Source organism: uncultured Sulfitobacter sp. (genome assembly GCF_964021855.1).
GTDB lineage: Bacteria > Pseudomonadota > Alphaproteobacteria > Rhodobacterales > Rhodobacteraceae > Sulfitobacter.
Genome location: NZ_CAXHZD010000001.1, coordinates 628780 through 740263 on the forward strand (window position 1 = coordinate 628780; position 111484 = coordinate 740263).

At 57.8% G+C, this 111484-nt stretch carries 114 protein-coding genes, 2 tRNA genes and 2 riboswitches (2 of these 118 running past the window's edge); of the genes, 65 read left to right on the top strand and 51 right to left on the bottom strand.

Annotated features, from left to right (window positions below):
• Together AADJ11_RS03025 and thiB are read right to left on the bottom strand one after the other, a co-directional pair.
• Positions 1-289, bottom strand: the beginning of a protein-coding gene (locus AADJ11_RS03025; protein ID WP_341233077.1) for a thiamine/thiamine pyrophosphate ABC transporter permease ThiP. Its footprint begins 1268 nt before the window's first position; only the first 289 of its 1557 coding nucleotides appear in the window; its start codon is at positions 287-289; its stop codon lies beyond the left edge, outside the window.
• Positions 265-1242: a thiamine ABC transporter substrate binding subunit gene (gene thiB, locus AADJ11_RS03030; RefSeq protein WP_341233078.1), complete on the bottom strand. Its 978-nt coding sequence runs from the start codon at positions 1240-1242 to the stop codon at positions 265-267. The genes AADJ11_RS03025 and thiB overlap by 25 nt, the downstream gene beginning before the upstream one ends.
• Positions 1243-1276: 34 nt before the next feature.
• Positions 1277-1376: riboswitch (TPP riboswitch) on the bottom strand.
• A gap of 92 nt (positions 1377-1468) precedes the next feature.
• Here thiB and aroC point away from each other — a divergent pair.
• The 3 genes from aroC to AADJ11_RS03045 all read left to right on the top strand — a co-directional run bounded on the left by aroC (position 1469) and on the right by AADJ11_RS03045 (position 4693).
• The gene (aroC, locus tag AADJ11_RS03035) at positions 1469-2569 is read left to right on the top strand and encodes a chorismate synthase (protein WP_341233079.1); all 1101 of its coding nucleotides are present in this window, start codon (positions 1469-1471) and stop codon (positions 2567-2569) included.
• 80 nt (positions 2570-2649) lie between these two features.
• Positions 2650-3627, top strand: a complete 978-nt coding sequence (locus AADJ11_RS03040; protein ID WP_341233080.1) for a DMT family transporter — start codon at positions 2650-2652, stop codon at positions 3625-3627.
• 118 nt (positions 3628-3745) lie between these two features.
• On the top strand, positions 3746-4693 hold the full coding sequence (locus AADJ11_RS03045) for a cyclase family protein (RefSeq protein ID WP_341233081.1): 948 nt from the start codon (positions 3746-3748) through the stop codon (positions 4691-4693).
• 75 nt (positions 4694-4768) lie between these two features.
• Here AADJ11_RS03045 and AADJ11_RS03050 read toward each other — a convergent pair whose 3' ends face one another.
• Positions 4769-5638 (bottom strand): branched-chain amino acid aminotransferase, encoded by an 870-nt coding sequence (locus tag AADJ11_RS03050; RefSeq protein ID WP_341233082.1) that lies wholly within the window; start codon positions 5636-5638, stop codon positions 4769-4771.
• 162 nt (positions 5639-5800) lie between these two features.
• Between AADJ11_RS03050 and AADJ11_RS03055 the strand changes: the two genes are divergently transcribed.
• From AADJ11_RS03055 to dxs, 5 genes are all read left to right on the top strand, one after another.
• A complete protein-coding gene (locus AADJ11_RS03055) occupies positions 5801-6313 on the top strand; it encodes a MarR family transcriptional regulator (protein WP_341233083.1) in 513 nt (170 codons plus the stop codon).
• Positions 6310-7011, top strand: coding sequence for a response regulator (locus AADJ11_RS03060; RefSeq protein ID WP_341233084.1), 702 nt, complete (start codon positions 6310-6312; stop codon positions 7009-7011). The genes AADJ11_RS03055 and AADJ11_RS03060 overlap by 4 nt, the downstream gene beginning before the upstream one ends.
• Before the next feature lie 142 nt (positions 7012-7153).
• On the top strand, positions 7154-7396 hold the full coding sequence (locus tag AADJ11_RS03065; RefSeq protein ID WP_341233085.1) for an exodeoxyribonuclease VII small subunit: 243 nt from the start codon (positions 7154-7156) through the stop codon (positions 7394-7396).
• Positions 7383-8288 carry a polyprenyl synthetase family protein gene (locus AADJ11_RS03070; RefSeq protein WP_341233086.1) on the top strand — a complete coding sequence of 302 codons (906 nt, stop codon included), beginning with the start codon at positions 7383-7385 and terminating at the stop codon, positions 8286-8288. Before AADJ11_RS03065 ends, AADJ11_RS03070 begins: the two co-directional genes overlap by 14 nt.
• Positions 8289-8306: 18 nt before the next feature.
• The gene (gene dxs, locus AADJ11_RS03075) at positions 8307-10235 is read left to right on the top strand and encodes a 1-deoxy-D-xylulose-5-phosphate synthase (protein ID WP_341233087.1); all 1929 of its coding nucleotides are present in this window, start codon (positions 8307-8309) and stop codon (positions 10233-10235) included.
• 19 nt (positions 10236-10254) lie between these two features.
• Here the strand turns inward: dxs and AADJ11_RS03080 are convergent, their stop codons facing one another.
• Positions 10255-10689 carry a 6,7-dimethyl-8-ribityllumazine synthase gene (locus AADJ11_RS03080; protein ID WP_341233088.1) on the bottom strand — a complete coding sequence of 145 codons (435 nt, stop codon included), beginning with the start codon at positions 10687-10689 and terminating at the stop codon, positions 10255-10257.
• Positions 10690-10771: 82 nt separating this feature from the next.
• A riboswitch (FMN riboswitch) is annotated at positions 10772-10925 on the bottom strand.
• Between the two features lie 66 nt (positions 10926-10991).
• Between AADJ11_RS03080 and AADJ11_RS03085 the strand changes: the two genes are divergently transcribed.
• From AADJ11_RS03085 to AADJ11_RS03105, 5 genes are all read left to right on the top strand, one after another.
• The gene (locus AADJ11_RS03085) at positions 10992-11615 is read left to right on the top strand and encodes an FMN-binding negative transcriptional regulator (protein ID WP_341233089.1); all 624 of its coding nucleotides are present in this window, start codon (positions 10992-10994) and stop codon (positions 11613-11615) included.
• A 74-nt stretch (positions 11616-11689) separates the two neighbouring features.
• Positions 11690-12301 carry a glutathione S-transferase gene (locus AADJ11_RS03090; RefSeq protein ID WP_341233090.1) on the top strand — a complete coding sequence of 204 codons (612 nt, stop codon included), beginning with the start codon at positions 11690-11692 and terminating at the stop codon, positions 12299-12301.
• A gap of 175 nt (positions 12302-12476) precedes the next feature.
• Positions 12477-13037 (top strand): ubiquinol-cytochrome c reductase iron-sulfur subunit, encoded by a 561-nt coding sequence (gene petA / locus AADJ11_RS03095; protein ID WP_341233091.1) that lies wholly within the window; start codon positions 12477-12479, stop codon positions 13035-13037.
• Between the two features lie 12 nt (positions 13038-13049).
• On the top strand, positions 13050-14393 hold the full coding sequence (gene petB / locus AADJ11_RS03100) for a cytochrome b (protein WP_341233092.1): 1344 nt from the start codon (positions 13050-13052) through the stop codon (positions 14391-14393).
• Positions 14394-14398: 5 nt separating this feature from the next.
• Positions 14399-15247: a cytochrome c1 gene (locus AADJ11_RS03105; RefSeq protein ID WP_341233093.1), complete on the top strand. Its 849-nt coding sequence runs from the start codon at positions 14399-14401 to the stop codon at positions 15245-15247.
• A gap of 329 nt (positions 15248-15576) precedes the next feature.
• Here AADJ11_RS03105 and AADJ11_RS03110 read toward each other — a convergent pair whose 3' ends face one another.
• The 3 genes from AADJ11_RS03110 to dapF form a co-directional block, all read right to left on the bottom strand.
• Positions 15577-16185 carry a Crp/Fnr family transcriptional regulator gene (locus tag AADJ11_RS03110; protein ID WP_341233655.1) on the bottom strand — a complete coding sequence of 203 codons (609 nt, stop codon included), beginning with the start codon at positions 16183-16185 and terminating at the stop codon, positions 15577-15579.
• 186 nt (positions 16186-16371) lie between these two features.
• The gene (mtaB, locus tag AADJ11_RS03115) at positions 16372-17628 is read right to left on the bottom strand and encodes a tRNA (N(6)-L-threonylcarbamoyladenosine(37)-C(2))-methylthiotransferase MtaB (RefSeq protein ID WP_341233094.1); all 1257 of its coding nucleotides are present in this window, start codon (positions 17626-17628) and stop codon (positions 16372-16374) included.
• Positions 17625-18455 carry a diaminopimelate epimerase gene (dapF, locus tag AADJ11_RS03120; RefSeq protein ID WP_341233095.1) on the bottom strand — a complete coding sequence of 277 codons (831 nt, stop codon included), beginning with the start codon at positions 18453-18455 and terminating at the stop codon, positions 17625-17627. Before dapF ends, mtaB begins: the two co-directional genes overlap by 4 nt.
• Positions 18456-18572: 117 nt before the next feature.
• On the opposite strand from dapF, the gene AADJ11_RS03125 reads away from it, so the two are divergent.
• A tRNA-Lys gene (locus AADJ11_RS03125) sits at positions 18573-18648 on the top strand.
• A gap of 144 nt (positions 18649-18792) precedes the next feature.
• On the opposite strand, the gene AADJ11_RS03130 is transcribed toward AADJ11_RS03125, so the two are convergent.
• Positions 18793-18869: transfer RNA gene (locus AADJ11_RS03130), tRNA-Arg, on the bottom strand.
• A gap of 143 nt (positions 18870-19012) precedes the next feature.
• Between AADJ11_RS03130 and AADJ11_RS03135 the strand changes: the two genes are divergently transcribed.
• The 9 genes from AADJ11_RS03135 to AADJ11_RS03175 all read left to right on the top strand — a co-directional run bounded on the left by AADJ11_RS03135 (position 19013) and on the right by AADJ11_RS03175 (position 28120).
• Entirely contained in the window at positions 19013-20050 is a 1038-nt protein-coding gene (locus tag AADJ11_RS03135) for a LacI family DNA-binding transcriptional regulator (protein WP_341233096.1), read from the top strand.
• Positions 20047-21267 (top strand): crosslink repair DNA glycosylase YcaQ family protein, encoded by a 1221-nt coding sequence (locus tag AADJ11_RS03140; RefSeq protein ID WP_341233097.1) that lies wholly within the window; start codon positions 20047-20049, stop codon positions 21265-21267. The genes AADJ11_RS03135 and AADJ11_RS03140 overlap by 4 nt, the downstream gene beginning before the upstream one ends.
• Positions 21268-21420: 153 nt before the next feature.
• On the top strand, positions 21421-22665 hold the full coding sequence (locus AADJ11_RS03145) for an FAD-dependent oxidoreductase (protein WP_341233098.1): 1245 nt from the start codon (positions 21421-21423) through the stop codon (positions 22663-22665).
• Positions 22666-22695: 30 nt separating this feature from the next.
• A complete protein-coding gene (locus AADJ11_RS03150) occupies positions 22696-23685 on the top strand; it encodes a TRAP transporter substrate-binding protein (protein WP_341233099.1) in 990 nt (329 codons plus the stop codon).
• A gap of 61 nt (positions 23686-23746) precedes the next feature.
• Positions 23747-24271: a TRAP transporter small permease gene (locus AADJ11_RS03155; protein ID WP_341233100.1), complete on the top strand. Its 525-nt coding sequence runs from the start codon at positions 23747-23749 to the stop codon at positions 24269-24271.
• A gap of 4 nt (positions 24272-24275) precedes the next feature.
• Positions 24276-25586: a TRAP transporter large permease subunit gene (locus AADJ11_RS03160; protein ID WP_341233101.1), complete on the top strand. Its 1311-nt coding sequence runs from the start codon at positions 24276-24278 to the stop codon at positions 25584-25586.
• Entirely contained in the window at positions 25583-26320 is a 738-nt protein-coding gene (locus tag AADJ11_RS03165) for an allophanate hydrolase subunit 1 (protein WP_341233102.1), read from the top strand. The genes AADJ11_RS03160 and AADJ11_RS03165 overlap by 4 nt, the downstream gene beginning before the upstream one ends.
• Positions 26317-27345: a biotin-dependent carboxyltransferase family protein gene (locus AADJ11_RS03170; RefSeq protein WP_341233103.1), complete on the top strand. Its 1029-nt coding sequence runs from the start codon at positions 26317-26319 to the stop codon at positions 27343-27345. The genes AADJ11_RS03165 and AADJ11_RS03170 overlap by 4 nt, the downstream gene beginning before the upstream one ends.
• A 1-nt stretch (position 27346) precedes the next feature.
• A complete protein-coding gene (locus AADJ11_RS03175) occupies positions 27347-28120 on the top strand; it encodes a 5-oxoprolinase subunit PxpA (RefSeq protein ID WP_341233104.1) in 774 nt (257 codons plus the stop codon).
• Between the two features lie 23 nt (positions 28121-28143).
• Here AADJ11_RS03175 and AADJ11_RS03180 read toward each other — a convergent pair whose 3' ends face one another.
• The 8 genes from AADJ11_RS03180 to leuC all read right to left on the bottom strand — a co-directional run bounded on the left by AADJ11_RS03180 (position 28144) and on the right by leuC (position 36118).
• A complete protein-coding gene (locus tag AADJ11_RS03180; RefSeq protein ID WP_341233105.1) occupies positions 28144-29235 on the bottom strand; it encodes a cupin domain-containing protein in 1092 nt (363 codons plus the stop codon).
• A 36-nt stretch (positions 29236-29271) separates the two neighbouring features.
• Complete coding sequence (locus AADJ11_RS03185) at positions 29272-30282, bottom strand: DMT family transporter (protein WP_341233106.1); 1011 nt, start codon at positions 30280-30282, stop codon at positions 29272-29274.
• A 66-nt stretch (positions 30283-30348) separates the two neighbouring features.
• Entirely contained in the window at positions 30349-31455 is a 1107-nt protein-coding gene (gene leuB / locus AADJ11_RS03190) for a 3-isopropylmalate dehydrogenase (protein ID WP_341233107.1), read from the bottom strand.
• Between the two features lie 65 nt (positions 31456-31520).
• Positions 31521-32468 (bottom strand): endonuclease/exonuclease/phosphatase family protein, encoded by a 948-nt coding sequence (locus AADJ11_RS03195; RefSeq protein WP_341233108.1) that lies wholly within the window; start codon positions 32466-32468, stop codon positions 31521-31523.
• A 29-nt stretch (positions 32469-32497) separates the two neighbouring features.
• On the bottom strand, positions 32498-33358 hold the full coding sequence (locus tag AADJ11_RS03200) for a hypothetical protein (protein ID WP_341233109.1): 861 nt from the start codon (positions 33356-33358) through the stop codon (positions 32498-32500).
• 294 nt (positions 33359-33652) lie between these two features.
• The gene (gene leuD / locus AADJ11_RS03205) at positions 33653-34258 is read right to left on the bottom strand and encodes a 3-isopropylmalate dehydratase small subunit (RefSeq protein WP_341233110.1); all 606 of its coding nucleotides are present in this window, start codon (positions 34256-34258) and stop codon (positions 33653-33655) included.
• The gene (locus tag AADJ11_RS03210) at positions 34255-34665 is read right to left on the bottom strand and encodes a hypothetical protein (RefSeq protein WP_341233111.1); all 411 of its coding nucleotides are present in this window, start codon (positions 34663-34665) and stop codon (positions 34255-34257) included. Before AADJ11_RS03210 ends, leuD begins: the two co-directional genes overlap by 4 nt.
• Positions 34666-34711: 46 nt before the next feature.
• Positions 34712-36118 carry a 3-isopropylmalate dehydratase large subunit gene (leuC, locus tag AADJ11_RS03215; protein WP_341233112.1) on the bottom strand — a complete coding sequence of 469 codons (1407 nt, stop codon included), beginning with the start codon at positions 36116-36118 and terminating at the stop codon, positions 34712-34714.
• Between the two features lie 375 nt (positions 36119-36493).
• On the opposite strand from leuC, the gene AADJ11_RS03220 reads away from it, so the two are divergent.
• The 4 genes from AADJ11_RS03220 (at position 36494) to rlmH (ending at position 39927) form a co-directional block, all read left to right on the top strand.
• On the top strand, positions 36494-37792 hold the full coding sequence (locus tag AADJ11_RS03220; RefSeq protein ID WP_341233656.1) for a mechanosensitive ion channel domain-containing protein: 1299 nt from the start codon (positions 36494-36496) through the stop codon (positions 37790-37792).
• 63 nt (positions 37793-37855) lie between these two features.
• Positions 37856-38587: a hypothetical protein gene (locus AADJ11_RS03225; RefSeq protein WP_341233113.1), complete on the top strand. Its 732-nt coding sequence runs from the start codon at positions 37856-37858 to the stop codon at positions 38585-38587.
• A 473-nt stretch (positions 38588-39060) separates the two neighbouring features.
• The gene (rsfS, locus tag AADJ11_RS03230) at positions 39061-39438 is read left to right on the top strand and encodes a ribosome silencing factor (RefSeq protein WP_219579114.1); all 378 of its coding nucleotides are present in this window, start codon (positions 39061-39063) and stop codon (positions 39436-39438) included.
• An 18-nt stretch (positions 39439-39456) separates the two neighbouring features.
• Entirely contained in the window at positions 39457-39927 is a 471-nt protein-coding gene (gene rlmH, locus AADJ11_RS03235) for a 23S rRNA (pseudouridine(1915)-N(3))-methyltransferase RlmH (protein WP_341233114.1), read from the top strand.
• 2 nt (positions 39928-39929) lie between these two features.
• On the opposite strand, the gene AADJ11_RS03240 is transcribed toward rlmH, so the two are convergent.
• On the bottom strand, positions 39930-40286 hold the full coding sequence (locus AADJ11_RS03240) for a hypothetical protein (protein WP_341233115.1): 357 nt from the start codon (positions 40284-40286) through the stop codon (positions 39930-39932).
• Positions 40287-40329: 43 nt separating this feature from the next.
• Positions 40330-41022 carry a DUF599 domain-containing protein gene (locus AADJ11_RS03245; protein ID WP_341233116.1) on the bottom strand — a complete coding sequence of 231 codons (693 nt, stop codon included), beginning with the start codon at positions 41020-41022 and terminating at the stop codon, positions 40330-40332.
• A gap of 82 nt (positions 41023-41104) precedes the next feature.
• Between AADJ11_RS03245 and AADJ11_RS03250 the strand changes: the two genes are divergently transcribed.
• From AADJ11_RS03250 to AADJ11_RS03280, 7 genes are all read left to right on the top strand, one after another.
• Entirely contained in the window at positions 41105-42553 is a 1449-nt protein-coding gene (locus tag AADJ11_RS03250) for an FAD-linked oxidase C-terminal domain-containing protein (protein ID WP_341233117.1), read from the top strand.
• A 66-nt stretch (positions 42554-42619) separates the two neighbouring features.
• Positions 42620-43738 (top strand): FAD-binding protein, encoded by a 1119-nt coding sequence (locus AADJ11_RS03255; protein WP_341233118.1) that lies wholly within the window; start codon positions 42620-42622, stop codon positions 43736-43738.
• Positions 43735-44100, top strand: a complete 366-nt coding sequence (locus AADJ11_RS03260; RefSeq protein WP_341233119.1) for a hypothetical protein — start codon at positions 43735-43737, stop codon at positions 44098-44100. The genes AADJ11_RS03255 and AADJ11_RS03260 overlap by 4 nt, the downstream gene beginning before the upstream one ends.
• 47 nt (positions 44101-44147) lie before the next feature.
• Positions 44148-45539 carry a glycolate oxidase subunit GlcF gene (gene glcF / locus AADJ11_RS03265; RefSeq protein ID WP_341233120.1) on the top strand — a complete coding sequence of 464 codons (1392 nt, stop codon included), beginning with the start codon at positions 44148-44150 and terminating at the stop codon, positions 45537-45539.
• A gap of 81 nt (positions 45540-45620) precedes the next feature.
• The gene (locus AADJ11_RS03270; protein WP_341233121.1) at positions 45621-46436 is read left to right on the top strand and encodes a trypsin-like serine protease; all 816 of its coding nucleotides are present in this window, start codon (positions 45621-45623) and stop codon (positions 46434-46436) included.
• Positions 46437-46604: 168 nt separating this feature from the next.
• The gene (locus AADJ11_RS03275; protein ID WP_341233122.1) at positions 46605-47078 is read left to right on the top strand and encodes an Hsp20 family protein; all 474 of its coding nucleotides are present in this window, start codon (positions 46605-46607) and stop codon (positions 47076-47078) included.
• A gap of 143 nt (positions 47079-47221) precedes the next feature.
• A complete protein-coding gene (locus AADJ11_RS03280; RefSeq protein WP_341233123.1) occupies positions 47222-48442 on the top strand; it encodes a PLP-dependent aminotransferase family protein in 1221 nt (406 codons plus the stop codon).
• Positions 48443-48487: 45 nt separating this feature from the next.
• Here the strand turns inward: AADJ11_RS03280 and AADJ11_RS03285 are convergent, their stop codons facing one another.
• Positions 48488-49960 (bottom strand): NAD-dependent succinate-semialdehyde dehydrogenase, encoded by a 1473-nt coding sequence (locus tag AADJ11_RS03285; protein ID WP_341233124.1) that lies wholly within the window; start codon positions 49958-49960, stop codon positions 48488-48490.
• 93 nt (positions 49961-50053) lie between these two features.
• On the opposite strand from AADJ11_RS03285, the gene AADJ11_RS03290 reads away from it, so the two are divergent.
• The 4 genes from AADJ11_RS03290 to AADJ11_RS03305 all read left to right on the top strand — a co-directional run bounded on the left by AADJ11_RS03290 (position 50054) and on the right by AADJ11_RS03305 (position 53196).
• The gene (locus AADJ11_RS03290; RefSeq protein WP_341233125.1) at positions 50054-50845 is read left to right on the top strand and encodes an alpha/beta hydrolase; all 792 of its coding nucleotides are present in this window, start codon (positions 50054-50056) and stop codon (positions 50843-50845) included.
• 119 nt (positions 50846-50964) lie between these two features.
• Entirely contained in the window at positions 50965-52188 is a 1224-nt protein-coding gene (locus AADJ11_RS03295) for an aminopeptidase P family protein (RefSeq protein WP_341233126.1), read from the top strand.
• A gap of 97 nt (positions 52189-52285) precedes the next feature.
• Complete coding sequence (locus AADJ11_RS03300; protein ID WP_341233127.1) at positions 52286-52552, top strand: hypothetical protein; 267 nt, start codon at positions 52286-52288, stop codon at positions 52550-52552.
• A gap of 14 nt (positions 52553-52566) precedes the next feature.
• Positions 52567-53196, top strand: coding sequence for a DUF1523 family protein (locus AADJ11_RS03305; protein WP_341233128.1), 630 nt, complete (start codon positions 52567-52569; stop codon positions 53194-53196).
• An 82-nt stretch (positions 53197-53278) separates the two neighbouring features.
• Here AADJ11_RS03305 and AADJ11_RS03310 read toward each other — a convergent pair whose 3' ends face one another.
• On the bottom strand, positions 53279-53659 hold the full coding sequence (locus AADJ11_RS03310; protein ID WP_341233129.1) for a histidine triad nucleotide-binding protein: 381 nt from the start codon (positions 53657-53659) through the stop codon (positions 53279-53281).
• Between the two features lie 9 nt (positions 53660-53668).
• Positions 53669-55246, bottom strand: coding sequence for a DUF5928 domain-containing protein (locus tag AADJ11_RS03315; protein ID WP_341233130.1), 1578 nt, complete (start codon positions 55244-55246; stop codon positions 53669-53671).
• 156 nt (positions 55247-55402) lie between these two features.
• On the opposite strand from AADJ11_RS03315, the gene AADJ11_RS03320 reads away from it, so the two are divergent.
• The 5 genes from AADJ11_RS03320 to AADJ11_RS03340 all read left to right on the top strand — a co-directional run bounded on the left by AADJ11_RS03320 (position 55403) and on the right by AADJ11_RS03340 (position 59575).
• Positions 55403-56221: a sulfotransferase family protein gene (locus AADJ11_RS03320; RefSeq protein WP_341233131.1), complete on the top strand. Its 819-nt coding sequence runs from the start codon at positions 55403-55405 to the stop codon at positions 56219-56221.
• Between the two features lie 115 nt (positions 56222-56336).
• Positions 56337-56825 carry an SsrA-binding protein SmpB gene (smpB, locus tag AADJ11_RS03325; protein ID WP_341233657.1) on the top strand — a complete coding sequence of 163 codons (489 nt, stop codon included), beginning with the start codon at positions 56337-56339 and terminating at the stop codon, positions 56823-56825.
• Positions 56818-57462, top strand: coding sequence for a glutathione S-transferase family protein (locus tag AADJ11_RS03330; RefSeq protein WP_341233132.1), 645 nt, complete (start codon positions 56818-56820; stop codon positions 57460-57462). Before smpB ends, AADJ11_RS03330 begins: the two co-directional genes overlap by 8 nt.
• 74 nt (positions 57463-57536) lie before the next feature.
• Positions 57537-58391 (top strand): 3-mercaptopyruvate sulfurtransferase, encoded by an 855-nt coding sequence (sseA, locus tag AADJ11_RS03335; RefSeq protein WP_341233133.1) that lies wholly within the window; start codon positions 57537-57539, stop codon positions 58389-58391.
• Positions 58391-59575: an amino acid aminotransferase gene (locus AADJ11_RS03340; protein ID WP_341233134.1), complete on the top strand. Its 1185-nt coding sequence runs from the start codon at positions 58391-58393 to the stop codon at positions 59573-59575. The genes sseA and AADJ11_RS03340 overlap by 1 nt, the downstream gene beginning before the upstream one ends.
• A gap of 149 nt (positions 59576-59724) precedes the next feature.
• Here AADJ11_RS03340 and AADJ11_RS03345 read toward each other — a convergent pair whose 3' ends face one another.
• On the bottom strand, positions 59725-61026 hold the full coding sequence (locus tag AADJ11_RS03345; RefSeq protein WP_341233135.1) for an ammonium transporter: 1302 nt from the start codon (positions 61024-61026) through the stop codon (positions 59725-59727).
• A 26-nt stretch (positions 61027-61052) separates the two neighbouring features.
• Positions 61053-61391 (bottom strand): P-II family nitrogen regulator, encoded by a 339-nt coding sequence (locus tag AADJ11_RS03350; protein WP_005851080.1) that lies wholly within the window; start codon positions 61389-61391, stop codon positions 61053-61055.
• Between the two features lie 254 nt (positions 61392-61645).
• Here AADJ11_RS03350 and AADJ11_RS03355 point away from each other — a divergent pair, with 254 nt between their 5' ends.
• A complete protein-coding gene (locus AADJ11_RS03355) occupies positions 61646-63832 on the top strand; it encodes a PBP1A family penicillin-binding protein (RefSeq protein WP_341233136.1) in 2187 nt (728 codons plus the stop codon).
• Between the two features lie 111 nt (positions 63833-63943).
• Here AADJ11_RS03355 and AADJ11_RS03360 read toward each other — a convergent pair whose 3' ends face one another.
• The 4 genes from AADJ11_RS03360 to AADJ11_RS03375 all read right to left on the bottom strand — a co-directional run bounded on the left by AADJ11_RS03360 (position 63944) and on the right by AADJ11_RS03375 (position 67223).
• Positions 63944-64798, bottom strand: coding sequence for a DUF481 domain-containing protein (locus tag AADJ11_RS03360; protein ID WP_341233137.1), 855 nt, complete (start codon positions 64796-64798; stop codon positions 63944-63946).
• A gap of 168 nt (positions 64799-64966) precedes the next feature.
• Positions 64967-65854 (bottom strand): LysR family transcriptional regulator, encoded by an 888-nt coding sequence (locus AADJ11_RS03365; RefSeq protein ID WP_341233138.1) that lies wholly within the window; start codon positions 65852-65854, stop codon positions 64967-64969.
• A 39-nt stretch (positions 65855-65893) separates the two neighbouring features.
• The gene (locus AADJ11_RS03370; RefSeq protein WP_341233139.1) at positions 65894-66487 is read right to left on the bottom strand and encodes an ABC transporter substrate-binding protein; all 594 of its coding nucleotides are present in this window, start codon (positions 66485-66487) and stop codon (positions 65894-65896) included.
• On the bottom strand, positions 66477-67223 hold the full coding sequence (locus AADJ11_RS03375) for a VacJ family lipoprotein (protein WP_341233140.1): 747 nt from the start codon (positions 67221-67223) through the stop codon (positions 66477-66479). The genes AADJ11_RS03370 and AADJ11_RS03375 overlap by 11 nt, the downstream gene beginning before the upstream one ends.
• 191 nt (positions 67224-67414) lie before the next feature.
• Here AADJ11_RS03375 and AADJ11_RS03380 point away from each other — a divergent pair, with 191 nt between their 5' ends.
• Genes AADJ11_RS03380 through AADJ11_RS03395 form a run of 4 tightly spaced genes read left to right on the top strand, consistent with a single transcriptional unit; the run spans position 67415 to position 70168 of the window.
• Positions 67415-67873, top strand: coding sequence for a RidA family protein (locus tag AADJ11_RS03380; protein WP_341233141.1), 459 nt, complete (start codon positions 67415-67417; stop codon positions 67871-67873).
• A complete protein-coding gene (locus AADJ11_RS03385) occupies positions 67870-68631 on the top strand; it encodes a glycerophosphodiester phosphodiesterase family protein (RefSeq protein ID WP_341233142.1) in 762 nt (253 codons plus the stop codon). Before AADJ11_RS03380 ends, AADJ11_RS03385 begins: the two co-directional genes overlap by 4 nt.
• Before the next feature lie 50 nt (positions 68632-68681).
• A complete protein-coding gene (locus AADJ11_RS03390) occupies positions 68682-69869 on the top strand; it encodes a GNAT family N-acetyltransferase (RefSeq protein ID WP_341233143.1) in 1188 nt (395 codons plus the stop codon).
• Positions 69866-70168 (top strand): 4a-hydroxytetrahydrobiopterin dehydratase, encoded by a 303-nt coding sequence (locus AADJ11_RS03395; protein ID WP_341233144.1) that lies wholly within the window; start codon positions 69866-69868, stop codon positions 70166-70168. Before AADJ11_RS03390 ends, AADJ11_RS03395 begins: the two co-directional genes overlap by 4 nt.
• A gap of 88 nt (positions 70169-70256) precedes the next feature.
• Here AADJ11_RS03395 and AADJ11_RS03400 read toward each other — a convergent pair whose 3' ends face one another.
• Positions 70257-70745, bottom strand: a complete 489-nt coding sequence (locus tag AADJ11_RS03400; protein ID WP_341233145.1) for a peroxiredoxin — start codon at positions 70743-70745, stop codon at positions 70257-70259.
• A 94-nt stretch (positions 70746-70839) separates the two neighbouring features.
• Here AADJ11_RS03400 and AADJ11_RS03405 point away from each other — a divergent pair, with 94 nt between their 5' ends.
• From AADJ11_RS03405 to pssA, 4 genes are all read left to right on the top strand, one after another.
• A complete protein-coding gene (locus tag AADJ11_RS03405; RefSeq protein WP_341233146.1) occupies positions 70840-72048 on the top strand; it encodes an FAD-dependent oxidoreductase in 1209 nt (402 codons plus the stop codon).
• Positions 72045-72596, top strand: a complete 552-nt coding sequence (gene rsmD, locus AADJ11_RS03410) for a 16S rRNA (guanine(966)-N(2))-methyltransferase RsmD (protein WP_341233147.1) — start codon at positions 72045-72047, stop codon at positions 72594-72596. Before AADJ11_RS03405 ends, rsmD begins: the two co-directional genes overlap by 4 nt.
• An 85-nt stretch (positions 72597-72681) precedes the next feature.
• Positions 72682-73341 (top strand): phosphatidylserine decarboxylase, encoded by a 660-nt coding sequence (locus AADJ11_RS03415; RefSeq protein ID WP_341233658.1) that lies wholly within the window; start codon positions 72682-72684, stop codon positions 73339-73341.
• Complete coding sequence (gene pssA, locus AADJ11_RS03420) at positions 73342-74103, top strand: CDP-diacylglycerol--serine O-phosphatidyltransferase (RefSeq protein ID WP_341233148.1); 762 nt, start codon at positions 73342-73344, stop codon at positions 74101-74103.
• On the opposite strand, the gene map is transcribed toward pssA, so the two are convergent.
• Positions 74100-74915, bottom strand: a complete 816-nt coding sequence (map, locus tag AADJ11_RS03425) for a type I methionyl aminopeptidase (protein WP_341233149.1) — start codon at positions 74913-74915, stop codon at positions 74100-74102. The genes pssA and map overlap by 4 nt on opposite strands.
• A 60-nt stretch (positions 74916-74975) precedes the next feature.
• Positions 74976-75680 carry a DNA/RNA nuclease SfsA gene (gene sfsA, locus AADJ11_RS03430; RefSeq protein ID WP_341233150.1) on the bottom strand — a complete coding sequence of 235 codons (705 nt, stop codon included), beginning with the start codon at positions 75678-75680 and terminating at the stop codon, positions 74976-74978.
• Between the two features lie 48 nt (positions 75681-75728).
• Here sfsA and AADJ11_RS03435 point away from each other — a divergent pair, with 48 nt between their 5' ends.
• Genes AADJ11_RS03435 through AADJ11_RS03450 form a run of 4 tightly spaced genes read left to right on the top strand, consistent with a single transcriptional unit; the run spans position 75729 to position 78666 of the window.
• Positions 75729-76445 (top strand): molybdopterin-binding protein, encoded by a 717-nt coding sequence (locus AADJ11_RS03435; protein ID WP_341233151.1) that lies wholly within the window; start codon positions 75729-75731, stop codon positions 76443-76445.
• Complete coding sequence (locus AADJ11_RS03440) at positions 76442-77158, top strand: GNAT family N-acetyltransferase (protein ID WP_341233152.1); 717 nt, start codon at positions 76442-76444, stop codon at positions 77156-77158. The genes AADJ11_RS03435 and AADJ11_RS03440 overlap by 4 nt, the downstream gene beginning before the upstream one ends.
• A gap of 12 nt (positions 77159-77170) precedes the next feature.
• Positions 77171-77740 carry a peroxidase-related enzyme gene (locus AADJ11_RS03445; RefSeq protein ID WP_341233153.1) on the top strand — a complete coding sequence of 190 codons (570 nt, stop codon included), beginning with the start codon at positions 77171-77173 and terminating at the stop codon, positions 77738-77740.
• Complete coding sequence (locus AADJ11_RS03450) at positions 77737-78666, top strand: OmpA family protein (RefSeq protein ID WP_341233154.1); 930 nt, start codon at positions 77737-77739, stop codon at positions 78664-78666. The genes AADJ11_RS03445 and AADJ11_RS03450 overlap by 4 nt, the downstream gene beginning before the upstream one ends.
• Positions 78667-78754: 88 nt before the next feature.
• Here AADJ11_RS03450 and AADJ11_RS03455 read toward each other — a convergent pair whose 3' ends face one another.
• The 3 genes from AADJ11_RS03455 to AADJ11_RS03465 all read right to left on the bottom strand — a co-directional run bounded on the left by AADJ11_RS03455 (position 78755) and on the right by AADJ11_RS03465 (position 82841).
• A complete protein-coding gene (locus tag AADJ11_RS03455; protein ID WP_341233155.1) occupies positions 78755-79660 on the bottom strand; it encodes a LysR family transcriptional regulator in 906 nt (301 codons plus the stop codon).
• 148 nt (positions 79661-79808) lie between these two features.
• Entirely contained in the window at positions 79809-80750 is a 942-nt protein-coding gene (locus tag AADJ11_RS03460; protein ID WP_341233156.1) for a zinc transporter ZntB, read from the bottom strand.
• Positions 80751-80813: 63 nt separating this feature from the next.
• Positions 80814-82841, bottom strand: a complete 2028-nt coding sequence (locus tag AADJ11_RS03465; RefSeq protein ID WP_341233157.1) for an NADPH-dependent 2,4-dienoyl-CoA reductase — start codon at positions 82839-82841, stop codon at positions 80814-80816.
• A gap of 150 nt (positions 82842-82991) precedes the next feature.
• Here AADJ11_RS03465 and AADJ11_RS03470 point away from each other — a divergent pair, with 150 nt between their 5' ends.
• A complete protein-coding gene (locus tag AADJ11_RS03470) occupies positions 82992-83489 on the top strand; it encodes an RNA pyrophosphohydrolase (protein ID WP_341233158.1) in 498 nt (165 codons plus the stop codon).
• A 196-nt stretch (positions 83490-83685) separates the two neighbouring features.
• Positions 83686-84570 (top strand): formyltetrahydrofolate deformylase, encoded by an 885-nt coding sequence (gene purU / locus AADJ11_RS03475; RefSeq protein WP_341233159.1) that lies wholly within the window; start codon positions 83686-83688, stop codon positions 84568-84570.
• A gap of 22 nt (positions 84571-84592) precedes the next feature.
• Here purU and AADJ11_RS03480 read toward each other — a convergent pair whose 3' ends face one another.
• Genes AADJ11_RS03480 through nth form a run of 3 tightly spaced genes read right to left on the bottom strand, consistent with a single transcriptional unit; the run spans position 84593 to position 86820 of the window.
• Complete coding sequence (locus AADJ11_RS03480; protein ID WP_341233160.1) at positions 84593-85186, bottom strand: GNAT family N-acetyltransferase; 594 nt, start codon at positions 85184-85186, stop codon at positions 84593-84595.
• Positions 85187-85189: 3 nt separating this feature from the next.
• Complete coding sequence (locus AADJ11_RS03485; protein ID WP_341233161.1) at positions 85190-86179, bottom strand: adenosine kinase; 990 nt, start codon at positions 86177-86179, stop codon at positions 85190-85192.
• On the bottom strand, positions 86176-86820 hold the full coding sequence (nth, locus tag AADJ11_RS03490) for an endonuclease III (RefSeq protein WP_341233162.1): 645 nt from the start codon (positions 86818-86820) through the stop codon (positions 86176-86178). Before nth ends, AADJ11_RS03485 begins: the two co-directional genes overlap by 4 nt.
• 160 nt (positions 86821-86980) lie before the next feature.
• Between nth and AADJ11_RS03495 the strand changes: the two genes are divergently transcribed.
• From AADJ11_RS03495 to AADJ11_RS03510, 4 genes are all read left to right on the top strand, one after another.
• A complete protein-coding gene (locus AADJ11_RS03495; RefSeq protein WP_341233163.1) occupies positions 86981-87610 on the top strand; it encodes a Hint domain-containing protein in 630 nt (209 codons plus the stop codon).
• A gap of 60 nt (positions 87611-87670) precedes the next feature.
• Positions 87671-88546: a bifunctional helix-turn-helix domain-containing protein/methylated-DNA--[protein]-cysteine S-methyltransferase gene (locus AADJ11_RS03500; protein ID WP_341233164.1), complete on the top strand. Its 876-nt coding sequence runs from the start codon at positions 87671-87673 to the stop codon at positions 88544-88546.
• A 118-nt stretch (positions 88547-88664) separates the two neighbouring features.
• On the top strand, positions 88665-89333 hold the full coding sequence (locus tag AADJ11_RS03505; RefSeq protein WP_341233165.1) for an OmpA family protein: 669 nt from the start codon (positions 88665-88667) through the stop codon (positions 89331-89333).
• Between the two features lie 110 nt (positions 89334-89443).
• Positions 89444-89989 carry an NADPH-dependent FMN reductase gene (locus AADJ11_RS03510; protein ID WP_341233166.1) on the top strand — a complete coding sequence of 182 codons (546 nt, stop codon included), beginning with the start codon at positions 89444-89446 and terminating at the stop codon, positions 89987-89989.
• A 14-nt stretch (positions 89990-90003) separates the two neighbouring features.
• Here AADJ11_RS03510 and AADJ11_RS03515 read toward each other — a convergent pair whose 3' ends face one another.
• Positions 90004-91035 (bottom strand): FAD-binding oxidoreductase, encoded by a 1032-nt coding sequence (locus tag AADJ11_RS03515; RefSeq protein ID WP_341233167.1) that lies wholly within the window; start codon positions 91033-91035, stop codon positions 90004-90006.
• 61 nt (positions 91036-91096) lie between these two features.
• Here AADJ11_RS03515 and mnmD point away from each other — a divergent pair, with 61 nt between their 5' ends.
• Together mnmD and AADJ11_RS03525 are read left to right on the top strand one after the other, a co-directional pair.
• On the top strand, positions 91097-91768 hold the full coding sequence (mnmD, locus tag AADJ11_RS03520) for a tRNA (5-methylaminomethyl-2-thiouridine)(34)-methyltransferase MnmD (RefSeq protein WP_341233168.1): 672 nt from the start codon (positions 91097-91099) through the stop codon (positions 91766-91768).
• Positions 91765-92664: a DMT family transporter gene (locus AADJ11_RS03525; protein WP_341233169.1), complete on the top strand. Its 900-nt coding sequence runs from the start codon at positions 91765-91767 to the stop codon at positions 92662-92664. Before mnmD ends, AADJ11_RS03525 begins: the two co-directional genes overlap by 4 nt.
• Here AADJ11_RS03525 and AADJ11_RS03530 read toward each other — a convergent pair.
• Complete coding sequence (locus AADJ11_RS03530; protein ID WP_341233170.1) at positions 92629-94602, bottom strand: transglycosylase SLT domain-containing protein; 1974 nt, start codon at positions 94600-94602, stop codon at positions 92629-92631. The two genes, AADJ11_RS03525 and AADJ11_RS03530, sit on opposite strands and share 36 nt — an antisense overlap.
• A 120-nt stretch (positions 94603-94722) precedes the next feature.
• Here AADJ11_RS03530 and dapA point away from each other — a divergent pair, with 120 nt between their 5' ends.
• Complete coding sequence (dapA, locus tag AADJ11_RS03535; RefSeq protein WP_341233171.1) at positions 94723-95598, top strand: 4-hydroxy-tetrahydrodipicolinate synthase; 876 nt, start codon at positions 94723-94725, stop codon at positions 95596-95598.
• Between the two features lie 58 nt (positions 95599-95656).
• On the opposite strand, the gene AADJ11_RS03540 is transcribed toward dapA, so the two are convergent.
• The 13 genes from AADJ11_RS03540 to AADJ11_RS03600 form a co-directional block, all read right to left on the bottom strand.
• Positions 95657-96529 carry a DmsC/YnfH family molybdoenzyme membrane anchor subunit gene (locus AADJ11_RS03540; protein WP_341233172.1) on the bottom strand — a complete coding sequence of 291 codons (873 nt, stop codon included), beginning with the start codon at positions 96527-96529 and terminating at the stop codon, positions 95657-95659.
• Positions 96529-97275 carry a 4Fe-4S dicluster domain-containing protein gene (locus tag AADJ11_RS03545; RefSeq protein WP_341233173.1) on the bottom strand — a complete coding sequence of 249 codons (747 nt, stop codon included), beginning with the start codon at positions 97273-97275 and terminating at the stop codon, positions 96529-96531. Before AADJ11_RS03545 ends, AADJ11_RS03540 begins: the two co-directional genes overlap by 1 nt.
• 75 nt (positions 97276-97350) lie before the next feature.
• A complete protein-coding gene (locus AADJ11_RS03550) occupies positions 97351-100179 on the bottom strand; it encodes a molybdopterin oxidoreductase family protein (RefSeq protein ID WP_341233174.1) in 2829 nt (942 codons plus the stop codon).
• The gene (locus tag AADJ11_RS03555) at positions 100176-101276 is read right to left on the bottom strand and encodes an acetate/propionate family kinase (RefSeq protein WP_341233175.1); all 1101 of its coding nucleotides are present in this window, start codon (positions 101274-101276) and stop codon (positions 100176-100178) included. The genes AADJ11_RS03550 and AADJ11_RS03555 overlap by 4 nt, the downstream gene beginning before the upstream one ends.
• 3 nt (positions 101277-101279) lie before the next feature.
• Positions 101280-103058 carry a sulfoacetaldehyde acetyltransferase gene (gene xsc / locus AADJ11_RS03560; RefSeq protein WP_341233176.1) on the bottom strand — a complete coding sequence of 593 codons (1779 nt, stop codon included), beginning with the start codon at positions 103056-103058 and terminating at the stop codon, positions 101280-101282.
• 99 nt (positions 103059-103157) lie between these two features.
• Complete coding sequence (locus tag AADJ11_RS03565; RefSeq protein ID WP_341233177.1) at positions 103158-104621, bottom strand: PLP-dependent aminotransferase family protein; 1464 nt, start codon at positions 104619-104621, stop codon at positions 103158-103160.
• 119 nt (positions 104622-104740) lie between these two features.
• Positions 104741-104998, bottom strand: a complete 258-nt coding sequence (locus AADJ11_RS03570; RefSeq protein ID WP_341233178.1) for a glycine zipper 2TM domain-containing protein — start codon at positions 104996-104998, stop codon at positions 104741-104743.
• A 135-nt stretch (positions 104999-105133) separates the two neighbouring features.
• Complete coding sequence (locus tag AADJ11_RS03575) at positions 105134-106525, bottom strand: aminotransferase class III-fold pyridoxal phosphate-dependent enzyme (RefSeq protein ID WP_341233179.1); 1392 nt, start codon at positions 106523-106525, stop codon at positions 105134-105136.
• Between the two features lie 276 nt (positions 106526-106801).
• Entirely contained in the window at positions 106802-108946 is a 2145-nt protein-coding gene (locus AADJ11_RS03580) for a DEAD/DEAH box helicase (RefSeq protein WP_341233180.1), read from the bottom strand.
• A gap of 232 nt (positions 108947-109178) precedes the next feature.
• The gene (locus tag AADJ11_RS03585) at positions 109179-109790 is read right to left on the bottom strand and encodes a CHAP domain-containing protein (RefSeq protein ID WP_341233181.1); all 612 of its coding nucleotides are present in this window, start codon (positions 109788-109790) and stop codon (positions 109179-109181) included.
• Positions 109791-109927: 137 nt separating this feature from the next.
• Entirely contained in the window at positions 109928-110557 is a 630-nt protein-coding gene (gene ureG, locus AADJ11_RS03590) for an urease accessory protein UreG (protein ID WP_341233182.1), read from the bottom strand.
• Positions 110554-111189, bottom strand: coding sequence for an urease accessory protein UreF (locus AADJ11_RS03595; protein WP_341233183.1), 636 nt, complete (start codon positions 111187-111189; stop codon positions 110554-110556). Before AADJ11_RS03595 ends, ureG begins: the two co-directional genes overlap by 4 nt.
• Positions 111189-111484, bottom strand: partial view of an urease accessory protein UreE gene (locus tag AADJ11_RS03600; protein WP_341233184.1) — the 3' portion only. It continues 157 nt past the right edge of the window; only the last 296 of its 453 coding nucleotides appear in the window; the start codon falls outside the window, past its right edge; the stop codon is at positions 111189-111191. The genes AADJ11_RS03595 and AADJ11_RS03600 overlap by 1 nt, the downstream gene beginning before the upstream one ends.

Below are 111484 nucleotides of genomic sequence, written 5' to 3' on the forward strand. Positions count from 1 at the left end.
CGGGCAGGATGAACGGCGCACCCAGCAAGGTCACCAACAGGCCGCGCCCGACGAACTGCCTGCGGGCCAAAGCGCGGGCAACAGGAACGGCCAGCACGGTTGAGATACCGGCGGACAGCGCGGCTTGGACGACGGTAAAATGGATTGCAGACCATTCAGCGGGGCCCAGGCCGCTGCCGTATTCTGCGCGCGTTAAAACGGCCCAAACTGCGGCAAGGATCAGCAGGGCCACCAAAGCGGCCGCGCTGATCCCGGTTTTCGTACTTACTGCGAAAGGGCGGAGAGCCATTCAGCCAGCGCTTCTTTTCGGAGTGCAGGGACGGCTTCGTTCGGAATCAAAAGCGCCTTTCCGGGTTCGATGGTTTGGTCAAATGCGGCAGGCAAGCCGCCTTCTGGCATAACCGCAGGATACATCCAGTTCGTTGTTGGCAGCACAGATTGTGCCGCATCCGACACCATGAATTCCATGAACGCGTCGGCCAGATCGCTTTGATCACTGTTCGCCAGTTTGCCGACAACTTCGACCTGCATGTAATGACCTTCGTCAAAGGGGGCCGCGACCTTGGTTCCATCTTCTTCGGCGATGATGTGGTAGGCGGGCGATGTGGTATAGCTTAGCACCATATCGGCCTCGCCCTCAAGGAACAGGCCGTATGCTTCGGACCAGCCTTTGGTCACGGTGACGATATTGTCGGCCAACCCGTCCCATATTGCTGGTGCCTCATTGCCATATGCCTCTTTGACCCACATCAGCAGGCCCAAGCCGGGGGTGGATGACCGTGGGTCTTGGATGATGATTTTGACATCACTTTCGCCCAGCTCACGAAAATTCTTGGGGGGTGTCATATCGGTGTTGTGAACAAAGGCGAAATAGCCCCAATCATACGGGATAAAGCTTTCGTCGTTCCACGCGATTGGCAGGTCATAGTCGGCGCTGATGTCAGTCGGTGCAAACAGGCCGGTTTTCTTGGCCGCCGCGATCAGGCTGGTATCCAGCCCCAGCACAATATCCGCGTCAGATCGCGTCCCCTCAAGCTTGAGACGGGCCAGCAATGCGGGGCCATCCCCCATGCCAACGAATTTCAGATCGCAGGCGCAGGTTTCTTCGAACGCCTTTTCGATCACCGGGCCGGGGCCCCATTCGGCAACGAAACTGTCGTAGGTATAGACCACCAATTCGGGCGTGTCGGCATAGGTCGATGTGGCAAGAAAAGTTGTGGCAGCAAGTGTAAGATACTTCATGGCATCCTCCAAAATGCGGCGTCAGAAAGCGTTGGAGTGATGTCCAGACCTTCCCTCCGCCGGTGTTAACCGGTTCAGGTTCTACGGGTCAGCTTTCGCAATCTCAGCACAACAGTGCCCCCCGAGGTATTCAAAGACGTAGGAGGCTTGTGCGCCCTTGGCAAGCCAAAACCCCTTGAGGCATGCCGCCACCCCCGTTAATGCGGAGGGCAAAGGAGCATCCAATATGTCGATCAACAGCTTTGGCCATCTTTTCCGCGTCACCACTTGGGGTGAAAGCCACGGCCCTGCCTTGGGTGCGACCGTTGATGGCTGCCCGCCTGGCGTGACGATTACCGAAGAGATGATCCAGCACTGGATGGACAAGCGTAAGCCCGGCCAGAACAAATACACCACCCAGCGGCGCGAGGCCGACGAGGTGCGCATCCTATCGGGCGTGTTCGAAGGGGTGACAACCGGCACGCCAATCCAGTTGATGATTGAAAACACCGATCAGCGGTCCAAAGACTATGGTGATATCAAGGACAAGTTCCGCCCCGGCCATGCCGACATCACCTATTTCCAGAAATACGGCATTCGCGATTACCGCGGGGGTGGCCGGTCGTCTGCGCGGGAAACGGCGTCGCGTGTGGCCGCAGGCGGATTGGCCCGTGAGGCGATCAAGGCGATTGCTCCAAATCTGCAAATCACCGGCTATATGGTGCAGATGGGTGCCCACAAGATTGACCGAGATGCGTTTGATTGGGACCAGATTGAAGAGAACCCGTTTTGGGTGCCGGATGCCAAAGCGGCGGCGGATTGGGCTGATTATCTGGATGGTTTGCGCAAGTCCGGATCGTCGGTCGGCGCGGTTATCGAAATTACAGCGCGCAATGTCCCTGCTGGCCTTGGCGCACCGGTTTACGGCAAGCTTGATACCGATCTGGCAGCCGCGATGATGAGCATTAACGCCGTCAAAGGTGTGGAAATCGGCGAAGGCATGTCTGCCGCGATGCTAACGGGCGAATTGAACGCTGACGAGATCAGCATGGGCCCTGACGGCCCTGTGTATTCGTCAAACCACGCGGGCGGTATCTTGGGCGGGATCAGCACAGGGCAGGATATTGTGCTGCGTTTCGCGGTCAAACCGACGTCAAGCATCCTGACCACACGCAAGACAATCACGAAATCCGGCGAGGATACCGAGATTATCACAAAGGGCCGCCATGATCCTTGCGTTGGTATCCGTGCGGTGCCGGTGGGCGAGGCGATGATGGCCTGCGTCTTGCTGGACCATATGCTGCTGCACCGGGGGCAGGTTGGCGAAAATCAGGGCATCATCGGCTAAGCTGGCCGAAAAGTTCAAATTTTTCGGTAGGCCGCGCGCGGGCTCTTGAACTTTGATCCGCAGGGGCGCAAGCATCCGGTATGGCAGCAACAATGACTGAACACCGCCCGGGACGGGCCATTGCCCTCAAACTGGGGGCGGTCTTTTTATTCACGGCCATGGCGGCCATCATCAAGACCGCGACCGATACGGTCCCGGCCGCGCAGGCTGTGTTCTTCCGGTCGTTCTTTGCTTTTCCGGTAATTATTTTGTGGCTCTGGCAGCGCGGCGATCTGCGCCACGGGTTAGAGCCGTCAAATCTGATGGGGCATGTCTGGCGCGGGGTGTTTGGCACCACGGCCATGGGGCTGACCTTTGGCGGGCTGAGCTTGTTGCCGTTGCCCGAAGTCACGGCAATCGGCTATGCGACGCCGTTGTTCACCGTTGTTTTTGCCGCGATTTTTCTGGGCGAACGGGTGCGCCTGTTCCGCCTGTCTGCGGTTGCCGTTGGTTTGGTGGGGGTTTTGATCGTGCTCTATCCGCGCTTTACGATTGGGGGCGATGCGGTGTCGCAGATGGCGACGATGGGCGCGATTATGGTTCTTGGCGCGTCGATCATGCGGGCCATGGTGCAAATTCACGTACGCCGGTTGGTGCAAACCGATAGCACCGCAGCGATCGTGTTTTTCTTTTCTCTGACGGCGACTGTGCTTTCCTTCCTTACGCTGCCTTTGGGATTGATCCTGAATTGGTCGCCTTTTGTATGGGTCATGCCAGGGTTTGGGGTAAGCGCCTTGTTGGTTGTCGCCGGGCTGATTGGCGGGATTTCGCAAATTATGATCACGTCCTCCTTCAGGTTCGGGCCTGTTTCGATGCTGGCCCCGTTCGATTACGCGTCGATGATTTTTGCGACCCTCATCGGGTGGCTGGTCTTTAGCGAAGTACCGACACCTGCCATTTTGATCGGTGCCGGATTGGTGATGACCGGCGGCGTGCTGATCATTTGGCGGGAACGGCAACTGGGGCTGGACCGGTCAAAAGCCAAGGCCAGCAGCCCCCCGCAAGGCACACCTAGTTAGGGTGTCCGACGTTGCGTCATGCGCGCTTGGGTGGAAATCATGTTAGCCTGATCCTCTGGACATGCGGAATCACCTCTCAAAGAAGGGGCCGCATTTATTTTCTGGGAGGAGAAGTACCATGACATTGAAATCAATTATTGTTGCGACAATCGCCTGTGGCTTTGCGGCCAGCAGCGCCTTGGCGCAGGATTGTGTGCCTTCGAAATGGGGCGCGGATGATCAGATCGGATCGGCCAACCTGATCAGCACCGAGCGGACGTTGGAGGCGTCAAAACTGATCAAACGCGGTAAATCCATGCCGCTTGGTATCGTGATCGGTCCTGATACGCCTGCCTTTCCACCGCGGTCGCTGAACCTGCAGATCGTACAGCCAAACCAGCAAGGCGGGCAGAAACTGTCTGCCTTTGGGTACGAGGGGAATTATAACGACGACATCATCCAGACATGGATCGGCATCGGATCGCAGCTGGATGGTTTGGGCCATTTGGGCGAAAACGGCCAATACTACAACTGTCTGGACGAGAAAGAGATTTCAGCGATTGGCGGGCTGACCAAACTAGGGACCCACGCCGTGCCGCCGCTTGTTGCTCGCGCGGTGATTGTCGATATGGCCAAACATTTCGGCAAAGACGTGTTGGCCGCTGGTGAGCATTTCGGAGAGGCCGAGATTAAGGCCGCGATGGATGCCCAAGAGATTACGGTGAATGAAGGCGATATTGTCATGTTCCACACCGGATGGACCGACGGCATGTTGGAAAGCAACCCTGCCGCATGGGGATCGTCAGAGCCGGGTTTGAACAACGAAGGTGCGGTTTACATGGCGTCGATGAACCCGATGGCTGTGGGTGCGGATACATGGGGGCTTGAGGCTATCCCAGCAAAAGAGGGTGACAAGATTTTCTATGGCCACGTCACGCTGTTGAAAGACAACGGTATCTATATTCTTGAGACGATGAACACCGGCCCATTGGTGCGCGACGGAGTGAAGGAATTCATGTTCGTTCTGGGTCAGCCGCTGATCAAAGGCACGGTGCAGGCGATGATTAACCCTGTCGCATTGTATTAAGCCGCTATCGGAACGGAAAACGGCGCGGGGATGAACCGCGCCGTTTTGTTCGGTTAAGGTGGGTTGGCACCCACCCTACATCCGGACGAGGCGTTCGTAGGCTTCCGAGATGTCGCGGGTCAGGGCACCGACCTCGAAGGTGTAATCCGCGATCTGGCCGACGGGTGTAACCTCGGCGGCGGTGCCGGTCAGCCAGCACTGTTCAAAACCTTCAAGCTCTTCCGGCATGATGCGGCGCTCGTGAACGATCAGACCCTTTTCCTTGAGCATCCCGATTACAGTCTGACGTGTCAGACCGTTCAGGAAACAGTCGGCCAGCGGTGTATGCACTTCGCCGTCTTTGACGAAAAAGATGTTCGCGCCTGTCGCTTCGGCCACATAGCCGCGGTAATCCATGAACAACGCGTCAGAGCATCCCTTGGCCTCGGCCGCGTGTTTGGATGTGGTGCAAATCATATAAAGACCGGCGGCCTTGGCATGCACGGGGATCGTCTCGGGCGAGGGGCGCTTCCATTTGGAGATGTCGAGCTTGGCGCCCTTCATCTTGGCGTCGCCATAGTAGTTGCCCCATTCCCAGCCGGCGATTGCCAGACGCACGGGGTTGCGCGCGGCAGAGACGCCCATGTCAGGGCCAGCACCACGCCACGCCACTGCGCGCACATAAGCATCTGTCCAGCCATTTGCCTGCAGCATTTCGTATTTGGCAGCTTCGATTTCATCGACGGTATAGGGGATTTCGAAATCCAGATACTCGGCGGATTTGCGCAGACGTTCCGAATGTTCGCGGCCTTTGAAAATCTTGCCGTTATAGCACCGCTCACCTTCGAATACAGACGAGGCATAGTGCATGGCATGGGTCAGAATATGGACATTGGCATCACGCCAATCGATCATCTTGCCATCCATCCAGATCTTGCCGTCGCGATCATCATATGCACCGTCCATGGTGAATCCTTCCTTGATCCGTCATCATAATTTACGAATGTTGCGTAAGATGCGCCTGAAATGGACATTTTGTTACGCAAAACCTGAGATTCGTTAGCCTTTGACACTTGGAAAGTCAACAAGGCTGACGTAAACTCTGATGTGAAGTTGCAGGAGACAAGAATGGCAGACGGACGCGGCACATCTTCTCACTCCGGTGAAAACCTGTTGTTTTTAACGGATGAACAGCTGCGGCAGGCGATCGAGGCCATGTTTTTTGCCTATCGCGGATTTACAGCAGATCCTGACCGAATTCTGGTGGATATGGCCTATGGCCGCGCCCATCACCGCGCGATCCACTTTATCAACCGGGCACCGGGCACAACGGTGAATAATTTGTTGGGGCTGCTGGGTGTTACAAAACAGTCCCTGAATCGTGTGTTGCGCACGTTGATTGCCGATGGTCTGGTGGAAAGCCAGGTGGGAAAATCAGACAAGCGGGAGCGGCATTTGTACTTGACCGAAGCAGGCCGCGTGCTTGAGCAGACATTATCGGACGCGCAGCGCGTGCGAATGCGCAGCGCCTTTCGCGACGCGGGGCCAGAGGCCGTCGCCGGTTTTAGAACTGTGCTGGAAACGATGATGGACCCGGAAATGCGCCACAGCTACCTGCGCCTGAAAGAGAATAGCGGATGAGCAGCATGGATGCGCATCTGCTGATCGTGGACGATGACGAACGTATTCGGACGTTGTTGCAGAAATTTCTGATGCGGCACGGGTTTTTGGTGACCGCTGCACGCGACGCAGCACATGCACGGCGGATTCTGGCCGGTCTTGATTTCGATTTGATCGTGCTGGACGTGATGATGCCCGGCGAAGACGGGCTTAGCCTGACCCGCAGTTTGCGTGAAACAATGGCGACGCCGATTTTACTGCTGACGGCCAAAGGCGAGACCGACAACCGGATCGAGGGGCTTGAGGCCGGTGCAGATGACTATCTGGCAAAGCCGTTCGAGCCAAAGGAATTGCTGCTGCGCATCAACGCGATTTTGCGCCGCATGCCCGATACCAGCGTGTCAGACAGCGCGCCAAAGGTACTGTCGATGGGGCCAATCCGCTATGACATAGAACGCGGAGAGCTGTGGCAGGGCGATGATCTGGTGCGGCTGACGGCAACCGAGATCCAACTGATGCGCATTTTTGCCGCGCAACCCGGCGCGGCACTGAGCCGGTCAAAGCTGGTTGAAGAATTGGGCCGTGATCGCGGGCAGGCGCAGGAACGCGCTGTTGATGTGCAGATCACCCGGCTGCGGCGCAAGATCGAGGATAATCCAAAGCAACCGCGCTATCTGCAGACCGTGCGCGGTGCGGGTTATATGCTGGCCCCGGATTAATTCAGCTGCTGCCCTATGGGGGTTTCACACCCCCAAACCCCCGTGAGATATTTTTGAGCCAGAGAAGTTGTGATCGGCGACTGGAAGGCGCGCGCCATGCGAGCTATGGTTGGGAAAGATTTAAGTATGAAGGTTGGCAGATATGACTGAAACTGCGGTAGACGAAATGAGCTTTGAAGCGGCAATGGCCGAGCTTGAAAAAGTATTGGGCCAGCTGGAACGGGGCGATGTCGCGTTGGATGAAAGCATTGCGCTGTACGAACGTGGTGCCGCGTTGAAGAAACGCTGTGAAACCAAGTTGAAAGAAGCAGAAGAAAAAGTTGCCCAGATTACCTTGGACGGGGATGGCAATCCGACAGGGGTGACGGCTGTTGGCGGGGTTTGACGTTCATTTGGACGCAGAGCTGACGCGCAGGCCGTTTGATCAGGCGCTGAGCCATGCGGCCGATTTGGCGACCGGGCAGATTTTGCATGGGCTGGGCGGTGTCGATGGTACGGTCGCCGAGGCGATGCGATATGCCGTGACCGGTGGCAAAGGATTGCGCGCCTTTTTCGTGATCGAGAGCGCGCGGCTGCACGGCATTCTGGACGCGCAGGCGGCCCCTTGTGCCGGTGCGATCGAGGCGCTGCATGCCTATTCGTTGATACATGATGATTTGCCGTCGATGGATGATGATAATCTGCGCCGCGGGCAGCCGACGGTCCATGTGCAATGGGATGAAGCGACGGCCATTTTGGCCGGGGATGCTTTGCAAACCTTGGCGTTTGAGCTGATTGCAAATGCCGGATGCCCTGATGCCGCGCGTGTGGCGTTGATTGCGGGGTTGGCCCGTGCAGCCGGCGTGCGCGGTATGGTCGGGGGGCAGGCGATGGACATCGCGGCCGAGACCGCCAGCCAACCCTTGACGTTGGAGCAGATCAGCGTTTTGCAAGCGGGCAAAACCGGCGCGTTGATTGAATGGGCCGCAACCACCGGCCCGGTGATGGCAGGTGCCGATGCTGGCCCGTTGCGGCGCTATGCCCGCGACCTTGGCCTTGCCTTTCAGATTGCCGACGACATCTTGGATATCGAGGGCGATGCCGAAACTGTTGGCAAAGCTGTCGGAAAAGATGCAGGTGCCGGTAAGGCGACATTCGTATCGCTGCTGGGGTTAGAGCCGGCGAAAGAGCGGGCCCGCGCGTTGGTGAATTCTGCTTGTGACGCTTTGGCCCCTTATGGCGACGACGCGGAAACCTTGCGAGACGCGGCACGCTTCGTTATTGCGCGCAAAAGCTGACCCTTCGGAGGGGCCGAGATGACTGAAAGACCCAAGACACCATTGCTGGACCGTGTGGCACGCCCTGCGGATCTGAAACAGTTTTCCGATCCCGAGCTGATCAAGCTGTCGGATGAGCTGCGTGCCGAGACGATTTCGACTGTGTCCGAAACCGGCGGGCATTTGGGTGCTGGCTTGGGCGTTGTTGAACTGACGGTCGCCTTGCATGCCGTTTTTGACACCCCCCGTGACAAGCTGATTTGGGATGTTGGCCACCAATGCTATCCGCATAAGATCCTGACGGAGCGGCGTGATCGTATCCGCACCTTGCGGATGAAAGACGGGCTGAGCGGTTTCACCAAGCGCAGCGAATCCCCCTATGATCCCTTTGGCGCGGCCCATAGTTCGACGTCGATTTCTGCTGCTTTGGGCTTTGCCGTTGCGCGTGATCTGGGTGGTGTTGTCCCCGAGGGGCTGGGCGATGCGATTGCGGTGATCGGTGACGGGTCGATGTCTGCCGGTATGGCTTATGAGGCGATGAACAACGCGGGCCATCTGAAAAAGCGGATGATCGTGATTTTGAACGATAACGAGATGTCGATTGCCCCGCCTGTCGGCGCGATGTCGTCTTATCTAAGTCGTTTGTACGCGGAAGAACCGTTTCAGGATTTCAAAGCGGCGGCCAAGGGGGCGGTTAGTCTGCTGCCCGGCCCGTTCCGCGAGGGGGCAAAGCGCGCCAAGGATATCCTGAAGGGCATGGCCGTTGGTGGGACATTGTTCGAACAGTTAGGGTTCTCGTACCTAGGGCCGATTGACGGGCATGATCTGAACCAGTTGTTGCCTGTGTTGCGCACGGTCAAGGCGCGGGCGACGGGGCCGACGCTGATCCACGTGATCACGAAAAAGGGCAAGGGCTATGGCCCGGCTGAGGCGGCCCGCGACAAGGGGCACGCCACGGCGAAGTTTAACGTGCTGACCGGCGAGCAGAAGAAAGCGCCGTCAAATGCGCCAAGCTATACACGTGTGTTTGCCGATAGCCTGATTGCCGAGGCGGCAAAGGACGACAAAATTTGCGCGGTCACGGCGGCGATGCCGGATGGCACCGGGCTGAACCTGTTTGCGGAACGTTATCCCAGCCGCTGCTTTGACGTGGGCATTGCCGAACAACACGGGGTGACGTTTTCCGCCGCTTTGGCGGCAGGCGGGATGAAGCCGTTCTGCACAATGTATTCGACGTTTTTGCAGCGCGGCTATGATCAGGTTGTGCATGATGTAGCTATCCAGCGTTTGCCGGTGCGCTTTGCGATTGATCGCGCAGGGTTGGTCGGGGCCGATGGGGCGACCCATGCGGGCGCGTTTGATGTGGCGTTTTTGGCCAATTTGCCGGGTATGGTCGTGATGGCCGCCGCGGACGAGGCCGAGCTGGTGCATATGGTCGCCACCGCCGCGGCGCATGATGACGGGCCGATTGCTTTCCGTTTCCCACGCGGCGAGGGCAACGGCGTTGATATGCCGGAACGCGGTGTGCCGCTGGACATCGGCAAGGGGCGGATCATCGCAGAGGGAAAGCGCGTGGCGCTGCTGTCATTCGGGACGCGATTGGCAGAGGTCGAAAAGGCCGCCGAAGCACTGCGGGCTAAGGGAATCACGCCGACGATTGCAGACGCACGATTTGCCAAGCCGCTGGACCGGGACATGATCCTGACACTTGCCGCCGATCACGAGGCACTGATTACGATTGAAGAGGGCGCTGTGGGTGGCTTTGGCAGTCACGTCGCGCAATTGCTGAGCGATGAGGGCGTGTTTGACGAAGGGCTTAAATATCGGTCGATGGTTTTGCCTGACATCTTTATCGATCAGGCCAGCCCGGCCGATATGTATGCGGTCGCTGGCATGAATGCCGAACAGATCGAAGCCAAGGTGCTGGATGTGTTGGGTATTGCCAGCATTGCGGCGCAGCGGGCCTGACGCGCAGGCCCGCGCGGGTTTAGGCGTCTAGCAACTGGCGCGCGGCAACAACCCCAAGGGCAGCCGATGCGGCCTCGCGGCCTTTTTCCACAAAATGCGCGCGGTAGATTGCGTTGTGGTGGTCGGTTTCCTGATAATGATGGGGCGTCAGGGACACGGATAGAATCGGCACCCCAGTATCCAGCCCCACGCGCATCAATCCATCGACAACGGCCGACGCCACAAAATCGTGGCGGTAAATGCCGCCGTCGACGACAAAAGCCGCGCAGATAATGGCGTCGTATTTGCCGGACTTGGCAAGCGTCTGCGCCATCAAGGGCATTTCAAACGCACCGGGCACATCGACCACGTCGATTTGGGACGCGGGGATGGTTTCGGAAAACCCGTCATAGGCACGATCCACGATATCGGCATGCCAGCGGGCTTTGATAAAGGCGTAGCGGGTGTGTGTCATAGTGATCTCCTTTTTAACGTCAGCGACACAAGTCACCCAAGGCGATCACGATTACGGACGGCCCAGAATTGGGTCGGCGCAAACGCATTCTCTTCCATCCGGACTATGACCGTCGGCTCTGGCATCTCACCAGATCTGCTGACCAACCGACCCTTGCGGGGCAGTCGCGCTCGCGGGCTCGTGGCGCAAGGCCACATACCGCCGGTGGGGAATTGCACCCCGCCCTGAGAATATGTGCAAGTTGCCAAGCTGCGCGCGGGTCTGCAATACCAAAAGTGAACTTGTAGGAAAGTCATAGCCCCATGCACCCGAACCCGATCTATCATGATGCTGATACAGCCAAGAACATTGCCTTTGCCCGGGAACGTGGGTTTGGCGTGCTTGCAGCGAACGGGGCGGAGGGGCCGTTGATGTCACATGTGCCGTTCTTGTTGAACGATGCGGGCGATATTGCCGACCTTCATTTGGTGCGGTCGAACCCTATCGCGCGGGCGCTGTCTGAGCCGGTTACCGTGAAATTGGCCGTGGTTGGTGGTGATAGCTATGTCTCGCCAGATTGGTACGGGGTCGAGGATCAGGTCCCGACCTGGAATTATGTCGCTGTGCATTTGACCGGCGTGTTGGAGCTGCGCCCAGCCGACGAACTGCTTGATCTGCTGAACCGTCAATCAGCGTTTTACGAAGACAGGCTGCTGCCCAAACCGCCTTGGACCACCGACAAGATGCAAGACGAGACGATGCACAAGCTGATGCGGATGATCGTGCCCTGCCGGATGACCATCACGGGCGTCGATGGGACATGGAAGCTGAGCCAGAACAAACCGGACGCGGTGCGCTTTGCGGCGGCTGATAGTTTGGGTGCGCATGGTTTCGGGGCCGAGGTGGATATCATCGCCCAGATGATGCGCGCGGCCACGGGCGGTTGAATAAGTTGAATAACAAGTGATTGCACCGCGCCGCGTTGGCAGCGATATTGGCGCAACTCTTGGAGGAGACGACGATGAAGCTCTATTATTCCCCGACCTCGCCCTATGTTCGCAAAGTCATGGTGTTGCTGCACGAAACCGGTCAGATCGATGATGTGACGCTTGAGACAATGCATACCACGCCTTTGTCACCTGACGCGGCGTTGCTGTCGAAAAATCCGCTGACCAAAGTTCCGGCACTTGAGCGTAATGAAGGGCCGACATTGTATGACAGCCGGGTGATTTGTGCCTATCTGGATGATCGCGCTGGCGGCAAGCTGTACCCGTCGGCCCCGCGCCGCTGGGATACACTGACGCTTGAGGCGACGGCGGACGGAATATTGGATGCCGCATTGCTGATGGTTTACGAGGGGCGGATGCGGCCCGACGACAAACAGATGCCGGAATGGGTCGAAGGACAATGGGGCAAGATCGAACGTGCCGTTGCCGTGCTGAACAGCCGCTGGGTGAGCCATTTGTCCGGTCCGCTGGATATGGGGCAAATCGCCGTGGGCTGTGCGCTTGCCTATCTTGATTTCCGCCACGACGCGCGGAATTGGCGCAAGGGGAATGACGCGCTGGCAGGCTGGGCGAAAAACTTTGATTCGCGCCCGTCAATGCAGGCAACAGTGCCGCCTGCTGCTTAAATTAGTAAAATTTCAGGGTTTTAGGCCCATTGAAACCCTAGCTGCGGCGGTTTGCGCATCAAAGGCATCTGGACGTGCGCAGTCCTTGAGGCTAGTAAACAACAGAACTACGGGAGGCGTGTTTTCGCCGCCCCTTGGATTAATGGCCTTTTGGCCCTCGATTTGGAGTTAACCCGTGTCCCAAGCAGAAGATCACGCAGGCACCCGGAGGGATTTCCTCTACTACGCTACGGCAGGTACAGGTGCAGTTGCAGTAGGTGCGGCAGTCTGGCCTTTGGTCAATCAAATGAACCCATCCGCCGATGTTAAGGCGTTGTCCTCTATCCGTGTTGATGTTTCCGCGGTTGAGCCGGGCACCCAATTGACGGTCAAATGGTTGGGTAAACCTGTGTTTATCCGCCGTCGTACCGACGACGAGATCGCCAAGGCGCGCGACGTTGAAATGTCTGAGCTGCCTGACCAAGGTGCCGAAAACGCGAATATCGCGGCTGATTCACCTGCAACCGATGAAAACCGCGCAATGGTTGGCAACGAAGAATGGCTGGTCATGATGGGCGTGTGTACGCACCTTGGCTGTGTGCCTTTGGGTGACGCGGGTGATTTCGGCGGCTGGTTCTGCCCATGCCACGGCTCGCACTATGATACTGCGGGTCGCATCCGCAAAGGTCCAGCACCGCGCAACCTGCCGGTGCCAATTGCAGAATTCGTGGACGAAACCACGATCAAACTGGGTTAAGGGAGAACTAGAATGGCTGGAATTCCTCACGACCATTACGAGCCAAAATCAAACGGTGAAAAGTGGCTGCACAGCCGCCTGCCGGTTGTTGGGCTGCTGTATGACACATTGATGATCCCGACCCCAAAGAACCTGAACTGGATGTGGATCTGGGGCATCGTTCTGACGTTCTGTCTGGCGTTGCAAATCATCACCGGTATCGTTCTGGCGATGCACTATACACCGCATGTTGATCAGGCGTTTGCCTCGGTTGAACATATCATGCGCAACGTGAATGGCGGCTATATGCTGCGCTACATGCACGCAAACGGCGCATCGCTGTTCTTTATTGCTGTATATGCTCACATTTTCCGCGGCCTGTACTATGGTTCCTACAAAGCACCACGCGAGGTGACGTGGATCATCGGTATGCTGATCTATCTGTTGATGATGGGCACCGCATTCATGGGTTACGTTCTGCCATGGGGTCAAATGTCCTTCTGGGGTGCGACCGTTATTACCGGTCTGTTTGGTGCTGTGCCGTTTGTTGGTGAAGCTATCCAAACCCTGCTTTTGGGTGGACCAGCCGTTGATAACGCAACGCTGAACCGTTTCTTCAGCCTTCACTATCTGTTCCCCTTTGTGATTGCGGGTTTGGTTATCGTTCACATCTGGGCGTTCCACACCACGGGCAACAACAACCCAACTGGGGTTGAGGTGCGTCGCGGATCAAAAGAAGAAGCAGAAAAAGACACACTGCCCTTCTGGCCGTATTTCGTGATAAAAGACCTGTTCGCGCTGGCCGTGATCCTGGTGATCTTCTTTGCCATCGTCGGGTTTATGCCAAACTACCTTGGCCACCCCGACAACTACATCGAAGCGAACCCGCTTTCGACACCTGCACACATCGTTCCTGAATGGTACTTCCTTCCGTTCTACGCGATCCTGCGCGCCTTTACTGCCGAAGTTTGGGTTGTTCAGATCGCGTCCTTTGTGACCGGTGGCATCATCGACGCCAAATTCTTTGGTGTGTTGGCGATGTTCGGTGCGATTGCTGTGATGGCGTTGGTGCCTTGGCTCGATACATCTTCGGTTCGGTCGGGTCGGTATCGTCCGATGTTCAAATGGTGGTTTGCGCTGTTGGTTGTCGATTTCTTTGCGCTGATGTGGCTGGGTGCCATGCCTGCCGAAGAACCATATGCCAGCCTTTCGCTGATCGCAGCCGCCTATTGGTTCGGTTACTTCCTGGTCATCATGCCGCTGCTTGGCGTGCTTGAGAAACCATTGCCACAGCCCGAAACCATCGAAGCCGATTTTGCATCGCATCACGACGCGAAAACCGGCGGCACCAAGACGCTGGTCAACCCAGCAGAGTAAGGACCATGACAATGATCAAGAAAACTTTCATATCGGCTGTTGTCGCCTTGGGCCTTACTGGGTCTGCCGCTTTGGCGGCGGGTGGTGCAGCGCATGTAGAAGACTTTGACTTCTCTTTCGAAGGCCCGTTTGGGGCCTACGACACCAACCAGCTTCAACGCGGTCTTCAGGTTTACACCGAGGTCTGTTCGGCGTGCCACGGTTTGAAATTCGTACCGCTGCGCACATTGGCAGATGAGGGCGGCCCACACATGCCCGAAGATCAAGTGCGCGCCTATTCGGAACGCTACGAAGTCTTTGACGCCGAACTGGACGATTTTCGCCCGGCAACACCGGTCGACCACTTTCCGGTCTCTGCCCTTGAGAACGCGCCTGACCTAAGCCTGATGGCTAAGAAACGCGCTGGTTTCCACGGGCCTTACGGTCTGGGGATCAACCAGTTCTTCAAAGGCATTGGCGGACCGGAATACATCGCGTCCCTGATGGTCGGCTATGAGGATGCGCCAGAATGTGCGCCCGAGGATTTCCCCGGCTCGTATAACAAAGCGTTCGCAAATGGCGGCATCCCTGATTCTTGTAAGGACGATCACGGCCACTCCATGGTCGAGGGCAGCTGGATCTCCATGGCACAGCCGCTTTATGGCGATGACGTTGAATATGCCGATGGTCACGAATCTGACCTGCACCACGAGGCGGCTGATGTTGCTGCATTCCTGATGTGGACAGCAGAGCCCAAGATGATGGCCCGCAAGCAGGCTGGTTTCGCCGGCGTGGTTTTCCTGACGCTTCTGTCGGTTTTGTTGTACCTGACAAACAAGCGCCTTTGGGCACCGGTAAAATACAAGAAAGACTGATTTATCAGTCTTTCGACACCGCTAAAAAGTAAAGCCTTCTGGACCGGGACTGATCCAGAAGGCTTTTGCGTTTGTGCGAAGTGGGGAGCCTTCTTGTGAAGCACAAACAAATTGGCCGATAAAAAGAGAGAGAAGAGCAAGCGCCCAGATCAATTGAACGCTATGGCAAAGGCGGATAACTACCTTGGCCGAACCCTGTCCCTCTGTCTCTAAATCGGGCCAACATCATCCAGAGTAGAAGGATGATTTTTATCGCTGTCCCGTGTTTTCAATAAGTTAATTATTAGTTAACTCGGGCTCTCGGGTCTGTGATCTTGATCACATAGCGGTTAGATATCCTCGGAAGCTGCTATTTTTTCTAGGTTTTCTTGCTCAAGTATCCGCAATGACCCGCGACTTAGGTCAATCACACCTTCGCGCTTCCATATGGCTAGGGTCTTGGAAACCGATTCGCGGCTTACCCCGACAAACTCGGCCAATTCCGCCTGAGATAGCTTAAGAGTATTGCCATCTGCGCCGTTATGCTTGGCGAGATACAGAATTTTTTGTGCCAATCGCATCGATAGCGGCAGGAAAACCTGATCGCGAAGCTGTTGGCCCATCCACCGCATACGCCGCCCTGCCAACTGGATCATGTCGACGCCCAGTTCTGGACGTTCGTTCATTGACGCCAGAACATCAGCGTTCTTGATCCCCCATACGGTTGCCCTCTCAAGAGCTATAACAGTCGCGGTTCTGGGGCCGGGGGAAAACAATGCGATTTCACCAAAGATCGCGCCCTTGCTCATTACATCAAGGATCAGCTTGCGGCCATCGGGGGACAGCACGCTGAATTCCAAGGTGCCGCTGCCAATTGCATATAGGGTTTCGCCGAGGTCGCCCTGTTCAAACAGAACCTCGCCCTTTTCCAATCTCTTTTCCGTCGCCAACTCAGCCATCAACTGCTTTAGTACGTCAGATGCACTCGCGAGAAATCCGTTCTCAATCAGCTTTTTTAGGTTCTTGGGGGGGGAATCTGGCAATGCTAGGTGTCCATCTTGTGCAAGGTGCAGCTGTTCCCGCTACCTTCTACATACCCTTGGGGAAACGCAATCTTAGGTGAGCATTAAAACAGGGAAATCCGACTAGCCGACCAATAGATGGGTTTCGTCGTGGTCCGTGATTTTTGCCGCAACAATGCTTCCCTCGATCTGGGGGTGGGCAAAATGAACTTCGGTAAATTGTTCCGTCCGGCCCATCACGGCGCTTTCCATCAGAACGCGGTGATCGACGCCTTGCTGTGCGTTCAGATGCTTGGCCACTTGCTGTGCGCCGGCTTCACGCAGGCGGGCCGCACGTGCTTTGATCAAGCCACCGTTCACTGCGGGCATCCGCGCGGCCGGCGTTCCTTCGCGGGCCGAGTAAGGAAAGACATGCAGCCAGGTCAGATCGCAGTCATCGACCAGCTTGAGCGAGTTTGCGAACATCGCTTCGGTTTCGGTCGGGAAGCCCGCGATAATATCGGCGCCAAAGGTCATATCCGGCCGTAGTTTCCGCGCATCCTCAGAAAACTTGATCGCATCGTCGCGTAAATGGCGCCGCTTCATCCGTTTGAGGATCATATCATCGCCATGTTGCAGGCTAAGGTGCAAATGCGGCATCAACCGGGGTTCGGTCGCAATGGCCTGCATCAGGTTGTCGTCCACCTCGATCGAATCGATCGAACTGATTCTCAGACGCGGCAGATCGGGGACCAGCCGCAAAATGCGCATGACCAGATCGCCCAGCTTGGGCTCTGATGGTAAATCAGCGCCCCAACTTGTTAGGTCCACTCCGGTCAGCACGACCTCGTTAAACCCTTTATCGACCAACCGCTTGATCTGATCGACGACAACGCCAGCGGCGACAGACCGCGAATTACCACGGCCATAGGGGATGATGCAGAAGGTGCAGCGATGGTCACAGCCGTTTTGCACCTGAACATAGGCGCGGCTGCGCGTACCAAAGCCGTCAATCAAGTGGCCAGCGGTTTCGGTGACCGACATAATGTCATCGACCTGCACGGCCTCACTCTCGCCAATGAAATCAGCAGCCAGCCCTTGCCACGTCGCGCCGACCATTTTTTCGGTGTTGCCGATGACAGCGTCGACTTCGTCCATCTTGGTAAAGGTGTCAGGTTCCGTCTGGGCGGCGCATCCGGTGACGATTAGTCGGGCATTCGGGTTCGCTTTGCGCAGCTTGCGGATATCCTGGCGGGCTTTGCGCACGGCCTCGGCTGTCACCGCGCAGGTGTTGACCACAATAGCATTTTCCAGACCCGCCTGCTGGGCAAGGTCTTTCATCGCCTCAGTCTCATAGGCGTTCAGACGGCAGCCGTGGTTTGAAAAAATAGGCGCAGTCATTTCACGCTGTCCAGAAAGGCGGGGGTCAGGGTGCCGCTGAATACATGCGCGGTTGGCCCCGTCATCCAGACACCATCCTCGCGCCAGTCAATTTGTAGCGTGCCGCCATCAAGGTCGATGCGTAGCATACGCCCTGTCAGGCCCCTACGGGCCGCAGCAACGGCTGTGGCGCAGCTAGACGACCCAGAGGCGAGCGTGACCCCCACGCCCCGCTCCCAGACGCGCATACGGATATGGTCGGGCCCGACAATCTGCGCGACCTGTACGTTGGTGCGTTCGGGGTAAAGCGGGTGATGTTCGATCTCGGGGCCAAAGCTGGCCAGATCGACAGCAGCCACATCATCCACAAAGAACGTACAATGCGGATTGCCCATGCCGGTCGCCGTCGGCGCGCCTTCAATTGGCAGCTCTAGCGTATCCATGGCGTGGGCCAGCGGAATGTCCTGCCATTCAAGCTGCGGTTGCCCCATGTTCACTGACGTTAGGCCATCCCCCAAATCCCGCGCCGCCAGATCACCGCGATCTGTTGTCAGATGCAGGGACGATTTTCCCGTCTCCTCCATCAAGAACCGCGCAATGCAGCGGGTGGCATTGCCGCAGGCCGCAGATATCGAGCCATCCGAATTATAGAAAGTCAGGTGCGCGTCGCCCTTGCCGTTCGAAATGACGGCAAGCTGATCAAAGCCAACACCAAAATGCCGATGCCCGATGGCCTTGGCCAGCGCGGGGGTGACGGAAAACGAATCCGGACCCGACTCGCGCGCATCCAGCACGACAAAGTCGTTTCCCAGCCCATGCATCTTCATGAAGGGCAAACCTTTGGTCATATCACTGCACATTTGGCGCATATAACGCGGCGAATGAAACTTATCCAGCATGTGCGGAAAATTTCGTACGTTAAGGGCTTGACCCCACCGCGCCACCTTTCTAGTAAGCCGCCTAGTGGGCCTGTAGCTCAGTTGGTAGAGCAACTGACTTTTAATCAGTAGGTCTCCGGTTCGAACCCGGACGGGCTCACCATTTTTACTTACGAATTTGAGCGTTCGTATACACCCCCCCTTAATCGTTTCCCCAGCCCCGTGATGCGCCCTTGGCAAGCCGATGCGCTAGAATTTTCGGGTTTTCCCAAGTTCTTACACGGCGATCTGTAAACGGGTTGATTTGTGGTGACCCCGGCAGGATTCGAACCTGCAACCTGCCCCTTAGGAGGGGGCTGCTCTATCCAGTTGAGCCACGGGGCCGCCAAATTAGCTTTAGCAAGCCAGGGTAGGGGCGTCACCCGCAAAAACGGGGTAGTGGTTTTGGCGGTGGCCTCGTGATGTCTTGCGCCATGCTCATAATCTACGTTAGCGTGAGACATTGGTTGAAGAGTAGGATATTGCCCTTGTCACAGACCCCCAAACGCCCGTTAACGCTTCGTGATGTATCTGACGCCTGTGGCGTTTCCGAGATGACAGTCAGCCGGGTTTTGCGCAAACGGGGCGATGTGTCAGAGGCAACGCGCCTGCGGGTTTTGGCCGCCGCGAAAGAGCTGGGGTATGTGCCCAACCAGATCGCAGGATCGCTGGCGTCGCAGCGGGTGAACCTTGTTGCGGTTATCATCCCGTCCCTGTCGAATATGGTATTTCCCGAGGTGCTGAATGGCATCAATCAGGTGCTCGAAGACACGCCGCTGCAGCCTGTTGTCGGGGTGACAGATTACATGCCCGAGAAGGAAGAACGCGTTTTATATGAAATGCTGTCCTGGCGGCCGTCCGGTGTAATCATCGCCGGGCTTGAGCATTCGGACGCTACCCGTGCCATGTTGAAAAACGCAGGTATTCCAGTGGTCGAGATTATGGATGTCGATGGCCGTCCGATTGATGCGGTCGTGGGGATTTCGCACCGTCGTGCGGGTCAGGAAATGGCCAAGGCAATCCTGAAAGAAGGGTACGAGCATATCGGGTTCATGGGCACCAAGATGCCGTTGGATCACCGCGCCCGTAAACGTTTTGAAGGGTTTACCGAAGGGCTGGCCAAGGCAGGGATCGAGATTGAGGATCGCGCGTTTTATTCCGGTGGGTCGGCGCTGGCCAAGGGACGCGAGATGACCCAAGACATGCTGGAACGGTCGCCCGATCTGGATTTTCTGTATTATTCCAATGATATGATCGGGGCAGGCGGCCTGCTGTATCTGATCGACCAAGGCATTGATATCCCCGGGCAGATCGGGTTAGCGGGCTTTAACAACGTCGAGCTGTTGCAGGGTTTGCCCCGTCAATTGGCCACAATGGATGCGTGCCGCGCTGAGATTGGCAATGCTGCGGCGCGGATCATTCTGAACGATACTTTGGATGAACCTGACCCCGATTTGCAGACTCATGTGACGATGACACCAACCCTGTCCTTGGGGGATACGCTACGCCGCAAACGTAGCGGATGAACACCCTCACGCTCAGCAACAAAGACGCGCGGCGTCTGTTCCTGCACCGTCATTTACTAAGTGACACGCCGAAGGGCGATGCAAAGGGCGACGCGCTGTTGCAGGTGATCGAGGGGTTGGGCTTTGTCCAGTTGGACAGCATCAACACCGTCGCGCGGGCGCATGATCTGATCCTGTTTTCCCGCAAACCCCGGTATCGCCCCAGCGGGCTAAAGCGGCTGTATGAAAAAGACAGCGCGCTGTTTGAGCATTGGACCCACGACGCCGCCGTGATCCCGATGGTGTATTACCCCTATTGGGAAATGCGCCGCCAGCGTGATGCTGAAACCCTGCGCAAGCGGTATCGCAACTGGCATAAGCACGATTTTGAATCGCAGTTTAGTAAGCTTTTGGATCAGATCCGCGAACAGGGCCCGGTCTGTTCTGCAGATGTTGGTAAGGACGAGAAAAGATCAAACAGCGGCTGGTGGGATTGGCACCCGTCAAAGACCGCGCTGGAATACCTGTGGCGCACTGGCGCGCTGCACGTGGTTGGCCGGGACGGGTTCCAGAAACGCTATGACCTGACCGAAAACGTCCTTGAGGCGCATCTGTGTGACGCGACCGCTGCGCCAGATGATACGGCGACGATTGATTGGTGCTGCAACGGTGCGTTGGATCGCCTTGGCTTTGCCACCCACACAGAACTGGCGGCGTTCTGGGATCACATCAGTCCGGCAGAGGCCAAGGATTGGGTGCGCGGAGAGCTGACCGCAGGCCGGTTGCAGCCGATCCTGGTCACCTGTGCGAATGGCGAAATGCGCGATGCCGTTGCTCGCCCTGACATAGCGGATGATCCGGCGTTGCACATCGAGCCGACCCAGCGGTTGCGCGTGCTCAGCCCCTTTGATCCGGCGTTGAGAGACCGCAAACGGGCCGAGCGTCTGTTCGGTTTCAACTACCGTATCGAGATGTTCGTACCCGAGGCCAAGCGTACCTATGGCTATTATGTGTTCCCGATCCTGCAAGGCGACAGCGTCATTGCCCGCGTCGATATGAAAGCGTTCCGCGACCGCGATACGCTAGTGGTGCGCGCGCTTTGGCCCGAACCGGGAACGCGATGGGGCAAAGGCAAGCAAAGCGCGTTCGAGGCGGAACTGGCGCGGCTGACCAAGCTGGCGGGTGTGTCCCAGATCAGCTTTGACGATGATTGGCTGCGCGCGCCGCAATCCACCTAAACAGCACGGTTTATAGGCACTATCGTTGCTCGTGTTGCACTACGATGGCATTTTATCAACATTTTGTTGACGTATTGCATTTCTGTGCGAGAGTGACTCCAAAGGAATCATGACCATGCGTAAACTTAAACCTTCTCCGCAGGGGACTTCGCGATGACCCGCCATGTTGCTGTTATTGGCGCTGGCATCGTCGGCGTTTCGGCGGCCATATGGTTGCAGCGTGCTGGCGCAAAGGTGACGATCATTGATCGCGCTGCCCCCGGCACGGGCACGTCGCATGGCAATGCTGGTGTGCTGGCAGCAAGCGGTGTTGCGCCGGTCACCGGGCCGGGATTGCTGCGCAAGGCACCGTTCATGCTGCTGGACCGCGACGTGCCGCTGTATCTGCGCCTGTCCTATCTGCCGCGCTTGCTGCCGTGGCTGCGGAAATACCTAAGCTATGCCAATGACGCCGACACACGGCGCATTTCAGCGGCCCTTGCCCCGATTGTCAGCGACAGCGTTGAGCAACACAAACGCCTGACCGCCGATCTGGGTCTGTCTGATTGGGTGACTGACAGCGACTATGTCTTTGCCTATCGCAGCCGCGCCGACTTTGACGCCGAGGCATATACATGGGCGCTGCGGGCGCAGGCGGGGTTCACCCCCGAATTGATCGAAGGTGGCGCGGTACACGAGTATGAGCCCGCGTTAGGGCCTGAAATCACCTGTTTGGCCACGTTAAAGGATCACGGGTTTATCCGCGATCCGGGTGGCTATGTCGCCGCGTTGGCGCGCGCGTTTGAACAGGCGGGCGGCACCATTATGCAGGCCGAGGTCAAGGATTTCGACCTTACCGATGGTACTGTAACCGCCGTGCAAACCCGCCAAGGGACCGTGGCTTGTGATGATATCGTGCTGGCAACAGGGGTTTGGTCAAAGCCGCTGATGGCCAAGCTAGGTCTGAACGTCCCGCTGGAATCCGAGCGTGGCTATCACGTGATATTCGAAGGGGCGACCGGCGGGCCATCGCGCCCGATCATGATCGCCAGCGGTAAATTCGTGGCTACCCCAATGGCCCAAGGCGTGCGCTGCGCGGGTATTCTTGAGTTTGGCGGGCTTGAGGCTGGCCCCTCCAAAGCGCCGCTGGCCTTGCTGCGCCGTCAGGCCAAGGCCGCATTCCCAAACCTGAAAGCCAGCAATGAAATCGAATGGCTGGGGCACAGGCCGGCCCCCAGCGACAGCCTGCCCCTGATCGGGCAGGTTGGCCGCAGCCGGGTCTATACCGCCTTTGGCCACCACCACATCGGGCTGACTGGCGGGCCTAAAACCGGGCGTCTGATTGCAGGCATGATCATGGATCAGCCAATGAATACCGACATGAAACCCTATCATCCACAACGGTTCAGCAACGACTGAACCATCGAAATCACCAACAAGGAGAGAAACATGAAACTGACCAATAAACTGATGACTGGCGTTGCCACTGCGGCAATCGCAATGACAAGCGCGCTGCCCGCACTGGCAGCCGAAAAATGGGATATGCCAATGGCCTATTCCGCGTCTAACTTCCATTCCGAGAACGGCATGGCATTCGCGAAATGCGTGACCGATGGCACGTCTGGCGATATCGAGATCACCGTTCACCCCGGTGGATCGCTGATCGCGGGCGCTGACATCAAACGCGCCATTCAGACCGGCCAAGTACAACTGGGTGAACGCCTGCTGTCCGGTCACCAGAATGAAAATGCGCTGTTCGGCTTTGATTCCATTCCATTCCTAGCGCCCTCGTTTGATGATTCCGCAGCACTTTGGAAAGCCGCGAAACCCAAGATCGAAGAGCTGCTGGCCGAGCAGAACCTGACGCTGCTGTATAACGTGCCATGGCCGCCCCAAGGTCTGTATTTCAAGAAAGACGTGAACAGCGTCGAGGACATGAAAGGCGTCAAATTCCGGTCATATAACAACGCCACCAGCCGTCTGGCTGAACTAACCGGCATGTTGCCCGTCACCATCGAAGCGGCGGAGCTAAGCCAGGCCTTTGCCACTGGCGTCGCTGAATCGATGATCTCAAGCGGTGCGACGGGCTATGACCAGAAGGTTTGGGAAAGCCTCACGAACTTCTACGAAGTCGATGCATGGTTGCCGCGCAACTATATCATGGTGAACAGCGATATTTGGTCGGACGTGTCTGATGCAAACAAGGGTGTCATCACCACCTGCGCAACCGAGGCTGAAGCCCGCGGTTTGCAGGCGTCCAAGGACTATACCCAGTTCACCTATGACGGTCTGCGCGACGGCGGCATGAAAGTCGAAGCCGCCAGCGAAGAGCTGATGACGGGCCTGCGCGCTGTGGGGGACACCATGACGTCTGAATGGCTGGAATCAGCTGGCGATGACGGCAAGGCCATCGTCGATAGCTATAAGTCGATGCAATAAGCATCTCTTTGGCGGCCCTATACCTCGGGCCGCCATTCTTCCGCTGACCGGAGAGAGACCTATGAAAGCCCTGCGCAAATCGCTTGATGCCCTTTACCTAATGTCAGGGGCTTTGGCCGCCATGTGTCTGGTCGCGATCCTGATGTTGATTGTCGTGCAAATGGTTGCCCGCTGGACCGGCGAGGTCTTTCCCGGTGCCGCAAGCTATGCCGGGTATGCGATGGCAGGGGCCAGCTTTCTGGCCTTTGCCAATGCGCTGAACCGCGGGTCGCATATTCGCGTGTCGATTTTGCTGAACGCGTTGCCGGATGGCCCCAAACGGCTGCTGGATATCTGGTGCTTTGGGTTGGCTGCGGCAATCGCGTGGTATTTCACCTATTACGCCTATTGGTTCGTCTATTGGTCGTGGAAGTTTAACGAGGTCAGTCAGGCCCAAGACGCCACGGCCCTTTGGATACCGCAATCGGTGATGGTGGTTGGCGGTGCGATCCTTGCCATCGCCCTGACAGACAATCTGCTTAACCTGATCGTAAAGGGCGAACACCGCCTGACCCGCGATCTGGTCGATCAAAGTTTTGGGGAATGATGCGATGACCGAACTTTACGCAATCGTCCTCTTCCTCGTCGTTCTATTCTTTTTGCTGGGCACCGGCGTCTGGGTGGGCCTTGCCCTTATGGGGGTTGCCTGGGTCGGGATGGAGCTGTTTACAACCCGCCCCGTAGGCGACGCGATGGTCACAACGATCTGGGCCAGCTCCAGCTCTTGGACATTGACAGCGCTGCCCCTGTTCATCTGGATGGGCGAGATATTATTTCGCACCCGCCTGTCCGAGGATATGTTCAAAGGTCTGTCGCCGTGGCTGGCCAAGCTGCCCGGCGGGCTGGTGCATACAAATATCGTCGGCTGCACAGTCTTTGCCGCCGTGTCGGGATCATCCGCCGCGACACTGACCACCGTCGGTAAGATGTCGATCCCCGAACTGCGGGCGCGCAACTATCCCGAAAAGATGATCATCGGTACGTTGGCCGGTGCCGCCACCCTTGGCCTGATGATCCCACCATCGCTGGCGCTGATCGTCTATGGCGTGACGGTCAACGAGAGCATCACCAAACTGTTCTTTGCCGGTGTGCTGCCGGGCTTGTTTCTGGCAGTGATGTTCATGGCTTATGTGGCGTTTATCTCGCTCACCTCCAAAGACTGGAACCCCACGGTTGAACGCGACATGAGCTTTGCCGACAAGCTGCGCAATTCGCGTTTCTTGCTGCCGGTGTTTGCGCTGATTTCGGTTGTGATCGGGTCGATGTATCTGGGGTTCGCCACCGCGACCGAAGCCGCCGCTATTGGTGTGATTGGCGCGTTGGTGCTGGCGCTTTTGCAAGGGTCGCTGAATTGGGACAGCTTTCAACAAAGCCTGATGGGCGCGATGCGCACCTCGGCAATGATTGCGCTGATCCTCGCGGGGGCGGCGTTCCTAAAGCTGTCGATGGGCTTTACCGGTTTGCCCCGCGCATTGGCCGATGGCATCGCAGGGATGGAGCTTTCGCGCTTTGAACTGCTGATGGCGCTGCTGGTGTTCTACATCGTGCTGGGCATGTTCCTTGATGGAATTTCATCTGTAGTGCTGACCATGGCCGTGGTCGAACCCATGGTGCGTGACGCAGGGATCGATCTGATCTGGTTCGGCATCTTTGTCGTCGTGGTGGTCGAGATGGCGCAAATCACCCCGCCGATCGGGTTTAACCTGTTTGTGCTGCAAGGCATGACGGATCACGAAATGGGATACATCACCAAGGCCGCGTTGCCGATGTTTGCGATCATGGTGGTCATGGTGTTTGTGTTGATCTTCTTTCCGGACATTGCCACATGGTTGCCAGACAACATCAGACAAGGGCCATCATGAGCGCGTTCCCTAAAATACAAACGGTCGGCCTTACCGGTATCCTAATCAGCTTTGCCGATACCATGTCAGAACCCGCCAATCGCGCGGCATTGTCCTTTCGTGCAGCCGTTGATGCTGCGGATTGGCCTGAGGTGTCCGAGACAAGTACATCGCTGGTGTCGACCTTTCTGCAGGTCGATCTGGTCACGCAACCGCTGGACGATATGTTGACGCGGCTGAATGATCTGCTGGCGACGCAAGACTGGTACACAGCGCCTTTGCCCTCTGGCCGCACGCTGTGGCACATCCCGACCGTCTATGGCACCGATCTGGCCCCCCAGCTTGAGGAAGCCGCCGAACTGGCTGGCCTTGATCCCGACGCCGCGATTGCGGAGCTGTCGCAGGCCCGTGTGCGCGTGCTGACCATCGGTTTCGCCCCCGGTCAGCCCTATATGGGCGAGCTGCCAAAGAACTGGGATATCCCGCGCCAACAGGCATTGACGAAATCGGTGCCCGCCGGTGCCTTGATCGTCGCAATCCGGCAGTTGATCATTTTCACCAACGCGTCGCCCACCGGATGGCGGCATATCGGGCAGACAGCGTTCAAGACATTCCGCCCGCGCAGCGACAGTCCCTTTTCGCTCTCTCCGGGGGATGAGCTTTGCTTTCCATCCATCTCGCGCAGTGAATACGACAATATTCTCGCGACTGATGACAGCGGCGCTGGCGGCGCAGAGACCGAGGTGCTGTCATGACCACGACGATGACAATTGCGCAGGCCGGTCCTGCCCTCACGATCCAAGACCGTGGTCGCGCCGGATGGTTGGCCCAAGGGCTGACCAAAGGCGGGGCTGCCGATCTGGTTGCCGTCTACGAAGGGGCTGCATTGTTGGGCCAATCGCCCGATCTGGCGGTGATCGAGATGACAGGCACCGGCGGCACGTTTACCGCTGACGTTGACATTCGCATTGCCCTAACCGGGGCCAGCATGACCGCGAATATCGACGGCGAGGCTATCGTTTGGAACGCCAGTCATCTGCTGCCTGCTGGGGCCAAGCTGACCATCGGCGGGGCGACATCCGGCACCTATGGCTATTTGCACGTCGGCGGCGGCATCGCGACAGAGCCCGCCTTGGGTGCGCGTGCCAGCCATCTGAGCGCCGGTCTGGGCGCTGCATTGAAAGCAGGTGATCGTTTTCCGATTGGCGCTGACAAAGGGCGCGGGACGGGCATGCTGCTGCCACGTGATATGCGTTTCGATGGCGGCGTTGTCCGTGTGGTCGCCAGCATGCAAACCGACCGCTTTACGGCAGCGGAACGCGACCGCTTTACCAGCACGCAGTTCGCCCGCGACCCCCGCGCCAACCGCATGGGCGTGCGTATGGATCACGACGGCGAAGGGTTCTATGCCGAGGGCGGGCTTACCATCCTGTCAGAAGTTATCGTACCGGGTGATATCCAGATCACCGGCGATGGCGCGCCTTTTGTGTTGATGGGGGAATCGCAAACCACTGGCGGTTACCCCCGCATCGGTACTGTGATCCCGCGTGACTTGCCGCGCGTGGCACAGGCCCCGGCTGGCACAAAAATCACCTTTGAATTTGTCACGCTTGATCAGGCCATCGCGCTTGAGACCCAGCACCGCCGCGACATCAAGGCGCTGCCGGGCCAGATAACCGCCCTCGTCCGTGATCCCGCTACAATCAAAAACCTGCTGTCTTACCAATTGGTGGGGGGCGTGACCTCGGCCACCGATAACCCGTTTGAAAAGGATACCTGACATGATCACCGTCGATCTGAACGCCGATATGGGCGAAAGCTTTGGCCCCTGGAAAATGGGCGATGACGCGGCTTTGCTGAAAATCATCAGCTCGGCCAATATCGCCTGTGGCGGCCATGCGGGCGACGCCGATGTGATGGCGGCGACGATGAAAATGGCGCATGAAAACGGCGTGGGCATTGGCGCGCATCCGGGGTTCATGGACATTGCAGGCTTTGGCCGCAACCGCATGTCAGTGCCGCGCAGCACATTGCAAAATCAGGTCCGCTATCAGGTGGCCGCAAGCGTCGGCATGGCGCGCAGCATCGGGGCGCAGGTGCGCCACCTGAAACTGCACGGTGCGCTGGCCAATATGGCGTCCGAGGACGAGATCCTTGCGCGTGATCTATACGAGGCTGCGCTAAGCGTGGCCCCCGATTTGATCGTCATGGTGCTGTCGGCAACGGCACAACAAGACGCGGCGCAATCGCTGGGCTGCAAATGGGCCGGAGAGATATTCGCCGACCGCGCCTATAACGACAATGCGACGCTGGTGGATCGGTCCCAGCCCGGTGCCGTGATCCATGATGCAGCCCTTGCCGGCCAGCGGATGGTCAAAATGGTTCAGGCGGGTGCGATCATCACCGAAAGCGGCAAGGAAATCCCCGCCGCCATCGACACGATTTGCTTGCATGGTGATACGCCAGAGGCGGTTGATATCGCGCGCTCTGTCAAAACCGCATTGCAAGAGGCTGGCATCGCATTGAAGTGTTTCGAGGGGCGCACGGGGGCGTAACGCAGGCCGCTCGCCAAACTAGTCTAATCCAGAAGGGTGGTGGCAAAGTCGCCGCGCAGGGCGGATTCCAACAGCTCAAGATCGGACGAGCAGTTGGTGTATTGCGCGACCATCCCCGGCGGGATGACAAAGGCGTCGCCGGGCTGCAGGTCGCGCGGGTCTTGGCCTTCGGCGGTCAGGGTCATCGACCCTTCCATCACAAAGGTGAAATGGATGTCGGCGTCATGTTTGCTGGGCGGCGGGGTTTGCCCGTCAGTGCGCACCACTTGGATACCGGCCACGCCTTTGGTGCCGTCGCTGATCCCTGTGTCACGCGCGGTAAAGCCGGGGATGCGGAAGGGCTGCCAGACGGCACCGTCTTTCAGGTGATGCACAAAACGCTGGCCGTCCCATTCGCGCATCGGGTCGCCTTTGCCGTTGGGCAGGGTCATCTCGTGATCGATGGTGGTCACGTGCTCAGCAGGCACGCCAATCTCGATCACCTCGATATTGGCTGATGCTTCGACGACGCGGTGGCGGATGCCGGGCGGCTGTGTGACACAATCGCCCGCGTGCAGGCGGATCAGATCGCCTTGGTCCTCGTACAAGACATCGACCCAACCGCGGTAGCAAAAGATCAGCTGAAACCCGACCGTGTGGTAATGCACCATATCCGGCACCGGGCCGCCATCGGGAATGCGGATGTGGCTGGCGATGATCGATCCGCCAAGCCGCGATGGGATCAAATCACGGTAGTGCATGCCCGCACGGCCAATCACCCAAGGGGCCTCGTCGCGCAGGCGGCGCACGGCGAATTCGTGCTGCGTTTGGGGCTGGTCAACTGTGGGCGAAAGCGGTGCGATTTCGATTTGCGTGCCGTTGGGGGCCACCAGCGCGCGGGTACCATCCGCGAAACCGTCAGGATCATCGGTCAGGATGCGGATTTTGCCGGGCGGTACATCCGCCCCTTTTTCGATACGGATGCGCAAACCGTGGCCTGAAAAGCTGGCCACCGACGGATCATCGGCGGGAAAGATGCTATCCAATCGCAGGCCAAGCGTTTTAGTATAAAACGGCAGATCATTCCGCAGCTCTTGAGTGGGCAGCAATACTTCGGCTTGGATGGGTGTGGTCATGTGGGTCTTCCGGCTGGGATCAGCGCGACACTGGCACTAATCGCTGGCATCCTCAACGGTTTGCTGAATTTCGGGATTGGCAAGGCTGATGCGGGGCAGACCGCCCATTTCGGGGCGGCGGCTTAGGGCGCGCAGTACGGGCTTGTTCAACGACACGGTGCCACTGGTTTCGCGCACCACGATGTAAATACCGCTGCTGATAATCACCCCTGCGCCGACAAAGGTCATCAGGTCTGTTGTTTCATTAAAGAACAGCCAGCCAAACAGCGCGGCCCAGATGATCTGGCTGTATTGCATCGGGGCGACCAGCGCCGCATCGGCAAGGGTATAGGCGCGGATCATCAGCGTCATCGCAAGGACCGCCAGCACGGATACAGCCAGAACCAAGCCGAGGTCAGCCAAAGGCATTGGCACATAGACAAGCGGCAGCAGGCACAGCATCACCACGAAATTCGCCAATAGCGGATAGAGCAGCAGCACCTCGCGACGTTCACCGCCGCCGATCTTGCGCATGACGACGGCTGTCAGGGCGGTGCAAAAGGCCGATACGAATCCGGCAAGGTGACCAAGCCCCAGCTCGGCAGTGCCGGGGCGCAACACAATCAACACGCCAAGCATGCCAACGACGACAGCGATCCAACGATGTGCGCGCACGACCTCGCCCAGAATAGGGACAGACAGGATTGTGATCAGGATCGGGGCGGCGAACAGAATGGCATAGGTTTCGGCCAAGGGCAGGACCGAGAACGCATAAAAGGCGCTGAACCCGCCGACAACGACAGCGACGGTGCGTACCAAGATCAAGAAAGGTTCCCGTGGCCGCAAGTTTGCGGCGGTCTTGTCGCTGATCAGCATCAGGGTGACGACAGGAAAGCTGAGCAAAACCACAAAGAAAACGATCTGCACGGGGGAGTATTTTTCGCCCAACTGTTTGATCGCGGCGTCATGGGTGGCGTAGACGGCGAACGCAGCCAGCCCCAGTACCATCCCGCGCAGGGTGGTGTTGCGGGTCACAGAGGGGCCGGGAGTGTTTTTTGTATCGTTCATGCCGTCTGCCCCTTTGTCGTGTGTGCAGCCCCCCGACTTGATCCCAAGCCGAGGGTTGCGCAAAGCTTAGAGGCTGGCGTCTAGCGCCTCAAGGATGGCGTCACCCATCTGCGTTGTCGAAATCGGCGTGCCCCCTTCGGGACCCATGAGATCGGCCGTGCGTGCGCCATCGGCCAGCACCTTTTCGATTGCGTTTTCCAGACGCGTGGCCTCGTCGCCTTGGTCAAAGGAATAGCGCAGCGCCATTGCAAAGCTTAGGATACAGGCGATCGGGTTCGCCTTGCCTTGGCCCGCGATATCGGGCGCAGAACCGTGTACGGGTTCGTACATTGCTTTGGGGCGGCCATTGGCGTTCGGTGCGCCCAAAGACGCGGAGGGCAGCATACCGAGCGATCCGGTCAGCATCGCGGCACAGTCAGACAGGATGTCGCCGAACAGGTTGTCGGTCACGATCACGTCAAACTGCTTGGGCGCGCGAACCAGCTGCATCGCGCCGTTATCAGCGTACATATGCGACAGCTCGACGTCGGGGTAATCTTCGTCGTGGACTTTTTGCACAACTTCGCGCCACAGGATGCCGGATTCCATCACGTTGGCTTTTTCCATCGAACAAACCTTGTTGCCACGGCGGCGGGCCAGCTCGAACGCTGACCGCGCAACGCGGTCAATCTCGGATTCCGTATAACGCTGAGTGTTGATGCCAACGCGTTCGTTGCCTTCTTCGAATATCCCGCGCGGTTCGCCGAAATAAACGCCGGACGTCAGTTCGCGCACGATCATGATATCCAGACCGGCAACCAGTTCCTTCTTGAGCGACGAGAAATCCGCCAAAGCGTCAAAACATTGCGCAGGGCGCAGGTTGGAGAACAGATCCATTTCCTTGCGCAAACGCAGCAACCCGCGTTCGGGCTTTACGCTGAAATCCAGATCATCGTATTTGGGGCCACCAACGGCCCCCAGCAGGACGGCGTCGGCCTCTAGCGCTTTGGCCATCGTGTCGTCATGCAGGGGTGTGCCGTGCTTGTCATAGGCGGCACCGCCGACCAGATCATGTTCAACGTCAAAGGCCAGATCACGTTTATCGCCGTACCAATCAATGATGCGGACAACCTGGTCCATGACCTCGGGGCCGATGCCGTCACCGGCGAGGATAAGCAATGTTGGGTTGGCCATGGGGAAACTCCTGCAAAATATGTTGCAAGCGGCGTAGCGCGAGCAGCTAGGGGCGTCAAGAACGGCTAGCGGTCAAGATCGACCCAGATCAGGCTGTGGCGGCTGGCAGCGGGGTTTCTGACAACACCCGAGGCAATGACGTGCCAGTCACTTGAGGGCAGCAGATAATCCACGCGCATCTCGCCCAGCCCTTCAAATTGAGCGGTTGGCTGACCTTCCAGCCGGTCTTGAAGCAGGGGGTGATCCAGCAATCGATGGATCGCCGGTTTCAACCCTTCGCCCTTGTCTGGGTCGTTGTTCATATCGCCAAGCAGTACGAATTTCTCGGACGGTGGCACGGTAAAAGCGCCGCCCATGTAATGATCCCAGAACAGGATCTCGTCTTGGTTGCGCAAACCGTTGCGATCCTCGGGGCCGTCAAAGACCGGCGGCGTCGCGTGCGAGGTCATCAGCGTGACCGTGCCATGTGTGGGTGTTTCGACGGGAACGACCCAATGTCCGTGCGATGACAAACGCTGTTCTTGCTGCGCGGCAACAGATGGAAACGGCCCCGCGTCTGTCGTGGGTAGGGTCGCGCCGGGCAGGTCGCGCCACAGCAGGGTGGAATAATCCTGCACCTGGTCTGTCACGATAGGATAGCGCGACAATATCGCCATCGCGCCATCGCCGAAGAATCTGCCGTAGCCCTGCGCATCACGCGGCCCGCCGGTTTTACCGTCGCCATCCATGTCTAACGTTGTCTGCAAGCCTGCGTTCGGCGGCAGCGCGAATTGGGTGGGGTAAGCGGCCCGGCCATCTGCCAACAGATCAGCAAAGGCAGACAGGGCCGCGCCACCCAAATCGTAATCGAACCCTTGGAGGACCAAAATATCGGGGGACACCTGCGCAATGGTCTGTACCACCGCATCAATCTGCGGATCAGAACCCCTTAGAATGTCGCGCAGCAAAAGGCCGGGACCATCGCGTGACAGTTCAGTGTTATAGGTGGCGATGCGGAGAGGGTCAGCCCACAAAGGGGCCGGTAGGACCAGCAGGCAGACGGCTATGCTGGCTGCATATTCTTTTTGTTGTCGTCTGTTTCCGCCTTCTTTTCGGCGGCATAGGCGCGGCGACGTTTTTCCCCGATCATGTCGGCAATCTTGCTCAGCGCAAGGCCGCGCATAATCATACTGGCGGGAAGAAATGCCCATGCGGCGACGGTCCAAATCTGGGTTTGCGGGTGCTCCAATGTGATCGGGTCTATCAGATCAGAGGCCGCCTTGACCACTGCGGGGATCACGAAGGGCAGCAAAAAGCCCAGCACGATGTTGATCCGAGCGTCACGGCGAAGGCGGTTGATCACGTCACCGCCTGCTGTCGGGTCGAACAAAGGCATGTTGACCCAGACGTTAAACGCCCCTTTGCGGGTGGGCCAATTCAACACGCGCACCAAGAAAACAAAGGCCGCCATCGAGATAAGCGAGATAAGGTAGGCCATACCAGCCGACACCCGGACGGATTCAACCAGCGCGAAATCCGAGTTTTCCGGCAGCATCAGAACAATCATCCGCACCGGAGAAAACGGGAAATCCATGGCGTTGCCAAGGATTGTGCCGATTGACGTCAACGCTTGCGAAATGCCGGAAGGGTCTGATTTATGTTTCAGGATCAATGTCAGCACGATCACGGTCGCAAACAGCGACGCAAACCGCAGCCGGTTGAAAGGCGGGGCGTCGCGGAATTCAACGATGCTGGGATATTTCGAGTTATATTCGACAAAAGTCAGAAAAGACGCCAGCAACGCGATCAGCATGGTGATTTGGTTGGCGTCAGTAACGGTACCTGGCAGCTTCAAGGCTGGTGTGGTGACTAACAATGCCACAAGGATGCCACGCGCTCCCGCGCCTGCTATGCGTGCAATCACAAAACTACCCTTCCAAGACTGGCCAGCCACGATTCAATGCCGCGTGCTTGTTCCAACTTGTTGCCCTCTGACGACGAAGGCCTGCCTCATTCTTGCCCAATTCATGCCTTCTTTTGCCAAAGTTCTCAAGTCCGATGTTAAATAAGACGTAATGTATCGGGCATTTTGAAGGAGCAGGTGGTGCGATAATGCACCAATGGTGGGTCAAAAATAAGGCAAGCACTATATGTAGTGGGCCGGATTTGGCGGCCCACTATAGAGGTGAAATTTAGTTCGCTTGTTTTTTGAAAAAATTTAGACCCAAGGACGTGCTTGGGACGCGTTAGCTTCAAAACTGTCGATCGAAGCCGCCTTTTCCATGGTCAGACCGATGTCATCCAGCCCGTTCATTAGGCAATGCTTCTTGAAGGGGTCGACATCGAAGGTGAAAACCTCGCCATCAGAGCTGGTAATCGTTTGTGCTTCAAGGTCGATTTCGATGCGGGCGTTCGCCCCTTTTTCGGCATCTTTCATCAAGACATCGACCTGCTCTTGCGGCAATGCGATGGGAAGAATGCCGTTCTTAAAGCAGTTGCTATAGAAAATATCGGCATAGCTGGGGGCAATCACGCATGTGATACCGAAGTCAGCAATCGCCCATGGCGCGTGTTCGCGCGACGATCCGCAGCCAAAGTTATCGCCCGCAACAAGGATCTGCGCATCGCGGTACTGCGGCTTGTTCAGAACGAATTCGGGAATTTCGTTGCGGTCGTCATCATAGCGCATTTCGTCAAACAGGTTCACGCCAAGGCCGGACCGTTTGATTGTTTTCAAAAACTGCTTTGGAATGATCATATCGGTGTCGATGTTGATCAAGGGCAGGGGGGCGGCGATGCCGCTGAGGGTGGTAAACTTGTTCATGATTGAACTCCAGTTTGGGAACCGCTGGGCTGTGTTTCTGCGGTTTGTTCAATGGGTGCGTCACAAGCGCCGTCAATGATCTGACGAAGCGCTTTGCGCACATAAGGTTTGGACGTGATACGATTTGAGGACACAGTAACCGCACCCGAAGCGCTTCGGGTTAGAATGCCAGAGGCTGACATTTCCCCCATCATCGCATGTGCTTGCGCCGGGTTGACCCGAAGCTTGGCAATCAGGTCAGCGGCGTTCAATCCAATGCGCGTACGGGCGTGGAATACCGCCAGCCCGTACTGATAGCGGTTATAGCCGTTCGCCATTGCCGCTGCCGGTGCGGATGCACCGAGGGCTGGCAACAGTGGCGTCAGGCTGACCGCGCCGATCATGGATAGAAAGCTGCGTCTTTGCATGCTGTGTCCTTACTGTCTGGCAAGGGCTGAAACCCTTGCCAAAACCTTACATCATCTCGCGTACATCGGTCAGATGGCCGGTAATCGCCGCAGCCGCCGCCATTGCGGGTGACACCAGGTGGGTGCGTCCGCCCCGGCCCTGACGACCCTCAAAGTTGCGGTTCGACGTGGCAGCACAGCGTTCGCCCGGTGCCAACTGGTCAGGGTTCATCGCCAGACACATGGAACACCCTGCCAGACGCCATTCAAAACCTGCGTCCTTAAAGATATCGGCTAGGCCTTCTTCCTCGGCCTGCGCACGAACAAGGCCGGAGCCCGGGACGATCATGGCGCGCATGCCTTCCTTGATCTTTTTGCCTTTCAGGATTGCGGCAGCTGCGCGCAAATCCTCGATCCGGCCATTGGTGCAGGACCCGATAAAGACCGTGTCGATCTTGATGTCGGTCAACGGCATGCCTTCGGTCAGGCCCATATATTCGATGGACCGCTTGGCCGCATCGACCTTACCGCCTTTGAAATCCGCAGCGGCGGGAACTTTGGCCGTGATTGGCAGCACGTCTTCGGGCGAAGTGCCCCACGTGACCGCAGGCGCGATGTCTTCGGCTTTGATCGTGATGACCTTGTCCCAATGCGCGTCGTCATCGGAATAAAGCGTTTTCCACCATGCAAGGGCAGTTTCCCATTGTGCGCCTTTGGGGGCGTGCGGGCGGCCCATGCAATATTCGAACGTCTTTTCATCCGGCGCGATCAGGCCAGCGCGCGCGCCGCCCTCGATTGCCATGTTGCAGACGGTCATGCGCCCTTCCATCGAAAGCTCGCGGATCGCTTCGCCGCAATATTCGATGACATAGCCGGTGCCGCCAGCGGTGCCGGTTTCTCCGATGACGGTCATGGTGATGTCTTTGGCGGTCACACCCAATGGCAGTTTGCCGGTGATCTCGACCTTCATGTTTTTGGATTTCTTCTGGATCAGCGTTTGCGTGGCCAGAACATGTTCAACCTCGGACGTGCCGATACCGTGGGCCAATGACCCGAATGCACCATGGGTCGCCGTGTGGCTGTCACCGCATACAACGGTCATGCCGGGCAGGGTCCAGCCTTGCTCGGGGCCGACGATGTGCACGATGCCCTGACGCACGTCGGACACGGGGTAATAATGCAAGCCGAATTCCTTGGCGTTGGTATCAAGTGCTGCCACCTGAACGCGGCTGTCTTCGGTCATTGTGGCGGCGTTGGCACGGTCCAGCGTGGTGGGCACGTTGTGATCGGGCACCGCAATGGTTTGATCCGGGCGGCGCACGGTGCGGCCGGTCATGCGCAAGCCTTCAAAGGCCTGCGGGCTGGTTACTTCGTGAACCAAATGGCGGTCGATATAAAGCAAGCAGGTGCCATCGTCGGCTTCGTGCGCAACATGGGCATCCCAGATTTTATCATAGAGCGTTTTGGGGGACATGTGGTCCTCTCCCGTAAATAAGTGTGATTGGTGGTCGTCAGACGGAATGCGCCAAGGCGCAAGCAGGCTTTATAGTCGTGCCAGCACGGTGTGGGTCGCCCCAAAAAAGCGTTCGCGCAGGCGTGCACGGTCGCAGATGTTGAACAAGTTGTCTGAAACATGTGTCATAAAGCGCTAATTAGACCCTTTCAGCCCTACAGGCAAGGCGGCTGACGGCCCATCGGGGGCAGTATTACGGGCCGTTGGTGCTGCGGATCATAGGTGGTGCGGATCACCGCTTGCCCAATCGTGCCGATTGTCCCACCATCGCAGGATGAATTATTCACCTTGCGCACGAGGTTTTTGTCGATGACCCCTGATCCCTTTGCCACGTTCATGGAAAGCATTCAGGCGCTGATTGCCGGCGGCGTCGGTCTGGGCGAAAGCCTGCTGTATCCCGGATGGCGGCAGTATCAGATCCTGATCCTGATTGCCGTGGCGCTGGTCGCATGGGCGCTGCATCACCTGTCGGGCAACTGGATTCAGGCGTGGGTGCGCCGCCATGACGGGTGGTCAAAATGGCAGCTGCGCATGGTCGTGCAGATCAAGCGGCGGTTGGGCCTAATCTGGTTCGCCGCGATATCGAGCGGGATCTATCTGGTGATGCAGAACATCACTTGGCCGTCGCGATCCTATCTGATCGGTATTTTCGCGACGTTGGTGTCGGTCTGGGTCTGCATCGCCTTTGCCACCCGGCTGGTGCGCAACCGTCCGATGCGCCGCTTGGTCACGTGGGGCCTGTGGATTTATGCGACGCTGTATTTCCTGAATGTCGTCGATAGCGTTTCAGCGTTTTTGGATTCGCTGGCACTGCATGTCGGGGATTTCAGGCTGTCCGTTCTCACGGTGATTACGGCGCTTGTGGTGATTGGCCTGCTTTTCGCGGTCGCGCGGATTTTTAGCCAAACCACCGCCGCGACCATTCGCAAAAACGAAGACATCAGCCCGTCGATGCAGGTGCTGGCGGTCAAGGGCATCCAGCTGACGTTCTATGGCATCGCGTTCTTTATGGGGGTCAAGGCGGTTGGCATCGATCTGACCGGGCTTGCGGTATTGTCGGGTGCCATTGGTGTCGGCCTTGGTTTTGGTCTGCAAAAGGTGGTGTCGAACCTCGTGTCGGGCATCATCATCCTGATTGATAAATCGATCAAACCGGGGGATGTGATCAGCCTTGGGGAAACCTTTGGCTGGATTCAAACTTTGGGTGCGCGCTATGCATCCGTCGTCACGCGCGACGGCAAGGAATACCTGATCCCAAACGAAGACCTGATTACCGGACAGGTGGTGAACTGGTCGCATTCCAACGATTTTGTGCGCCTCGATATCTATTTTGGCACGGCTTACGGTGACGATCCGCATGTGGTGCGGAAACTGGCGATCGAGGCCGCCCAAGGCGTGGAGCGTGTGTTGTCGTTCAAAGCGCCCGTTTGTCATATCGTCGGCTTTGGCGATAGCAGCGTCGATTACATTCTGCGGTTCTGGATCAAAGACCCGACCGGCGGACTGACGAATATTCGCGGCAATGTGTATCTGGCGCTTTGGGATACGTTCAAGGAACATGACATCTCTATCCCGTTCCCGCAGCGCGAGGTCAAAATGCTCGACACCAACCCACCCGCCTTAGTTGAGGATTAGCTTGTTGTTGGACGCATATCTTCTATCATCTTCACATTGCGCGATAGCAGATTGGCAAAGCCCATGATCGATGAACAAAAAGTGGTGTTGATATTGGGCAGCGGGCCGAATGTGACGGAAAGCCAAAGCTGGCCTGCTGAATGGTTCGACCACATCGTTGTTATGAACAACGCCTGGCGTGTGCGCCCCGATTGGAATGCGCTGGTCTATCCCGAAGATTTCCCCGCTGACCGCATGCCAGATAGCGTCGCAGCCGATCAACGACTGGTAGGGGCGAATGCCTTTGTGCCCGCGCAAAACGGTTTCGGCGGCTTTGTCTATGCGGGTGGGACGATGGCCTTTACCACGGGCTATTGGGCGCTTTCGGCTTTGCGGCCCACGGTTCTGGCCTTTATGGGCTGCGATATGGTGTATCCGAAATCTGGCGATACGCATTTTTACGGAACGGGTACGGCCGATCCGTTGCGCGATGACATTACGCTGCGCGATCTGGGGGCGAAATCCGCCCGCTTGGCCTTGGTCGCGGCAGAGCAGGGATGCTGCTGCGTAAACCTGTCCCAAGACCCGTCTGCCCTGCTGTTCCCCCGCGCAAAGCCGGACAGGCTGCGCAACCGTCGGGCCAACCTTGATCTGGACCGCGCCCGCTATGCTGCGCTGCGCGAGAAAGAAGACGCGCTTGGCTATCATACACCAACGGGCCGGTATTGGGAGGACGTGCGTGACGTCGATCCAAATGCCGTGGCCGCCTTGGATCAAGGATGGCGCGACTTGTTCGTTCGCTACGCCAAAAGCTAACCACCCGATTCTTGATAAGCCGCTATTTTGGCGTGGCCGGGGCGTAGGTGCGTCGAATCAGGCGGTAAAACACAGCATCCCCCGGGAAGGGCTGGATTGTTGTGCATGAACGCCACGTTACTTTTGGGCGGCGGGTAATTCAGCGCATGAGCCGCACAAATGCGAAACCAATTAGCCCTTTGTAAAGAAGAGCATATACGACTTTTCTCCTACAGGGACGCTCCTACCATAAAGGCGCTTTTCCGGCTTCTGAACGTGGTGTGTTGAGATAGGTTGCCCCGCAAGAGGGCGGTATTGCTACACAAGACGGCTGGTAACTGCCTGATCGCCTTGCTTGTCATTGAAATTTCACCCATGTGGGCATATCCTAAAGTATCCCCAGCGCCGGGGGACTGTCGGCGCGCCTAAAGGAGGACAATGTCCTGTCTACTCTCTCAAACGCAGCTCCCGCTGCGCACCCGCAGGCAGCAATGATGACTGCCGACACAAATGTAACAACAAGCGACGCACTTCTCGCTTCGATCCTATCCCAACTGGACGACGACAAAGCCGAAGATATCGTGCAAATTGATCTGCGCGGCAAAACGGCTATCGGCGACTATATGGTCGTGTGTTCTGGCCGGTCTTCGCGTCAGGTATCGTCGATTGCCGAAAAACTGGCACAGATGGTTAAGGACGAATACAACCGCACGCCTCGCGTCGAAGGTAAAGACACAGGCGACTGGGTTTTGATCGACACAGGCGATGTGATCGTTCACGTCTTCCGCCCCGAAGTGCGCGAATTCTATCAGCTGGAAAAGATGTGGATGCCTACAGACACACCTGAGCCACCAGCCGTCATGCCACACTAAGCCCGCAAGGCTTTTGGCATGCGCGTTCATATCTGCGTGGTCGGGCGTTTGCGCGCCGGACCAGAAAAAGAACTGATCGATGATTACCTGAAAAGGTTTGATCGGACAGGCCGTGCGCTGGGCCTTGGCCCCGCACAAATTCTCGAAGTTGAAGATAAGAAAAACGGCGGAATGGCGGCCGAGGCTGCATTGCTGCGCCGTGTGATCCCGGATGGATCGTTGATCTGCGTTCTGGATGAACGCGGGCGGGTTGAGCCGTCGCCCGACTTTGCCAACCGGCTTGGGGGTTGGCGTGATCAGGGGCGCGGTGACATTGCGTTTGTGATTGGGGGTGCTGATGGCATCGCCAAGGATTTGCGCAATGATGCAGACCACGCGCTGTCATTTGGCAAGATGGTCTGGCCGCATATGCTGGTGCGTGTGATGCTGGCCGAACAGTTGTACCGCGCCGCCTCGATCCTGTCGGGCGGCCCGTATCACCGGGTCTAACCCTACTTAAGCTTCACCTTTTTGATGTCGTCGGACCAGCCGTTCATCGTGTCGCGCGCCTGAACGCCGACTTCGGTAATGCCGGGTGGGATCGCAACACCCGACAGCGACCGCGTCAGCGGCTGTTCGTCGACATGTGGGTGAATAAGCTCGCGGATCGCTATTTGGTTGCCAGAGCCGTCCAAAATTCGCCACGCGTCGGCGAAATGGCCCCACCCTTTGTCGTCATGGCTGATGGTGACATCAAAGGTCCACAGGCCATCCGTTTGCACGGCGCGAACGTTTTCAATCACCGCATTATCTGCAGCGGCGTATTGCGCGCTTAAGACAAGTGCGGTTGCGAATGCGATCTTGAACATAATTTCACCAAAGGATTTAAAAAATAGATATATGTCGTCTGCGTCAGCTTTCCAATAGGATGCGCCGGGACTCTGATTTAAATTCACGTCGTCCAACAATAGTAACAGTAACAATAGCTGCAATAATTAACGGGATCGGGCCGATCAGCCATGGTAGGCTGGCCAGTGCAAAGTAAAGCGATCGCAGCCCTCGATTAAAGCTCCGCGCTGCGGTGATGTTAATTTCAGCGGCTTTTGCTGCCATTTGCGGCGCGCGGGGATCTTTCGCGTCATTCGGAACAGCGGCCATCAATACCGAGCAGTAGCCAAACAGACGGTTTGACCAGACAAATTTCAAAAAGCCGTTGGCCAAAAAAAACAACGGCAACAGCATCTTCAGCTCCCACACGATGGTGGGCAGGTCGGTCAGGGACAGGTCTTCGACCACGGTTGCAAGTTGTTCCGAATTGCCCAGCAGCGCCAATGTACCACCCAAAGCGATCACACTGGTCGAGGCGAAGAATGCAGTGCTTTGGCGCAGGGTGCCCAGAATGTGAGCGTCGAAAATCCGCGGTTCGCGCGTGATCATCTGAACCATCCATTCGCGCCGGTGCACCGCCATCAGTTGCGACATCGACGGGCGTTTAGTGCCTGAATTCTCGGTCAGCCAACCGATGCCGAACCATAGAATAAAAATGCAAGCCAGTGCGGCGCAATCTAGCGGCCCGAAAAGGGCAAGGCGATCCATCCAAGTCATGCAATGATGCATACGCTGGACGGTTCCAGCTTGCCAATGGCTTAAATTGGTAATATTATTTTACCAAAATGCGAGGTGCGCCATGGAAATGCCTATTCCCAACCCTGAAATCATGGCCCGCAAGGCGCGGGTGGTTGAACGGTTGCAAGGTGTCTTGCCGCCCGATGCGGTTATTCACGACGAACGTGAAACCCGCGCTTATGAATGCGATGCCCTAACCGCCTATAAATGCCCGCCCATGGTGGCTGTGCTGCCGTCATCCACACAGGAAGTGTCGGATGTGCTGCGCATCTGCCACGAGGAAGGCGTGCCGGTCGTACCGCGCGGGTCGGGCACATCCCTTGCGGGTGGCGCGCTGCCAACGGCGGATTGCGTGATCTTGGGCGTGGCCCGGATGAACGATGTGATCGAGACAGATTACGGAAACCGCATCATTCGCGTACAGACCGGGCGCACGAACCTCAGCGTGACCGGCGCGGTCGAAGAGAACGGTTTTTTCTATGCGCCTGATCCGTCCAGCCAGCTGGCCTGTGCCATTGCGGGCAATATCGCGATGAATTCGGGCGGGGCGCATTGTTTGAAATACGGTGTGACCACGAACAATCTGATGGGCGTCAAAGTGGTGCTGATGGATGGTGAAATCATCGACATCGGCGGCGCACATCTGGATGCAGGGGGGCTTGATCTGCTGGGCTTGGTCTGCGGGTCCGAAGGGCAGCTTGGCGTTGTCACCGAAGCAACCCTGCGCATCTTGCACAAACCCGAAGGCGCACGGCCCGTTCTAATCGGCTTTGACGATAATGAGGTCGCGGGCACCTGTGTGTCCGACATTATCAAGGCCGGTGTTTTGCCTGTCGCAATCGAATTCATGGACCGGCCCTGTATCGAGGCAACCGAGGCTTTTGCCAAAGCGGGCTATCCAATGTGCGAGGCCCTGTTGATCGTCGAGGTCGAGGGATCGGACGCCGAGATTGACCACCAGCTTGAGCTGATCTCGGACATCGCGCGGCGGCATAACCCGGTCGAGTTGCGCCAATCCAAGTCTGCGGAGGAAAGCGCCAAAATCTGGCTGGGCCGCAAATCGGCCTTTGGGGCGATGGGCCAGATCAACGATTATATGTGTCTTGATGGCACGATCCCCGTGTCGTCCTTGCCGCATGTGCTGAAACGTATCGGCGAGATGAGCGATCATTTCGGCCTGAAGGTCGGGAATGTATTTCACGCAGGCGATGGCAATATGCATCCGCTGATCCTGTTTGATGCGAATAAACCCGGCGATCTGGAGCTGTGCGAAGAATTCGGTGCCGAGGTGCTGAAGCTATGCGTCGAGGTGGGCGGTTGTCTTACCGGCGAGCATGGCGTGGGAATTGAGAAGCGTGACTTGATGCATGTGCAATATGCGGCCGCTGATCTGAATGCACAGATGGCCGTGAAGGATGTTTTTGACCCAGCATGGTTGTTGAACCCGGCCAAAGTATTTCCGCTGGATGCGTCCGAAACCCGCCGCGCGGTGAAGATTGCCGCGGAGTAGGCTGACAGCTGGCCGCCCGTGTTTGGGGCATAGGGCTGGATTTGGATATTTAGGAGCCAGAGAAGAATGGACATCACTTCAGAACAGGCACTTGTGGACGCGGTTAAGGGCGCTGGCGGTCCATTGGCAGTTCAGGGCGGCGGCACGCGCGGCGTTCCGGTCGGCGGGCAGGTTCTATCTGTTGCGGGTTTAACCGGCATTACATTGTACGAGCCTGGTGCCATGACTGTGGTCGCCAAGGCGGGCACGCCAGTGGCTGAAATCGAAGCGGCGCTGGCCGGTGAGAACCAGCGGTTGGCGTTCGAGCCGATGGATCATCGGGCATTGTTGGGTACCCGGGGCACGCCAACGATTGGTGGGGTGATGGCCGCGAACGTGAGCGGCCCGCGTCGTATTTCCGTCGGCGCGGCGCGCGATTTTCTGTTAGGCGTTCGATATGTCGACGGGCAGGGTGCTGTCGTCAAGAACGGCGGGCGCGTGATGAAGAATGTCACCGGCTATGATCTGGTCAAGCTGTTGGCGGGGTCTTATGGAACCCTTGGTGTGCTGAGCGAGGTATCGTTGAAGGTGCTGCCCAAGCCGGAAACGCACGCCACGCTGATCTTGCATGGTTTGGATGACGCGGGCGGTGTGGCGGCGATGGCGCGGGCGCTTGGCAGCCCGTTTGAGGTAACAGGGGCGGCGCATGATCCGGAACGTCAGGAAACGAAGCTGCGGGTTGAAGGGTTCGAAGCCTCGGTTGCGTATAGGTTGGGCAAGCTTCGCGAAGTGTTGGGCGCGACTGGCGCGGAAATAGATGTTCGCGATGCTGCAGCATCTGACGCGACATGGGCCGATACCCGTGATGTGGCCGCGTTTCACGGCAAGGATGGCGATGTGTGGCGGGTGTCTTGCAAGCCATCTGATGGCCCCGCCATCGCGGCGCGGTCCGGTGCACAGGCGTGGTTTTACGATTGGGCCGGTGGGCTGATCTGGATGTTAACCACCACCGGCCATGATTTGCGCCAAGCCGTGGGGGCGTTTGACGGCCACGCGACCCTGATCCGGGCCAGCGCCGAGAGCAAAGCGCGATTGGGCATGTTCCACCCCGAACCCGGCGGTCTGGCGCGGCTGACGTCGAAATTGCGCGCGCAGTTTGATCCCAAGGGCATCTTTAACGCGGGCTTGATGGACCATGCGGCATGACGCTGATCCTCTTTTTTTTACTGGTGTTTGTCGTCGGGCCGCTGATTTTTCGCGTGATGACGAAACGCCAGCCGACCAGGGGGCAAATGCTGTTTCTTTTGTCGTTTGCCCTAGTGAGCGCCGCTGCCGCCCTAGCCATACGCTATGGCTTGGCACGTCCTTTGGATGCAGAGATGCTGATGGCCGGGGTCAGTCTGTTGTTGATTTGGCTGGCGTGGATCGGCGTGTTGGCCTTTGTCACTCAGGCCCTGCGCCGTGCCTATCCGGGGCAGAAATTCCGGCGTTGGACGTCCTTTTTGGGTGCGATTGGCACCACTATCCCTTGGTTCGGGCTGGCTTGGGCCAGTATCCTTGCCCCCTGACATACCAATGGTCCACGGGCCGTGACCTGTAATCGCCGGAGTTTTCCATGCAAACCACATTCACCCCAGATCAGCTGAAAAACCCTGCAATCAAACGCAGCAACGAGATATTGCGCGCCTGTGTGCATTGCGGTTTTTGCACAGCCACATGCCCGACCTATCAAGTGTTGGGGGATGAGCTGGACAGCCCGCGAGGGCGCATTTACCTGATCAAGGACATGCTGGAAAATGACCGTGACCCGGATGCCAAGACGGTCAAACATATCGACCGCTGCCTGTCCTGCCTTGCCTGCATGACGACCTGCCCGTCGGGGGTGCATTACATGCATTTGGTGGACCACGCGCGCGACTATATCGAACAGCGCTACAAGCGGCCTTTCAGCGACCGGGCGCTGCGGTGGATCTTAGCGCAAATTTTGCCCTATCCGACACGGTTTCGTTTGGCGTTGCTGGGGGCCAAGATCGGGCGGCCCTTTGCGCGGTTGATGCCGGACGCGCGGCTTAAAGCGATGCTTGAGATGGCGCCCAAGACCATCCCGCCCGTCAGCCGCAATGATGATCCGCAAAGCTTTGCCCCGCAAGGTGCGCGCAAGAAACGTGTGGCGCTGATGACGGGCTGCGCGCAAAAGGCGCTGAACACGGACATTAATGATGCCACGATCCGTCTGCTGACGCGGTTGGGCTGCGAGGTTGTGGTGGCGGAAGGGGCCGGATGTTGCGGGGCACTGACACATCACATGGGCAAAACCCGCGAAAGCCATGCAACGGCGGCGAAAAATATCAAAGCATGGTGCGCCGAGATTGACGGGCAGGGGCTGGACGCCATTGTTATCAACACGTCCGGCTGCGGCACCACCGTCAAGGATTACGGGCATATGTTTCGCAATGATCCCCTAGCGGCGGATGCGGCGCGGGTATCGGCGATTGCGCGGGATGTGTCAGAGGTGCTGATCGATCTGAAACAGACAGAGGATACCAACGCAGCACCCCGCCCCGCCAAGTATAACATAGCCGGAACAAATGCCGTTGTGCCACGTGAGCCGGTAGATCAAGGGATGGTTGTTGCCTATCACGCGGCGTGTTCTTTGCAGCACGGCCAGCAGATCAAGACCTATCCCAAGGATCTGCTAAAGCAGGCCGGGTTCACCGTTGTCGAACCGGCCGATTCCCATCTGTGTTGCGGGTCGGCGGGCACCTATAATCTGATGCAGCCAGAGATTTCAAAGCAGTTGAAAGATCGCAAAATTAAAACCCTAAAGGCCAAGAACCCCGATGTGATTGCCGCCGGGAATATCGGCTGCATGATGCAAATCGGGTCGGCTGCGGGCATTCCTGTTGTGCATACGGTCGAGCTGTTGGATTGGGCCAGCGGCGGGCCGAAACCACCGGCGCTGACCCGCGAGTATGACCCCAAGGGCGAGATTCCGAAACTGCGGTGACGTCTTGCCCTATTTATGCCTCATCTTGCCATTAGCGGTGGGTTCCATATTTAGCGAACTCCGAAGGAAGGGAGCCTTGCAATGCGCCGTTGGGTAGCCCTTTCTCTTGCCTTGCTGACCGTCTCGACAGCGGCGTTATCCGAAGATGCTTACCTGCGCAGCCTGGAGACTGGCGTTGACGCGCGCGCGTGGGAGGCGGTTGGCCGGTTGGACATTGGCGGCGCAGGGTTTTGCACCGGCGCATTGATCGCACCACGCCTTGTTTTGACGGCGGCGCACTGTCTGTTTGACCGCAAAACCAAGCAACTTATCGATCACAGCACTGTCGAATTTCTGGCTGGATGGCGCAACGGGCGGGCGGGCGCGTACCGCAATATCCGCCGTGCTGTCGTGCATCCGGACTATGTCTATGACGGGGCCGTATCGCCCCAGCGGGTGCGCAATGATCTGGCCTTGTTAGAGCTTGATCGCCCGATCCAAAACACCACGATTGTCCCCTTTGAGACGGCGGCACGCCCACGTCGGGGCGACAGGTTGGGTGTCGTCAGCTATGCCAAGGACCGCGCCGAAGCACCGTCACTGCAAGAGGTGTGCAGCGTTCTGGCCCGCCAAGAGGGTGTTCTGGTGACCACCTGTTCCGTTGATTTCGGATCAAGTGGTGCCCCGATTTTCACCTTTTCAAACGGTGTGCCGCAGATCGTTTCGGTGGTGTCCGCCAAGGCGCAGGTCGAAGGGAATGAAGTCTCATTAGGCACTGCATTGGGAACGCCGCTTGCGCAGTTGCAGGCGGAACTGGTTGCCGGAAAAGGGGTTTACCATGCCCCGGGCATTAAGCGGAAAACGATATCTGCAACGGACCGTCGCCGGACAACCGGTGCCAAGTTCGTAAAGCCTTAGACTAAATTTCTGCGCGTATCGCGTTATCGCGCCCCTCTTGAAACCGGAATTATTCATCCCCACATCAGTTTCACCAAGACGCCTAGTTAGGGTTTTGGACATGAAACAAGGGCCTGTCCGCAGTGGAAGGTCCGGATATGTAAATCGCTCAAACGAGGATGAACACCTATGCGTAATTTTGATTTTGCACCCCTTTACCGTTCCACCGTCGGCTTTGACCAAATTGCCAACCTGATGGACCGCGTTGCGACCAATGATGTCGCACAAAACAGCTATCCCCCTTACAATATCGAAAAGCTTGACGACGATGCGTATCGCATTTCGATTGCCGTCGCCGGTTTCTCTGAGGCGGAGCTGAACGTCGAAGTACGGGAAAAATCCCTTATCGTTTCTGCCCGCAAGGCGGATGATACGGCCGAGAAAACCTATCTGCATCGCGGCATTGCCACACGCGCATTCGAGCGTCGGTTCCACCTTGCCGACCATGTGCAAGTAACGGGTGCCACCCATGTTGATGGGATGCTGAACATCGATCTGGAACGCCAAGTGCCCGAAGCACTGAAGCCGCGCCAGATCCAGATCGCAAGCTCCACCGCGGGCGCGATTGAAAAAGATGTCGTTGATGCGAAGTCTGTGAACTAAGCATTCTTCAGATCGCGTGGATTGGACCCGGGGCAGTGCCTCGGGTCTTTTTGTATTGGCTGTCAGGTGGTTTAGGTCATTAATATTGACTTAAAATGAGTCGCGCGCCAATGCGCCTGAAATCACCGAGGGAGGCGGGCACCATGTCCTTGCAAGAAATATTCGCAACACGCGCCACACGCATGAAGGCATCTGAAATCCGCGAGCTGCTCAAGCTGCTGGATCAGCCGGGTATCATATCCTTCGCCGGCGGCATTCCCGATCCCGACCTGTTTCCAAAGCAGGCTTTCCAAGACGCATTTAACACAGCATTGACGGGCCCGATTGCCGATCAAGGGCTGCAATATTCAACCAGCGAGGGGCACAAACCGCTGCGGGTTTGGATTGCGGATCAAATGCAGAAAATCGGCATTCCCGCCACGCCGGATAATATCCTGATCACGTCGGGATCACAGCAAGCGCTGGATTATCTGGGCAAGCTGTTCCTGTCGCCCGGTGACACCGCCTTGGTCGGGTGGCCCACCTATCTGGGCGCGCTAGGTGCGTTCAACGCCTACGAGCCGCGTTATGACAAGCTGGACCCGCTAAGCAACCGTTCCGCCGCCGATTACATGGCAGAGGCCGATGCCGCAGGCGGTAAAGCCAAGTTTGCCTATCTGTCGGTTGATTTCGCCAACCCGACCGGTGCCACCGTCAGCCGCGCAGCGCGCGAGCGTGTCATTGATCTGGCGGACGAGATGGACATCGCGGTGATCGAAGACGCGGCCTATCAATCTCTACGCTTTGACGGCGAGGCGATTCCGCCAATTCTAGCGCTTGAGGCAGCGCGCAAGGGCGGTGATATCGAGGCTTGCCGCACGATCTATTGCGGGAGCTTTTCCAAGACATTGTCGCCCGGCCTGCGCGTCGGTTGGGTATGTGCCGCGATGCCCGTGATCAACCAACTGGTGCTGATGAAACAGGCCGCAGATTTGCACAGTGCGACGCTGAACCAAATCGCGATTGCCGACGTCGCACAGCAGCATTTCGACAGCCATGTTGCCAAAATCCGCGCGGCTTATCGTGGGCGGCGCGATGTGATGCTGAACGCGCTGGAAGAGTATATGCCAGACGGTGTCAGCTGGACAAAACCCGAAGGTGGGATGTTCATTTGGGTGACACTGCCCGAGACGTTGGACGGGGCCGATCTGCTGGCTGAATCACTTAAGACCGAGCGGGTCGCCTTTGTACCGGGGCATGCGTTTTTTGCCGATGGGTCAGGGCGGAACACGCTGCGGCTTAGCTATGCCACATCGGACGAGGTTAAAATCGTCGAGGGGATCAGCCGGCTGGGCAATCTGATCACCAAGGCGCTGGCCGCTTAAACGAAAACGGGCGGCAGGATCATCCCGCCGCCCGCATATTGCATATCAGACAGACATGCAGATGTATTTCATCTCAAGGTAATCTTCGATCCCGTGGTGGCTGCCTTCGCGGCCCAGACCGGATTGTTTGACGCCGCCAAACGGTGCCACCTCGGTCGAGATCAGACCGGTGTTTACGCCCACGATGCCGTATTCCAGCGCTTCGGCGACTTTATAAACGCGGCTTAGGTCTTTGGCATAGAAGTACGACGCCAGACCAAAGATCGTGTCGTTGGCCATCGCGATCACGTCATCGACCGTGTCGAACTTGAACAGCGGTGCCAGCGGGCCAAAGGTTTCTTCGGTCGCGACCATCATGTCTTGGGTCACGCCGGTCATGATCGTGGGCGGCAGGAAGTTTCCGTCCATCTTGCCAGCATCGCCCAAGATCACGTTGGCACCCTTGGATTTTGCATCTTCAATATGCTCTTTGACCTTTTCGCCAGCGGCGGGGTTGATCAGCGGGCCAAGCGCCACGCCGTCTTCAAAGCCGTCACCGACCTTGAGCTTCTCGACCGCGACCTTCAGCTTTTCGGCGAAAGCGTCATAGACACCGGCCTGCACATAGATGCGGTTGGCGCAAACGCAGGTCTGGCCGTTGTTGCGGAATTTACACAGGATCGCGCCTTCGACAGCGGCATCCAGATCGGCGTCATCAAACACGATGAACGGTGCGTTGCCGCCCAGTTCCATCGAACATTTCATGACCTGATCGGCGGCTTGCTTCATCAAGATGCGGCCGACTTCGGTCGATCCGGTGAAGGTCAGCTTGCGCACGGCGGGGTTTTCGCAGAATTCCTTGCCCACGGCAGAGGACGACGACGATGGCACCACGTTGAACACGCCCGCAGGGATGCCCGCGCGTTCGGCCAACACACCCATGACAATCGCCGACAGCGGCGTTTCCGCAGCAGGGCGCGCAACAAAGGCACAGCCTGCGGCCAATGCCGGTGCTGCCTTGCGGGTGATCATTGCGTTGGGAAAGTTCCACGGCGTGATTGATGCTGCAACACCGATGGGCTGCTTGATCACGGTGATGCGTTTGTCGCGCTGGTGGCCGGGAATAGTTTCGCCGTACACGCGCTTGGCCTGTTCGCCCATGAATTCGATAAACGACGCGCCATAGGCGATCTCGCCTTTTGCCTCGGCCAGTGGTTTGCCTTGTTCTGCGGTCAGGATGGCACCCAGATCGTCCTGGTTCTCCATCATTAGATCAAACCATTTGCGCATCACAGCGGCACGTTCCTTGCCGGTCCAGGCGGCCCATTCCTTCTGGGCTTTCTCGGCTTGGGCGATGGCACCGGCAACTTGGGCACGGCTTAGGTCGGCCACTTTGGCGATTACATCGCCGCGTGCAGGGTTGGTCACATCAAAGGTGCCATCGTCGCCATCTACCCATTCGCCGCCAATATAGGCACGGGTTTCCAGCAGACTGGGGTCCTTGAGCATAGATTTCAGATCGGTCTTTGCGTCAGTCATTTTGATCTCTCCGCTTTTGTTTGTGGAACCCAAAGCAACATTCGCTATGATTGTCTAGTTCCAGTTTGTTTTGGAGTGTTAAGGGAGACCCAAATGCAGTTAGATGATGCTTATGCCAACGCCGCTTATATCGAGGGTGCGGAGGACTATCCGCCCCGCTGGCAAAAGGCAGCAGCAGCGTTCCGCAAGAAGCTGGGGTTTCGCGCGCAAAAGAATATCTCATACGGTCCGTCCGACCGTCAGGTTTATGATTTCTTTGAGCCCGAGGGCGTTTCCCGGGGCACTGTCGTTTTCATCCATGGCGGATATTGGAAGGCTTTTGCCCCCTCTGACTGGTCGCATCTGGCGGCGGGTGCGTTATCGCGCGGTTATGCCGTTGCGATGATCGGTTATGATCTGTGCCCGGATGTGCGCATCAGCCAGATCACCAGCCAGGTGGCCAAAGGGCTGGCAGATGTTGCCAAGCGGACCCAAGGGGCGATTTCACTGGCCGGACATTCCGCAGGGGGGCAGTTGGTCGCCCGCATGACCGACCCGCTGATCCTGCCCGGTGATGTGCGCGAACGGATTTCCAATATCGTGACGATTTCCCCCGTGGCCGATCTGGAACCGCTGCTACAAACCACCATGAACGAGGTTTTGCAGCTGGACGAGGCAGAGGCCGCTGCCGAAAGCCCCGTCAACATGACCCCGCCGCATGGGGTGAATGTCACGATCTGGGTCGGTGCGGATGAACGCCCCGCCTTTATCGAACAGGCAGAACAATTATCGCGCGTTTGGGGGGCCAAGATGACCGCGGTCGAAGGGCGGCATCACTTTGATATCATCGATTTATTGGAAGACCCCGACAGCGACATGATGAAAGCATTGCTTGGCATCAAGTGACCCCTTGATCGGTGCGCTGAAATAGGTGAAAGGTTGCATGGGCTAGGGCGATGGCGTCGTTCTGAATATAGGCCCTTGCGTCCTGCACGCCGGGACCTTTCTGAAAAGGAGGGTCTGATATGACCAATCCATCTAAAGTTTTACGCCCCGACATGTACCGTTTTCACAATGGTGAGAAATCGCCATTGCCCTTTGATGCGGCAGAATACGAGGCGCGTCTGGAAGAGCTGCGCGAGCGGATGGAAAGCGCAGGGGCAACTGCTGCTGTTTTCACATCGATGCATAATATCGCCTATTATTCGGGCTTTTTGTACTGTGCCTTTGGCCGGCCCTATGGCTTGGTCGTCACAGACACCGATTGCGTGACCATTTCTGCGGGTATCGACGCGGGCCAGCCGTGGCGGCGCAGCTTTGCTGACAACATCACCTATACCGATTGGCAGCGCGATAATTACTGGCGGGCCATTGCGTCTGTCACGGGCAAAGGGGCCGTGATCGGTTACGAAGGCGATCACCTGACCATGATGCAGCGCGACAAGCTTGAGGATTTTCTGGAACCCGTCGTGATGGTCGATCTGTTCGAGACCACGATGCGCCAGCGGATGCACAAGTCAGAGGCCGAGATCGCCCTGATCCGCCAAGGTGCGCAGGTCGCTGATGTAGGCGGTTATGCCATTCGCGACGCGGTCAAGGTCGGCGCACGCGAGATCGACATCGCCATGGCGGGCCGCGACGCGATGGAGCTTGAGATCGCCAAACGTTTCCCCGATGCCGAATATCGCGATACGTGGGTCTGGTTCCAATCGGGCCTGAACACCGATGGCGCGCATAACCCTGTCACAGCGCGCCAGTTGGAACGCGGTGATATCCTGTCGCTGAACACCTTCCCGATGATATCCGCCTATTACACCGCGCTTGAGCGGACGATGTTCGCAGGCGAAGTCGATGCGGCGAGCCTCAAGATTTGGGAGGCCAATGTCGCTGCCCATGAATACGGGATGAGCCTGCTGAAACCGGGATCAAGCTGCGCCGAGATCACCCATAAGATTAACGACTTCTTTGCCGAGCGTGATCTGCTGCAACACCGCACCTTTGGTTACGGGCATTCGTTTGGCGTGTTGTCGCATTACTATGGACGCGAAGTAGGGCTGGAATTGCGCGAAGATGTGGACACGGTGCTTGAGCCCGGCATGGTCATCTCGATGGAGCCGATGCTGACCGTGGCCGCAGATAAGCCCGGTGCTGGTGGATATCGCGAGCATGATATCTTGGTGATTACCGACGATGGAAACGACAATATTACCGGCTATCCTTATGGGCCCGAATTTAACGTGGTAGGGTAAAACCTAAGCCTTAGGCCCCATCGGCGTTGGATCATTTCCAATGTCGGAGGGGCCGCTTCGGGCGAAATTGCGTGTCAGGACACAAGGACAACTCGCCATGCTTGCATTTCTTCAACTAATTGTGGTCGGCTTTGCTGTCTTAACCATTATCTATGTGGGCCTGTCGATGTATTCCCGTCGTGTCCGGCGTGGCAAACTGCGCGAGAAATGGCGCAAAGGCCCGCGGCTTGTGGATTTGGACAGTTTCGTGCAACGAGGCCTCAAAAGATATGACAGCTCGATCCGTCGTAAATTGATCTGGGGTGTCTATATTGTACCGGTGGGGCTGGTTATCTTAATCATCTACCTCACCAACTTTAGCTAGGGGAAGCCGGCGCTATGAATATCATCAAATGGGTGTTCTGGATCACGATCTGGACGATTGTCGCCGGATTCTTTCACTATACGCTGCCGCAGGTCGATATCGTGCGGATCACCGACACATATGAAAAGCGTGTCGATTTTGGTGACAATTCAATCTTTTGGTCCAATGCGGATGTGGGAAACAACAACAGCTTGGGCAACCGGGATGTGTTCTTTATCCAGACCCGCCGCGCCAAGGGCGATGTGATGGTGTACCGCAACGAGGACACCGGCTGGGGATGGCCGCCCTATTTCAAGTTTGACACGACCAATTTGCAGGCCGAGGCATCGGATTTACGATCCGCATCGGGCGCGCCGCAATATGTGGCGCTGAAGCATTACGGCTGGCGGAACGAATTCCTGTCCATCTTTCCCAATGCGATTTCTGTGCGTCCTGTTGCGGGTCCGGATGTTTCAAAAGGCATCCCGTTTTTGAACATCATCATCCTGACGCTGTTTGCCGCGCTGATCTATGCGACCTGGGTGCGCTGGCGCAGGTTCAGAGAGAAGCGGATTGATCCAACTCTAGAGCGGATCGAAGATGATTTTGCCGAAAAGCAGGGGCGTTTTTCGCGCTGGATGGCAAGCTGGAAAAAACAACCGTAGGCGCGTGTGTCGGGCGGGAGAGGGGGCCAGCCCCCGCCCTTTGGGCACCCCCGGGATATTTTAAAGCCAGAGAAGCCGGGGATTAGGTCGGGCGAGCAACCATGCGACCCATGGGGCGGCCGCCCAAGATGTGGAGGTGCAAATGCGGGACCTCTTGAACGCCATCCGCGCCTGCGTTCGAAATCATCCGAAAACCATTGCCGTCCTCAAGCGTGACCCCTTCGGATTTGCAAACCTCTGAAATTGCGCGGATGTAACCGACGATCTCGGCGTCTGAGGCTTGGGCCGCGAAGTGGTCAAAGCTGACATAGGGGCCTTTGGGAATCACCAGCACATGGGTCGGGGCCTGTGGTTGAATATCGCGAAACGCCAATGCGTGATCGGATTCAAAAACGGTATCGTTGGGGATTTCACCGCGCAGGATTTTGGCAAAGATGTTCTGATCGTCGTAGGCGTAGGCCATTGGGTGTCCTTAGTCTGAAAAGAGGTAATGCATTTTAGCGATATCTAGCGCTTTTTCGGGTGGTATCTGAAGAAAATCAGACAAGACATTGGCATTTTCCTGTGGCGATGCATTTTCCCGCATCCGCGCGTAGTTCTCGAACTGCGAGTCGCGGATACGGTCGGATTCAAACGTCATGTCATTGCGGATTGTCGGCAAGAGCCGGCCCAAGGTTTCTGCCGAGGTGCGTTCACCAGCAAGGCCGACGCGCACCGCGTGGCCCGCCAGATAGTCGTCAGAGAACTGGCATTCGATTTCCAAAATGCGCGTGATCGACCTGTCAGAGGCGAAATCATTCAGCAGTTCAATATTGCCCGGGTCCATGCAGACAATCAGTCGGTCTGTTTCATAGTAGTCAAACAGCATGCGCATCAAGGCGCGCCGGTGGCGCGTGCGTTTGCCAAGGGTGTTCTGAATGCCGCCAAGATCGGGCAAGGGCGTGCTTTCTTCGTTGAACAGGTATTCGATCGACGGCAGGTTTGTTGTCTGGCGGATGCGTTCAAGAACACGTTTGGCGACGTGCCATTTTTTGCAGACAACGATCAACAGTTCGCGTTCGCGGCCCAGCGTGCTTTCGGCTTCCCAAAAGCGGGTGGCAAAGCGCCGCCCGATCCGGCCCCGCCCGCTGAGAAAGTTGAACAGGCTGCGGCCTTCGTTGCTGATTTGGAAATCGACGCCTTGCGCGGTGTACAGCAGGCCCAAGCGGCGCTTGAGGTCTGTGGCCTCGCTGCTGATTTTGCGCGCAAACAGGTAGTCTTGGGCAACGAGCAGGTCGTAGTGGTCGTTATAAAACGTCAGCGGCATGCCGTAATCGGTGAACATCAGGAACGTCAGCGTACGCGCGCGGATTTCGTCGCCGGGAATGACGTGGCGCACGATGGTTTGGAAGAATGTCTCATCCGGAATCCACGTGGTGCGAAAGAACCGCATGACGTCTTTGCGACGCTTGCTGAATTCCAGAACCTTTTCGATGGTTTGGCGGCGCAGGCACCACCATTGGCTGCCGATCTGCACCTGTATGTCGGCGGGAATTTTGCGGGTTATGCCCAAACGTTTTTGCAACCCGTACATCCAGTAAAAGCGTTTCTTTTGGGTGCGTTCATTGAACCAATGCCGATAGATCAGCCGCTCTTCCTGCCAGCCGGTCTTGATCCAGTCGCTTTCAAAATAGTCGAAGCTTTCGATAAAATCGAAGTCATTATCATTCAGATAATTATGGGTGTATTCGGCCGATTTGATCGCCATGCAGTCACCCGACAGCATATAGAAATGCGTCGCACGTGGAAACGCGTCAACCGCGCTTTCGACCGCGTTCAGGGTTGCTTGGACCAGTGACCATTCCCCCCAACCGCAGCGAATGCGTTTGCGCGTGAACACCACGTTTGGATTGGCGCAAAGTGCTTTGGTGATCTGTGCGAAATCGGCGGCGCTGGCAGAGGCGTCGAAATGGATCGACATATAATCGCCCGACGACGTCAGCCGTTCCGCCTGCTTGATGATCGCAGTCGGGTCCTTGTGACATAGTAAGATATAGGCGATTCTGGCCATGAGTGACGACGCTGCCCTTTCGTATCGCTCAGGCGACAAGATAAAGATGATCAGTGATTGAATAAACCGCGAATATTTGCTTTTTTCTAACTCAGGCCATTCTCTTGCCATAAACTGTGGTAATTGTGGCCAAAAATAAGAGGTTCGGGCAAAAAAATGGGTTTTCCAGGGACTTGGATGACGGAAAGCGAAAGCGTTGTGTACCGTGTGGTGCCCAAATGCGCCTGCTCGACCATTGGGCAGATCATGTATTATTCGGATCATGGCGCGTTTTTCGACGGCGATATTCACGATGCGAAATCCGGCATGCACAAATGGGCGATGGAGGAATCGCAAGAGCCGATTACCAGAAATGTGCAGGCCCACGGTTCCTATGCGTTTACCTGTGTTCGGAATCCCTACACCCGTGTTCTAAGCTCGTTCTTTGACAAAATCTGCGGCATCCAGCGCAACGGCAAGCGGTATCGTGGCAACCTTGTTCCGCTATTGGTGCAGAAATACGGTATCGAAGTCGGCGGCATCGATGGCAAGCAAGAGTTCGACCAAATCGCCAGCTTTCGCCGCTTTTTGCTGTTTGCACGCGATACCATTCGGTGGCGTCGGCCCATGGACCCGGATATTCACTGGTCCGCCCAAGCGGGGCATGTCAGCACCTTCATCGTAAACGGCGGCACCTATGACAAGATCGTCTGGACCGAGCAGTTTAACGACGGCATGCAAGACGTGCTGGATGCGATCAAAACACCGCACCCTGTCGCCTTGGCCGATATCCCGAGGTTTAACGAATCCGAAGGGCACGGACCCAAACGGGCGCATCCGGTAGAGGATTATTTTGACGATCTGTCGATGCATCTGGTGCGCGAAATCTACAAGCGTGACTTTGAGTTGTTCAGATACGATATGGACGATCCGGCCAATAAGATGCCCATTTCCGAGATCGACCTGAAAGAAGTTCACGCGAAACTGGGCGAATAGGCGGCATAATTGCCCGTTCTTGGCAGGCGTACCAAGCGCTGCGGATTTGATGCAGAATTTCAAACGATGCGCGGCCCATCTTGCGCAGGCGGGCGCTGCGTCCTACATCATCGGCATGTCACAGGTAAAATCATCATCCAAATCTGACCCCAATTACAAGGTCATCGCCGAAAACCGCCGCGCGCGGTTTGACTACGCCATCGATGATGACGTCGAATGCGGCATTATGCTTGAAGGGTCCGAGGTGAAATCCCTGCGCAACGGCGGGGCCAATATCGCAGAAAGCTATGCCGCGGTTGAGGATGGCGAGCTGTGGTTGGTGAATTCCTATGTCGCCCCCTACAGCCAGGCAAAAACCTTTAGCCACGAAGAACGCCGCCGCCGCAAGCTGCTGGTGTCGAAAAAGCAGCTGTCGCACCTGTGGAACGAAACGCAGCGCAAGGGCATGACCCTTGTGCCGATGGTGATGTATTTCAATCATCGTGGCATGGCCAAGATCAAGATCGGCATCGCCAAGGGTAAAAAGCTGCACGACAAGCGCGAGACAGAGGCCAAGCGCGATTGGTCGCGTCAAAAGCAGCGCCTGCTGAAAGACCATGGCTGAGGGGCTGACCCTCATCGGTTACCAATACAGCGTTTACACCCGCATTGTGCGCGCCGCCCTGATCGAGATGGGGTTGGAAGCAGCCTATCACGAGCTGAACCCGTTCTCTGACGCGCCCGACCCTTTGTTGTTGGAACACACGCCATTCGGCCGAGTGCCTGTGTTGCGGCACGATGATTTCACGCTGACCGAAACCAGCGCCATTTTACGATACCTTGATGCAATTGGCCCGGGCCTGTCTTTGGTCCCGACGCCCCCGCACCAGATGGCGCGGATGGCGCAGGTCGTCGCCGTTACCGATTTTTACGGATACGTGCCATTGGTGCGACAGGTTTTCGCAAACGCTGTTTTTGCGCCGATGATGGACGAGGCCGCGGATGAATTGGCCGTGACCGAGGGGCTGAAAAACGCGCGACCCGTGTTGCAAAGCCTGAATGCCATCGCAGCCGAAGGCCACCAGTTGAACGGGGTCGACATTACGCTTGCCGATCTCCATCTGGCACCGATGATCGCCTATTTCACGATGGCACAGCAGGGTAGCGCGATGCTGGCCGCATTCCCGGCCCTTCAACGGTGGTGGCAAGGTGTCGCAGACCGCCCCAGCCTGCTGCAAACCGACCCTTTTGCAGCCCCCTAGGCCAGCCGCACCCTTGCCTGCCCCCGCCTGCGCGGTTAGGCATAGCAAAACCTGTTCTCAAAGGGGGCTGACCCATGTCCGACGATCCGAAAACACTTGTTTCAACCGACTGGCTGGCACAACATATCAAAGATCCCGACCTGCGTTTGTTGGATGCGTCATGGTATCTGCCCGACATGGGCCGCGATCCCAAGGCCGAGTATGACGCGGCCCACATCCCCGGCGCGCGTTTCTTTGACATAGACGAAATTTCGGACGGGCGGTCTGACTTGCCCCATATGGCACCCCCGGCCGAGAAATTCATGTCGCGTATGCGGGCAATGGGCGTCGGCGACGGCCATCAGGTTGTTGTCTATGACGGCGCGGGCCTGATGTCAGCGGCCCGGGTCTGGTGGCTGTTCAAGCTGATGGGCCAAGACAACGTTGCCGTGCTGGATGGCGGCTTGCCCAAGTGGGTCGCCGAGGGTCGCAAGACCGAAGACATGCCCCCCATCCCCCGCGACCGCCACATGACGGTTCGCTTTCAAAACCAGCTGGTGCGCGATGTCACGCAAGTGGCCCAAGCGTCCAAGCTTAAGGATCCGCAAATCGTCGATGCCCGCGCAGCTGGCCGGTTCCGCGGTGATGATCCCGAACCACGCGAAGGGCTGCGTGCGGGCCATATCCCCGGTTCGCGTAATCTGCCCTATACCGATCTGCTTAACGCAGACAAAACCATGAAATCCGTGGACCAGATAAAAGCCGCCTTCGAGGGTGCTGGCATTGATTTGTCGCGCCCCGTGATCACCAGCTGCGGATCAGGCATTACAGCTGCAGTCCTTGGGCTGGCATTGGAACGGATAGGCCACAAAAGCTGGTCTTTATATGATGGATCTTGGGCCGAATGGGGGATGTTCCCCACTGTGCCCGTTGCGATCGGAGACGCATAATGTTCGAAAACCTGCAGGCGCAGCCCGCCGATAAAATCCTTGCTCTCATGCAGATGTACAAGGACGACCCCCTCGAGACCAAGATCGACCTTGGCGTGGGTGTCTACAAAGATGCGACAGGGCTGACACCGGTCATGCGGGCCGTTAAATCTGCCGAACACCAAATCTGGGAAGCGCAAGACAGCAAAAGCTATACCGGACTGGCCGGCGATCCTGCTTTTGGCGATGCGATGGTCGCCATGGTTCTGGGCGATGCTGTCCCGCGCGCCAATGTTGCCGCCGCCGCGACCCCCGGTGGCACAGGGGCCCTGCGCCAAGCATTTGAGCTGATCCAGATGGCGCGCCCCGACGCGCGGGTGTTTGTGTCAAACCCGACCTGGCCCAATCATTTGTCGATCCTGAAATACCTTGGCATGACGACCGTGCCTTACCGTTATTTTGATGATGAAACCCGTGGCGTTGATTTCGACGGCATGTTGGCCGATCTCAAGACCGCCCAGAAGGGCGATGTGATCTTGCTGCACGGCTGCTGTCACAACCCCACCGGCGCAAACCTGAACCCTGCGCAGTGGGACGAGGTGATCAAGGTCCTGCAAGACACCGGCGCAACGCCGATGATCGACATCGCCTACCAAGGTTTCGGTGATGGTCTGGACGCAGATGCCGCAGCAACCCGCAAGGTCGCCGCGGCGGCGCCCGAATGCCTGATCGCGGCCAGCTGCTCCAAGAACTTTGGCATCTACCGCGAACGCACCGGCATCTTGATGGCTGTTTCCTCGGATGCCTCTGCCCAGCAGCTGAACCAAGGCACACTGGCTTTCTTGAACCGCCAGAACTTCAGCTTCCCGCCTGACCACGGTGCGCGGATTGTGGCGACGATCCTGAACGACGACGCCCTGCGCGCCGACTGGATGGCCGAGCTTGAGGATATCCGCAACACCATGTTGGGCCTGCGCAGCCAGCTTGCCGGCGAATTACAGCGGCTCTCTGGCTCTGACCGTTTCGGTTTCCTTGCCGAACACCGCGGCATGTTCTCGCGCCTCGGCACGACCCCAGAAATGGTGGAAAAGCTGCGCGTTGATCACGGTATCTATATGGTCGGCGACAGCCGCATGAACATCGCAGGCCTGAACGCACAAACCGTTCCGATCCTTGCCAAGGCAATCATCGACGTGGGCATCTAAGCGGCTTCTTTCCGCTTCACCCTTTCTTAAATACTCAATAGCGCCGCGCTGTCCCCCAGCACAGCGCTATTTTTTACCCGCTTTTCACACAAACAAAAAAGACCCGGACGCGAAGGCCCGGGTCTTAAACTCGTTACGGTGTGGCTCTCTTAGCTTTTCGAGAACTCAGGATATGCTTCCATACCCAGCTCCGACACGTCGAGGCCGGTAATCTCGGCTTCCTCGCTGACGCGGATGCCCATGGTGACCTTGAGGATCAACCAGACAACCAGCGATACGATAAAGACGAATGCACCGATGGACGCAAAGCCGATGATCTGTGTCACAAAGGATGTGCCGTCGGTATAGACGGGAACAACCAGCGTGCCCCAGAAACCGGCGATCAAGTGTACTGGGATCGCACCCACAACATCGTCGATTTTCAGCTTGTCCAGGAATGGAACCGCGAAGACCACGATCACACCACCAACTGCACCGATCCAAAGCGCGCCAAACAATGTTGGGTCAAGCGGACCCGCAGTGATGGACACCAGACCCGCCAGCGCACCGTTCAGCAGCATGGTAAGGTCGACCTTTTTGTACAGGATCTGCGTCAGGATCATCGCCGCAACAGCACCGGCAGCCGCCGCCATGTTGGTGTTGGCAAAGATTTGCGCAACAGCGTCGGCGTCGATCATCGACCCCATGGCCAACTGCGAGCCACCGTTAAAGCCGAACCAACCCAGCCACAGGATGAACGTACCCAGTGTGGCAAGCGGCAGGTTCGAACCCTGCATCGGGATCACACGGCCGTCTTTGTATTTGCCGATACGTGGCCCAAGGATGATCGCACCTGCAAGGGCAGCGAAACCACCAGCTGCGTGCACCAATGTGGAACCAGCAAAGTCAGAGAAACCTGCGTCAGACAACCAGCCTGCGCCCCACTGCCAGCTTGCTTCGATCGGGTAGATAAAGCCGGTCAGCACAACGGTGAAGATCAGGAAGGGCCACAGTTTGATGCGTTCGGCCAATGTGCCCGAAACGATGGAGGCTGTGGTTGCACAGAACATCAACTGAAAGAAGAAGTCGGACGCGTTGGAATAGCCGCCTGCGTCGATCGCTGTTTTGATGTCTTTGGTGCCAAAGGTGCCGAACACGCCTTGGATGATCCAAGCGTCGCCCGGGTACATGATGTTATAGCCAACCAGCCAATACATGATGGCAGCCAGCGAAAACAGCGCGATGTTCTTTGTCAGCTGTGTTGTCACGTTCTTTGAACGGACAAGCCCGGCTTCGAGCATGGCAAAACCAGCGGCCATCCAGAAGACCAGGAAGCCACCGATCAAGAACAGCAGCGTATTAAAGATGAATGCAGTCTCGGACGCGCTTGCAAACTCGGCGTCCTGTGCAAAGCCCAATGTCGGCAACAGCGCGGCTGTCGCGGCCATGGGAAGGAGAATTCGTAATTTCATTTCGTCATTTCCTCAAGCGTTAAGGGTCAAATGGCGTCTTCGCCGGTTTCACCGGTGCGCACACGCACGGCCTGCTCGACATCGAGCACAAAGATTTTGCCGTCACCGATTTTGCCGGTGTGGGCGGTGCGGGTGATGGTTTCGACCATCTGATCGGCCAGCGCGTCTGCGACGACCAATTCAAGTTTTACTTTGGGTACAAAGTTCACGACGTATTCAGCGCCGCGATAGATTTCTGTGTGGCCAGACTGGGCACCAAAGCCCTTGATTTCTGTTACCATCAACCCACGTACGCCTGCTTCGGTCAGCGCTTCGCGGACCTCTTCAAGCTTGAAAGGCTTAATTGTTGCTATGATGAGTTTCACCTAAAGTCCCTCTTCTAGAATGCAGGTTCTTCCTGCGTGATGCCTGAGAAGAAAAGCGGGACTCTGGTCGATTATGATAGGCAAAAGGGCGCACAATGGCCTGTTTTACAGGCGTGTGTGTCTAAAAAATGTGCAAAAAGGTAAATGTGATTAAAAAATGTGCAAAAAATAGACGCGCGCCGATGACCTCTACGCTAAACAATCATCGGCATGCAGGATAGAGTGGCGAAAAAGAATGGTCGAGCGAGCAGTAAATGAGTGATTCACCCAAGCGGAAGCGGCCCATGGTCGCCGACAAGCGATATAGCGCAAAAGCGGCAGCGTCGGCCAAAAAGAAGCCTGCAAAAAAGGCACCTGCCAAGCGCAAGCCTGCACGCAAACCGGTCAAACGCCGGGGCGGCATCCTTGGCTTTTTCAGCGCTGTGATCCGCTGGATCCTGAACCTGATCTGGAAAATCGTCTCGCGGGTGACGCTGGTGATCGTGTTGTTGCTGGCCTGTGCGGTTGGGTATTTTTACACAACGCTCCCGCCGCTTGATGCGCTGCTGGATGGTCGCGCGCGTGGATCGGTCACCTTGTTGGATCGCAATGGGGATGTGTTCGCATGGCGTGGGGATCAGTTCGGCGGTGTGGTGAACGCGTCAAACGTATCACCGCATCTCAAGAACGCGGTCATCGCCACAGAAGACAAACGTTTCTACCGCCACTTTGGTGTGTCCCCGCGCGGCATCGCATCGGCTGTCCGTATCAACCTGTCCGAAGGGCGCGGCCCGCTGTCGGGGCATGGTGGGTCAACGATCACCCAGCAAGTCGCAAAACTGCTGTGTCTGGGCGAACCTTTCGATCCATCCTCGGGCCAGACGGAAAAGGAATACGAGGCCGAGTGCCGCCGCTCGTCCCTCAGCCGCAAGGCCAAGGAAGCGCTGTATTCCATGGCGATGGAAGTGAAGTATTCCAAGGATGATATCCTGTCGATCTATCTGAACCGCGCCTATATGGGCGGCGGGGCATTCGGTGCCGAAGCCGCCGCACAACGCTTTTTCGGCAAGCCCGCAACGGCCCTGCGCCCTGCCGAGGGTGCGATGCTGGCGGGTTTGCTGACCGCCCCCACAACATTGTCGCCGACCAATAATCTGGATCGGTCGCAAAGCCGTGCAGCCACAGTGGTGCGCCTGATGGAAGAGCAAGGGTATCTGACCCAAGCCGAGGCTGACGACGCGATTGCGCACCCCGCCGAACTGTCAGAGGCCGCCGAAGCCCAAGCAGGCGGGTATTTCGCTGATTGGGTCATGTCGTCGGGGCCCGAGTTCTTTACCCGCAACACGACCGAAGACGTGATTATCAAGACAACGCTGGATCAGCGCATTCAAAAGGCTGCCGAGGCCGGGCTAAGCTGGGTGTTCGAAAACAAAGTGCGCGAAGGGTCCAATGCGCAGGCCGCCGTTGTGGTGATGTCTGCCGATGGTGCCGTGCGTGCAATGGTTGGTGGCCGCAAGACCAAGGTGGCTGGTGCCTTTAACCGCGCGACCCAAGCGATGCGTCAGACGGGGTCGTCGTTCAAGCCGTTCATCTATGCGGCGGCCCTTGATCTGGGGTATTCCCCCAATGATCTGATCGAGGATGCACCCTATTGCCTGAATATTCCGGGATCGGGTGAATGGTGCCCTAAAAACTATACCAAAGAGTTCAAAGGCCAGGTGTCGCTGACGACCGCGTTAAAGGATTCGCTTAATATTCCGGCAGTCAAAGTCTCTGAAAGTGTGGGCCGCGATGTGGTCAGCCAAGTCGCGACGCAGTTTGGTATTCAAAGCGATCTGGCCGTCGGCCCCGCGCTCGCGCTTGGTGCATCCGAAAGCACCCTGCTTGAGATGACAGGTGCCTATGCAGGTATCTTGAACGGCGGGTCGTCCGTGAAACCTTACGGCTTGATTGATCTAAAGCTGTTGGGCGATAGCGAGCCGTTGATGGGCACGGGCGGCGGTATCGGCGAACGGGTGATCCAAGAGGATGCCGCCCTGCAACTCGTCTATATGATGGAGAAAGTCGTGTCGGAAGGCACCGGCAGACGGGCGCAGTTTGGCGGGCGTGAACTGGCCGGCAAGACCGGCACCACACAAGCCAACCGCGACGCGTGGTTTATCGGGTTCTCGGCCGATTATGTGGCCGGTGTCTGGATGGGCTACGACGATAACACCCCCCTGACAGGTGTATCGGGCGGCGGGTTGCCGACCGAGATCTGGAAAGAAGTGATGGAGCGGGTACACGAGGGGCTGCCTGTGCGGCCCTTGCCGATGATCATACCGGCCCCTGCGGTGGTCGAGGCTCCCGTGCCGGTCCCCGCGCCGCAACCGCAAAACCCGCTGAGCCTGATTGATCAGGTCCTGCGCGATATATTTGGTGGCGGATCATCCGGGGGCAACGGGCAAGAAGATAACCGATAGCCGCAGCCATAAACGTGAAAAAGGGAGACTGGGTTAAACCCAATCTCCCTTTTCTGTCAGGCTTGAACGGTCCGAGGTAACAAACCCGCCCAAGCCAGATGACAGTCTGCCTTAGAAGCCGAGAACCAAGGACACACCCAAGGTGTTGTCAGTGGATTTCAGACCCGCAGCAGGATCGGTGTTGTAGTCAGTACGGTAGCTGACCCGTGTCGACAGGTTGTCAGACATTTTGTAGTTGATGCCCGCATCGTTCGACAGAACAGTGTTGACCTTGGAGCTCACAACGTCGGTGTCCATGGTGAACGACACTGTGTCGTTGAAGGCATAGAAGTAACGCGAGGATGCGATGGCACCGATTTCGGTTTCAGATGTACCAGTCACGTCCTTGTAGTAGCGAACGCCCGGGCCCGCTTGGATGCGCCATGTGTGATCATTTGTGTTGATCGCACGGTAACCAGGACCAAAGCCCAAGAACGCGTCGGTTTCCGAACCAGGAACCTGTGCGCCGGTGTTGTCGGTCAGGTAGCCATCATATTGGTAACGGGCCAGACCAAAGGCATAAAGCTGCTCAGAGAAATAGCGGCTACCTTCGTATGTGCCGAAAAACTTCTCTTCGCTTTTTTGACCATTGGCTTCGCCGTATTCGACCGCGAAACCAACCAAGTGGTTCCAGCTGCCGATACCGTATGTCAGACGGCCAGCGCCTGAAACTTCACCGTTGTCGGTGTTGCCGCTTGTGCCCGATGCGGACAATGCGAACGAACCGCGCCAGCCTTGTGCGACGCCGTTGGGGCCGTAACGCTCTGCGTCATCGCCGCGTGCAAGATCGGTTTGAACATCATCTGTGATGTCGTCGATCTGGTCATTCAATGTCTCAATGCCCAAAGCGCGTTGCTGAGCGAAAACTGGGGCGGCAGCCATCAGTGCGATTACGGAAACCGCCGAAACTTTAAAGAACGTATTCATTGGGGAATCCTTTCCCTTAGAAGTGACCCGACCCTGAGAGCGGGACAGGAGCATCTCTGCTGAGAATGGATTTAGGGTAGTACTTCACATAAGTTAAATTCGAATTACTCGTGCATAAAACGAGCATTACTCGTTTGTAATTCGGCGGCTGTGATCAGTGTATGGGCATCAGCTGGTGGGCGATTGCTCAATCAGGTTATCTTGTTCATTTTCAGCCGCTTGGGCGACGTCAATCAAGGTGCGCCGCGCGACCGACAGCAACTCGGGGTCCAGGTCTTCGCGCCAAACAACCCACGCGGGATATGAAAACCGTGGCGCATCCGCAACAAGGTGCAACCTTCCTGTATCGATATACCGCTGGGCGGAGCGTGCAGGCAGATATGCGGCGGCGCGGCGGTTCACGATATAGTCGCCAGCCAACGCGCCAAGCGCCATGGCACGCCCCGCATTTGTCAGATGGGGTAGCGCGGTTGCATGCATATGCGTGAATTCTGGACCCCAATCGACAAAGACATATTCCGGCCCGATATCCTCCAGCGCCGTCTGGAAAGACGAGACCAGCACCAGCTCCTCGGCCAGCACGGGTTGGACCAGCAGACCGGGGCGGAGCTGCGGGGTATAGAGCAGGGCAGCCTGTATCACCCCTTCGACCAGAAACCGGGTCAGCCTGTCGGTCATGCCCATTTCGGCCCGCACGCTTAGGTCCGGTAAGGCCGTTTGCAGCGCATCAATCCAGCGAAACCCCAATCGGTGCCAAAGCGAATACTGCGCCCCCAGCGAAAGACTGCGGCTGTAGCCCTCGGGGATGGCGATTTGTTGGCGGGCTTCTTCCCATATCTTAAGCAGGCTCAGGGCATAGGGGACGAACTGTTCGCCCTCGGACGTCAGCAACGCGCCTGATTTGGAACGTTTGAACAGCGCGTGGCCCAAGCTGTCTTCTAGCCGTTGAATGCGCAGGCTGACCGCTGATTGCGTGACAAACAGCTTGTCCGACGCAGCCACGAAAGAGCCGGAGTTGGCGACCTCGATAAAGGTTTTGATCAGCGTGATATCCATGCGCCGACCATGGGGCAGGCAAGGGCTGTTGCCAAGCGTCTAGCGTACGGCTTTCAGGTCTTGGGTCGCTGCAATCAGATCACCACCGCGCCGGTCCAGCATCGAACCGATTTCACTGCGTTCGGTCAGCAGCAGGTTCACGCCCTCAAGGAACATGTTGAAAAACTGAAGCTCGCCGGATTTGTCGGACACCAGAAAAATCACATCAATCGGGTTTTCGCCCCGAAGATAGGCGGTGGTCTTGATCTCGTAACCCTGCTTGATTTGGCGGGCACCTTCGACCTCGATCCGGCCACCGATAAACTGGCCAAAGCGACCGCCGTATTTTTTGGCGATGTAGCTGGAAAAGACATCGGAAAACGCTGCCTTTTGCGCGGGGCTGGCGCTGCGTCCGTCAACGCCAAGCGCATATTGTGCCATGATATCGACGTCAGCATAGCGTTCGAACAACGTCTCGAACTGCGGAATCATATCGGTCTCGGGCATGCCGCTGTCGATCACGCGGTAAATGTCGGCGATCAGCCGCGTGATAAACGCAGTCGCGTCATTTGCCGTCAAAGCGGCTGCGGGTCGTGCGACGGCCAGTGAACAGACCCCGCCAATAAAGGTGCGTCTGCCAAGCTTAGTTTGCATAGGGGTCATCATATGTAGCCATCGTGCCGGTGCGGCGGGAAAGTTCATAGCGGCGTTTTTGCAGATAGATCAGGCGCGCCTGCGCATAACTGTCGGCGCTGTTGCCCAGCACATCACTGATCATGTCACTGCGCCGGCTGTTCTTGAGGATGCGGTCGGTCAGCTTTGCGGCAGTGCCAACATATTTCTCAGGGCTGTCCAGTACGTTGGACAGCGGGTTTGTAAACATGTCCACAACGCGCCCGGCAACATCACGGCCTGTGGATGGCCCCAGAAGTGGCAGTTCGTAATACGCCCCTTCGCCAACACCCCAAACATATAAGGTTTCGCCAAAATCGGTGTCGTGTTCAGGTACTTTGAATTCGCTGGCTGCATCAACCAAACCGGCAAAGCCAAGGACCGAATTGATCGCAAAGCGCGATGTCGCCAGTCCGAAGCCTTGGATATCGCCCTGAAGGAACGAATTCACCGCGACTTGGGGCATCGACATGTTTTCAGCAACGTTGTGAATCATCGTCTGGAATTCAAAGGGCACAGCCTTGGCCAGTCCGCCACCCTTACCAGATCCTGCAATCTTTTTGTTAAAGGCATGTACCTTGCGGTTGTTTTGCTCGTAGGGGTCATTGATGCCTGTCGGCTCAACCCTCGCGGTACCGCTGCACGCGGCAAGGGCTGCCACAATGGCGAGCATCGTCAGGTTGCGCAGCATTTTGGATGAACTAAATCGATTGATCACGGCAGCCCCCTTGGCGGCGGTAAGGATTTTGCACGTTATGGGGGCAGTACATGTAATTGGCAACATATCATTACATGATCCCTGCCACCCCGAAAAACCGTAGATTTCGTTGCATGAATGCCCCCTTTCCGTTTGGCCGTCGCAGCGTTAACCTGTCGCGCAAACATATCTGATTTCAAAGGAAGAAACCCATGAGCATCACCAAACGTCTCAGCGATTTAGGTGTCACATTGCCAGACGCGCCTGCCCCTGCGGCCAACTATGTGCCGTTCGTTAAGACAGGCAACATCGTCTATATCTCTGGCCAGATATCGAACGGACCTGATGGCCTGATTCTGGGAAAGCTGGGCGATACGATGGATGTTGATGCCGGTGCGGCGGCAGCCAAAACCTGTGCGATCAGCCTTTTGGCGCAGGTCAAAGCTGCCTGTGATGGCGATATCGAGCGTCTTGTGCGTGTGGTGAAACTGACCGGTTTTGTGAACTCTACCGACGATTTCACCGACCAGCCCAAGGTGATCAATGGCGCGTCTGACTTTCTGGTTGAAGCCCTAGGTGATGCAGGGCGGCATGCACGTTCTGCGGTATCGGCAGCATCCTTGCCACTGGGTGTCGCCGTCGAAATCGAAGGCATTTTCGAGATCGCATGACCTTTCCAGCAGCCCTTGTAAAAGCACCTTTTGCCCACCGGGGCTTTCATGATCTGAACGCGGGACGGCCTGAAAACAGCCCGACCGCGTTCAGTGCTGCGATTGACCGTGGCTATGGCATCGAACTGGATGTGCAGTTGAGCGCCGACGGGCAAGCGATGGTGTTTCATGACTATGCGCTGGATCGTCTGACGGCCGAGACAGGACCGATCCAGCAACGCACCGCCGCCGAGCTGGCACAGATCACGCTAAAAGGCGGCACCGATACGATACACACCTTGCCAGAAATCCTAACGCTCATCGGCGGGCGTGTGCCGTTGCTGGTCGAGGTCAAGGATCAAGACGGGGCCATGGGCGCTAACATCGGTCCGCTGGAAAAGATGACAGCCCAAGCGTTGCAGGGCTATGAAGGCGATGTGGCAGTGATGTCGTTCAATCCAAATTCCGTGGCCATGATGGCGCAGCTTGTGCCACAGGTGCCGCGCGGGATCGTGACCAGCGCCTATCGCTATGCCGATTGGCCGCTGTCTCGGGCGACCTGCGATCACTTGCGTGAGATACCTGATTACGACCGGTCCGGCGCATGTTTCATCAGTCACGAGGTTGATGATCTGTCGCGACCGCGTGTGGCAGACCTGCGCAAGGCGGGTGCGATGGTGTGTTGTTGGACAGTGCGCAGCGCGGAAATCGAAGCGACGGCGCGGCACTATGCCGATAATATCACGTTCGAGGGCTATGACGCGTTGCTGACCGCTTGAACCCCGGCGTTTCGGCCACAGATACAACCCATGGCAAGCGGGACACCCTCATGAGCGCGCAAGAAGTCGAAATTCGAATATTCCCCAAGATTGCCGATATTGGTCAGGCCGACTGGGATGCTTGTGCCTGCCCCGAAGCCGCATCAGGCGGGCGGCCAAATGATCCGTTTACCACCTACCGTTTCCTATCCGCGATGGAGGACAGCGGCAGCGTTGGCCCCGGCACGGGCTGGCAGCCGCAATACCTAGCGGCGTCAATCGGCGGGCAGATCATCGGGGTCGCGCCGATGTATGCGAAATCCCACAGTCAGGGCGAATATATCTTTGATCACAACTGGGCCCATGCGTGGGAACGAGCAGGTGGGCGGTATTACCCCAAACTGCAAATTGCGGTGCCCCACACCCCGGCCACCGGTCGTCGCTTTCTAACCCGTCCGGGTTTTGAGGACGCAGGCATGGCCGCATTGATACAAGGGGCCGTGCAGCTCACGGATAACAACGGGCTGTCGTCGTTGCACATCACCTTTTGCACCGAGGCCGAGGCGATAGCGGCGCAAGAATTGGGGCTGATGGCGCGCAAAAGCCAGCAGTTCCATTGGCAAAACCACGGCTATGCGGACTTCGACGGGTTTCTTGCCACGCTCAGTTCGCGCAAGCGCAAAAACATCCGCAAAGAACGGCTGCAAGCCCAGGATTTTGGCGGAACGATTGAAACCTTTACCGGCGACCAGATCGAGCCTGAACATTGGGATGCGTTTTGGGAGTTCTACCAAGACACCGGCGCGCGCAAATGGGGCACGCCTTATCTGACGCGCCAGTTCTTTGATATCGCGCAGGAAACCCTGCGCGATGACATGGTGTTGGTGTTGGCGCAACGTAATGGGCGGTGGGTCGCCGGTGCGCTGAACTTTGTCGGGGCTGACGCGTTATATGGCCGGTACTGGGGGTGCAACGAGCACCATCCGTTCCTACATTTCGAACTGTGCTATTATCGCGCAATCGACATCGCAATCGACATGAAGCTGGCAAGCGTAGAGGCAGGGGCCCAAGGCGAACACAAACTGGCGCGCGGCTATCTGCCCACCGCAACATGGTCACTGCACTGGATGCGCGATCAGGGCTTTGCCCGCGCGGTGGGGGATTATCTGCAACAGGAACGTGCTGCCGTAGATCACGAAATCGACATACTGACAGATTATGGCCCGTTTAAGCGGGTAAATATTGAGGAACAACAATGAGCGAAAAATTAAGCGAAGAGACCCGGAAAACCGTGCTCGCCCCCTTGTTTGCAACAGGCTGGGAGATGGTCGATGGGCGTGATGCCATCGTCAAGACGTTCAAGTTCAACGATTTTGCGGATGCATTTGGCTGGATGACCCGCGCGGCCATCTGGGCGGAAAAATGGAACCATCATCCCGAATGGGAAAATGTGTACAGCAAGGTGGTCGTGACGCTGACGACCCATGATTGCGACGGCCTAAGCGCGCTGGATGCCAAGCTGGCGCGCAAGATGGATGGTTTGTTCGGCACCGCCTAACAACGATGCAGCGCACAGAAATCGAAAACGCCGCCCGTGAAGGGGCGGCGTTTTGCGTTTAAGTTTGAGTAATAAGGGGCGACCCTGATCACATGTTGTCCAGCAGCGCCTCGCCACCGGAGGTTTCGCAAACGCCGGGGTTTTCTTCTGCTTGGAACAGCGTGACCTTGCCATCATCAACCAGCATCGCATAGCGCTTGGACCGTGCCATCAAGCCAACAGGTTCAGCTGTGAAATCCATGCCAAGCGCCTTGGTAAAGGCGCTGTTGCCGTCGGCCAGCATGGTAATACCGGCAGCAGAGGCACCAGTCGCATCGCCCCATGCTTGCATAACGAAGGGGTCATTGACGGAAATACAAATAATCTCGTCCACGCCTTTGGCGTCAAACTGGTCTTTGGTGCGGATAAAGCTGGGCACATGTGCGGAATGGCAGGTGGGCGTAAACGCACCCGGCACAGCAAATACCACGACTTTGCGGCCTTTTACCTTGTCCGCCATTTGCACGGGCGCGGGGCCATCGGCACCCATTTCCATCAGCGTGGCATCGGGTAGCATATCACCTTGAGAAATCGTCATCTGTCTGACCTTCCATGTCATTGCGTTTGTCTTGTGCTTAGATATAGGTTTTGGGCGCAGGCGGGAAACCGATTTTTTAACTAAGGGATGCAGCATGGGACATGTCGTTGTTATTGGGGCAGGTCAGGCCGGGTCATCATGTGTGGCCAAGCTGCGCAATTCCGGCTTTGAGGGTAAGGTAACCCTGATCGGTGCCGAAACCGTGCCGCCCTATCAACGCCCCCCATTGTCCAAGGCGTATTTGCTGGGCGACATGACGCTTGAGCGTCTGTTTCTGCGCCCCGAAAGTTTCTATAGCGAGTATGATATTGATCTGATGTTGGGCACCCATGTCGACAGTATTGATACCGCGGCCCAAACGATCCGCGTGAACGGCGACGACATGCCCTATGACAGCTTGGTGCTGACCACCGGGTCGGTGCCGCGTCGTTTGCCCGCCAGTATCGGCGGCGCATTGGACGGGGTGCATGTGGTGCGCGATTTGACAGATGTCGATACGATGGGCCCGCGATTTACCAAAGGCGCGCGCGTGTTGATCGTGGGTGGCGGATACATCGGCCTAGAGGCGGCATCGGTCGCGGCCAAGCTAGGGCTCAACGTGACCTTGGTTGAGATGGGCGACCGTATCTTGCAGCGTGTCGCGGCCCCGCAAACATCTGATTTCTTCCGCGATCTGCACCGGTCGCACGGCGTGGACATCCGCGAGGGCGTGGGCCTTGAGCGGTTGATCGGAGATACCCATGTTACTGCTGCACATCTGTCTGACGGGTCTGAACTGCCTGTCGACTTTGTCATCGTCGGTGTCGGCATCGGCCCGGCGCAAGAACTGGCCGAGGCGGCAGGGATCGAGATTGATAACGGGATCAAAACCGACAGCCACGGGCGCACGTCAGCCCCAAATGTCTGGGCGGCGGGCGATTGCACGTCTTTTCCCTATCGCGGCACGCGCATCCGGTTGGAATCGGTGCCAAACGCCATTGATCAGGCGGAATGTGTCGCCGAAAATATCATGGGCGCGGACAAGGAATATGCGGCAAAGCCATGGTTCTGGTCGGATCAATATGATGTGAAATTGCAGATCGCGGGCCTGAACACAGGCTACGACCGTGTGATTACCCGCCGCACAGACGAAGATTCAGTGGCGTTCTGGTACTACAAGGGGGCCGAACTGTTGGCAGTGGACGCCATGAATGACCCGCGCGGGTTTATGATCGGGCGACGTTTGATCGAAGCGGGGAAATCCCCCGCGCCCGAGCTGATCGAAGACCCTGAAACTGACCTGAAAGCATTGCTGAAAGCATGAGGATCATCGCCGGAAAATCGCGCGGCACGCATCTGGCCGAGGTGGGCAAAGGCGATGCAGATGCACATCTACGCCCCACCTCTGACCGTGTGCGCGAAAGCCTTTTTTCGATGCTAGCATCGCATAATGTGATCAATGGCGCGCATGTGCTGGACCTGTTCGCGGGCACCGGCGCATTGGGCCTTGAGGCGCTGTCGCGCGGCGCGCGCGATGTGGTGTTTGTTGAAAACGGACGTGTCGCGCAAAAGCTGATTACCGAGAACATCAAGAAACTGCGCGCCGAAGGCGAAACGACGCTGATGCGGTCGGATGCCACAACGCTTGGCAGTTGGATCGCGGACCCGTTCGATCTGGTGTTTCTTGATCCCCCCTATGCCAAGGCGATGGGGCAGGCGGCGCTGGCCAAGGCGCTTGCTGGTGGGTGGTTGGCCAAGGGTGCGATGATCGTGTGGGAAGAAAGCGCGGCGATGGACCCGCCCGACGGATTTACCCGCATCGACAAAAGAAAATATGGCGACACCTGGATTACTTTTTTAAACGTGAGCTAACCGAAAAACTGTTCAGGCTTTGCATTCACCCTACTTACGCCTATGAGCTAGTCAATTATTCCAACGGAAAGACGCCCCCATGAGCCTGAGCATGACCAGTACCTTTATCAAACCAATGCACCCAGAAGGGCGCAAGTTTGTCGCGATCTTTGCCGCGATCACCTTGGTTCTGTTTTTGCTGGCTGAATTTCTGGGCTGGCTCGGCGTCGGGGCAACGGTTTGGTGCTATTACTTCTTCCGTGATCCTGAACGTGTGACCCCCAAGGGCGACAATCTGGTGATCAGCCCCGCCGACGGGATTATTTCCCTGATTGAACCCGCCATCCCCCCGGCCGAGCTGGGCATGGCGGATACCCCGCTGACCCGTGTGAGCGTTTTCATGAACGTGTTTAACTGCCACGTTAACCGCGCCCCGGTCGCCGGAGAGATCACTGAAATCGCTTATCGTGCGGGCAAGTTCTTTAACGCGTCGCTGGACAAGGCAAGCAAAGACAACGAGCGCAACAGCCTGCGCATCAAAATGGACGACGGGCGCGACATTGCCGTGGTGCAGATTGCGGGCCTCGTGGCGCGTCGCATCGTTTGCTTTACCAAGCCCGGCGCACACACGCAGGCAGGTCAGCGTTTTGGTCTGATCCGCTTTGGATCGCGGGTGGATGTGTATTTACCCCAAGGCGTTGAACCCAAGGTCAGCATTGGCCAGACCATGGTGGCGGGCGAAACCATATTGGCAGAGCTGTCGTAAATGCCCGACAAAACCCCCGCGCCCCTAGACAAAGCAAAGACCGAATTTTCGCTGCTTCAGCTGTTGCCAAACATGCTGACCATTGCGGCGATCTGCGCGGGCATTTCAGCGATCCGTTTCGCGGCCGAGGATAAATTTCCACTGGCGGTGTTTTTGATCGCGCTGGCCAGCATTCTGGACGGTATGGACGGGCGCGCGGCGCGGTATCTGGGCAGCGATAGCAAAATCGGTGCCGAATTGGACAGCCTTGCGGATTTCGTCAATTTTGGCGTGGCACCGCCCTTGGTGGTGTATTTCTGGGGCTTGCAAGATTTCTATCGCGCGGGCTGGCTGGCGGTGCTGGTATTTGCCGTGTGCTGCGTAATGCGGTTGGCGCGTTTCAACGTGGATTCGCGCACCAAAACGCCGTTGGATGATGGCGGGTATTTCACCGGCGTGCCGTCACCAGCGGGTGCGATGCTGGTGATGTTGCCGATTTATCTGCCCTATGCGTTCGGCCCCGGCGCGGCGATGCCGGACTTGCTGGCCTGTCTTTATATCGTGTTTGTCGGTTGGGTTATGATCAGCCGCATCCCGACATGGTCGTTTAAGTCCGTCAGTTTTTCGCGCAGCAACGTGACCTATTTCCTGATCGCTTTCACAAGCTTTATCGCCTGTCTGGTCAGCTTCCCTTGGGCCACGCTTGTGATCTGCTGCTTCGCCTATGCAGGCAGCGTGCTTTGGGCCGTGATCGAGCTCAAGATGGCCAAGCGCAAAGCTTAGTCTTGGGAATAGGTCGGGTGGAACTTTCCGGCGGGCGATAGGGTGAAAATCTCGCACCCCGTTTCGGTCACGCCGATGGAATGTTCAAACTGCGCAGACAGCGATTTGTCGCGGGTCACTGCTGTCCAATCGTCTGACAAAACCTTGGTTTCCGCGCGGCCCAGATTGACCATCGGTTCAATCGTAAAGAACATGCCCGGTTCCAGAACCGACCCTGTGCCGGGGCGGCCATAGTGCAAGACATTGGGCGGGGCGTGAAAAACGCGGCCCAAGCCATGCCCGCAGAAATCGGTTACGACGCTCATCCGGTGGCTTTCGACAAAACTTTGGATCGCGTGGCCGATATCGCCAAAGGTATTGCCGGGTTTCACGGTCTCAATCCCGCGCATCAGGGCGTCATGGGTGACATCGATCAGACGTTCGGCCTTGCGGGGCAATTTGCCCGCAACATACATCCGCGAGGTGTCGCCAAACCAGCCATCAACAATCACCGTGACGTCGATGTTCAGAATATCGCCGTCTTTCAGTTTTTTGTCGCTGGGGATGCCGTGGCACACAACGTGATTGATCGAGATACAGCTGGCGTGTTGATAGCCCTTATAGCCGATCGTTGCCGATTTGGCCCCTGCGTCCTCGACCATCTGTGTGATCAGGCCGTCGATGGCCCCGGTTGTCTGACCCACGAAAACATGCGCGGCGATATCATCAAGGATCTGCGCGGCAAGTTTGCCCGCGGCATGCATGCCTGCGAAATCCGATGGGTCGTAAATGCGAATGCCGTCTTTTGTCTGGCGTCCTCGGTGTTCATTCATCACCGGTATCTCCGTAGGTCTATTTTGTTTCGTTCGGGATGGTCCAAGGGTCCGTGCAGGTCAACCCTTTAGGGCCAACTCTGTGCCCAAAGTCACCTGTTGAGGGCTGATATGGGTGCCAATCACCAATGTTTCCAGCCCTGCGGCCCGCGCAGCGTCGAAAGCGGCGGCATATGCGGGGTCAATATCGCGGGCGACGGAAAAGGCGGTGCAGTCGGTTCGTTGTACCAAATATAGCAAAACGGCACGGTGCCCGGCCCGCGCCATTTGCGCCAGTTCAGTCAAGTGTTTTGCCCCGCGTGCTGTCACGCTGTCGGGGAATTCCACCAATCCGGGGGAGCGTGACAGGGTTGCTGACTTCACCTCAACATAGGCATCTGGCAGACCCGGTTGCGTGAGCAGGAAATCGATGCGCGAGTTTCCACCGTATTTCACCTCAGGCTTAACGGTTTTGTACATTGCCAGTGCGGGTACTTGCCCCGCGATCAGCGCAGCTTTGACCGCGCGGTTGGGCAGGGCCGTATCAACGCCCGTGAAATGCCCGTTTTCGTGATCAACCAAGCGCCAGCCATAGTTCAGCTTGCGTTTGGGATCGTCATTGGGCTCCAGCCAGATCCGCATGCCGGGGTCGGCCAGCCCCATCATTGAACCGGGGTTGGCGCAATGGGCGGTCACTTCGCGGCCATCTTCCAATGTGCAATCGGCTAGAAACCGTTTGTAGCGGCGGATCAGGCGGGCGGGGACAAGTTCAGTTTGAAAGCGCATAGGGTGTGACCTATACCTCAATCACAGCCCCCTCAAGGAGACAGGCCCATGCCAAACCCCACCGCAGCCATGATTGTGATCGGCGACGAAATTCTGTCGGGGCGCACGCGCGACAGCAATATGCACCATCTGGCGGGGCAACTGACCAGCGTGGGGATCGACCTAAAGGAAGTCCGCATGATCGGCGACGAACATGGCACAATTATTGCGGCGGTTCAGGCGATGTCAAAAGCCTATGATAATGTGTTCACCAGCGGTGGTATCGGGCCGACCCATGATGACATCACCGCCGATTGCATCGCGGCGGCCTTTGATAAACATATCGACGTGCGCGACGACGCCCGTGCCATTCTGGCGGCGCATTACGCGCGATCCGGTACTGAGCTGAACGAGGCGCGGTTGCGGATGGCCCGTATCCCTGATGATGCGCTGTTGATTGATAATCCGGTTTCGGCGGCACCCGGCTTTAAGCTTGAGAATGTGCATGTGATGGCAGGTGTTCCGTCTGTGTTCGAGGCGATGGTGGCCACCGTGCTGCCCACCCTGACCGGCGGCGCGCCACTGCTAAGCGCGACATTGCGCATTGACCGTGGCGAAGGCGATATTGCCGGGCCACTGGGGCAAATCGCCAAGGATCATCCCGCCCTGTCGATCGGATCATATCCGTTTCAAAAAGATGGCAAATACGGTGCGCATATTGTGATCCGGGGGAGCAATCAGGCCGACATCGATGCCGCTATGAAAAAGCTGGAGGCGGCATTTTGACGGCACCGGATATTCCCCAACTTTACGAGGTGATTGATCAAACCTGGCCCGCCGCGCGGCGCTGGACCGAAAACGGCTGGACCCTGCGCGACGGGCAAGGTGGGGGCAAACGTGCCTCTGCGGCGACGCAGGCCAGCGCGGGCGCGGATATCGGTGTTGCCGAGACCGCCATGCGCGCGATGAACCAAACGCCGCTTTTCATGATCCGGCAGGGCGATGATGCGTTGGACGCTGAACTGGCCGCGCAGGGGTACGAGATCATTGATCCCGTGAACATCTATATCCTGCCCGTCGAAGGGCTGACCGACGTGCCGATCCCCCCTGTCACCGCGTTCGAGATTTGGGAACCTCTGGCCATCATGCTCGAGATTTGGGCCAAGGGCGGCATTGGTCCGGCCCGTATCGATGTAATGCGTCGCGCCGCGAAAAAGACAGCGATATTGTCGCGCTGGAAGGAAAAGCCCGGCGGCGTGGCCTTTGCCGCGATCCACGATGGCGTGTGCATGGTGCATGCTGTCGAGGTGCTGGAACATCAACGTGGTATGGGCGTCGGCAAGTGGATGATGCGCCGCGCGGCCACGTGGGCGCAGGCCCAAGGTGCGAGCCATGTGGCGGTTCTTTGCACAAAGGCGAATGCGCCCGCGAACCGGCTTTATCAAGGGCTGGGCTTTGCCCATGTGGGCGACTATCATTATCGGCAACCCGCTGAATAAAGGAGCCATCCGATGGCAAATGACGCCCCAACCGCCCTTGATCTGCCGATGGTTGATCCGCTGCCCGAAGCCACGCAAAAATACTTTGATGTCTGTCAGGAAAAGCTGGGCATGATCCCGAATGTTTTGCAGACATACGCGTTTGATATCGACAAGCTGAACAGCTTTACCGCGATGTATAACGATCTGATGTTGGGCGCGTCGAACCTGTCCAAGCTTGAGCGCGAGATGATCGCGGTTGTCGTGTCGTCGGTGAACAAATGTTACTATTGCCTGACGGCGCACGGGGCTGCCGTGCGGCAGCTTTCTGGCAACCCGATCTTGGGCGAACAGATGGTGATGAACTGGCGTGTCGCTGAATTGGATGCACGGCAAACCGCGATGCTGGAATTTTCCGAAAACCTGACAGTGGCCAGCGCCAAAACCACCGAAGCCGACCGTCAGGCCCTGCGCGATGTGGGTTTCACGGACCGCGATATCTTTGACATCGCATCGGTCGCGGCGTTCTTTAACATGACCAACCGTGTGGCCAGCGCCACGAATATGAAACCTAACGAAGCCTATCACGCGCAGTTCAGATGATCCTGCGCGCCACAGCTTTTGCTTTGCTGGCATTGGCGATGCCTGCCGCAGCGGTAGAGCTGTCATTGCCGCAATCCGCGCGCCTAACGGTTGAGCGAAATACTGGACCTGACAGCTATGTAGCGCCGATTGGCCCATTTGCGGACGGTGCCCTGAATACAGTGACTGTTGAGGGGAACGTTGCGCGTTCCGCGTGGCGGCTTGAGGCGTTAGGGTTGACGCCCTTGCAAGTGCTGCGCCCGCTTCGGTCACAACTGACTGAGGCTGGGTATGACATCGTGCTGGATTGCGGCGCAGTCGCCTGTGGCGGGTTTGATTTTCGCTTTGCCACCGAAACGATGCCAGGGCCGAATATGTACGTCAACATTCGGTCCTATCAGTTTGTGACCGCGGTGCAGGGGCCGTTGTCGGCCCCGACGTCCATTGTAACTGTGCTGGCCAGCACGGCGGCGTCTTCGGCCTATGTGCAGATTATTCAGGCGGATGCGGTGAAGGCCGCGCAGGTGCCAAACGAGGGTATCCAAGTGCCCGTGGCAACTGCGGATGGGAACACGCTGGCCGACGCGTTGCTTGGCCAAGGACATGCGGTATTGGGCGGGCTGGATTTCACGTCGGGCACGGCCACATTGGGCGATGCCGGTGCAGGTGCGCTTGAACGGCTCGCCGCGTTTCTAAAGGATCAGCCGACGGTCCGGATTGCGCTGGTCGGGCATACCGATAGCGTTGGGTCGTTGCAGCCGAACATTGCCTTGTCGCGCAGTCGCGCGGCCGCTGTACGTGACAGATTGATCGAGAGATACGACATTCCCCCGGCCCAGATCGAGGCTGAAGGTATGGGGTATCTTGCCCCGGTCGCATCAAACCTGACCGCGCAAGGGCGCGAGGATAACCGCAGGGTCGAAGCGGTCTTGCTGTCGCGGGATTGACGTTCAAGAAATGATAAACCCTCGCTACCTAAGTGGTGAGCGAGGGTTGATTTCATCTTGCTTGGGCCGATTGCGTCGCAGGGTCTATTTACCAGTCGTTCGGGCCTTTGTCTGCAAATTCATGCGCCAGAAAGTCAATGAACGCGCGGACCTTGGGTTGGGTAAAACGGCCTGGTGGGTAAACGGCATATATGCCCTGAGTTTCCAAGGGCAGCTCGGGAATTGCATCTTCGACAAGGCCTTTTGCCATCGCATCAGCGTATAGAAAGCTGGGCAGATATGCGATGCCAAGGCCCGAAACTGCGGCGTTCAACAGGGATTGCCCGTCATTGACAGACAACCAGCCGGCAGTGCGCACCTGACGCTTTTCGCCCGATGGCGAGGTCAGTTTCCACATGTTTCCGCTGGATTGGTTCGAATAGTGCAACAGCTTGTGGTCGTTCAGATCGTCGATCTTTTCAGGGCGGCCGTATTTTTCGAAATACCCCGGCGACGCAATCATGCGTTTGGTGGTTTCGGTCAGTTTGCGGGCGCGCAGGGTGCTGTCTTCTAGCTCTCCGATGCGGACGGCCATATCAAACCCTTCGCTGATCAATTCAACGTAGCGGTTGTTCAGAACCATGTTCACGGTGATGTCTGGAAATTCCTCAAGAAAACCGGACAGAGCGGGGGAGAGGTGGTTCACCCCGAAATCCGTCGCCACTGAAATGCGCAAAAGGCCCGAAGGCGCGGATTGCATTGACGTGACCAGCGCATCTGCTTCGCCTGCATCATTCAACACACGGCGGGCGCGGTCATAATAGGCAAGGCCGATTTCCGTGGGGCTGACGCGGCGGGTAGTGCGGTTCAGCAGGCGCGCGCCAAGGCGTGCCTCAAGCGAGGATACATGTTTGGATACGGCAGACTTCGAGATGCCCATTTTCTTGGCCGCGTCCGTAAAACCACCCTGATCCACGACGGTGGCGAATGCTTCCATTTCTGTCAGGCGGTCCATTGCCGTCCCCTTTTCTATCATCTGAGTTTGCAGAGATATGCGGGTCAAATCGGGCAAGATCACGGCAGGGGTGGGTCAGTAGAAAGGTTATTGCGTGGATTGTTTGCGTCAGGGAAACAATCGCAAGTTACGCGCATTCGCAGGCGTATCAGATCCACCGCAGCTTTCTAAGCAACGCGAACATCAAGACCGCCAGAACGAAGATACCCAGACATAAAAACGCAAAGGCCCAAGGGGAATGAATGCCGGGCATGCCAGCGACGTTTACGCCAAACAATCCGGTGATAAATCCCAACGGAAGAAAAAGGGCAGCTGCCACAGATAGCACATACCCATGGCGTGCTTGGCGTTGGGCAACGTGGACGTCATGTTCTTCTTGCACCGACACAAGACGGTCTCGCAGCTCGTCCAGTTCCTCAACCGCGATCAGCGCGCTGTTGGCCTGTTCGTGCAGTTCAAGCTGGCTGTTCTCCGGGATCAGGGGGATATCAAGGGCGGCAAGTTTGCTAAGTGCTGCGCGTTGCGGATCAAGATAGCGCCGCAGCCGGATCACGCTGCGGCGGATTTCTGGCAATTCGCGCGGCATTGGCGTGTCTTTGTCTTCCAAATCCACCTCAAAGAACTCGGTCTGTTCATCGATGCCTTCGACATGTTCCTGAACCCGCCGGGTCAGCCGACCCACCAGATCCTCTAGAAACACGGCAGGGCTGGGCGGGGCATTTTGCGCTTCGGCCAATCGGCGGATTGCTTCGAGGGCGAATACTCTCTTCCGGCGGACGGTGATCAACAGGTCGGATTCGATGAACATGCGGACCGACACCATTTCATCGGCTGCCTGTCCCTCGTTCATGTTGATGCCGCGCAGGTTCAGGATCAGCCCGCCGGTGAACTGGTCACAGCGGGGGCGCGTTTGTTTTTGAACCAACGATCCGGCAGGGATGTCATGCAGATTTTCGCGTGCCCAAGGTTCAAGCATCTCGTCCGTCAGGTCGAAATGCCACCATCGATAGGCACCCGGACCCGTTAGATTGGTGTCCGTCGGCACCGTCGCGGTGCCGTCGGGATAAATATCAAAAACGCAAATGGGCATGGGGTCCGCTTTCTAACTGCTTTTGAAAGCAAAGTTTCGCACCCTATCGGCCCAAGGGCAATATCACAGCGCCGCGGCGAGCCGTGTTCCCTGATTAATCGCACGTTTCGCGTCCAGCTCTGCCGCGACATCGGCCCCGCCGATAACGTGACAAGGGATGCCTTTCGCCTCAAGCGCGTCTGCAAGGGACCGATCCGACAGTTGGCCCGCGCACAGTACAATCGTATCCGCCTCGATCAGCTGGGGTTTCTCGCGTGCTTCGCCAAAGCTGATGTGCAGCCCGTCTGCGTCGATCTTTTCGTAATTCACGCCACCAATCATCTGGACGTTTTTCATGGTCAGCGATGCACGGTGTATCCAGCCTGTCGTCTTGCCCAAACCTTTGCCGACCTTCGTGGCCTTGCGCTGCAACATCGTGACCTCGCGCGCGGGGGCGTGGGGTTGCGGCCCTTCGGGGGCCAGACCGCTGCGGTGGTCGGCAGGGTCGGTGACGCCCCATTCCTTCATCCATTCGGGCAGGTTCGTGGTGGTGCTGTCGCCGTCGTGAACCAGATGTTCGGACACGTCAAAGCCGATACCTCCCGCACCGATGACTGCAACCTTGTGGCCCGCCGTCACCTTGCCGTTCAGGATGTCGATATAGCTGACCACATTGCCGGTGTTTTGGCCGGGGATTTGTGGGTCGCGGGGCACGACGCCGGTGGCGATAATTACTTCGTCGAAATCCCCCAGATCATTGGCGGACACTTCGGTGTTCAGTTTGACGGTCACGCCATGTTCTTTGACCATCGCACGGTACCAATCGACAAGGCCCCAGAACTCCTCTTTGCCCGCGACTTGCTTGGCAAGGTTTAGCTGTCCGCCGATTTCGGACGCGCGGTCAAAGACGGTAACCTTGTGACCCCGTTCAGCCGCTGTGATGGCCGCCGACAGACCGGCAGGGCCAGCACCGACAACCGCGATTGTTTTGACATCGGTCGTCGGCTCTACCTTTAACTCAGTCTCGTAACAGGCGCGCGGGTTCACCAAACAGGTCGAGATTTTGCCACCAAAAGTGTGATCCAGACACGCTTGGTTACATGCAATGCAGGGCGCGATCTGATCAGCCTTGCCCGCCGCCGCCTTGGCCACGAAATCAGCATCCGCCAGCATCGGTCGCGCCATCGACACCATGTCGGCGCAGCCTTCGGCCAGCACGTCTTCGGCGACTTGGGGCGTGTTGATCCGGTTCGAGGTGATCAGCGGAATACTCACCTGACCCATCAGTTTCTTTGTGACCCAAGCGAATGCGGCGCGGGGAACGGACGTGGCAATCGTTGGAATGCGGGCCTCGTGCCAACCGATGCCGGTGTTGATGATTGTGGCACCTGCGGCCTCGACCGCTTTGGCAAGCTGCACGACTTCTTCAAATGTTGATCCGTTGGGGATCAGGTCGATCATCGACAAGCGGTAGATCAGGATGAAATCAGGGCCGACGGCGTCGCGCACGCGGCGTACGACTTCGACTGGCAGCCGCATGCGGTTTTCATAGGACCCGCCCCATTCATCGTCGCGCTTGTTGGTGTGGGTGACCAAAAACTGGTTCAGGAAATATCCCTCGGACCCCATCACCTCGACCCCGTCATAGCCTGCTTGCTTGGCGCGCAGGGCGCAGGCGGCGATGTCGCTGATCTGTTTTTCGATGCCTTCCGCGTCCAGTTCTTTGGGGGCGAACATTGAAATCGGGGATTTGATCGCTGAAGGGGCCACGCAATCGGGGCTGAACGCATAGCGACCTGCATGCAGGATCTGCATCGCAATTTTACCGCCAGCCTCGTGAACACGCTGGGTCACGATGCTGTGGTTATCGACATCCTTTTGCGAGGTCATCATCGCCGCCCCATGGGCCACTGACCCTTCGGGGTTGGGGCCGATGCCGCCAGTGACCATCAACCCCACATCGCCACGCGCGCGGGTCGCGTAAAATTCAGCGACGCGGTTCCAATCCTGCGTTTCCTCAAGCCCCGTGTGCATCGACCCCATCAACACGCGATTTTTCAATGTGGTAAAGCCCAGATCAAGCGGGGCCAGCAGGTGTGGATAGTCGGACATGGGGCGAACCTTTCGAAGGATGGGGACGTTGCGACTGACTTCATCTTAAGCGCTGGCATCTGTCACGCACAACGCTGCGTAAGCCAATATACATCGGGCGGGCTTTTGTGATAGGCCCGCGCTGAACCGAGACAACCCAAAGGCCCCGCCATGACACCCGAAGAAATCGCCAAACTGCCCTATCGCCCCTGTGTCGGCGTGATGCTGATGAATGCCGATGGCCATGTCTTTGTTGGGCAGCGCAGGGACCGGGACCAAGACGCATGGCAGATGCCGCAAGGTGGCGTAGACAAAGACGAAGAGGCCAAGGCCGCCGCCCTGCGCGAGCTTGAGGAAGAGACCGGCATTCGCTCCGGTTCCGTGTCTGTCATGGCCGAGACTGAAAACTGGCTGCCCTATGATCTACCGCATGATCTGGTGCCCAACATCTGGAAAGGTCGCTATCGCGGGCAGGAACAAAAATGGTTCCTGTTGCGCTTTCATGGTGAGGATTCCGAGGTTAATCTGGAAACCGATCATCAAGAGTTTTCAGAATGGCGTTGGCTGCCTGTTGATGATCTGGTGGACAATATCGTGCCGTTCAAACGCGAGGTCTATCAGGCCGTCGTGGCCGCGTTCCGCCCGCATATTACACCCGCCGATATCTGATCGGTTTTCATACTGCTTATTTCGTAGCAAATGCCGCCCATTGTGCATGATCGGAAACCACCGCGTCGCTTAAGGGCGCGCGTGATGCTGCTTTGGCGCGGCAATTGCATATGCGTCTATTGACCGCGCAAACGGCTTGGGAAACACAGGCCCGTCGAAGCCATGTGCCGCTTCCTTTCTGACTGGACCTGAACCCATGAAAAACTTTGCTCTTACCGTCGCATGTCCTTCGACCCGTGGGGTCGTCGCCGCGATTGCGAATTACCTTGCCGATAATGCCTGTAACATCACCGACAGTGCCCAGTTCGACGACAAGGAAACCGGCAATTTCTTTATGCGCGTCAGCTTTGAAAGTGACGACGTTGTTGATCTGGACCGGTTGGCCGATGGTTTCGCCGCCACGGCCAGCCCTTTCAACATGACCTATGATTTCCACGACCAGACCGAAAAGATGAAGGTCGTGATCATGGTGTCGCGGTTCGGGCATTGCCTGAACGATTTGCTATACCGCTGGCGCATTGGCGCGCTGCCCATTGATATCGTTGCCGTGGTGTCCAACCATATGGACTATCAAAAGGTCGTCGTGAACAACGACATTCCGTTCCACTGCATCAAGGTCACGCCGGAAAACAAAGCCGACGCCGAGGCGCGGATCATGGCTGTGGTCGAAGATGCGGGGGCCGAGCTGATTGTGCTGGCGCGCTACATGCAGATCCTGTCGGACGAGATGTGCCAGAAGATGTCGGGGCGGATCATCAATATCCACCATTCTTTCCTGCCCAGCTTCAAGGGGGCGAACCCGTATAAACAGGCGTTCCAGCGTGGGGTGAAATTGATCGGTGCGACATCGCATTACGTGACCGCCGATTTGGATGAAGGCCCGATTATCGAGCAGGATATCGTGCGTGTAACCCATGCCCAATCGGCCAATGATTACGTATCACTGGGCCGCGATGTGGAAAGTCAGGTACTCGCCCGTGCCATCCACGCGCATATTCACCGCCGGGTGTTTTTGAACGGCAACAAGACCGTCGTGTTCCCTGCATCCCCCGGATCATACGCATCGGAACGGATGGGGTAATCACCCCGACCTGCGTGGCCCCTTAGCCGATGATCGGCACATGTGGGCCAGCGTCGCTGTCCAGCAGGCCCGTTAGGCGTGGATCGTCAGCAATTTCGATCTGGCGGCGGTACGGGGTAAACCCGCTACGAAGATAGAACGCTAAGGCCTGCGGGCTGTCGATGGTACAGGTGTGCAGGTGAAAACGGGTGATGTCCCGCGACCACGCGGTGGCAATCGCGTGGTTCATGAGGAAACGACCTGCACCCGCACCAATCAGTTTTGGCGTGAGGCCGAAATACGCCAGCTCGCATTCGCCGGATTGGCTGAAATCCAGCTCAAGCAAAGCTTCGTCCTGGCCGTCTTTGCCAAGGGTATAATAGACTCTATCGGTATCTGTCAGAATTGCAGCCAGATCAGCATCAGACATCTTAAGCCGGGAAAACCACAGCCAATGCTGTGCGCCAACCCGGTCAAAGACGTCACGGTACCATTCCAGCGTCGGGGCGACTTGTCGCAGGGATACGCCATCGGGCAATTCTATAGGCCGCAGAGCGGGTGCCGCACGCATCTCAAGATGGGTCACAACCATCGCCAGTTTGCCATCCGGCACGTCGTGATATCCATCAGTCAGCATAGATCACACCAATCCTTGTTCTTTGAATAGGGTCATCATGTCGGTTTGTGGGCGGGGGCCCACGTGGCTGATGACCTCGGCCGCGCAAATGTGGCCCATTCTGCCGCAGGTTTCCAGATCACGCCCTGTGGCCATACCAAACAGGAAACCCGCAGCGAATTGATCGCCCGCGCCTGTTGCATCTACGGGGGTGACCTTGGTCACGGGGACTTCGACACGTTCACCGTCGCGGATCAGCGTGACGCCATCGCCGGAACGTGTGCAGACAACCATGCCGCATATCGCGGATGTTTTGGCCAGTGCTTCCTCAAGATCGTCGGTCTGGAACAGAGATCTGATCTCGGCCTCGTTGCCGATCACATAGTCCAACTCGTCCGCGATCATGCGCAGAAAATCGTCGCGGTGACGATCAACGCAAAACGGATCGGAAATCGCGATACCGGCCTTGCCGCCCGCGGCACGGGTCAGGCGCGAGGCTTCCAGGAAGGCTTGCTTGCCTTGGTCCTTGTCGAACAGATACCCCTCAAGGAACATGATCTTGGCCGATTGTGCCACCGCATCGGGCACATCCGCAGGCCCCAGATCGGTCGAGATGCCCAGATAGGTGTTCATCGACCGCTCGCCGTCGGGCGATACAAAAATCATCGAACGCGAGGTGGGTAGATCACCGCCCGCGACGGGCGCGTTCACGAAATCAGTGCCGCCGTCGATCATGGATTGCGCATAGAATTTGCCCAGATCATCATCGTTCACACGGCCAATAAATGCCGTCGGCAGGCCAAGCGCGCCGATGCCAGCAATCGTATTGGCGACCGATCCACCGGGGGTTTGCACTCGGTCGTTCATCGCACCATACAAGTCTTCGGCGCGGTCACGCTCGATCAATTGCATGATGCCTTTTTCGATGTTCATTTCGCCAAGAAACGCATCATCGGCATGCGAGATTACATCGACAACGGCGTTGCCGATACCAACCACTTCATATTGGGTCATTCAGTTTTGTCCTCGTAGGGGCAGAGATCGCGGATGATGCAGGTTCTGCACAGCGGCTTGCGCGCTTTGCAGTGATACCGACCGTGCAAGATCATCCAGTGATGGGCGTGTTGTTGAAAATCAACGGGAATATTGTCTTCGATGGCGCGTTCAACCGCATCAACCGTTTTCCCGGGGCAGATGCGCGTGCGGTTGCCCACGCGAAAGATATGCGTATCGACGGCTTGGGCGGGGTAATGCCACCACATGTTTAAAACCACATTTGCCGTCTTGCGCCCGACGCCGGGCAGCGATTGCAGGGCCGCACGGCTGTTTGGCACGATACCGTCATAGTCATCGACCAAAATCTGGCTTAGCTTCATGACATTCTTGGCTTTTTGGCGGAACAGACCAATGGATTTGATGTGATCCGTCAGCCCTTCCAACCCAAGGTCAAGCATCTGCTGGGGCGTCTCGACGATCTGGAACAGGGATTTTGTGGCCTTGTTGACCCCCGCATCAGTTGCCTGCGCGCTAAGCGCTACGGCAACCAGCAAAGTGTATACATTTGTATGATCCAGTTCACCCTTCGGTTCGGCATCTGCTGCCTGAAACCGGGTAAAGATCTCTCGGATGGTATGATAATCAAGGGGTTTGGCCATGTGCCTTGGTATGGGGGGATTTTTCAATCAGGGCAAGGCTGGGCGCGTTCAAGAATGGTCGTTTACCTAATTTGCACATTCTGTTCGCTAGATAGGGGGCGCGGGCAGTAGGCTGGTAATGTGCAATGGGCGGTAGCCCTCAGTAATAGGGGAATGCGTAATGGCGGTTGAAGCGATGTTTTCAAAGGTTTCAGGTTTCGGTCCGGGCGCGATGATTATGACATTGGATGGCGAACTGCCGGTGGAATGGTTGGAATCGGGCGATCACGTCATCACCCGCGACCGCGGCGCACAACCGATCCTGGCGATCAAGCGGTCGCGCGGCATTGGGCCAGACGGCCTGCCGTTGCCATCGCCCGTGCATCTGCGCCCCAGGGAAAACGTCGCACCCGAAGGGCTGGTTGAACCCCTGCGCCTGTCGCCACATCACAACGTGCTGGTTGCGTCGCATTATGTGGCGCGGCATTTCGGTCATACCGAAGCGATGGCTGAAATTGGTGCGTTGTCCCGACGGTCTACACCGCGCTTTGAGATGGGCGCCCCCGCGCTAAGCTATCACCACATTATAACAGAGCATCACGATCTGATTATGACATGCGGCATTTGGGCGGAAACCACGGGCCGCGATACGGCGTCGATGCTGGATGTCAGTCCGGAACTGCGCCGTGCAAGCAAGGTATTCGATGGTGTTTCCACGTCCCCGCGTACCTGTCTAAGCAAAGAAGAGGCCGGTTTTTTGCGTAATTTGCTAAGCCCTGAGGAAACTCTTTTGCATCTGCTTGCCGCGTGAATTTTTATTTGGCGCAAGTTTCGGGTCGCTTGAACAAAGCGCAGCCCCTAGTTTGGCGGCATGATACAAGATCCTACATCCCCGACTCGCGCCCCTGATGATGGCTACCACTATGGTGTGATGCGCCGCGCGATTGATTTGATCGATCACGCATCTGATCCCTTGGCGCTTGACCAGATTGCAGACCAAATGGGGATGAGCGCCCCCCATTTTCAGCGCCTCTTTTCGCGCTGGGTGGGGGTGTCGCCGAAACGGTATCAGCAATACCTGATGCTGGACCATGCCAAGGATCTGTTGCGCGACCGCTTTACCACCCTTGGGACGGCGCATGAACTGGGGCTGTCCGGGTCAGGGCGGTTGCACGATCTTTTCCTAAGATGGGAAGCGATGAGCCCCGGCGAGTTCGCCCGCAAAGGCGCGGGGTTGGAAATCTCATGGGGTTGGTTCGACAGCCCCTTTGGCCCGGCCTTGGTGATGGGCACAGATCGGGGCATTTGCGGCCTCGCATTCTCGGCCGAGACGGGGGAAGCCGAGGCGATGGAGGATTTGCGCAGCCGTTGGCCCGGCGCCACCTTCGTAGAGAACCCCGACCTTTTGTACGATTGGGTGCAAACCGCCTTTGGTGCACGGGCGGGCAGCGGTGACAAAGCCCCGATGTATCTGATTGGCGCACCTTTCCAGATAAAAGTGTGGGAGGCGTTGTTAAGCATCCCATCGGGCAATGTCACAACCTATTCCGAGATCGCGCAAACGATCGGCACGCCCAAAGCGGTGCGCGCCGTGGGCACTGCCGTTGGGCGCAATCCGATCAGCTGGCTGATCCCTTGCCACCGTGCCCTGCGCAAGTCGGGCGGGTTGGGGGGCTATCATTGGGGTATTCCGGTCAAGCGGGCGCTGTTGGCCTATGAATCTGCCCGCGCGGATGCAGGCGCATAGGCGGCTTGGCGCCGAAAGCTCTGCCAAAATATTTTTCTTGGGAACCTGATTTCGTGTAGGGCGTTAAACGGTGATATGCCTCGCCCGAACGGGGCCCCAACAAAGGCAGAAAGAGACTATGACATTTTCGAAAACCACAATCGCCGTCGCCCTGACCAGTGTGCTTGCCCTTAGTGCTTGTGAACCGGGTCCAATCGGCGGTAACCCCAATGATCCAAACGCTAAAACCCGCAATGGTGCGCTGATTGGTGCAGGCGCAGGCGCCGTTATCGGTGCCCTGTCCAAAGGCGACGGTAACCGCGCTGATGGTGCCTTGGTCGGTGCGCTGGCCGGTGGTGCCATCGGTGCTGGCGTCGGCTATTCACTGGACAAGCAAGAGGCCGATTTGCGCCGCCAGTTGGACAGCAACGTGATCATCACGAACACAGGTGACCGCCTGATCGTAACCCTGCCCCAAGACATTTTGTTCGCCACAGACAGCACAACCGTGCAGGCTGGCATGCAGAATGATCTGGCCGCATTGGCGCGTAACGTGAACGTTTACAGCAACTCGACGCTGCAAATTATCGGCCATACCGATAGCGATGGAGATGCGTCCTATAACCAACAACTGTCTGAGGGTCGTGCGCGCGCTGTGGCGAATGTGCTGATCAACAATGGCGTTCCAAGCAGCCGTCTTCGCGCGATTGGCCGGGGTGAAAGCCAGCCGGTTGCAAGCAATCTGAACGCAAGCGGCAAAGCACAGAACCGCCGGGTTGAGATCGTTATTCTGCCCAACGCGTCCTAAGATCGTCTGAGATTTAGTAGGAGAGGCCTCGGTAACCACCGGGGCCTCTTGCTTTTTCGGGGTAATGGAACACTTTATGTGCAAGTGTTTTTACCCAAAGGATTGCTGGAATGGCCAATTTGAAACTTATCGGATTTTCCGGATCGCTGCGTAAAGGGTCTACAAATTCGATGCTGTTGGCCGAGGCCGCCCGTCTTTTCGGCCCTTGCGATTATACCGAAGTGGATATCCGCTTTCCGCTTTATGACGCTGATGACGAAGCGGCGACTGGTGTTCCGGCCGTGGTGCAGAAAGCAGCAGATCAGATCGCGGGTGCTGATGCGATCCTGATCTCGACCGTTGAATATAACAAAGGCCCCTCCGGCGTTTTGAAAAACGCGCTGGACTGGATCAGCCGCGTCGGAAGCAAGCCATGGGATGGCAAGCCACTGGCCGTTATGTCGGCTGCGGCGGGTCGTGCTGGCGGCGAACGCGCGCAGCTGATTTTGCGCAGTTTCATGGTGCCGTTTCGCCCACGCATTTTGCAGGGCCCTGAAATCCATCTGGCCAACAGCTCTAACGCGTTTGACGAGAACGGGCGTTTGACGGGCGAGATTTACGTAAAAGAGTTAACGCAATTGATGGCATCGCTGCGGGCCGAGGTTGATCGCAAGTAGGTTTTCAGAGACAGCTAAAAATTGTCTGACACCCGAAACCCATCGGGGATCATATCGCGCCCGTCCAGCAGCAAATCGGCCATAACGTCGGCGATCTTTGGGGCCATGCCGAAACCGATTTTAAAACCACCATTGGCGATAAACTGTCCGGGCCTGTCAGGCCACGCCCCCAGCATCGGTGCGCGGCTGTGACTGCGCGGGCGCAATCCGGCCCAGCGGTCGATGACCGGCGCATCTGCCAACGCTGGCACCGCAGCGCGGGCACGTGCAATGACGTCATCCAACAGCGCATCGGTTTGATCGGGGCTATCGAAATACCGCTCGGTCGTTGAGCCGATGGCGACGGTGCCATCGCTGTGCGGAATGATGTGCACACCATCGGCAAACAGTTGCGGCAATCCGCGTGCGTCATGGGCCAGCAATGCGGCTTGCCCCTTTTCCCCCGCACCGACAACACGGTCGTAATTGGCCGACATCTCGGTCAATCCAGCCACGCCGGTCGCCCATAAAACTTGTCCCCGATCATTCCCTTCGGTCTTTATCTCAACGCCCTTGGCCACCAAGGCCATCACCAATGCGTCGCAGGCGTGGCGGGGGTGTATCAGCGCGCTTAGGCTGTCGTAGATCAACCAGCCGGTCGGGCTTGTTGGTTCCCAATCGGCACCCGTGGCCTGTACGACCTGCCAAACCGCGTTGTCATGCCAGAATTCATGGGCCGCGTCCGCACGGCGCTGTGCCAGTTCTACGCCACGGTCGTTCATGATCGGCTGCAAGCGGCCCTTGCGTGCATAACCGGAATGGCCGCCGCCTATCGCCTCAATCTCGCGCCAGAAGGTTTCGGCCATCAAAAGACTGTCCAGCTGGAACGCTTTCTTAGCGCTCCATTTCTCGGGCACATGCGGGGCCAATGCGCCGACGATTCCGCCGCTGGCACCGGAGGCGGCACCAAACGGGTCAATGATCTGAACGGCCGCGCCACGTTTGACGCAGGCCCAAGCCACCGACAGGCCAAAAATCCCTGCGCCGCGTATCGTGATTTCGACCATTGCTAATCCTCGCCGTTTTTGCGCAGTGTTTTCAAAACTTCCGATAGCACAAGGCCGCCGCATGGAGAACCAGACAGCTGATATTGAATGGAAAGAAAGCGGTGTTCCGGTGTCGACCAAATTCGATGATCCTTATTTCAGTCTTGAGGACGGTGTTGCCGAAACCCGCCATGTGTTTTTGCAAGGCAACGACCTGCCTCGCCGGTTCCGCGACGGGTTTCGCATTGGTGAATTGGGGTTCGGCACGGGCCTAAATTTGCTGGTGGTCTGGGATGCTTGGGTACAGTCGGGCCAGCGCGGCACGCTCAGTTTCACCTCGTTCGAGGCCTATCCGATGTCGCGTGAAGACATGGCGCAGGCGCACCAAACCTTTCCCGATTTCGATGGCAGGCGCGACGCTTTGCTGAACGCCTGGACGCCAGAGGGCGGTGAGATGTCATTTCCGGGGCTTGAGGTGAATGTGATCATTGGTGACGCGCGCCAAACCGTGCCGCGCTGGCATGGCTTGGCCGATGCGTGGTTCCTTGACGGGTTTTCACCCGCCAAAAACCCCGAGCTGTGGGAGCCTGAGTTGCTGCATGACATATACCGGCACACCGGCCCGTTCGGCACGGCGGCGACGTATACGGCGGCGGGGGCCGTCAGGCGGGCGTTGGAGGCGGCGGGTTTCGCGGTGCAACGCACCCAAGGATATGGCCGCAAACGCCACATGACACAGGCGGTGCGCACATGAGCCGCGCCACCAATAAAGCGGCGGCGCTGGCGCAGTCGAACAACATCCCGCTTGGCATCACCTTGATGGTGCTGACGACCTTTGTCTTTGCGGTCCAAGACGGGCTGTCGCGGCATTTGGCGTCGGAATATAACGTGATGATGGTGGTGATGATCCGCTATTGGTTTTTCGCGGCCTTTGTGATCGCCATTGCCAAGCGGCATGCGGGCGGTCTGCGCGCCGCGGCCAAGACCAGCCAGCCGGTTCTACAAGCCATCCGCGGGCTGCTGCTGGCGGCCGAGATTTGCGTGATGATTGTTGCCTTTACCATCCTTGGGCTGGTGGAAAGTCATGCGGTCTTTACCTGTTATCCCCTGTTGGTCGCTGCGCTGTCCGGCCCCGTGCTGGGGGAAAGCGTGGGGTGGCGGCGCTGGTCGGCGATTGGTGCGGGGTTCATCGGTGTTTTGATCATTCTGCAACCGGGCATGAATGTCTTTAACCCCGCTGCGATTATCCCGCTGATCGCGGCGGCCATGTTTGCCGTCTATGGCCTGTTGACCCGCTATGTGGGCCGCAAAGACAAAACCGCAACCAGCTTTTTCTGGACCGGGGTCACGGGATCAATCGCGATGACTGCGGCGGGGATTTGGTTTTGGGAACCGATGATCGCCACCGACTGGATATTCATGGGGTGCCTGTGCATCACCGGGGTGACCGGCCATTGGCTGCTGATCCGCTGTTACGAGGTCGCCGAGGCCAGCGCGGTTCAACCCTTTGCCTATCTGCAACTGGTCTTTGCCAGCATCATCGGCATCAGCATCTTTGGCGAGGACGTGCGCACCAATGTGGCCATCGGTGCGGCACTGATCGTGGCGGCGGGCCTATTCACCTTTTGGCGTGAAAGACAGCAGCGTTGACCCGATCAGTTCCTCGGTAAAGGGGCGCGGCAAGGGGTCTTTGCCAAGCCGCGCACGATAGACGGGCAAGCTTTCGGTGACGCGCATGACATAGTTCTGTGTCTCGCGAAACGGGATCATCTCGATCCAGTCGACGATATCAATGTCGCCTTCGCGCGGATCGCCATAAGTATCCATCCAGCGTGCGGGGCGGGTTGGGCCGGCGTTATAAGCGGCAGACATCATAACGACGTTGCCGTCAAATCGTTTCGCCATTTGTGACAGGTATTCCGACCCCAGCCGCGCATTGTGGTCCGGGTCGGCGGTCAGCCGATCTGTTGTGTGCAAATCGCTGATCCCCAGATCGCGCGCCACATCATCAGCGGTGCCGGGCATCAATTGCATCAATCCACGGGCCCCCACATGGCTTTGCACAACGGGGTCGAATTCGCTTTCGCGCCGGGCAATGGCCAGCACCATTTCGGGGGCCATGTTCAGGTCCAGCTTGATCGCGGGGTGCAGCGGGTAATAGGGCGCGGCGATGGTAATGCCACGCTGCGCAACCCGCTTGCCGATCATCACCGCCAGATGCGGTTGTTTCATATCAATCGCGGCCTGACCCAGCAGGGCGGCATCATCTTGGATCAACTGCTCTGCCAGATGGGTCCAAAACCGCTCTGCCAGGCTCAACTCTCCAGAGGCTTGCAGCAGCATTCCCGCTTGAAACAACGGCGCGCGGGCCAAAGCGGAGCTGCGCCAATCCTGTGTTGGTTTTTCCCCTGCCAATGTCTGATCAAAGGGCAATCCGCCCCGTTCGGCCGCTAGCAATCCATAGAACGACGACTGGAATTTCGCCCCTTGGGCATAGGCCTTGGCGGCACCCTCAGCATCGCCCATGGCCTGCAAGGCGCGGCCCTGCCAATAGCCTGCACGCCCTTGGCTGATGGGGGATTCAACGGCACCGTCATGGGCCTTGAAATGGGTCAAAGCGCGCTTTGGATTGTTAAGGAACCGCAGCGCGATATAGCCAGACAGCCATTCAAGATCGGCGAAATTCGATCCGCTCTCAAGAAAATGCTCCGATGCCATTTGGTAGGCGCGTTTGGGGTTGCCATTGCGCATGTCATCGCGTGCCAGTGCACGGCGACGGTTGGCCCACGCCTCTGGCTGACCAAGGGCGTCTGCGCTGATGGATTGGGACAGCAGCAAATCCTTGGCGCTGTCTTCGAAGCCTTTGCGGATACGCCATTCAAACCGGTCTTTTTGCAACCCCGCATCGCCGCCCATGCGGGCAGGCAGGGCATTGATCAGTTTATTCACGTCGTCTTGGCGGTTCTGTAGGGCAATGCGGGTTTCTGCCAGCGCACGATCAGTGTCACTTACCAGATCAAGCATTTGCCGCGCGCCTGCGTGATCGCCCTGCCATAACAGTTCGTCCAGACGGGCAGCGTGATGGGTTTTTAGCAAAGGTTCATGGGCGGTGATAAACAATGCTTGCGAAACCGCATCCATCGGCATTGTGCGCCATGCCAGAACAAGCCGCGCATCCGCCTCGCCCGAACGTCCCGCGTTCCTAAGGGCGGTTGCATGGCCCAGTACCCCGATGGGTGTTTGCGGGGGCCGACCCGCAAAGAACGCAAGCACAGCCGCGTCACCATGGGCGACCACGGCGTCTTCAGATTTCATGCGCAGATAGGGCTCTCCCGGCCAGTCGGGGCGACGCTTTAGAAAGGCCATCACATCGTCATAGGTGCCCAGCCCCGCGCGCAGGCGGTGCCATTCGACGATATCTTTGGCCACTGCACCATCACGCTGTGCAATACGCGCTGCATTGTCCCAATTGCCCGCCCGTACGGCGCTCATCGCCCAGCCCAAGGGGCGCGGGCGCTCCGCCAGTGCTGGGAAAGCAAAGGTGAATAGCAGTATCAGCGTCAAGGCGGCGCGTGTCATCTCTTGCATTTCCTAGTGATCAAAGGCTACAGCCATGCAGCATACTGTAAGGCGGGTGGGTTTCAACTCACGTTGCCGCCAATCAGCAACCGGGCGCCTGCCCAGCAACGCAAGAAAAGGAGCGTGCATATGTTACAAGGTTCTCTGCCTGCACTCGTCACGCCGTTCATGAACGGCGCGCTGGATTTGGACACGCTCAAGAAACTGGTTGAGTGGCACATCGCCGAAGGATCGAACGGGTTGGTGCCCGTTGGTACCACCGGTGAATCGCCCACGTTGACCCATGCCGAACATGAAACCGTCGTCGCCGAAGTGGTTAAGGCCGCTGCCGGGCGCATCCCTGTTGTTGCAGGCGCGGGATCGAATAACACGACCGAAAGCATCCGCTTGGCCCAGCACGCCGAAAGCGTCGGGGCCGATGCGGTGCTGGTTGTAACGCCATACTATAACAAGCCGACCCAAGCCGGGCTGATCGCGCATTTCACCGCGATCCACGAAGCCTGCGGTTTGCCGATCATCATCTATAACATCCCCGGCCGGTCGGTCGTGGACATGATGCCCGCGACCATGGCCGAGCTGGCCAAGTTGCCGCGCATCATCGGTGTCAAGGATGCCACCGGTGATCTGGCGCGGGTCTGTGACCAACGGATGCTGTGCGGGCCGGATTTCGTCCAGCTTTCGGGCGAGGATGCTACCGCGCACGGATTCAACGCCCAAGGCGGTGTTGGCTGTATTTCGGTAACCGCGAATGTCGCGCCCAAGCTGATCAGCCAGATGCAGGCGCTTTGCCTTGCGGGGGATTATGCGTCGGCGTTGAAAATTCAGGATGCTTTGATGCCGTTGCACAAAGCGATCTTTACCGAGCCGGGTTTGGTTGGCGTGAAATACGCGATGGCCCAGCTGGGTTTGTGTTCAGACGAGGTGCGTTTGCCGCTGGTTCCGCTGACGGATGGCACCAAGGCATTGGTAAATGCCGGTCTGCGTCACGCCGGATTGATGAACTAATACACGCAGTTTTTAGACTATGGCGGCGCAAGGTGTACCCTCACCCTGCGCCGCCATTTTAACGTTTGCCGTAATAGAGGCCGACCACATGCTCGGCCTGTGCAAAGAACAACCAGCGCGCCGTCAGCACACCCGCCACATGCGCAAGAACCGCTAATCCACCAGCGGCATGTGAAAACGGGATCAGCAGCAGGATGACCGGCAAGATGGTCATCAGCAGCAAGGCAATAACGCGGAGCTTGAAGGCGTGTTTGCGCCCGATCACATAGACAAATTCACGCAGCAGATAGTTGGTGCCGGTGTGTGGCGGCTCGAACGCGCGCACGGTGCCGATTTGACCCAATTGCGTCGCCGTGGCGAGGGTGGTTCCCGAGGTCGCAAAGCGTGTGTCGCCGATGATCCACGTCGTCAGTTGAATGCCGCCCGCGATCACGATCAGCCACAGTGCCCAAGTGACTTGCCCTGCAAGCAACGCGCCCCCCGCAATTGAAAGCGACAGAAAATTCAGCGGGGTTAGGGGGCTGTGCCAACGTGGGACGGTCTTGAGCTGCGTGTAAATCATCGAGGTGGTAAAAACGGTGCCAAGTGACAGCACGCCCCCCAAAACGCCAATGACGCGCCAGTGCTGATCTAGGAACACGGCCCCGCCCCCGTAAACCGCCATAAACAGCAACGCCGCCACAGCGCAGATCGCCTCGCGGCTTAGCCAGCTGGTTTTCCACTGGCTGAACGCCTTGAGCGCGCGTTCGGGCCGACCCAGGTGAAAGGTGGATGCGATCAGCCCGCCGACGGCCAGCACATAGGCGATGGCGAAGAACACAAAAGCCACAACGCCGGTCGGCGAGGGGAAGCCCAGCCCCAGCCAAAACAGAAGGCCGAACCCAAGTCCGGAAAATACGCTGAAAAATATGACAGAAGGTGCAGGGTGCATCAGAGCCTATCCAAAGTACGGTCAAGCCAGCCAAGGAACCCTTTGGGTTCTTGGTCAATCGGGGCGAGGAAAGGGGCAAGCACGTCAATTTCGGGCATTTGATCTTTGGGCCGTGGCGGCAGGTATTTGTTGACCGGCTTGGTGCCCTGTTCGGGCATCAGATCAACGCCGCCGCGCTCCGCCACCAACTGGCTGACGTCGCTATCAGGGTCGCCCAAATCCCCAAAATGTCGCGCGCCCGACGGGCAGGTGCGCACGCAGGCAGGAATGCGGTCTTCCTCGGGCAGGTTGTCATTATAGATACGGTCAATGCAGAGCGTGCATTTCTTCATCACGCCAGCGGCTTGGTCCAACTCGCGCGCGCCGTAGGGGCAAGCCCAGGCGCAGAGCCCGCAACCGATGCAATCGCTTTCGTTGACCAGCACGATCCCGTCCTCACTGCGCTTGTAGCTGGCCCCGGTGGGGCAGACGGTGACGCAAGGTGCGTCCTCGCAATGCAGGCAGGATTTCGGGAAATGGACCAGCTGCGCGGGACCTGTGTCGGGTTGGACCTCGTAACTGTGCACGCGGTTCAGGAAAGTGCCCGAGGGGGCCGCGCCATAGGCGTCTTGGTCAGACAGCGGTGCGCCATAATTTTCGGTGTTCCACCCTTTGCACGAGATCACACAGGCATGGCAGCCGACACAGGTATCCAGATCGATCACGAGGCCGAGTTTTTTCTGTGTTGTTTTTGGCAGTTCGGTCATGTGCGGTTTGCTTTGCTGGTGGCGGAGTGGGGGCCAGCCCCATACCCCCGGGATATTTTTGAGCCAGAGAAGGGGCTATTTGGATGTCCAAGCGATGTTTTCCGGTGCGGCGGGGACGGGTGATTTTTGCTTGGGGGTGATGGGTTTGGATTCTGTCGGGGCGGTGGTTTTCTCGATCCTGACTTTGAGGTCGAACCAAGCGGCCTGGCCTGTGATCGGGTCCGAGTTGGACCAGCGCAGCCCGTCGCCCTTGGGCGGTAGAAGTTCATGGATCAGGTGGTTCAGTAGGAAGCCTTTGGTTGCTTCGGGCGCGTTGCTGTCGAGCGCCCAAGCGCCTTTGCGTTTGCCGATGGCATTCCATGTCCAGACGGTGTTTTCGTTCAGCGCGGCCATTTCGAGCACCGGCACGGTGATCTGTCCATGTGGGGATGTCACACAGGCCCAGTCGCCGTCTTGCAAGCCGTTTTCGCGCATCAGCTTGGTCGGCAGGTACAGCGGGTTGTGGCCGTGGATCTGGCGGAGCCATGCGTTTTGACTGCCCCAGCTGTGGTACATCGCCATGGGCCGTTGGGTGAGGGCTGTGATGGTGAAACCCTCGTTGCCCTGTTGGTCGGTCTCGTACCAGATTGGCAGCGGTGACATCGTGTGTTTGATTTGGTCGCGCAGATGATCGGGGGGCTGGCGATCACCGTGGCCTTCGGCGGCCAGTTGAAAGCGGCGCAAGGGTTCGACGTAGAGCGAAAACAGATAGGGTTGGGGCGCATCAAAAAGGCCGGTTTTCACGGCCCAATCTTGGTAGGCGTTGTTCCACGGTTTATAGTACTGCGCGCCATCGGGAATGTGGTGGGTGAAGAAGCCGCCGTTCTGGATATAGCGGTCCAGCTGGTCGGGGTTCGGCGCACCGCGCCCGACTTGGGTACCATCCGCACCGCGAAAACCGGCGAGCGGGCCGATACCGGGGCGGCGTTCGTGGTTGACGATATAATCGGCGTAATCGGCATATTTTTGCGCGCCCGTTTCGGTGACAAAGCCGGGCAGGTCAAGCCGCGCGCCAAGATCACAGAGCACCGATTGAAAGCCGCGCACGTCGCGGTCGGGTTCAACAACGGGCCAACGGATCGCATCGGCTGCGGCGTCAGCCTCGCAAATCGGGCGGTCCAGCAGGCTGATACAATCGTGGCGTTCCAGATAGGTGGTATCGGGCAGGATCAGATCGGCAAAGGCCACCATTTCAGAGCTGTAGGCGTCGGAATAGATGATGCGCGGGATGACATAGTCGCCGTTGTCATCTTTGTCGGTCAGCATCTGCATCACGCCGCCGGTGTTCATCGACGAATTCCACGACATATTGGCCATATACATGAACAGCGTATCGATCTTGTACGGATCACCGGCATGGGCGTTCGAGATCACCATATGCATCAAGCCGTGGGCGCTCATCGGGTTTTCCCAAGTGAAGGCTTTGTCGATGCGCACGGGGCTGCCGTCATCCTTTAGGGCCAGATCGTCGGGGCCTTGGACAAAGCCCAGATGCGGGCCGTCGAGCGGCTGGTCGGGTGTCACGCCGCAATGGGGTTTTGGATGCGCCGTGGCGGGTTTGGGGTAGGGTGGTTTGAAACGAAAGCCGCCGGGGACCTCGACCGTGCCGAGGATGATTTGCAACATATGTAGCGCGCGGCAGGTCTGAAACCCGTTGGCATGGGCAGAAATCCCGCGCATGGCGTGAAAGGATACGGGCCGCCCAGTCATGGTTTTGTGTACATCACCGCGGAAGTCTGTCCATTCACGGTCCAGCTCGAATGCCTCGTCAAAGGCGACGCGGGCGATTTCGGCGGCGATGGCGCGGATTCGGGGCGCGGGAATGCCGCACCGTTTGGCGACCGCTTCGGGCGCGTGATCGTCGCTTAGGTATTTTTCGGCCATGTGGTGGAAAACGGGGCGATGGGTGATGCCGTTGACGACATGGGTCGCGGATAAATCGGGGCGCACACCGGGTTTGTCGAACGCGGTCAGCTTGCCGGTGTTGCGGCAGATCACCTGTTGTTTGCCATCCGCGCCGCGCAGGAATAATCCGTGCTGGTCCGACGTGGGATCGCCATTGACCAACACCGGCGCATCGGTGAACCGAGCGAGGTAATCCAGATCCATGCGCCCGGCCTTCATCAGGCAATGCACCATCGACAGGATAAACAACCCGTCCGTGCCCGGCGTGATACCAACCCAATCATCCGCCACGGCGTTATATCCCGTTCGGATCGGGTTCACGCCAATGACCCGCGCGCCGCGCGCTTTGATCTTGCCGATGCCCATTTTGATGGGGTTGCTGTCGTGATCTTCGGCCACACCGAACAGCATGAACAGTTTGGTATGGTCCCAGTCCGGCTGGCCGAATTCCCAGAACGCGCCGCCCATGGTGTAGATACCAGCCGCCGCCATATTGACGGAGCAGAAGCCGCCATGGGCCGCATAGTTTGGTGTGCCGAAATTCTGTGCCCAGAACGAGGTAAAGCTTTGCGACTGGTCGCGGCCCGTAAAGAACGCCAGCTTTTCAGGTGCTTTGGCGCGCAAGGGCGCAAGCCAGTCGGTGGCGATTTGCAACGCTTCGTCCCATTCGATTTCCTCGAAATCGCCCGACCCGCGTTCGCCAACACGCTTTAGTGGTTTGCGCAGTCGGGCGGGGGCGTTGTGCTGCATGATGCCCGCGCTGCCCTTGGCGCACAGCACGCCCTTGTTGATGGGATGGTCGCGGTTGCCTTCGATATAGGCGACCTTCATGTCGCCATCGGCGTTGGCTTTCATATGCACGTTGATGCCGCAGCGGCAGGCGCACATATAGCAGGTGGTCTTGCGAATTTCGTCCGACACCGGCGGGCTAAGGTCAAGAACGGGTTGCTTATGCGTCATTCTTGCTCTCTTTGATCAGCGTTCAGAAGGCTGCGGGCGTCGCGCGCGATCTGAATTTCTTCCTGCGCCTCAACGGTATATCTGGGAAAGTTTCCCATCCATGAAAGCTTGTCAAGAATGCCGTTCTGAGTGCGGGCCGAATTTTCACCGATGCCACCGGTAAAGGCGACAGCATCCAGCCCACCCATGGCCGCAATCATGGACCCGGCCTGCCGCCCGGCCCAATAACAGAAATGATCGATGGCAAAGGCCGCTTTCGGGCTATCGCTTTGCTCCAGCTTGCGCATGTCAGAGCTGAGCCCAGACAGGCCGAGCAGGCCGGATTTATGTTGTAGTAAGGTATCAGTCGCGTCCAACCCCAGCTGCCCGACAAGGCGCAGGACGGCACCGGCGTCAATCTCGCCGACCCGCGTGCCCATGGTTAGGCCGGACAACGGGGAATAGCCCATCGTTGTTGCCACGCTTTGCCCGTCAAGGATGGCGCAAAGCGACGCGCCGTTGCCAAGGTGGCAGGCAAGCAATCGTTTCGGCAGGGTGCCGCTTTGCTGGGGCAGGGCGCGCACAAGGGCGGCATAGCTGGTGCCGTGAAAACCGTAGCGTTGCAGACCCTGCAGGTCGGGCCGGTCAGGCAAGGCATAGCGGCGGGCGACGTCGGGAATCGTGGCATGAAACGCCGTGTCGAAACTGGCGCATTGCGGCAGGTCGGGCGCAAGGGCGGCGACCGCGTCAATCGCTGCCAGATGATGCGGGTTGTGCAGAGGTGCAAGTGGCACGCAATCCGCGATGGCTTGGCGAACCTGCGGCGTGATGCGGCTGGCGGCGGTCAGCGTGGTGCCACCATGGACCACGCGATGCGCGACAGCACGTAATGAGGTGAGAGAGATGCCTTGTTGCGTCAACGCGGCAAAGATCGCGGCAAGGGCAGCGGCATTGTCGGGCAGGTCGGCGGGTTCAGCAGTCGCGCCGATTTTGACAGCACCTGTGCCGCCGATACCCGTGGCCTCAACCCGCAGGGTTTCGCTCAGGTCATCGTCAAACAGGGCCGTCTTGATCGACGACGACCCTGCATTCATCACAAGGATATGACTGGCTGACACGTGCTAGACCGTCTGCGGGCGCATGTCATCTTTGCTGATACCCGCAACCGACACTGGTTTCTTCATCGCATCGCGGCGGAAGGGTTCGCCCAGCTCTTGGTTGATCATCGCCTCGATCAGGGTGGTTTTACCGTGGTTCATCTGATCATCGATCGCCTTGTTCAGTGCGGCGGTCAGTTCGTCCATATTACGGGCGATGACACCTTGCAGGCCACAAGACTGCGCGATCCCTGCGTAAGATACGTCTTCGTCCAGTTCCGTCCCGACAAAGTTGTCATCGAACCACAGGGTCGAGTTGCGCTTTTCCGCACCCCACTGGTAGTTGCGGAAAACCACTTGGGTCACTGCGGGCCACTCCCCGCGCCCGATGGCGGTCAGTTCATTGACCGAAATGCCGAATGCACCATCACCGGCAAACCCCACGACAGGGACATCACGGCAGCCGATCTTGGCCCCGACAATGGCGGGCAGGCCATAGCCGCAAGGGCCGAACAGACCGGGGGCGAGATATTTGCGGCCCTCGTCAAATGACGGATAGGCGTTGCCGATGGCGCAGTTGTTGCCGATGTCAGACGAGATGATGGCATTGGCAGGCAACGCCGATTGGATCGCACGCCACGCCATGCGGGGGCTCATCCAGTCGGGCTTGTCCGCGCGGGCGCGTTCGTTCCAGCTGGTGCCGGGATCGTCGTCTTCGTGGTCCATGCCGGACAGTTGTTGTGCCCATTTCGATTTGGTTGCGCCAATGGTGGCTTTTCGGTCCTCGCGTCCTTCGTCGCCAGCGGTGCCGGACAGGTTTTCCAGCAGCGCCGTGGCGACTTTGGTTGCATCGCCGACAATACCGACGCTGACCTTTTTGGTCAGGCCGATGCGGTCTGGGTTGATATCGACCTGAATAATTTTCGCATCGGCTGGCCAGTAATCCATGCCATAGCCGGGCAACGTCGAAAACGGGTTCAGCCGCGTGCCAAGGGCCAGTACAACATCGGCTTTCGCGATCAGCTCCATCCCTGCTTTGGACCCGTTGTATCCCAAGGGACCCGCGAACAGGGGGTGCCCGCCGGGGAAAGCATCATTGTGTTGGTAGCCCACGCAAACCGGTGCGGACAGGCGTTCGGCCAGCAGTTTGCTCGCCTCGATGCCGCCTTGGGCCAACACCACGCCAGCGCCGTTCAGGATCACGGGAAACTTGGCATTCGACAGCAGCTCTGCCGCCTTGGCGATAGCTACTTCACCGCCCGAGGGGCGCTCGAACGCAACAATCTCGGGCAGATCAATGTCGATGACTTGGGTCCAGAAGTCACGCGGCACGTTGATCTGCGCCGGGGCAGAGGCACGTTTGGCCTGCATGATCACGCGGTTCAGCGTCTCAGCGATGCGGGACGGGTCGCGGACTTCTTCTTGATAGGCGACGCAGTCGGCGAACAGGTTCATTTGCTCCATCTCTTGAAAGCCACCCTGGCCGATGGTTTTGTTCGCGGCTTGGGGCGTGACCAAAAGGCAGGGCGTGTGGTTCCAATAGGCGGTTTTCACTGCCGTCACGAAATTGGTGATGCCGGGGCCATTTTGCGCGATCATCATCGACATCTTGCCGGTCGCGCGGGTAAAGCCGTCGGCCATCATGCCGGCGCTGCCCTCGTGGGCGCAATCCCAGAACGTAATACCCGCATCGGGGAAAATGTCAGAGATCGGCATCATCGCGGACCCGATAATGCCAAAAGCGTTGTCGATGCCATGCATCTGAAGGGTTTTCACAAAAGCTTCTTCGGTGGTCATCTTCATGTCTGGGGGCATCCTTGGCGGTGATTTTGAGTTGTCTGCACAGTAGGGGTTGGGGCAGGTACGGGTTAGGGCCAGCAAGAGGAGCTGGATAAGGCCAGTTTAGCCCATGTCGCGAATTTCTTGGGCGACATGCGCAATGCCAGCCGCGATCTGGCTGGACGGGATCGATGAATAGGCCAGCCGGTAATAGTTTTGCGGTGGGGCGTCGCCATTAAAAAAGGGCGCGCCGGGTTCGATTAGCACGGATTTAGCCCGCAGCCGCATGGCCAGATCATCGGTGCGGATATGGTCGGGCGCGCGCATCCAAAAGGACGACCCGCCATAGGCACCACGCCCTGCAATTTGCAGATCATTGGCCTTGATCGCGTCCTCCATCACCGTGCGGCGGTCATGCAAGGTGTTGCTCATCCGGCGAACCAGCGCGTCATAATGGCCAAGCGAAAGGAAATAGGCGGCAGTGCGTTGGATGTGCCCCGGCGGATGGCGCAGCACGGAGGCACGAAGGGCGCGCGCCTCGCGGATAAACGGCTCCGACCCTACCAGATAGCCAAGGCGCAGACCGGGAAACAGCGATTTGGAAAAGCTGCCCACATAGATCACACGCCCGTCCTGATCGAGCGATTTGAGCGACGGAGAAGGGGATTTCAGAAACGACATCTCGAACTCGTAGTCATCTTCGACAATCAGCGCATCCAATGCGCTGGCCCGTTCCAGCAAGGCCCGCCGCCGTGCCATCGGCATGGTCGCCGTCGTGGGGCATTGGTGGCTGGGGGTGGTGAAAATCACATCGGTATCGTCGGGGATCGCGTCGGGAATTAACCCTTCATGGTCCACCTGCACGGGGGACACGTGGCAGCGCGATTGCGTCAGGATATCGCGAAGCGCAGGGTAACAGGGATCTTCAAGCGCGGCGCGGCGCCGCTGTGTCAGCAAAACTTGGGCCGTCAGCCACAGCGCATTCTGGGCCCCAAGCGTGATCAATATCTGTTCAGGGCGGGCCGAGATGCCGCGCCGGGGCAGGGAATGGCGTGCGATGAATTCGATCAGCTTGGGATCGTCTTGGTCATAGTAGTCGGTCGTGAGCGCTGTGAAATCCCGTTGCCCCAAAGCCTGCAGCGCACACAGCCGCCAATTCGCATGATCAAATAGCGTTGGGTCTGCTTGACCGTAGATAAAGGGATAGCGGTACTTGCCCCAGTCTTGCGGTTTGACCGGCGTGACGCCGCCGCTAAACCGCTGGCCGATTGCGCGCGCCCAATCGACGGCGTCGGGGGTGTCAGCGGCGGGGGTGAATTGCGGCGGGGCAGGCGCGTTTTCAGAAACGTAATATCCTGACCGCCCCTTGGAGGTCAGATAATCGTTTGCCAGCAGTTCGGTATAGGCGATTGTCACCGTAATACGGCTTATCCCAAGATGGCGCGCCAAGCTGCGGGTGGAGGGGAGCTTTTCACCCGTGCCAAAGCGCCCGGTCAAAATCCCTTGTGCGATCATTTGCTGTATCTGCTGCTGCAGAGTGCCCTGTGCATCGGGATGCAGAAAGAATGTTTCAACAGGAAGCGCCATGGCGTCAACCTAAGCTGGACCTAGGCGCGGCGCAATCTGGCATTACCCGATGGGGCAACGAAAAAGGCCCCGGCGTATGCCGAGGCCTGATTGCATGTCGGTTTGCTAAGCAGAAATGCTTATGGGCAAGCAGCGGTATAACGCTGACCGGCAGAGTTTTGGTAAACGCACTGACCATTTGCGCCACGGCCAACATATGCGCCAGCAGCTGCACCGGCCAAGCCACCCAAAACAGCGCCTTTTGCGCGGTCGCTGTCGTTGGAAACGACGGCACCCAACGCAGCACCTGCGGCGGCACCGGTCAAAGCGGATTGGTTTTGTGTGTCACAGGCGGCAACTGCGCCGAGCAGTGGCAGAATCAACAGAAACTTTTTCATGATATTCTCCAAGTTAGGTTCATCGGATAAACGCAGCATGGCAGAAATAGTTCCAGCGTATTTTCAGCATCGGCAATAAATGGCTGAGCAAGCGTGATGCACCGCGGTGTCGGCGCATCACATCAAAAGGTGCCTTTAGCCAAAAACGCGGCCCATTGCGTTATCAACCGCTGTGATGATTTCGTCGATATCATCTTTCTTGGCGATTAATGCTGGGCTGAAACACAGCGTGTTGTTCTTGCCCGGCAAGGACCGGTTGGTCGCCCCGATAATCACCCCTTGCGCCATACAATCGGCAACGACGGCCTGCACGAGCTTTTCTGCGACCGGCGCACGGGTGGCGCGGTCTTCAACCAGCTCTGCGCCCAGGAACAAACCTTTGCCGCGGACTTGGCCGATGGCCGGGTATTTGTCGGAGAGCTCTTCCAGCTGCTCAAGCATATAGTGGCCCATATCGGTGGTGTTTTGCAGCAGGTTTTCACGCTCAATGATCGCCATGTTTTCGATGCCCGCGGTGGGGCCAGCCGTGCAGCCGCCAAAGGTCGAAATGTCGCGAAAATAGTTCATCGGATCTGCGGCGTCATCTTTGAACATGTTGAACACCTCTTCGGTGGTCACAAGACAAGCGATGGCGGCATAGCCCGAGGCGACGCCTTTGGCCATCGTCACCATATCCGGTTTAATGCCGTAGTGCTGATAGCCGAACCATTCGCCCGTGCGGCCGACGCCGCAGACGACCTCGTCAATATGCAGCAGGATATCATATTTGCGGCAAATCTCCTGCACGCGCTCCCAATAGCCATCCGGTGGGGTGATCACACCGCCGCCAGCGGTTACGGGTTCAAGGCACAGTCCACCAACGGTATCTGGCCCTTCGGCAAGAATGACCTTTTCGATCTGATCAGCCGCCCAAACGCCATAGTTTTCATCAGGCGCGCCGTCTTGTTCGAATTTGCGATACTCAAGGCAATGGGGCACGCGCACAAAGCCATCGGTGAAGGGGCCGTATTGTGCATTGCGTTCATCCTGACCGCCCGCCGACAAGCAAGCAATGGTCGTGCCATGATAGTCGCGGTCGCGGTACAGGATCTTGTGCTTTTTGCCGCCATAGCGCTTGTGCGCGATCTGGCGGACCATCTTAAAGCCCTTTTCGTTCGCTTCGGAGCCCGAGTTACAATAGTAAACGCGGCTCATCCCGGGCATTTTCTCGATCAGCTTTTCGGCAAAGATCGACCCCGGGATCGACCCGGCAGACCCCGCAAAATAGTTCAGCTTGATCAGCTGGTCGCGCACGGCATTGGCGATGCTTTCACGGCCATAGCCGACGTTGACGGTCCACACGCCGCCCGACACGGCATCCAGATGCTCTTTGCCTTTTTGGTCCCAGACCCGCATGCCTTTGCCCTCGACAATGATGCGGGGATCGGTGGTTTCATAGGGTTTATGCTGGCTTAGGTGGTGCCAGATATGGGCGCGGTCAACCTCTACAATACGAGAGATATCGTTCTCATTGAATGTACCGTCCATTGGCTGACCTTTCGAACATGAGGAGAATAAGGGCGTAGGTATACAGCCCTGTTTGATATGACATCATCGTAAATGGAAGGTGTGCTGTAGGGCCAGTCAGTACCTATCTTTAGGTCCACATGGCAGGCCGTGCATCGAATTACCGCTAATAACAGCTATGCGATGGCGTTTTCTTTGAAAGAAAACGGGTCGGAGTTTTTCAAAAATTCCGGATGGTCTCGCGGAGTTTGGGTGTTATTTGAGCACGCGGATGAAACCCGCGTGCTCAACGGCATCCTATTTCGGACGGAAGCTGCTTTTGGCGCGTTTTGGTGCACCTTCGCCGCCCTTGGGACGGCCCGCGGGTTTGCCGCCTTTTGGTTTGCCGCCCGCTTGGCCCAGCTTGTTCGGTGGCACGAAACGTTTCGACGGATCAGAGGCGCGCGCCTTGAACGGCTTATCTGCCGCTGGTTTCGCATCACCGCGCGGGGCGTCGGATTTCTCTTTTTTCCAAACGGCTTTTGCTTTTGGCTTGCCTGCTGGTTTGTCAAAAGCGTCAGGCTTCGGGTTCGACTTTGGCTTGGGCGCGGCACCGGGCTTCATCGGGCTGCGTTCAGTCTTGTGTGACTTTGGCGGGCGTTCGCCTTTGGCCGCGCGCGGTTTGTCGAACTTTGGTTTGTCGCCGCGTGGCTTCTCACTGTAAGCAACAGGCGCTTCAGTGTTCTCGGCGCGGGGTTTGCGCGGTTCTCTTGGTGCATCGGGGTCATAGGCCGGACGCGGCGCGCGCTCAGGACGGGGGCCGCGATCTGGCCGTGGACCACGATCAGGCTTGGGCCCGCGGCCGCCGGGTTTCGGGCCGCGCGACAGGTCAGGTGCCTTGTCCAGTTTAGTGACAATCGCGCCGTCTTCGACCTTCATATCGGGGCCAAGCGCATTGGTGAATTTCGCCTCGGACTTGGCGAGGATCTCCACGAATGTATGGCTGGGCTGTACGCGGATCGCGCCAACGTCATCCTTGGTCAAATCGCCCATGCGGCAAATCATCGGCAAGATGGTGCGTGGTTCGGCATCTTGGTTACGTCCCACAGAGATCGAGAACCACACAGACGGACCAAAGTCGCCGCGCGGTTTCTCATCCGCAGGTGTACCGGGTTCGGCCAATTGTTCGGGCGCGGATTGACGCGCGCGGTAAAGGTTCACAAACGCCGTCGCCAATTGTTCGGCGCTGAACTGTTCAACCAGATTGGCAACAAAGCCTGCCGCATCATCAGGGATCGGGGCAGACCATGCGGAATCGGCCAGCAAACGCTTTTCGTCCTCGGCATTTACTTCTTCGGCTGACGGCGGGTTGGCCCATTCGACTTTCAGCTTGGCACCACCGATCAGACGGCTGGCCTTGCTGCGCAGTTTTGCGGGGACGATCAGTGCAGACACACCTTTGCGTCCCGCGCGGCCGGTCCGGCCAGAACGGTGCAGCAACGTGTCAGAGTTCGATGGCAAATCGGCGTGGATCACCAGTTCGAGGTTTGGCAAATCGATACCGCGTGCCGCAACATCCGTCGCAATACAGACGCGGGCACGGCCATCGCGCAGCGCTTGCAACGCGTTGGTACGCTCGGATTGCGACAGCTCGCCCGACAGCGCCACGACCGAGAATCCCCGGTTGGTAAAGCGTGTGGTCAGACGTGCAACGGCTGCGCGGGTGTTGCAGAATACGATGGCATTTTTCGCCTCGTAGAACCGCAGCACGTTGATGATCGCGTTTTCCGTGTCGCGCGGATGCACGGTCAGGGCGCGGTATTCGATATCGGTGTGCTGCTTGGCCTCGCCGATGGTTTCAACGCGCTGTGCATTGCGCTGATAGGATTTCGCCAGCTTGGCAATCGCCGCAGGGACGGTGGCCGAGAACAACAAGGTGCGGCGTTCTTCGGGGGCTTCTGACAGAATGAACTCAAGCTCGTCGCGGAATCCGAGGTCCAGCATTTCGTCGGCTTCGTCCAGCACCACGGCGCGGATGTCCGACAGGTTGATGTTATTGCGCTTGATGTGGTCGCACAAACGGCCCGGTGTGGCGACAACAACATGTGCACCACGGTCCAACGCACGGCGTTCGGTACGCGTGTCCATGCCGCCCACACAGGTGGTAACGACAGCGCCGGCTGGACCATACAGCCAGGTCAATTCGCGGCTGACCTGCATGGCCAGTTCACGGGTCGGGGCAATGATCAATGCAAGCGGTGCGCCAGCATGGCCAAATTTTTCGGAACCGCCAAGCAAGGTTGGCGCGATGGCCAGACCAAAACCAACGGTCTTGCCTGATCCGGTTTGTGCCGATACCAAGAGGTCAGCGTCGGCAAGGGCCGGATCGGTGACCGCCTGTTGTACGGGTGTAAGTGTCTCATAGCCTTGTTTGGCAAGCGCGTCTGCGATGGTTTGGATCAACGGTAAGTCCTGACTGAATAAAAAGGGCGGCAAAAATGCGCGCGGCACGGCAATGGCGCGCACGCCAGCCGAGTGTTGCCGCCGTCCCTAATCGCTTGTGTCTGGAATGTACATGACTTTGTCAAAAGCGGTGAATTCTAGGCGTGACGCCGCTTTGTTTTGTTGAGTGAAGCCAAGCAGGGTCTTCGTGATGCCCCGATTGTATCAGTGCATCACGATCTTTAAGGGGCAGTTAGCTGCCGCGCTCCATCAGTGCAAAGACCGGTTTGGCCGCCGCACGCGTATCCGGGTGAAGATTGTCGTTGGGATAGATAAAGCCATTGACCGGATAGACCCGGCCATATGAATCCGTTTGGCTTTCCAACCGCACAGCGGACCAGTCGTTGCGCGGCGACACGTCTATGACGCTCATCTGAAGGGAGATTTTATTGCGCTTCCAGTTCGCGTGGTCGACCAGAACTTCGCGCGGTGACACCACTTTGGAAACCACGGCGACATGGCCCATCGGGTTCCGGCGGGTTGCCTTGAACGCCATGACAGCACCGGTCGAGGGGTCTTTGCCCCGGGTATATTGCCCCTTGGCCTTGGTCCACCAGGTATTGGCATTGCCGCGGATATTCACACCGCTGGCGTTGCGGGCGAAAGGAACGCACCAAACGCGCTGCCCTTGCGATTGCAATGTACGCACTTCGCGAATCGCAATGGCGTGAAGCTCGGGGTTGATGCCCGCCGATGAAATTGTGCGCAGCCCCGAGGGCGATTGCGCACAGCCAGCTGCAAAGAGCAGGCCCAAACATAGAAATGGAATGCCGAGTTTTTTCGATAAGGCGTGTTTCACGCTCATTTTTTGCTGCCCTCAATGGTTGTCCAAGACTTAGCGTCACTGTCCCGGCGACGCAGGGGGAGCTTTGACGATTTGGGATGGAAATCAAAGCGCTGTGTTAACCGACGGCAGGAATCCGCCAGTTTTATTACAAATTGTCAATCAACGGGAACCGGCTGTAACCCACCAATTTGAATAATCAAATCCAAGACTTCGGTAATGCCTTGATCCGTTTTCATCGCGGCAAAGACAAAGGGGCGTGCGCCGCGCATCCGTTTTGCATCGCGGTCCATCACCTCAAGCGATGCACCCACATAGGGCGCGAGGTCGGTTTTATTGATAATCAGAATATCGGATTTGGTGATTGCAGGGCCGCCCTTGCGGGGGATTTCTTCGCCAGCGGCCACGTCGATCACATACAAGGTGATATCGGCCAGCTCGGGGCTGAAGGTCGCAGACAGATTATCGCCGCCCGATTCAATCAAGATGCAGTCCAGATCGGGATGGCGTTCCTGCATCCGTGCCACCGCCGCCAGATTGATCGACGCGTCCTCGCGAATGGCGGTATGCGGGCAGCCGCCGGTTTCGACCCCGATGATTCTGTTTTGGGGCAGCACCTGCATCCGCATCAGGGCTTCGGCGTCTTCTTGGGTGTAGATGTCATTGGTGATCACACCGATTGACCAGCGGTCGCGCATGGCACGGCACAGCGCCGCTGTCAGCGTGGTTTTGCCCGCGCCCACAGGTCCACCGATTCCGATCCGCAAAGGGCCATGGGGTGAGGTCATGTTTGGAACATCCTTGAGTAAAGCGTTTCATGTTGCATCGACGCGATGTCGGCCAGAAAGCAGGCGCTGCCGATGTCATCAATGGTTTGGGTCAGGGCCGTTTCGACGGTTTGGTGACACAATGGTGCTAGGGCCGTGATCACGCGTTGCCCATCGGTCTGGCCCAAAGGCACCGCGCGGATCGCGGCAGAGACTAGCGCGCTGGTGAATGCGTGCAGGAACATCTGCGCGGCGTCGCGTACGGGTAACCCCTGCGCTGCGCAGGCCGCGCCAAAGGCGACGGGCAGTGTCAGATCGGGCAGGTCATGCCCCCAGACGTCATTCACCACCCGCACGAAAGCTGCACCTTGTTGTGTGGTCTCGGATAGCCGCTCTGACGATGGTGCCAAAGCACGCGCCAGCGCATCCAAGTCGGCCAATCTCTCACCCTGTAAGCCAGCGTTGAGTAGGATCGCATCGGTCCGGCCAGCTCCGTGGGCGATGATATCGCCCAGCCATGCTTGCAGCGAAGCCGCGTCATGGATGGTGCCATCATGCACGGCCATCTCAAGCCCGTGGCTATAGCTAAACGCGCCAATCGGAAAACTGGGCGACAGCCACTGGGCCAGCGTGATGATGTCTTGGGTCTGCATCAATGGGCGTGGCTATGGGTACGACCGTGGCCATAGGCACCGCCTTCGGGAAGGAAGGGTTCGGACACATCGCGCAGGCTCGCGCCCAGCTTGCCCAGCATGTCGCGGATCACGTGATCGTTCTGGATCAACAGCCGTGTCGGTTCCACCTGGCAGGGGCAATGCCGGTTGCCAATATGCCATGCCAGTCGCACCAGATCGTCACCGGTGATTTCCAGCAGCGCTTCCTCGGCCGCGATGACTTCGACCAGTTTGCCGTCTTCCAGCAGAAACGCATCCCCGTGGTTCAGGGATT

Excerpts from the sequence above, each read along its gene's own strand:
- thiB (WP_341233078.1), bottom strand. The coding sequence starts at position 1,242 with ATGAAGTATCTTACACTTGCTGCCACAACTTTTCTTGCCACATCGACC.
- aroC (WP_341233079.1), top strand. The coding sequence starts at position 1,469 with ATGTCGATCAACAGCTTTGGCCATCTTTTCCGCGTCACCACTTGGGGT.
- AADJ11_RS03040 (WP_341233080.1), top strand. The coding sequence starts at position 2,650 with ATGGCAGCAACAATGACTGAACACCGCCCGGGACGGGCCATTGCCCTC.
- AADJ11_RS03045 (WP_341233081.1), top strand. The coding sequence starts at position 3,746 with ATGACATTGAAATCAATTATTGTTGCGACAATCGCCTGTGGCTTTGCG.
- AADJ11_RS03050 (WP_341233082.1), bottom strand. The coding sequence starts at position 5,638 with ATGGACGGTGCATATGATGATCGCGACGGCAAGATCTGGATGGATGGC.
- AADJ11_RS03055 (WP_341233083.1), top strand. The coding sequence starts at position 5,801 with ATGGCAGACGGACGCGGCACATCTTCTCACTCCGGTGAAAACCTGTTG.
- AADJ11_RS03060 (WP_341233084.1), top strand. The coding sequence starts at position 6,310 with ATGAGCAGCATGGATGCGCATCTGCTGATCGTGGACGATGACGAACGT.
- AADJ11_RS03065 (WP_341233085.1), top strand. The coding sequence starts at position 7,154 with ATGACTGAAACTGCGGTAGACGAAATGAGCTTTGAAGCGGCAATGGCC.
- dxs (WP_341233087.1), top strand. The coding sequence starts at position 8,307 with ATGACTGAAAGACCCAAGACACCATTGCTGGACCGTGTGGCACGCCCT.
- AADJ11_RS03080 (WP_341233088.1), bottom strand. The coding sequence starts at position 10,689 with ATGACACACACCCGCTACGCCTTTATCAAAGCCCGCTGGCATGCCGAT.
- AADJ11_RS03085 (WP_341233089.1), top strand. The coding sequence starts at position 10,992 with ATGCACCCGAACCCGATCTATCATGATGCTGATACAGCCAAGAACATT.
- AADJ11_RS03090 (WP_341233090.1), top strand. The coding sequence starts at position 11,690 with ATGAAGCTCTATTATTCCCCGACCTCGCCCTATGTTCGCAAAGTCATG.
- petB (WP_341233092.1), top strand. The coding sequence starts at position 13,050 with ATGGCTGGAATTCCTCACGACCATTACGAGCCAAAATCAAACGGTGAA.
- AADJ11_RS03105 (WP_341233093.1), top strand. The coding sequence starts at position 14,399 with ATGACAATGATCAAGAAAACTTTCATATCGGCTGTTGTCGCCTTGGGC.
- AADJ11_RS03110 (WP_341233655.1), bottom strand. The coding sequence starts at position 16,185 with ATGGCTGAGTTGGCGACGGAAAAGAGATTGGAAAAGGGCGAGGTTCTG.
- mtaB (WP_341233094.1), bottom strand. The coding sequence starts at position 17,628 with ATGACTGCGCCTATTTTTTCAAACCACGGCTGCCGTCTGAACGCCTAT.
- dapF (WP_341233095.1), bottom strand. The coding sequence starts at position 18,455 with ATGACCAAAGGTTTGCCCTTCATGAAGATGCATGGGCTGGGAAACGAC.
- AADJ11_RS03140 (WP_341233097.1), top strand. The coding sequence starts at position 20,047 with ATGAACACCCTCACGCTCAGCAACAAAGACGCGCGGCGTCTGTTCCTG.
- AADJ11_RS03145 (WP_341233098.1), top strand. The coding sequence starts at position 21,421 with ATGACCCGCCATGTTGCTGTTATTGGCGCTGGCATCGTCGGCGTTTCG.
- AADJ11_RS03150 (WP_341233099.1), top strand. The coding sequence starts at position 22,696 with ATGAAACTGACCAATAAACTGATGACTGGCGTTGCCACTGCGGCAATC.
- AADJ11_RS03155 (WP_341233100.1), top strand. The coding sequence starts at position 23,747 with ATGAAAGCCCTGCGCAAATCGCTTGATGCCCTTTACCTAATGTCAGGG.
- AADJ11_RS03160 (WP_341233101.1), top strand. The coding sequence starts at position 24,276 with ATGACCGAACTTTACGCAATCGTCCTCTTCCTCGTCGTTCTATTCTTT.
- AADJ11_RS03165 (WP_341233102.1), top strand. The coding sequence starts at position 25,583 with ATGAGCGCGTTCCCTAAAATACAAACGGTCGGCCTTACCGGTATCCTA.
- AADJ11_RS03170 (WP_341233103.1), top strand. The coding sequence starts at position 26,317 with ATGACCACGACGATGACAATTGCGCAGGCCGGTCCTGCCCTCACGATC.
- AADJ11_RS03175 (WP_341233104.1), top strand. The coding sequence starts at position 27,347 with ATGATCACCGTCGATCTGAACGCCGATATGGGCGAAAGCTTTGGCCCC.
- AADJ11_RS03180 (WP_341233105.1), bottom strand. The coding sequence starts at position 29,235 with ATGACCACACCCATCCAAGCCGAAGTATTGCTGCCCACTCAAGAGCTG.
- AADJ11_RS03185 (WP_341233106.1), bottom strand. The coding sequence starts at position 30,282 with ATGAACGATACAAAAAACACTCCCGGCCCCTCTGTGACCCGCAACACC.
- leuB (WP_341233107.1), bottom strand. The coding sequence starts at position 31,455 with ATGGCCAACCCAACATTGCTTATCCTCGCCGGTGACGGCATCGGCCCC.
- leuD (WP_341233110.1), bottom strand. The coding sequence starts at position 34,258 with ATGAACAAGTTTACCACCCTCAGCGGCATCGCCGCCCCCCTGCCCTTG.
- AADJ11_RS03210 (WP_341233111.1), bottom strand. The coding sequence starts at position 34,665 with ATGCAAAGACGCAGCTTTCTATCCATGATCGGCGCGGTCAGCCTGACG.
- leuC (WP_341233112.1), bottom strand. The coding sequence starts at position 36,118 with ATGTCCCCCAAAACGCTCTATGATAAAATCTGGGATGCCCATGTTGCG.
- AADJ11_RS03220 (WP_341233656.1), top strand. The coding sequence starts at position 36,494 with ATGGAAAGCATTCAGGCGCTGATTGCCGGCGGCGTCGGTCTGGGCGAA.
- AADJ11_RS03225 (WP_341233113.1), top strand. The coding sequence starts at position 37,856 with ATGATCGATGAACAAAAAGTGGTGTTGATATTGGGCAGCGGGCCGAAT.
- rsfS (WP_219579114.1), top strand. The coding sequence starts at position 39,061 with ATGACTGCCGACACAAATGTAACAACAAGCGACGCACTTCTCGCTTCG.
- rlmH (WP_341233114.1), top strand. The coding sequence starts at position 39,457 with ATGCGCGTTCATATCTGCGTGGTCGGGCGTTTGCGCGCCGGACCAGAA.
- AADJ11_RS03240 (WP_341233115.1), bottom strand. The coding sequence starts at position 40,286 with ATGTTCAAGATCGCATTCGCAACCGCACTTGTCTTAAGCGCGCAATAC.
- AADJ11_RS03245 (WP_341233116.1), bottom strand. The coding sequence starts at position 41,022 with ATGACTTGGATGGATCGCCTTGCCCTTTTCGGGCCGCTAGATTGCGCC.
- AADJ11_RS03250 (WP_341233117.1), top strand. The coding sequence starts at position 41,105 with ATGGAAATGCCTATTCCCAACCCTGAAATCATGGCCCGCAAGGCGCGG.
- AADJ11_RS03255 (WP_341233118.1), top strand. The coding sequence starts at position 42,620 with ATGGACATCACTTCAGAACAGGCACTTGTGGACGCGGTTAAGGGCGCT.
- AADJ11_RS03260 (WP_341233119.1), top strand. The coding sequence starts at position 43,735 with ATGACGCTGATCCTCTTTTTTTTACTGGTGTTTGTCGTCGGGCCGCTG.
- glcF (WP_341233120.1), top strand. The coding sequence starts at position 44,148 with ATGCAAACCACATTCACCCCAGATCAGCTGAAAAACCCTGCAATCAAA.
- AADJ11_RS03270 (WP_341233121.1), top strand. The coding sequence starts at position 45,621 with ATGCGCCGTTGGGTAGCCCTTTCTCTTGCCTTGCTGACCGTCTCGACA.
- AADJ11_RS03275 (WP_341233122.1), top strand. The coding sequence starts at position 46,605 with ATGCGTAATTTTGATTTTGCACCCCTTTACCGTTCCACCGTCGGCTTT.
- AADJ11_RS03280 (WP_341233123.1), top strand. The coding sequence starts at position 47,222 with ATGTCCTTGCAAGAAATATTCGCAACACGCGCCACACGCATGAAGGCA.
- AADJ11_RS03285 (WP_341233124.1), bottom strand. The coding sequence starts at position 49,960 with ATGACTGACGCAAAGACCGATCTGAAATCTATGCTCAAGGACCCCAGT.
- AADJ11_RS03290 (WP_341233125.1), top strand. The coding sequence starts at position 50,054 with ATGCAGTTAGATGATGCTTATGCCAACGCCGCTTATATCGAGGGTGCG.
- AADJ11_RS03295 (WP_341233126.1), top strand. The coding sequence starts at position 50,965 with ATGACCAATCCATCTAAAGTTTTACGCCCCGACATGTACCGTTTTCAC.
- AADJ11_RS03300 (WP_341233127.1), top strand. The coding sequence starts at position 52,286 with ATGCTTGCATTTCTTCAACTAATTGTGGTCGGCTTTGCTGTCTTAACC.
- AADJ11_RS03305 (WP_341233128.1), top strand. The coding sequence starts at position 52,567 with ATGAATATCATCAAATGGGTGTTCTGGATCACGATCTGGACGATTGTC.
- AADJ11_RS03310 (WP_341233129.1), bottom strand. The coding sequence starts at position 53,659 with ATGGCCTACGCCTACGACGATCAGAACATCTTTGCCAAAATCCTGCGC.
- AADJ11_RS03315 (WP_341233130.1), bottom strand. The coding sequence starts at position 55,246 with ATGGCCAGAATCGCCTATATCTTACTATGTCACAAGGACCCGACTGCG.
- AADJ11_RS03320 (WP_341233131.1), top strand. The coding sequence starts at position 55,403 with ATGGGTTTTCCAGGGACTTGGATGACGGAAAGCGAAAGCGTTGTGTAC.
- smpB (WP_341233657.1), top strand. The coding sequence starts at position 56,337 with ATGTCACAGGTAAAATCATCATCCAAATCTGACCCCAATTACAAGGTC.
- AADJ11_RS03330 (WP_341233132.1), top strand. The coding sequence starts at position 56,818 with ATGGCTGAGGGGCTGACCCTCATCGGTTACCAATACAGCGTTTACACC.
- sseA (WP_341233133.1), top strand. The coding sequence starts at position 57,537 with ATGTCCGACGATCCGAAAACACTTGTTTCAACCGACTGGCTGGCACAA.
- AADJ11_RS03340 (WP_341233134.1), top strand. The coding sequence starts at position 58,391 with ATGTTCGAAAACCTGCAGGCGCAGCCCGCCGATAAAATCCTTGCTCTC.
- AADJ11_RS03345 (WP_341233135.1), bottom strand. The coding sequence starts at position 61,026 with ATGAAATTACGAATTCTCCTTCCCATGGCCGCGACAGCCGCGCTGTTG.
- AADJ11_RS03355 (WP_341233136.1), top strand. The coding sequence starts at position 61,646 with ATGAGTGATTCACCCAAGCGGAAGCGGCCCATGGTCGCCGACAAGCGA.
- AADJ11_RS03360 (WP_341233137.1), bottom strand. The coding sequence starts at position 64,798 with ATGAATACGTTCTTTAAAGTTTCGGCGGTTTCCGTAATCGCACTGATG.
- AADJ11_RS03365 (WP_341233138.1), bottom strand. The coding sequence starts at position 65,854 with ATGGATATCACGCTGATCAAAACCTTTATCGAGGTCGCCAACTCCGGC.
- AADJ11_RS03370 (WP_341233139.1), bottom strand. The coding sequence starts at position 66,487 with ATGCAAACTAAGCTTGGCAGACGCACCTTTATTGGCGGGGTCTGTTCA.
- AADJ11_RS03380 (WP_341233141.1), top strand. The coding sequence starts at position 67,415 with ATGAGCATCACCAAACGTCTCAGCGATTTAGGTGTCACATTGCCAGAC.
- AADJ11_RS03385 (WP_341233142.1), top strand. The coding sequence starts at position 67,870 with ATGACCTTTCCAGCAGCCCTTGTAAAAGCACCTTTTGCCCACCGGGGC.
- AADJ11_RS03390 (WP_341233143.1), top strand. The coding sequence starts at position 68,682 with ATGAGCGCGCAAGAAGTCGAAATTCGAATATTCCCCAAGATTGCCGAT.
- AADJ11_RS03395 (WP_341233144.1), top strand. The coding sequence starts at position 69,866 with ATGAGCGAAAAATTAAGCGAAGAGACCCGGAAAACCGTGCTCGCCCCC.
- AADJ11_RS03400 (WP_341233145.1), bottom strand. The coding sequence starts at position 70,745 with ATGACGATTTCTCAAGGTGATATGCTACCCGATGCCACGCTGATGGAA.
- AADJ11_RS03405 (WP_341233146.1), top strand. The coding sequence starts at position 70,840 with ATGGGACATGTCGTTGTTATTGGGGCAGGTCAGGCCGGGTCATCATGT.
- rsmD (WP_341233147.1), top strand. The coding sequence starts at position 72,045 with ATGAGGATCATCGCCGGAAAATCGCGCGGCACGCATCTGGCCGAGGTG.
- pssA (WP_341233148.1), top strand. The coding sequence starts at position 73,342 with ATGCCCGACAAAACCCCCGCGCCCCTAGACAAAGCAAAGACCGAATTT.
- map (WP_341233149.1), bottom strand. The coding sequence starts at position 74,915 with ATGAATGAACACCGAGGACGCCAGACAAAAGACGGCATTCGCATTTAC.
- sfsA (WP_341233150.1), bottom strand. The coding sequence starts at position 75,680 with ATGCGCTTTCAAACTGAACTTGTCCCCGCCCGCCTGATCCGCCGCTAC.
- AADJ11_RS03435 (WP_341233151.1), top strand. The coding sequence starts at position 75,729 with ATGCCAAACCCCACCGCAGCCATGATTGTGATCGGCGACGAAATTCTG.
- AADJ11_RS03445 (WP_341233153.1), top strand. The coding sequence starts at position 77,171 with ATGGCAAATGACGCCCCAACCGCCCTTGATCTGCCGATGGTTGATCCG.
- AADJ11_RS03450 (WP_341233154.1), top strand. The coding sequence starts at position 77,737 with ATGATCCTGCGCGCCACAGCTTTTGCTTTGCTGGCATTGGCGATGCCT.
- AADJ11_RS03455 (WP_341233155.1), bottom strand. The coding sequence starts at position 79,660 with ATGGACCGCCTGACAGAAATGGAAGCATTCGCCACCGTCGTGGATCAG.
- AADJ11_RS03460 (WP_341233156.1), bottom strand. The coding sequence starts at position 80,750 with ATGCCCATTTGCGTTTTTGATATTTATCCCGACGGCACCGCGACGGTG.
- AADJ11_RS03465 (WP_341233157.1), bottom strand. The coding sequence starts at position 82,841 with ATGTCCGACTATCCACACCTGCTGGCCCCGCTTGATCTGGGCTTTACC.
- AADJ11_RS03470 (WP_341233158.1), top strand. The coding sequence starts at position 82,992 with ATGACACCCGAAGAAATCGCCAAACTGCCCTATCGCCCCTGTGTCGGC.
- purU (WP_341233159.1), top strand. The coding sequence starts at position 83,686 with ATGAAAAACTTTGCTCTTACCGTCGCATGTCCTTCGACCCGTGGGGTC.
- AADJ11_RS03480 (WP_341233160.1), bottom strand. The coding sequence starts at position 85,186 with ATGCTGACTGATGGATATCACGACGTGCCGGATGGCAAACTGGCGATG.
- AADJ11_RS03485 (WP_341233161.1), bottom strand. The coding sequence starts at position 86,179 with ATGACCCAATATGAAGTGGTTGGTATCGGCAACGCCGTTGTCGATGTA.
- nth (WP_341233162.1), bottom strand. The coding sequence starts at position 86,820 with ATGGCCAAACCCCTTGATTATCATACCATCCGAGAGATCTTTACCCGG.
- AADJ11_RS03495 (WP_341233163.1), top strand. The coding sequence starts at position 86,981 with ATGGCGGTTGAAGCGATGTTTTCAAAGGTTTCAGGTTTCGGTCCGGGC.
- AADJ11_RS03500 (WP_341233164.1), top strand. The coding sequence starts at position 87,671 with ATGATACAAGATCCTACATCCCCGACTCGCGCCCCTGATGATGGCTAC.
- AADJ11_RS03505 (WP_341233165.1), top strand. The coding sequence starts at position 88,665 with ATGACATTTTCGAAAACCACAATCGCCGTCGCCCTGACCAGTGTGCTT.
- AADJ11_RS03510 (WP_341233166.1), top strand. The coding sequence starts at position 89,444 with ATGGCCAATTTGAAACTTATCGGATTTTCCGGATCGCTGCGTAAAGGG.
- AADJ11_RS03515 (WP_341233167.1), bottom strand. The coding sequence starts at position 91,035 with ATGGTCGAAATCACGATACGCGGCGCAGGGATTTTTGGCCTGTCGGTG.
- mnmD (WP_341233168.1), top strand. The coding sequence starts at position 91,097 with ATGGAGAACCAGACAGCTGATATTGAATGGAAAGAAAGCGGTGTTCCG.
- AADJ11_RS03525 (WP_341233169.1), top strand. The coding sequence starts at position 91,765 with ATGAGCCGCGCCACCAATAAAGCGGCGGCGCTGGCGCAGTCGAACAAC.
- AADJ11_RS03530 (WP_341233170.1), bottom strand. The coding sequence starts at position 94,602 with ATGCAAGAGATGACACGCGCCGCCTTGACGCTGATACTGCTATTCACC.
- dapA (WP_341233171.1), top strand. The coding sequence starts at position 94,723 with ATGTTACAAGGTTCTCTGCCTGCACTCGTCACGCCGTTCATGAACGGC.
- AADJ11_RS03540 (WP_341233172.1), bottom strand. The coding sequence starts at position 96,529 with ATGCACCCTGCACCTTCTGTCATATTTTTCAGCGTATTTTCCGGACTT.
- AADJ11_RS03545 (WP_341233173.1), bottom strand. The coding sequence starts at position 97,275 with ATGACCGAACTGCCAAAAACAACACAGAAAAAACTCGGCCTCGTGATC.
- AADJ11_RS03550 (WP_341233174.1), bottom strand. The coding sequence starts at position 100,179 with ATGACGCATAAGCAACCCGTTCTTGACCTTAGCCCGCCGGTGTCGGAC.
- xsc (WP_341233176.1), bottom strand. The coding sequence starts at position 103,058 with ATGAAGATGACCACCGAAGAAGCTTTTGTGAAAACCCTTCAGATGCAT.
- AADJ11_RS03565 (WP_341233177.1), bottom strand. The coding sequence starts at position 104,621 with ATGGCGCTTCCTGTTGAAACATTCTTTCTGCATCCCGATGCACAGGGC.
- AADJ11_RS03570 (WP_341233178.1), bottom strand. The coding sequence starts at position 104,998 with ATGAAAAAGTTTCTGTTGATTCTGCCACTGCTCGGCGCAGTTGCCGCC.
- AADJ11_RS03575 (WP_341233179.1), bottom strand. The coding sequence starts at position 106,525 with ATGGACGGTACATTCAATGAGAACGATATCTCTCGTATTGTAGAGGTT.
- AADJ11_RS03585 (WP_341233181.1), bottom strand. The coding sequence starts at position 109,790 with ATGAGCGTGAAACACGCCTTATCGAAAAAACTCGGCATTCCATTTCTA.
- ureG (WP_341233182.1), bottom strand. The coding sequence starts at position 110,557 with ATGACCTCACCCCATGGCCCTTTGCGGATCGGAATCGGTGGACCTGTG.
- AADJ11_RS03595 (WP_341233183.1), bottom strand. The coding sequence starts at position 111,189 with ATGCAGACCCAAGACATCATCACGCTGGCCCAGTGGCTGTCGCCCAGT.